The following is a 115,343-nucleotide window of genomic DNA, read 5'->3' on the forward strand; positions in this document are numbered from 1 at the left end:
TTAAAGAGCGGTTGGTTAAGATCTTTCGTCTCAACCGAGGCGCGCATTCTACAGCAGCCTCTGTTGCTGTCAAGCGGTTATTTTTCGAAGTTTTCAAAGTTTCCTTTGCAACTTCAACCACTTGCGCTTGCGATCTCTCGTTAGCGGGAGGCGAATTCTACAGCGTTACTCGCTGCTGTCAACACCTCTTTTACACCGCTGTCGACCGAGAAGATCGAACCGTTAAAAGAGCCAAACCACCCTGCTCTTTCAACTCCTTCTGGGCTTCGATGATCTGAAGCAACTCACTGTCGAAAACTGCGTAACTCATTGTTTAACAAGGAGTTTTCCGTTTCGACTGCGCCGGAAGTGGGGCGAATTATAGACTTCCAGAATCTGCCGTCAACACCTATTTTCACAATTCTGTCATATAGGTAAAAAAGCCCCTGAAACACAAAGGCCGGCCCCAAGGGGCCGGCCTTCTTCCCTTCTACTTACAAGCTAGGGAATGCGAACTGCGAAGCTTCATGGCTCGCCCGTTGTGGCCAACGCTGGGTAATGGCCTTGCGACGGGTGTAGAAACGCACGCCATCCGGACCATACGCATGCAAGTCGCCGAACAGCGAGCGCTTCCAGCCGCCAAAGCTGTGATAAGCCACCGGTACCGGCAGCGGTACGTTGACGCCGACCATACCGACTTCGATTTCGTCGCAGAACAACCGTGCCGCTTCCCCATCACGGGTAAAGATGCAGGTGCCGTTGCCATACTCGTGATCGTTGATCAGCTGCATCGCCTCTTCCAGGCTGTTAACCCGGACAACACACAGCACCGGCCCGAAGATCTCTTCTTTATAGATGCGCATTTCTGGCGTGACGTTATCAAACAGGCAGCCACCCAGGAAGAAACCTTCCTCATGACCCGCCACGCTCAGACCACGACCATCGACCACCAAAGAAGCACCCGCCGAAACACCGTCTTCTATATAGCCACTGACTTTGTCGCGAGCCTGACCGGAAACCAGCGGCCCCATGTCCAGACCGCATGAAGTCCCGGCACCGATTTTCAGCGCCTTGATCTGCGGTACGAGTTTGGCCACCAGCGCATCCGCCACCTGGTCACCGACGCACACAGCCACCGAGATCGCCATGCAACGCTCACCGCAGGAACCATAAGCCGCCCCCATCAGTGCGCTGACCGCGTTATCCAGATCCGCATCCGGCATCAGCACCGCATGGTTCTTCGCGCCACCCAGTGCCTGAACGCGTTTGCCGCGCTTGGTGCCTTCGGCGTAGATGTATTCGGCAATCGGCGTCGAACCAACGAAGCTCAACGCTTTGACTTCCGGCGCTTCGATCAGCGCATCCACCGCAGCCTTGTCGCCGTGCACCACACTCAGCACACCTTTAGGGAGGCCGGCTTCCAGCAACAATTGAGCGATCAACAGCGTTGAGCTTGGATCACGCTCGGAGGGCTTGAGGATGAAGCAGTTGCCGCAGACGATTGCCAGTGGATACATCCACAGCGGCACCATGGCCGGGAAGTTGAACGGCGTAATACCGGCCACCACGCCCAACGGCTGGAAGTCCGACCATGCATCAATGTTCGGGCCAACGTTACGGCTGTATTCGCCCTTGAGGATTTCCGGTGCGGCGCAAGCGAACTCGACGTTCTCGATTCCGCGCTTCAGTTCACCAGCAGCATCTTCCAGCGTCTTGCCGTGTTCTTCGCTGATCAGTTGAGCGATACGTGCTTCGTTCTGCTCCAGCAATTGCTTGAAGCGGAACATCACCTGCGCACGCTTGGCCGGCGGAGTGTTACGCCAGGCCGGGAACGCAGCCTTGGCCGAGTCGATGGCTTTTTGAATGGTTTCGCGGCTGGCCAATGGCAGCTTGTGGATCGCCTGGCCGGTAGACGGGTTGAACACGTCAGCGGTGCGACCGTCTTCGGTCACCAACTCACCATTGATCAAATGCGGGATAAGGCTCATGCGGGGCTCCTGAAAAGTTGTCCACAGGCGCCCGTCAAAGGGCGCCTCTATATAGAAGGGAAAAATCAGTCGATCTTGTTCAGCACTTCGCCGACCGCGTCGAACAGACGATCAAGGTCTTGCGGCTTGCTGTTGAAGGTTGGGCCGAACTGCAGGGTGTCGCCGCCGAAGCGCACGTAGAACCCGGCTTTCCACAGCGCCATGCCCGCTTCGAACGGACGCACGATGGCATCGCCGTCACGCGGTGCAATCTGGATCGCACCGGCCAGGCCGTAGTTACGAATGTCGATAATGTTTTTCGAACCCTTCAAACCGTGCAGCGCATTTTCGAAATGCGGTGCGACTTCGGCCACGCTCTGCACCAGGTTTTCCTTTTGCAGCAGGTCGAGTGCTGCCAGGCCAGCGGCGCAAGCCACCGGGTGCGCGGAATAGGTGTAGCCGTGCGGGAATTCCACCGCGTACTCAGGCGTCGCCTGGTTCATGAAGGTCTGGTAGATCTCGGAGCTGGCAATCACCGCGCCCATCGGAATCGCGCCGTTAGTGACTTGCTTGGCGATGCACATCAGGTCCGGGGTCACGCCGAAGCTGTCGGCGCCGAACATCGAGCCGGTACGGCCGAAACCGGTGATCACTTCGTCGAACACCAGCAAGATATTGTGCTGATCGCAGATCTCGCGCAGACGCTTCAGGTAACCCTGTGGCGGAACCAGCACGCCAGCGGAACCGGCCATTGGCTCGACGAATACCGCCGCGATGTTCGAAGCATCATGCAACTCGATCAGCTTGAGCAGTTCATCCGCCAGGGCAATGCCGCCCTCTGTCGGCATGCCACGGGAATAAGCATTGCTCGCCAGCAAGGTGTGCGGCAGGTGATCGACGTCCATCATCGCCTGGCCGAACATTTTGCGGTTGCCGTTCACGCCACCGAGGCTGGTGCCGGCGATGTTCACGCCGTGATAACCACGGGCACGGCCGATCATCTTGGTCTTGGTGGCCTGGCCTTTCAGACGCCAGTAAGCACGAACCATCTTCACCGCCGTGTCAGCGCACTCGGAGCCCGAGTCAGTGAAAAACACGTGATTGAGATTGCCCGGGGTCAGGTCGGTGATTTTCTCAGCCAGCTGGAACGACAGCGGATGGCCATACTGGAAACCTGGCGAGTAATCGAGGGTACCCAATTGCTTGGCGACCGCTTCCTGAATTTCCTTGCGGGTATGCCCAGCGCCGCAGGTCCACAAACCAGAGAGCGAGTCGTAAACCTTGCGCCCCTTGTCATCAATCAGCCAACTGCCTTCAGCCGCCACGATCAGTCGCGGATCGCGCTGGAAATTACGGTTGGCAGTGTAGGGCATCCAGTGAGCATCGAGCTTGAGCTGGCTGGCCAGGGAAGTCGGGTTGTTTTCAGGCAAGTTCATGGGCAAAACCTCGCAGGGCAATAAGCGGCATAGAGATCAAAAGCGTTCTTGCAGCTAAATTGCCATGGGGATAAAGTCGGTGAAATCCAACTCTTCTAACGTTCAGTCAGGTCACCACTAAACTATGAGCAGCCGTCGCCCCGATCCACTGGCGCAAGTCAGTGACTTTGATATCCGCCTGCTTCGGATTTTTCGCAGTGTGGTGGAGTGCGGCGGCTTCTCGGCAGCGGAATCGGTGCTGGGGATCGGGCGCTCGGCCATCAGCCAGCAAATGAGCGATCTGGAACAGCGCCTCGGTCTGCGTTTATGCCAACGGGGTCGCGCCGGGTTTTCCCTGACAGAAGAAGGCCGCGAGGTCTATCAATCTGCGTTGCAGCTATTAAGTGCGCTGGAAAGTTTTCGCACCGAGGTCAATGGCCTGCACCAACACTTGCGCGGCGAATTGACCATCGGCCTGACCGACAATCTGGTCACCCTGCCCCACATGCGCATCACCCACGCCTTGGCGCAATTGAAGGAACGCGGGCCGGACGTGCAGATTCAGATCCGCATGATCGCGCCCAATGAAGTCGAACAAGGCGTGCTCGACGGTCGATTGCATGTCGGAGTGGTGCCGCAAGCCAGCGCGCTGTCGGGGCTGGAATATCAGCCGCTCTATAGCGAACGCTCGCTGCTGTATTGCGCGGTCGGTCATCCGTTGTTTTATGTCGACGATAAACAACTGGATGACGAGCGCCTCAATAGCCAGGACGCGATCGCGCCGACCTTCCGTTTGCCCGCGGAAATCCAGGCCCATTACCAGGCGCTCAATTGCACCGCCAGTGCCTCGGACCGGGAAGGCATGGCGTTCCTGATCCTCACCGGACGGTACATCGGCTACCTGCCGGACCACTACGCCAGCCTCTGGGTGCAGCAAGGCCGATTGCGTGCGCTGAAACCAAAGGTGCGTTTTTATGACCTGAGCCTCGCATCAGTCACCCGCAAGGGCCGTCGCCCGCATTTGGTGCTGGAAAGTTTCCTGGAGAGTCTGGCTGCGACACGCTAGGTTTTATCGCGTCAGGACTTGTCTGATGCCTGTGGGTGCGCTATCAACGCACTGGTTGCACCCACCCACTTGTCCGGAAGTGCCTATGACCTTTGAAGTCCCCGCTCACGGCGGCAAACCTGCCAGCCGCATTCGTCAGAAGAACGAAGAGACCATCATCAAAGCCGCCGAAGACGAGTTCGCCCGTCACGGGTTCAAAGGCACCAGCATGAACACCATTGCCCTGAATGCCGGATTGCCCAAGGCGAATCTGCATTACTACTTCACCAACAAGCTCGGTTTGTACGTGGCGGTGTTGAGCAACATCCTCCAATTATGGGACAGCACCTTCAACACCCTGACCTTTGATGATGATCCGGCCGAAGCGCTGACGCGTTACATCCGCGCCAAGATGGAATTCTCCCGTCGTCAGCCGCAAGCCTCGCGGATCTTCGCAATGGAAGTCATCAGCGGCGGCGAATGCCTGACCGAGTATTTCAACCAGGACTATCGCGCCTGGTTCCAGGGTCGGGCGGGCGTGTTCCAAGCGTGGATCGACGCCGGAAAAATGGACCCGGTAGACCCGGTAAACCTGATCTTCCTGTTGTGGGGCAGTACCCAGCATTACGCCGATTTCGCCACGCAGATCTGCCGTGTCAGCGGTCGCACCAAGTTGACCAAGCAGGACATGGAAGACGCCGGCAACAACCTGATCCGCATCATTCTCAAGGGCTGCGGCCTGACGCCAACAATCTAAGACTCTTATGCCTTTTACCCTCAGCGGTTTTTGCGAGTACTGCGAAGAGATTCGCAAAAGCCGCTTCATCACCTTCGCCGCGCCGATCAGTAGCCCTGCTGAAGCCCAGGCGTTCATCGAACAGCACAGCGATTTGAATGCCTCGCACAATTGCTGGGCCTGGAAACTTGGCGACCAATACCGCAGCACTGACGATGGCGAGCCTGGTGGCACCGCTGGCCGACCGATTCTGGCGGCAATCGACGCGCAGGATTGCGATCAGGTCGCCGTGCTGGTGATTCGTTGGTATGGCGGCATTCAACTCGGCACCGGCGGCCTCGCCCGGGCGTATGGCGGCGGCGCCAACAAGTGCCTGCAAGCAGCGGCGAAGGTTGAGTTGATCAGTCGGATGCCAGTGAGTTGTGCCTGTGCTTTTGGTGAGTTGCCGCTGGTGAAGCTTCGGGTGGCGGAACTGGGTGGATTGGTTGTGGAAGAAACGTTCACCGCCAATGGCGTAGAGCTGCAATTGGCGATCGGCGAAGGCCAGATCGATACCTTGCAAACGCAGCTGGCGGATTTGAGCCGCGGGCGCATTTTGTTGCAGCACTAATCGCACCAACAACGTTCACAGCCCTTTCGTCGAACCAGTGCATTTGCCCACATCTACTGTGCACCCGGCTGTGGATAACCTGAGCACACCCGGCTGCAACCCTTCTGTCATGCGGCTTTGCGGTCTTTGCTCACTTTTCGTCCAATCCGCCATCAAAAAAGCTAAATCCACGTAAAAACAATCAGTTAGAGCGGTTTATCACCTTTAGAAGAAAGCTACGCAGTGCTTATGCCCGAGCTTCGGGCTTGCGCACAAATACTGTGGAGCAATCTGTGGATAACCCGTTCATGGCTGTCGCCGCCCCCTGTCCGGTATGGCTTGCCGTCAGTTGCTCGTTTTTTGACCAAACACCCCGAGCAAAACCGGAGCCTGATCAACGGCTTTGCCCTCAAGTGGTGCCGGGGTCGGTCAAGCCCTCTCGAGACGTCATGATGCGCATCGGTGAATTAGCCCAGGCCAGCGCCGTCAGCCGCGACACGCTGCGCTTCTACGAGCAGCGCGGGTTGATTGCGGCGCAACGCAGCGCCAACGGTTATCGCGACTATCCGGCGGACATGGTGCAACTGGTGCTGTACATCAAGACCGCTCAGCGGCTGGGCTTTACCCTCGGCGAGATCGGCAACAGCGTCGCCGCGTTATGGCAGTCGCCCGATCCGGACAGCGCCGTCACGCAATTGCTGCAAGACAAACTCAAACTGATCGAAACCCGAATGGACGAACTCGGCGCGCTGCGTCAGGAGTTGCAGCAACGGCTCGGTCAACGTTGTCCATTGAATCCGTGATCCTCATTTATCAAGGAAGCCACTCATGTCTACGGCAAAAACCGCACTCATCATCGGCGCCTCCCGGGGCCTGGGCCTCGGTCTGGTGAAAACCCTGCTGGCCGACGGCTGGCAGGTCACCGCCACCGTGCGCAACCCGCAGAACGCCGAAGCCTTGCAGGCCTTGGGCACGGTGCGGATCGAAAAACTCGACATGGACGACCAGCAGGCGGTCATCGCCCTGAGCCAACAACTCAAGGGCGAAGTGTTCGACCTATTGTTCGTGAATGCCGGGGTCAAGGGGCCGGAGGTTCAGACACCGGGCGGCGCGACGTTGGCCGAGGTCGGTCAATTGTTCTTCACCAACGCCGTGGCGCCGATCAATCTGGCCCAGCGTTTTGTCGGGCAGATTCGTCCGGATACCGGCGTGCTGGCGTTCATGAGTTCGGTGCTCGGTAGCGTGACCATGCCGGATGCGCCGGAACTGGCGTTGTACAAGGCCAGCAAAGCAGCGCTGAACTCGATGACCAACAGCTTCGTCACTCAGTTGGGCGAGCAGAAGCTCACCGTACTGTCGCTGCATCCGGGTTGGGTGAAAACCGACATGGGCGGTGAAGGCGCTGACATCGATGTGGGCACCAGTACGCGCGGCTTGGTCGATCAGGTGAATGCGTATACCGGCAAGGGCGGGCATCATTTTGTGAATTACAGGGGTGAAACCATTCCCTGGTAACACCACCGTCCCTGTGGGAGCGAGCTTGCTCGCGATGGCGGACTGTCAGTTGGCATTAGTGGTGCCTGACACACCGCTATCGCGAGCAAGCTCGCTCCCACAGGGATTTGAGTTGTTCTGTCGGGCCGGGCTTGCTCCCAGCTTACTTTTGTTTGAAACTCCGCACCTCGTCCCCGCGACGACCCTGGATCAGCAGACAGGGTAATCACTGAGCTGGCTAACCTGAACCCAACTTTCAGAGGAGCCGGCCAACATGCCTGCGACCCGTACCTGGTTAAAAAATCCCCTCGCAATCTTCACTGCCAATGGCCTCGATGCCCGTGGCGGCCTGGTGCTGCAAGACGGTTTGATCGTCGAAGTGCTCGCCGCTGGCCAGCAACCGTCTGCGCCCTGTGGACAAGTGTTCGATGCCCGCGAGCATGTGATCCTGCCGGGACTGATCAACACCCATCACCACTTCTATCAAACCCTGACCCGCGCCTGGGCGCCGGTGGTCAATCAGCCGTTGTTCCCGTGGCTGAAAACCCTCTACCCGGTCTGGGCCCGCCTCACCCCTGAAAAGCTCGCCCTCGCCAGCAAAGTCGCGTTGGCCGAATTGCTGCTGTCTGGCTGCACCACCGCGGCCGATCACCACTACCTGTTTCCGCAAGGCCTGGAAAATGCGATCGACGTACAAGTCGAAAGCGTTCGCGAACTGGGTATGCGCGCCATGCTGACGCGCGGATCCATGAGCCTCGGCGAAAAGGACGGCGGCCTGCCGCCGCAGCAGACCGTGCAGGAAGGCGAAGTGATTCTCGCCGACAGCCAACGCTTGATCGCCGAGTACCATGAGCGTGGCGACGGCGCGCAAATCCAGATCGCCCTCGCGCCGTGCTCGCCGTTCTCGGTGACCCCGGAAATCATGTCGGCCAGCGCCGAACTGGCCAACAAACTCGACGTGCGCCTGCACACCCATCTGGCCGAAACCCTCGACGAAGAAGACTTCTGCCTGCAACGCTTCGGGTTGCGCACTGTGGATTACCTCGACAGCGTCGGTTGGCTCGGCCCGCGCACCTGGCTCGCTCACGGCATTCACTTCAACCCGGATGAAATCGCTCGCCTCGGTGCCGCCGGCACCGGTATTTGCCATTGCCCGAGTTCGAACATGCGCCTGGCTTCCGGCATCTGCCCGACGCTGGACCTGACGGCTGCGGGTGCATTACTGGGCTTGGGCGTGGACGGTTCGGCGTCCAACGATGCGTCGAACATGATGCTGGAAACCCGTCAGGCGCTGTACATTCAACGGCTGCGTTATGGCGCCGAGAAGATCACGCCGGAGTTGGTGCTGGGGTGGGCGACCAAGGGTTCGGCGCAGTTGCTGGGCCGTACCGATATCGGCGAACTGGCGGTGGGCAAGCAGGCGGATCTGGCCCTGTTCAAGCTCGATGAGCTGCGGTTCTCCGGCAGTCATGATCCGGTGTCGGCGTTGCTGCTGTGCGGCGCTGATCGGGCGGATCGGGTGATGGTCGGGGGCAAGTGGCGAGTGATCGATGGGCAGGTTGAAGGGCTGGATTTGAAGGGGTTGATTGCCGATCACAGCCAGGCGGCTCGGCAGCTAATCGCCGGTACCTGACACAACACAAATCAAAACTGGGAGCGGGCTTGGTCAGGGCGGCGTTCCGACGATGGCGGATTGTCAGTTGGCATTAATGGTGCCTGACACACCGCTATCGCGAGCAAGCTCGCTCCCACAGGGGGTTGTCGTTGTCCTAGAGACCGAGCAGCGACAACATGATAAATGTCGCAAACAGCACAAAGTGGGTCATACCTTCGATGGCATTGGTTTCGCCATCGTTGAGGTTGATCGCGCTGACGATCAGGGTGAGGAAGACCATCACGGTCTGCACCGGGGTCATCGCCATCTGGAACGGCTGGCCGGTGTAGAGCGCCATTGCTTCCATCACCGGCACCGTCAGAATCACCGTCGACAACGACGCGCCCATGGCGATGTTGACCACCGACTGCATACGGTTGGCCAGTGCCGCCCGCAACGCCGTCAGAATCTCCGGGGCCGCCGAGATCGCCGCCACCAGGATCGCAGTGATCACCGGCGGTGCGCCCGTCCCTTCCAGGCCCAGGTCGAGGGTTTTGGACATCACTTCGGCCAATGCGCCGATCACCACCACGCCGAACACCAATGTCCCAATACTCAACCCCAGATTGATGGGTTCAGGTTCTTCCTCCGGGACTTTCTTGCGGCGTTTTTCCGGGTAGCTGTAGCTGAAGAAATAACTGTGCGGCCCGACCTGCATGCGCAGGAACAGGGTGTAGAGCACGACCATCGCACCAATGGTGAACGCCGAATAGAGTTTCCAGCTGGCCTCGGGAATGAACTCCGGCACCACCATGGAAACGCCCATGGCGGTGAGGATCATCGCGCTGTAACTGCGCGCCGAGTCATCGTTGTAGGACTGTTCGCCATGCTTGAGCCCGCCCATCAACGCGGCCAGGCCGAGGATGCCGTTGATGTCGAGCATCACCGCCGAATAAATCGTGTCGCGCACCAGGGTCGGCGAGGCTTCGTTGCTCATCATGATCGCCAGGATCACCACTTCCACCAGCACGGCGGCCAGGGTCAGGATCATCGTGCCGTAGGGGTCACCGACTTTTTCCGCGAGCAACTCGGCGTGATGGGCGACGCGCATGGAGGCGGCGACGATGAAGGCGATCAGTACGAGGCCGGCGGTCAGCGCAATGGGTTGGCCGCTGTGCAGCATCCAGTGTTCCAGTGGATAGGCGACGACGGCGGCGATCACGGCCAGCAGCAGAAACTTTTCTTGCTTGAGGAGTGTGAGCATTGCGGGCCTTTTTGCCGTGTGAAGCGAAACCAGGGTGATGAGCTAATGACTGCGGGGCGGCGCTAACGTTTCGTTACACCTTAGCGCACCAGTGGATGGCAGCCGTGTCAGGCCATGCACTTTTATCGGCCTCAAGGGCCTCATCGCGAGCAAGCTCGCTCCCACATGACCTGCACAAATCCTGTGGGAGCGAGCTTGCTCGCGATGGCCGTTACGCGATCTCGAGCCATTTGTTGTCTTGTTGGTCAGTAATTTGCATTGGCCTTGCCAACCTCACAACACCATGGAGTTCGAATTCATGCACAAACGTCCGTTGAAGAAGCTGCTTTGCGCCGTCGCCGCAGCCATCGGTCTGAGCACCACCCTGACCGCCAGTGCCGTCGACCCGCTGAAAGTCGGCTTCGTCTACATCGGTCCAATTGGCGACCACGGCTGGACGTATCAGCATGAACAAGGGCGCAAGGCGCTGGCCGAAAAATTCGGCAACCAGATCACCACCAACTATGTGGAAAACGTCGCTGAAGGCGCCGACGCGGAGCGGGTGATTCGCAACATGGCCAAGGACAAGTACGACCTGATCTTCACCACGTCCTTCGGCTACATGAACCCGACGCTGAAAGTCGCCAAACAATTTCCCAAGGTGACCTTCGAACACGCCACCGGCTACAAGCAGGACAAGAACCTCGGCACCTACCTGGCCCGCACGTATGAAGGTCGCTACGTCGGCGGTTTCCTCGCGGCGAAGATGACCAAGACCAAGAAGATCGGTTACGTCGCGTCCTTCCCGATCCCGGAAGTGATCCGCGACATCAACGCCATTCAACTGGCCCTGAACAAATACAACCCCGGCACCGAGATCAAGGTGGTGTGGGTCAACTCCTGGTTCGATCCGGGCAAAGAGGCCGATGCCGCCAATGCGTTGATCGATCAGGGTGTGGACGTGGTGTTCCAGCACACCGACAGCCCGGCGCCGATCCAGGCGGCTGAACGCCGTGGTGTGTATGCCGTGGGCTACGCTTCGGACATGGCGCACTTCGGGCCGAAAGCGGTGCTGACGTCCATCGTCAACGACTGGGGCCCGCACTACATTCAGGCGACCCAAAGCGTGCTCGACCACACGTGGAAGTCGCAGGATTACTGGGGTGGTTTGAAGGAAGGTACGGTTGAGTTGCCGATCAGCGATCTGGTGCCAGCGCCGGTGAAAGCCGAGGCAGAGCAGATCATTGCCGACATCAAGAGCGGTGCTTTCCACCCGTTCACCGGACCGATCAAGGATCAGGCAGGCGTTGAGAAAGTCGCGGCGGGTGCGACGGCCAGCAATGCGGAACTGGCATCGATGAACTACTACGTTGAAGGCATGAAGGCCGACATTCCGAAGTAGCTCCCAAACCAAACACAACCCCCCTGTGGGAGCGAGCTTGCTCGCGATAGCTGTAGAGCAGGCAACATCAATGTTGAATGTGAAGCCGTTATCGCGAGCAAGCTCGCTCCCACAAGGGACTGTCAGCGTTCTCAAGGACTGCGCATGAACCAGCTCCCGATCATCGATATCGCCCTGCTCTACAGCGATGACCCATCCGCCTGGCAATCAATCGCCACGCAAATCGACCACGCCTGCCGCAAATGGGGCTTTTTCTACATCAAGGGGCACCCGATCAGCGCCGCGCGCATTAACGCCGTGTTCGACAGCGCCCAACGCTTCTTCGCCCTGCCCGCCGCCGAAAAACTCAAGATCGACATCACTCAAACCCGCCACCACCGCGGGTACGGCGCAATCGCCACCGAACAACTCGACCCGAGCAAACCCAGCGACCTGAAAGAAACCTTCGACATGGGCCTGCACCTGCCGGCCGATCACCCTGAGGTGCTGACGGAAAAACCGCTGCGCGGCCCCAACCGTCATCCGTCGATGCCCGGCTGGGAGTCGCTGATGGAGCAGCACTACGTCGACATGCAGGCCTTGGCCTTAACCCTGTTACGGGCCATAACCGTGGCGCTGGGCATCGAGCGCGACTTTTTCGACACCCGCTTCGTTGAGCCGGTCAGCGTGCTGCGGATGATTCATTACCCACCGCGCCACACCGCCAGTTCCGAAGAGCAGCAAGGCGCCGGCGCCCACACCGATTACGGTTGCATCACCCTGCTGTATCAAGATGCCGCCGGCGGCCTGCAAGTGCGAAACGTTAAAGGCGAGTGGATCGATGCACCGCCGATCGACGGCACGTTCGTGGTCAACCTTGGCGACATGATGGCGCGCTGGAGCAACGACCGTTACCTGTCGACGCCTCACCGGGTGATCAGCCCGCTGGGCGTGGACCGTTACTCGATGCCATTCTTCGCCGAGCCGCACCCCGACACGGCCATCGAATGCCTGCCCGGCTGTCAGGATGAGCGGCACCTGGCAAAGTATCCGGCCACCACCTGCGCCGAATTCCTGCTCTCGCGCTTCGCCGAGACCTACGCCTATCGACGAGAACAGGAAGCGGTCTGATGAACCGGCTGGTCAGGTTTTGCTAATTGTTTCTACGGGCATCTGTAGAATGCTCGCCATCTGCACCTGATGAGAAAAGACTATGTACGACTGGCTGAACGCCCTGCCCAAGGCAGAACTGCACCTGCACCTTGAGGGTTCGCTGGAGCCTGAGCTGCTGTTCGCCCTGGCCGAACGCAACAAGATCGCCCTGCCGTGGAGCGACGTCGAGACCCTGCGCAAGGCCTACGCCTTCAACAACCTGCAAGAATTTCTCGACCTGTATTACCAGGGCGCCGACGTGTTGCGCACCTCTCAGGATTTCTACGACCTGACCTGGGCCTACCTGTTGCGCTGCAAGGCGCAGAACGTGATTCACACCGAACCGTTCTTCGACCCGCAGACCCACACCGACCGTGGCGTGCCGTTCGAAGTGGTGCTCAACGGCATCGCCGCCGCGTTGAAGGATGGCGAGCAGCAACTGGGCATCACCAGCGGTTTGATCCTGAGCTTCCTGCGCCACTTGAGCGAAGAAGAAGCTGAGAAAACCCTTACCCAGGCGCTGCCGTTCCGTGATGCGTTTGTCGCCGTCGGTCTGGACAGTTCGGAAATGGGTCATCCGCCGAGCAAGTTCCAGCGCGTGTTTGATCGTGCCCGTCACGAAGGCTTCCTGACCGTCGCCCACGCCGGTGAAGAAGGCCCGCCCGAGTACATCTGGGAAGCCCTCGACTTGCTAAAAGTCCAGCGCATCGACCATGGCGTGCGCGCCATCGAAGACGAGCGTTTGATGCAGCGGATTATCAACGAGCAAATCCCGCTGACCGTGTGCCCGTTGTCGAACACCAAACTCTGCGTGTTCGATCACATGTCTCAGCACAACATTCTCGACATGCTCGAGCGTGGCGTGAAAGTGACCGTGAACTCGGATGACCCGGCGTACTTCGGCGGTTATGTCACCGAGAACTTCGACGCGCTGTACACCCATTTGGGTATGACTCAGGATCAGGCCAAGCGTTTGGCGCAGAACAGCCTGGATGCCAGATTGGTCAAACCTTAAAGTCAAAAGATCGCAGCCTTCGGCAGCTCCTACAGGGTGTACACATAACCTTGTAGGAGCTGCCGAAGGCTGCGATCTTTTTTGCATCTACCCCGCGGTGGCTTCGCTTAATTCTTCCAATGTCTTGCCCCGGGTCTCCATCCCGAACACCCACACCACCCCCGCCGCAATTGCAAAACACATCGCCCCCAGCGCAAACACCCCGCCCTGCCCGGTCATCGGGAACACCAGCCCGGTCACCAATGGCCCGAGCAACGAACCCACGCGGCCAATCGCCGAAGCGAAACCCGAACCCGTGGCCCGCGCCGATGTCGGGTACAACTCCGGTGTGTAGGTGTAAAGCACCGCCCACATGCCGAACAGGAAAAACTGCATCAGCAGCCCCGATGCAATCAACAGGCTGACGTTGCCGCCAAACACCGCGCTCTGACCATAGAGAAACGCCATCACCCCACCGCCAAGCAACGTCACCACGCACACCGGTTTACGCCCCCAACGCTCCACCAGCCAGGCGGCCATCAGGAAACCGGGAATCCCGCCGAGGGAGATCAGCACCGTGTAATACACCGACTGGGTCACGGCAAAACCCGACTGCTGCAGCAAGGCGCTGAGCCAGGACGTCAGGCCATAGAAACCCAGCAAGGCGAAGAACCAGACACTCCAGATCATCATCGTGCGCTGGCGATACAGCGGCGACCAGATCTGCCGCAACGCGGAAAAGAAATGGCCCGGCGTACTCGCCACTCGCGGCAAGCGAATCGGCGCGGGCAACTCCGAACGCCCCAGAGATGCCCGGACTCGATCTTCGATGCGCAGCAAGACCTTGTCTGCCACGTCATGGTGCCCGGCCTGTTCCAGCCAACGCGGTGATTCGGGAATGAAAAAGCGAATCGCCAGGACAAACACCGCCGGCACCGCCAACACCAGGAAAATGTCTCGCCAGCCAATCACCGGCAGCAGGAAGTACGACAGTACGCCGGCGGCGACGAAACCCAGCGGCCAGAAACCATCCATCAGCGCAATGTAACGCCCGCGACCTTTTGCTGGAATCAGCTCCGAGAGCATCGACTGAGCGATGGGAAACTCCATGCCCATGCCGATCCCCAACAGGATTCGAAACAACGTCAGCGTTTCGACGTTCTGCGCCGTGGAGCACAGGTAGCTGGCGATCCCCCACAACACGATGCTCCACTGGAACACCGGTTTGCGGCCGAAACGGTCGGCCAGCATGCCGGACAGTGACGCCCCCACAACCATGCCGAAAAAGCTCGAACTGGCCAGCAACCCGGCCTGTGCCGTGCTCAGGCCGAACTCGGTTTTGATCGAGCCGAGCAGGAAGGTCATCATCGCCAGGTCCATGGAGTCGAAGAAAAACGCCAAGGCAATGATGATGAAAATGATCCGGTGATAACCACTGATGGGCAACCGTTCCAGTCGTTCTGCCGCGCTGAAGCCTCGTGTTTCCATGCCACATCCCCCCAATCCGAAAGTCCCCGGACGAGTGTGCGCGATAGCTGCTGGGGGTTACTGCTGGATGCGACCTGTTCGCAGCTCTGAGCGACGCCCGAAGCTTCGGACGTCGATCTCGATGCGTCTACAACGCCATTTCCAGCTCGGTTTCTTTGGCGAATCGATGGATTTCACGCTGCCCCGCGGCGGTGATCTGCAAGGCTCGCGAATCGTTGGGCAAGCTCAACCAACCTGACTGCATGAACAATTGCAGCAACGCCGCACCCAGCGATCCGCCCATGTGCGGGCGTCTTTCGCTCCAGTCCGGACAAGCGCAGGCGACTCGGCTGTTGCGATGAGCCAGCGCCTGGATGAACACACCCCGTGTCGCCAATTGCGTGGCGCCCTTGTGGGTGATCATGACCCGCTGATCGAACTGTTCGATCCAGCCTGCATCCAGCAGACGCTGGTAAAGATCGGCGGCAAGGGTGCCGCCCAAATGGTCGTCGCAAAGCCTGGCGCGCAAGAGTGACGAAGGCGCCGCCTGAGGTTTGGCGAGGGGGGGCGTGCGCTTGAAAACGTCCGGGATTTCCCGAGGCGTGCTGGCCAGGGTGGCGCTGGCCAGTGCCTCTATCGCGGCACCCACTTCAGGCGCGGCAAGACGGAAGAACCGCTTGCGGCCGCGAAATTCGACTTTCAACAGACCTCCGGCGGACAAACGCCCCAGATGCGCACTGGCCGAAGACGGTGACAGGCCGGCCAACAAGGCCAGCTCTTCGGTTTGCCGTGCCGAGCCGTCCATCAAGGCCCACATCATTGCGCTGCGCTTTGGGTCAGCCAGCAACGTGGCGATCTGGCTGATGCAAGGTGCATGTTCCATGTATTCACTCCCTGTTGAATCGTTTCGTCTACTGCTCAGAGACATCTTGACCAGTAATGTGTCGTCGGCCAAGGCGTGGAAACCGCCATAAACCGGGCAAAGCCAGCCAATCGCACAGGCCATTGCTTCGCAGGTTTCGCAAAGCCGCGGCGATTGACCATGGGGCCTGGCTGACTCGGACGTGGACTCGCCATGGCGAGATCGACGGTGCGTACATGAGGCGAGCGCTAGTATAGGCGGGTTAACCGCCGGTTCCTGCCCTTGGGAAACCATTGGTGGTGATAGTTCCTGAGTGAAATTTCGCTATTTGCCTGCGACTAATGATCGGGGCCCGATAACGTCGGAAATTGGCTACTCAAACGGGCGCAACGGCTGGCGAGCATTTCCCGCAAAAGGTTCACCGGCTTACTCAATTGTGCGCGATGGGCGCACAGCAAATTCAGCGGTGCGCGCTCACAGAGCAGTTCCGGCATGAGCACTTTCAATCGACCGGCCAGCACATCGGCCGCGACATCGAGCCAGGACTTGTAGGCGATCCCGGCACCTGCCACGGCCCACAGACGGACGACATCGGCATCATCGCTGAAACGATCACCGCTGACGGTCAGGCTGACCTCGCGTTTGCCATCGTGGAAACTCCAATGATCGTGGACCCGGCTGCCGAGCATGAACAGCAGGCAGTTGTGCTGAGCCAGTTGCTCCAGTTGCCGTGGCTCGCCATGCCGGGCCAGGTAACTCGGGGCGGCACAGAGGACGCGGCGGTTCTGCGGGGCGATGGGCAGCGCCACCAGGCTTGAGTCTTCCGGCTCGCCGTAACGCAGGGCGATGTCCACCGGTTGGCGGAACAGGTCGGCGATGCGGTCGCCCAGCAGCAAACGCACCGTGAGTTTCGGATGCTCACGCTGAAACTCGTCCAGCCAGGGCAGCAGCAGATTGCGGCCAAAGTCCGAAGGCGCCGAGAGCTGCAAAATCCCGCTGACCTGGTCCTGACCGCTGGCCAATAAACGACGGCCTTCATCGAGATTGCTCAAGGCGGCCCGAGCGTATTCGAGAAATCCCTCGCCTTCAGCGGTCAGCCGCAGGCTACGGGTAGAACGGGCGAGCAACCGGGCGCCGAGCTGCTGTTCGATGCGCTTCAACGCTGCACTGGCCACCGCGGCCGACATGTCCATCCCGCGTGCCGCCGCTGACAGACTGCCCAGGTCCGCCGCCCGGACAAACAACTGCAAGTCATCGAAACGCAGCATTGTTCAGCCTCGATTATCAAAAAAATATTGAAAGAGACTGCTCTTTTAGCGGGTTTTATCTTGCAGAGAAATAGCCAATCATCCGTCCCATCGAATTCATCCCGTTCCCGGAGCCGAACATGTCCCAGCCTTTCACCGCTATCGCCACCCTCATCGCCAAAGCCGGCCAACAGGACGCCCTCGAACAGCACCTGCGTGCGCTGCTGGAACCGACCCGCGCCGAGGCCGGTTGCGGTCAATACGACTTGCACCTGGACCTCGCCAATCCTCATGCCTTCTACATGATCGAAAAATGGAGCAGTGACGAAGCCCTGCAGGCCCATGACGCCAGCGCGCATATCCAGAACTTCCGCGCCAAGGCTGGCGACTTTCTCGAACACTTCGACCTCAAGCGCCTGCGCTCCATCGTCTGATCTGCCTTCTTTATTACTTCTCAGGAGCCCGTATGAAAGCCATTGCTTACTACGCCTCGTTGCCAATCAGCGACGAAAAATCTCTGCAAGACATCGAACTGCCAGAACCGGTTGCCGGCCCGCGCGACCTGTTGGTGGAAGTCAAAGCCATCTCGGTCAACCCGGTGGACACCAAGGTCCGCCAAAACGTCCAGCCTGAAGCGGGCGCGCCGAAAGTGCTGGGCTGGGACGTGGCCGGTGTGGTCAAGGCCGTTGGCAGTGAAGTCACGCTGTTCAAGGCCGGCGACAAAGTGTTCTACGCCGGCTCCATCGCCCGCGCGGGCGGCAACAGCGAGCGGCACGTGGTAGACGAGCGGATCGTCGGCCATATGCCGAAAACCCTCGGCTTCGCCGAAGCCGCCGCGCTGCCGCTGACCGCTATCACCGCCTGGGAATTGCTCTTCGAACGTCTGCAAGTGCGTGAAGGCAAGACCGATGAGGGCCAGAGCCTTTTGATCGTCGGTGCCGCTGGCGGTGTGGGGTCGATCCTCACGCAATTGGCCAGCCAGCTCACTGGACTGAAAGTCATCGGCACGGCTTCCCGCCCGCAAACCCAGAGCTGGGTTCGTGAGCTGGGTGCCGACCTGGTGATCGATCACAGCCAACCGTTGAGCGAAGAGCTCAAACGCGCGGGTGTCGATCAGGTGACCCACGTCGCCAGCCTGACCCAAACCGATCACCACCTGGATCAATTGGTCGAGGCACTGGCGCCGCAAGGCAAACTGGCCCTGATCGATGATCCGAAGGCGCTGGACGTGACCAAGCTCAAGCGCAAGAGCCTGTCGCTGCACTGGGAGTTCATGTACACCCGCTCGCTGTTCGAAACCGCGGACATGATCGAGCAGCACACATTGCTCAACCGCGTGGCTGAGCTGATCGACGCCGGGACGCTGAAGACCACGGTCGGCGAGCACTTCGGGACCATCAACGCGGCGAACCTGCGCCGTGCCCATGAGCTGCTCGAAAGTGGTAAGTCCAAGGGCAAGATTGTGCTTGAAGGGTTCTAAAGATCAAAAGATCGCAGGCTGCGCCAGCTCCTACAGGGATTTGAGTACGACCTAAACCTGCGGACTGTACGCAGATCCCTGTAGGAGCTGGCGCAGCCTGCGATCTTTTGCCGTCAGTCCGAGAGTTGACCCTTGTCACAATTGCGATCGTATTCGGGTCTACAATCGAGGCTCTGCGGCACAATCGTTTACGTGACATCTTTTACGAGAGGAGAGATCAGCAATGAAGATCCTGATAAAAGAATTGGCAAAATCCCAGTGGCAAGTCCGTCTGGACCAACACGCCGTGACGTTCCGCAGCGAAGCCGAGGCCCGCGCCTTCACCCGCACCCTCGAAGCGCGACTACAAGCACCTCATCAAATTATTGACCGCCAGCAGCGTGCCGCTGGCTGAGTCCGCCCTCAGACCTGGGCTTGCGCCAGCGCCCGGGCATTTTGCAAGCGCCGGGTGAGCATCGCCACGCTCACCACCAGAACTCCGCACAGGCTGATGACCATGGCCATCGGCATGGCGCTGCCATCGTGCAAAACACCCACCAATGCTGCTGCCCCGGCGGCGACGCTGAATTGCAGGCAACCGAGCATCGCCGATGCACTGCCGGCCCGCGCGCCCTGCCCGTTCATGGCGCAGGCCGAGGCGTTAGGCAGGATGCAACCGAGGCTGGCGATACAGACAAACAGCGGAATCAGCAACGGCCATAGCTGCGCGGTGTGCAACGAACTGACGGCCAGCAGCGCCAGACCGGCGCCGACGTAGATCCACACGGTGCGCACCAGCAGAAAAGCCGGACCACGCTTGGCCAGCAATCGCGCGTTGAGCTGCGCCACCAGAATGAAACCCGCCGCGTTGGTACCGAACAGCCAGCCGAAATGCTCGGGCGGCACGCCATACAGCTTGATGAAAACGAACGGTGAACCGGCGATGTAGGCAAACATCCCGGCGATGGCGATGCCACCGGTCAGGGCGTGGCCGAGGTAGACCGGGTCCGACAACAGTCGACCGTACTGACGTAACGCCCCCGACAACGGTTGACGCGGCACATGGGCCGGCAGACTTTCCGGCAGCCCGAGCGCCACGGCCAACCCTGCCAGCGCACTGAAACCGGTCAATACGAGAAAGATCGACTGCCAGCCCGTGGTGTTGACCAACAGCCCACCCAGCATGGGCGCAAGAATCGGCGCCAGGCCCATCACCAGCATCAGCTGCGAAAAGACCTTCGCCGAACCCACCGCATCGCATTTATCGCTGACAATCGCCCGCGCGATCACCATCCCCGCGCACCCGCCCAACGCCTGAACGAAACGTGCGCCGATCAGCCACTCGAGGTTCGGCGCATAGGCACAGGCCAGAGAGGCCGCAGTGAACAGCCCGACACCGGTCAGCAAGGGAATGCGGCGCCCAAAACGATCTGCCACCGGGCCGTAAGCCAGTTGACCGATGGACAAGCCAAGGAAATACGCCGCCAGGGTCAGCTGAACGTGTTTTTCATCGGTGCCGAAGGCGAGCGCCATCGCCGGGAAGGCCGGCAGATAGAAATCGATCGCCAGCGGACCGAAGGCGCTCAAGGCGCCAAGAATCAAAATGGAACGGAAATTCATCAGGCATCCAGTTGGACAGGGTCGGCAGCCCCACAGTCTAGCCGCGCATGGACGCCTTGAACATTCCGTTAGGTCGCTAACTATTAAAAACCACTGAATGAATGCAAAACCTGTGGGAGCGGCGGTGCGACGATTCGACTTGCTCGCGAAGACGGTGTGTCAGACAACGTTGATGGCGACTGACACACCGTCTTCGCGAGCAAGCCCGCTCCCACATGGAATTGTGTTTGGACTCAGGCGACTTTCGCCTCGTAGCCTTCTTCGGTGATCACCGCGATCACTTGATCCGCTGTCAACGCACTGTCGACGCCGACTTCTTTCGCGGCCAGATCGATACGCACGCTGGCCGCCGGATCCTTGGCTTGCAGCGCCTGGGTGATGGCTTTGACGCAGTGACCACAGGACATGCCTTGAACGTTGAACACTTGCATGGGATGACTCCTTTCGTGAAGTTGTGTGCAGTCTCGAGCTTGCCATCATGGCAAGGTCAAGTTCTGAAGTGAGCTGCCGGGCTGGCAATCGGCGTCGTGCTCGGCCAAGCTGCGTCCATCAATGACTCGACATCAGGAGATTCAGCCATGCGCTGGTCAGCTCTCAGCCTGTTTGGCTTTCTCAGCCTATTTGCCGCGACACCTTCAGTTCAAGCCGCCGGGGAGGACTATGGCGTACTGATCATTTCCCGCGAGCGCCTGGAAGTCGCGACCTCCTGCGAGATCGGCGTGTACATTCACGATCAGCTGTCGGCGCGGTTATTCCAGGAACAAAGCACCTCGTTCAACCTGCCGCCGGGCAATGTGTCCTTGCGCCTTAAGTTGCTGCCGGGCCAGGCGCCGGGCTGCAACCCGGGCATGCTCGCACCGGGTTCACAGAACATCACGCTCAAGGCCGGTGACGTGTTGAAGTTCCGGATTGCGATGACGCAGGAAGGGATGTACCTCAAGCCTGCGGCTCTCGAATATTGAGTCGCCGGTAAAAAAAGATCAAAAGATCGCAGCCTCGTTGCACTCGACAGCTCCTACAAGGTTTCGTATCCCCTGTAGGAGCTGTCGAGTGCAACGAGGCTGCGATCTTTTGATCTGAGACATGGCGCTTGACCTTGCCAGCATGGCAAGGTTGATCCTGTAGTCATCTTCTACAGGGAGCGTGACCGATGTCCGAATCCACCACTTTCGATCTGCCGATTGCCGGCATGACCTGCGCCAGTTGCGCCGGGCGTGTCGAGCGCGCCTTGAGCAAAGTCATCGGCGCCTCTGCCGTCAGCGTCAACCTGGCCACCGAACAGGCCCGGGTTCAAGCACCCAGCGACAGCCTGCCGGCCTTGATGGATGCGGTGCAGCAGGCGGGTTACAGCGTGCCGCAGCAGAGTCTGGAATTGAGCATCGACGGCATGACCTGCGCCTCCTGCGTCGGCCGGGTCGAGCGAGCGCTGGCCAAGGTGCCGGGAGTCAAAAGTGTCAGCGTCAACCTGGCCAACGAACGCGCCCATCTTGAGTTGCTCGGCCAGATCGATCCACAAACCCTGATCGGCGCAGTGACCAAGGCAGGCTATAACGCCAGTGTCTGGGAAGTCGAACACCCGCAAACCGATAATCAACAACAACGCCTGCACCGTGAGCGTTGGGCCTTGATCATGGCGATCGTCCTCGCCTCGCCGCTGGTGCTGCCAATGCTGCTGCAACCGTTCGGCGTGCACTGGATGCTCCCGGCCTGGGTGCAATTCGCGCTGGCCACGCCGGTGCAATTCATCTTCGGTGCGCGGTTTTATGTGGCCGCCTGGAAAGCCGTGCGCGCCGGTGCGGGCAACATGGATTTGCTGGTTGCGTTGGGCACCAGCGCCGGTTATGGCTTGAGTCTCTATGAATGGGCCACCGCCGCCGGGCGCATGCCGCACCTGTATTTCGAAGCCTCAGCGGTGGTGATCGCCCTGGTGCTGCTGGGCAAATACCTGGAAAGCCGCGCCAAGCGCCAGACCGCCAGCGCCATTCGCGCCCTCGAAGCCTTGCGACCCGAGCGGGCGATTCAGGTGATCGACGGCCGCGAGCAAGATGTCGCCATCAGCGCCTTGCGTCTGAATGATTTGGTCATGGTCAAGCCCGGCGAACGCTTCCCGGTGGACGGTGAAGTGGTCGAAGGCCAGAGCCACGCCGACGAAGCACTGATCAGCGGCGAAAGCCTGCCGGTGCCCAAACAACCCGGCGACAAAGTCACCGGCGGCGCGATCAATGGCGAAGGCCGGTTGCTCGTTCGCACCCTGGCCTTGGGCGCAGAAACCGTGCTCGCCCGCATCATCCGCCTCGTCGAAGACGCTCAAGCTGCAAAGGCGCCGATCCAGAAACTGGTGGATAAAGTCAGCCAGGTGTTCGTGCCCACGGTCCTGTTGATCGCGTTGGCAACCTTGATCGGTTGGTGGTTGTACGGCGCGCCGATGGAAACGGCGCTGATCAATGCTGTGGCGGTATTGGTGATCGCTTGCCCGTGCGCCTTGGGGTTGGCCACGCCGACAGCGATCATGGCCGGCACCGGCGTGGCGGCGCGCCACGGGATTCTGATCAAGGACGCCGAAGCGCTGGAGCGTGCCCATGAAGTCAGTGCTGTGGTATTCGATAAGACCGGCACGCTGACTTCGGGTACTCCGCGCATCGCTCATTTGAGCGCAATCAACCATGACGAAGCTGCGCTGCTGCAAATGGCCGGCGCCCTGCAACGCGGCAGCGAGCATCCGCTGGCCAAGGCGGTGCTGGACGCTTGCGCCGAGCGCGGTTTGACGGTGGCCGATGTTACCGACAGCCAGTCCCTGACCGGCCGTGGCATCGCGGGCACTCTCGACGGTCGTCGATTGGCGCTGGGCAATCGTCGTCTGTTGGAAGAGAGCCGCTTGAGCGCTGGTGAATGGGCGGACTCCGCCACCGCGTGGGAAACCGAAGGCCGGACCCTGTCCTGGCTGATCGAGCAAAGTCCCGAACTTCGGGTGCTGGGCCTGTTCGCTTTCGGTGACACCCTCAAACCCGGCGCGCTGCAAGCCGTGCAACAACTCAACGCACGCAACATCAGCAGCCACCTGCTGACCGGCGATAATCGCGGCAGTGCTAAAGTGGTTGCCGAGGCGCTGGGCATCAAGGATGTCCACGCCGAAGTACTGCCGGCGGACAAAGCCGCCACCGTCGCGGAACTGAAAAAAACCGGCGTGGTAGCGATGGTCGGTGACGGCATCAATGACGCACCCGCCTTGGCCGCCGCCGACATCGGTATCGCCATGGGCGGTGGCACCGACGTGGCGATGCACGCGGCCGGAATCACCCTGATGCGCGGCGACCCACGGCTGGTGCCAGCGGCGCTGGAGATCAGCCGCAAGACCTACGCGAAGATTCGTCAGAACCTGTTCTGGGCCTTCGTCTACAACCTGATCGGCATTCCGCTGGCAGCGTTCGGTTTCCTCAACCCGGTGCTGGCCGGTGCGGCCATGGCGTTGTCGAGCGTCAGCGTGGTGAGCAATGCGCTACTGTTGAAAACCTGGAAACCCAAGGATCTGGAGGACAACCGATGAACATCGGCCAAGCGGCCCGCCAAAGCGGCCTGAGCGCGAAGATGATCCGTTATTACGAATCCATCGGCTTGCTCAAGGCCGCCCATCGTACTGACAGCGGCTATCGGGTTTACGGCGACGACGACCTGCACACCCTGGCGTTCATCAAACGCTCCCGGGACTTGGGGTTCTCACTGGAAGAAGTCGGCAAACTGCTGACCCTCTGGCAGGACCGCCAAAGAGCCAGCGCCGATGTGAAGGCCCTGGCCCGTCAGCACATTGATGAACTGAACCAGAAAATCCGCGAACTCGGTCAGTTGCGCGACACGCTGCAGGACCTGGTCGAACACTGCCACGGTGATCACCGTCCCGACTGCCCGATCCTCAAGAACCTGGAGTCGGGCTGTTGCGCACAACCCGCTCGCCCCTGATTGCCAGCCCCTTCACCACCAACAAGGTGGTGAGCGGAATCCCGTGGAACAACAGCACCACGGCACCCGGCGTCCACCACGAATAGAACGGCGCGGCGATCAGCATGCCGATGCCGAACCCGGTCATTTGCAGCAGCGTCAGGAAGCTGAAAATCGGCAGGCGCAGGCTGTCCGGTTCACGCTGCAGGCGTGACATCAGGCCGACTTCCGAGAAGCCGTCGCCGAGACCCGCCGGCAGCGCGAACAGCAGTAGCCCGTAAAGGGTCTGTTGCTGAAACATCAGGATGAAGCCGCAGGACATCAGCAACACACCAAAGAAAAATCGCCGCTCCAGGTTCACGTTATCAGAGCCTTTCAGTCGGCTGGCGATGCGCGCGCCGATGAGTTTTCCGCTGGCCCAGACCGCCAACATCAGGCCCAGCGTGGTGCTGGCCGACTCGGGCGTCAGCAGTCTGGAAATGATCGGAAACCCCACGTTGTGCGCGGCACTGCCCAGGGTGTCAGCCATGGCCACCGCGAGCATCGCCGCCACCACCGGTGTGCTGCGCAGGCCCTGGAGCAGGGCCGCCCATTCACCACGTTCGTGGGTGGGTTCATCACTGGGTGCAGGTTGTGAAAAGCGCAGCGGCAAGATGAACAACGCGGCCAGCAGATAAGTGACCACGTTCAATGCAAACACTGTTTCAAAGCCGAATGCTGCCACTAAAAGCCCAGACACCAGACTTCCGCCGACCATGGCTGCCGATGACGCCGAGGTAATCCAGGCGTTGGTCTTGAGCAGGTATTCGCTTTCGATCAAGTGCGGCAACTGACTGTTGAGGCCGATGGCGAACATCGAGTTGCCGAATCCCAGACCGAAAGCGATCACCGGTAACAGCAGCATCTGCTGGGCGACAGGTAGCACCAGCAGAAGGCCCAGCAGCCCGGCGCGCAACAGGTCGAAGGCAATCAGCGGCAGGCGCCCAGCCCAACGGCGATAAAACGTCGTGCCGATGAGACTGGCGAAGATCCCACCCGCCACGCGGCTGGCGAGGAAGATGCCGACGCTCATGGCGCTGTTGCTGAGCAGGTAGACGTAGGTGGCCAGGGCGACCATGTTGAGGAAGGCACCGAAGTCCGAGACCAGACGGGCGGTGATGATGAGTTGGGCGTTGCGAGGGGATGCGGTGTTCACATTCAATCCTTGAGTGTGGGGAGCAGCAGGGAGAACACAAAATTCTGTTACACCAAAAATCTACTGTGGGAGCGGCGGTGCGACGATTCGACTTGCTCGCGAATGCGGTAGATCAGTCGACATTGATGTTGAATGACACACCGCATTCGCGAGCAAGCCCGCTCCCACACTGGTTCTTCGGTGTTTGGAGGATTCGGGGCAGGCATCTAAAAAAACCCGGCCGAAGCCGGGTTTTTCGTTAACCAATCACTGCATCCAAGGCGGAGGCGGCTCTTCGGTTTTGCCCGGTGGCGCGTCATCTGCCGCGCGCACCGCTTGCTTGCGCTCTTCATCAAGGCGTGCTGCCTCGATCTCGCGCATGATCCCGCCAACATCGGCCAACTCTTCCGGCTCATCGAACTCGCCGGTCAAGATACTGGCCGGGTGCAAGGTGCCGGCTTCGAACAGGGCCCACATTTCCTTGGCGTACTTGGTCTTTTTCAACTCCGGCGCAAACCGCCCGAAGTAGGACGCCATGTTGCCGACATCCCGCTCTAGCATGCTGAACGCGTGGTTGTTGCCCGCCGCGTCGACCGCTTGCGGCAGATCGATGATCACCGGGCCGGTCGGGGTCAACAGTACGTTGAACTCCGACAGGTCACCGTGCACCAGACCGGTACACAACATCAGCACGATCTGCGAAATCAGGAACGCGTGATACTCGCGCGCCTGATCCGGTTCCAGCACCACGTCGTTCAGACGCGGCGCGGCATCGCCGTACTCATCGGCCACCAGTTCCATCAGCAGCACGCCTTCAAGGAAGTCGTACGGCTGAGGGACCCGAACGCCAGCACCGGCCAGACGGAACAATGCCGCCACTTCGGCATTTTGCCAGGCGTCTTCGGTTTCTTTCTTGCCAAACTTGGAGCCCTTGGCCATCGCTCGAGCCTGACGGCTGTTGCGCACCTTGCGGCCTTCCTGATACTCGGCCGCCTGACGGAAACTGCGTTTATTCGCCTCCTTGTAGACCTTCGCGCAACGTAACTCGTTGCCGCAGCGCACCACATAAACAGCTGCTTCTTTACCACTCATGAGTGGGCGCAGCACCTCGTCGACCAGACCGTCCTCGATCAGGGGTTCAATGCGTTTTGGAGTCTTCATCAGCTTTTATTGGGGGTCCTTTATTACCAAACACGCGAAAGTCATTCGTTATACGGCAATCCACTCATTCGGGGGAGGGGTTGCCGACCTATGAACGTTCCAGTGACGGTCAAGAAGCACACAATGTGCCGGTTTAATCGGTCAACAACCGCAGGTCGTCATCGGCCGTCACAGATCATAGCTGACCCTGCGTCACTTGTTGCTGAAGGGCTAAGCGGGTATTTGCGACAGAAGCTGACATCTCGATTCATCCCCTTCGTAGGATTTTTCTTAATAGGCCTCAATTTCCGCCTCGGCCAGCCGAAGTCATCAGAGACAAAGTGATTTGTCCGACAATCGTTCTGCCAATAATCCGCGAGTCATCTGCACTGCGTGGGCCTACAAGAAAAATCTGGAGCGCGGATGAACATCAAACAGAAGTTGACCTGGGCGTTTGCAATCATCGCCTGCTTGCCGGTGGTGCTGGTCGCTACCCTGGTTGTGCTGAACTTGCGCAGTGATGCCAAGGACAGTTTCGTCGACGGCAGTGGACGCGAGATTCGTCAGGTCAGCAACGCCATGCAACTGTTCTTTGACGACATCAGCCAGAACGTGGATTACCTGGCGACCCAACCGCTGATCAAGAACTCCGACGACAGCCTCAAGACCTACATGAGCGTCAACGCTGAGAGCATTCCTCAAGGCGAGATGGACAAGAAGGTCTTCGGCCTCCTTCAGGACCTGGGTAACAGTCACCCGTCCTACGCCTATGCCATCCTCGGCACCGCGGCGGGCGGTTATGTGTCCTGGCCGGACGATGCGAAGCTGAGCAACTACGACCCGCGCCAGCGCCCGTGGTACAAGGCTGCCCAGGCCAAACCGGGCAAACCGTTGCGCACTGAGGCCTATTACTGGGCCCAGGACGACGCGACGTACGTCAGTACCGTGCGCACCATCGACAACAAATTGGGCACCAATGGCGGCGTAGTCAGCATCGACGTGACGCTTAAACAGCTCACCGAAATCGTCAAACAGATCAAGCTCGGTGAAACCGGCTACCTGATGCTGCTGGAAAACACCGGCACTGTGCTGGTCGATCCAAAGCAACCGGAACACAACTTTAAAGCGCTGAGCAGCCTCGGCGAGGGCTACGCGCAACTGGCCAAGGCCGGCAAAGGGCTGGTGGAAGTCGAGCTGAACGGCGAACGCTACATGGCCAACGTCTGGCCGTCGGAGCAACTGGGCTGGACCTTTATCGGCCTGATCAAGCAGACCGACGTGATGAGTTCGGCCACCCAGCTGACCTGGCTGATCGCGATCATCGCCGCCGTGCTGGCCGTGTTCTTCGCCATCGTCGGCGCCAGTTTCGCCAGCCTCATCGTGCGGCCGATCCGCAGCGTGGCCAGCGGTCTGGAAGGCATCGCCCAAGGCGAAGGCGACCTGACCAAGAACCTGCAAATCCGTGGCAGCGACGAAACCGCGCAACTGGCCAACTGGTTCAACCAGTTTTTGGCGGCAATTCGCAACCTGATCCAGAGCATTGGCGGCGCCGCGACCAAGATCCTCGCCACCTCCAAGAGTTCGACCCAGGTCTCCAGCGACATGGCCGAAGCCGCCGGGCGTCAGCGCGAAGCGGTGGACATGGTTTCCACCGCGTTCCACGAAATGGTCGCCACCGCCAACGAAGTCGCGCGCTCTTGCAGCCAGGCGGCGGAATCGGCCGACAGCGGCCAGCGCCAGGCGCGTGAAGGTCAGCAACAGATTGATGCGGCCGTGACCAGCGTTGATCGCTTGAGCCAGGAAATCGAACAGTCGGCCCAGTCGATGCAACAGCTTGAGCGCGATAGCAACGACATTCAGTCAATCCTCGGGACCATTCGCTCGATTGCCGAACAGACCAACCTGCTGGCGCTGAACGCGGCCATTGAAGCGGCGCGGGCCGGTGAACAGGGTCGTGGGTTTGCGGTGGTGGCCGATGAAGTTCGGGCGCTAGCCAAACGCACGGCGGATTCCACGGCGGAAATCGACGGTTTGCTGGGCAACCTCGCCAAACGCACCAGTCAGGTGACTCAGCAAATGCATGCGAGCCTGGAAGTATCCCAGCAATCGGTGACGCGGATCGGTGAAGCACGCAGCAGCTTCGGGCTGATTCGGGAATCGGTAGACGTGATCCGCGACATGAACACCCAGATCGCTACCGCGGCAGAAGAACAGCATCAGGTGGCTGAAGACATCAATCGGCACATCAGCCAGATTCATGGTGACGCGCAGTTGGTGGCGGAACTGGCGAACTCGGCGCGGCTGGATTCGCAGAGTCTGGCGGGGTTGTCGAACGAGTTGGATGGGTTGGTGCGCCGCTTCAGAACCTAAAGATCAAGAGAGAAGATCAAAAGATCGCAGCCTTCGGCAGCTCCTACAGGGGATCGGCGTACATCCTGTAGGAGCTGCCGCAGGCTGCGATCTTTTAGCGTCGTCACTGCTTGAATAGCTCGCCGGGGGTAAACCCGAACAGGCTTTTGAACGCCGCAATAAACGCCGAAGTCGAGTCATACCCGCAAGACAGCGCGGCATTCGTCACGCTGTCCCCCTCCTCCAGCAAACTCAACGACGACAGCAACCGCATCCGCTGGCGCCACCCTCGAAAGCTCAACCCGGTTTCCCGCTGAAAGAGCCGCATCAAGGTCTTCTCCGACATCCCCAATCGCTCGGCCCACTCCTGCAACGTCACATTGCGCTCAGGGCTTTCGATCAGCTCGTTGCACAACCCCAGCAACCGTTCATGGCGCGGCAACGGCAGCGAGAAGCCGACCTCGGGTAGATGCGCCAACTGATCCAGCAGCACACTCACCAGCCGTGACTCCTGGTTGTCGCCCTGCGGATATTCAACCGGCAGTAAACAAAAACTCTTGATCAGCTCCCGGGCCAACGGCGTCACTTCCAGCACCCGGCAACGCCCGTCCGCCCATTCACAATCCTCGCGGCGCACATAGAGGCTGCGCATTTCGGCGCGCATCGAAGTCACCACCTGGTGTTCGAGATCTGCCGGAATCCAGATGCCCCACTGCGGCGGCGCAAAGAAACTGCCTTCGGCGGTGTGCACGCCGAGAACGCCGCTGATCGCGTAGGAAAACTGCACCCAATCGTGCCGATGCGGCGGCGTCCATGAACCGGCGTTGAGACTTTCCGCGCGGGCATACAGCGGACGCGGCAGCGCTGTCAGCGTCGGAATCGTCCGTTCGAGGGAAAGTTGTCCGTTAGTCGGCATTGATTGGCCTTATGTCGCAAGACGGCTGATGGAGCCGACGTTAGGCTAAGTCACCAATTCTTACAAATGTATTCGGTGCCTGTTATGCATGCCTTCAAACACCTCAAACGCGTGGTCACCGACTGGTTCTTGTGCGGCATGTTGATCGCCACGCTGCTGGCGTATTTCTTCCCGACCTTCGGGGCCACCGGCGGTGGAATGCACGCTGAATACGTGATCAATATCGGCGTGTTCCTGGTGTTCTTCCTGCATGGGGTCAACCTGTCCAGCGAGCAGATCACTCACGGTCTGAAAAACTGGAAGCTGCACGTGATGGTTCAGGGTTTCACCTTCGCGGTGTTTCCGCTGATCTGGCTGCTGAGCGACAAGCTGTTGGGTTCGCACATTCCGTCTCTGCTGATGCTGGGTTTCCTGTACCTCTGTGCCCTGCCCTCGACCATTTCCTCGTCCGTGGCCCTGACCGGCAGCGCGGGCGGCAACGTACCGGCGGCGATTCTCAATGCGAGCCTGTCCAGCGTGCTGGGGATTTTCCTGACGCCGTTGCTGGTGAGTTTCGTGGTCGGCAGCGGTGCTGGCGGTATCGATCTGGGCTCAACCCTGCTCGACCTCTGCGCCATGTTGCTGTTGCCACTGGTACTCGGCCAATGGGTTCGGCCGTTCCTCGGCAAGTTCTTCGCCCGCCACAAGCGCTACACCAACATCGTCGACAAGCTGGTGATTCTGTTGCTGGTCTACGCGGCGTTCTGCAATTCGATGGTGTCGGGGATGTGGCAAAAACAGGGCAACAGCGTAATCCTCACAGCACTGATCGGCAGTGCGATCCTGCTGGCGATCATCCTGTGGATGACCACCCGCACCGCTCGCGCATTGAAATTCAGCCCGGCCGATGAAATCGCTGCGGTATTTTGCGCCAGCAAGAAATCCCTGGCCGCCGGTGCGCCGATGGCAGCGCTGATCTTCGGCGCCAACCCAGGGCTTGGGCTGATCCTTCTGCCGATCATGATCTACCACCCGTTGCAGCTGATCGTCTGCTCGGTCATGGCCGAGAGTTACGCCAACCGCAACCGGCATCTGGCCCAACAGCAAAGCGCCGCAGTCCTCAGCGCTCAATAATCACTGTCACCCCCTGGCCTCCGGCGGCGCAGATCGAGATCAACCCTCGGCCCTGCCCCGCCGCATCCAGCAACTTCGCCAGGCTCGCGACGATGCGTGCGCCAGTCGCGGCAAACGGATGCCCCGCCGCCAGTGAACTGCCTTTGACGTTGAGGCGGCTGCGGTCGATGGAGCCCAGTGGCGCATCGAGACCGAGGCGGGTTTTGCAATATTCCGCATCCTCCCAAGCCTTCAGCGTGCAGAGCACCTGCGCGGCGAAGGCTTCGTGGATTTCGTAGTAATCGAAGTCCTGCAAGGTCAGGCCGTTGCGCGCCAGCAAACGCGGCACTGCATACACCGGCGCCATCAACAATCCTTCCGCACCGTTGACGAAATCCACCGCCGCCACCTCGCCATCGCGCAAATAGGCAAGGACCGGCAAGCCGCGCTCCTTGGCCCATTCTTCACTGCCCAGCAGCACCAGCGACGCGCCATCGGTGAGCGGCGTCGAGTTGCCCGCCGTCAGGGTGCCCTTGGCGCTTTTCTCGAACACCGGTTTGAGTGACGCGAGTTTTTCCAGGGTCAGTTCCGGGCGCAGGTTGTCGTCGCGGGTCAGACCGAGGAACGGCGTCATCAAGTCGTTGTGCCAGCCTTCGGTGTAGGACGCGGCCATTTTCTGGTGACTTTCCAAGGCCAGTTGGTCCTGTTCGTCGCGCGGAATATTCCAGGCCTGGGCCATCAATTCGCAGTGCTCACCCATCGACAGGCCAGTGCGTGGTTCGTTGATGCGTGGCAGATCCGGGATCAGGTGACGGGGGCGCAGTTGCAGGAAGGATTTCAGTTTGTCGGCGGTGGTTTTGGCGCGGTTGGCTTGCAGGAGGATTTTGCGCAGGCCTTCGTTGACCCCAATCGGCGCGTCGGAGGTGGTGTCGACGCCGCCGGCGATTGCGCATTCGATCTGGCCCAGCGCGATTTTATTCGCCACCAGCAACGTCGCTTCCAGACCGGTGCCGCACGCCTGCTGAATGTCGTAGGCCGGGGTGGTTGGCGACAGCCGCGAGCCGAGCACACACTCGCGGATCAGGCTCATATCCCGGGAGTGCTTGAGCACCGCCCCCGCCGCCACTTCGCCCAGGCGCAAACCGTGCAGGTTGTAGCGTTCGATCAGGCCTTCGAGCGCGGCGGTGAGCATCGCCTGGTTACTGGCGGTGGTGTACGGCCCGTTGGAACGGGCGAAGGGGATACGGTTACCACCAATAATCGCAACGCGGCGCAGTTGAGTCATGAAAAGCTCCTGATGAAATATCCAAATTGAGAGCACCGCCCCCTGTAGGAGCTGCCGAAGGCTGCGATCTTTTGACTCTGTTTTTTGGGATCAAGATCAAAAGATCGCAGCCTTCGGCAGCTCCTACAATGATCAAGCGTAGGCCTTATCTCGTGGATCGAACGACTGATCGCCATTTTTGGTCCACACTTTGAACCCCAGCTGCTGGAGCGCGTTCCATGTCTGACCGTTATATCGACTTCGCCAATTCGTCCATCGGCCATCGTGTGGTCGGGGCCCTGGGTCTGCCGTCGCCGGTTCGGCTGGAGCGCTGGCAAGCAGGCCGGCTGCGGCCTGTCGAGGGGGCGCTGTTGTTGGGCGGTGGCCCGTTGACGGAAAAAATCGGCACCTTCGCCAACCGTCTGACCGACGCGATTTACAGCTACGGCACCGACCCTGCCCTGGCCACCGCGTGGATTCCCGGCCACGGCCCCAAACTCAAAGCCGTGGTATTCGACGCCAGCGACCTGGTGCAAACCGATCAACTCAAACAGCTGCGCGAGTTCTTCCAGCCGTTGATTAAAAACCTCGACCACAGCGCGCACCTGGTGATTCTGGGGCGCGCGCCGGAGACCTTGAGCGATCCGTTCGCCGCCAGCGCCCAGCGAGCGTTGGAAGGTTTCAGCCGTTCGTTGGCCAAGGAGCTGCGCAGCGGCGGCACCTTGCAGCTGATCTATGTCGGCGAAGGTGCGGAGGATCAACTGGAAGGCCCGCTGAGGTTTTTCCTCTCGCCCAAAAGTGCGTTCGTTTCCGGGCAAGTGATTCGCTTGAATGCCTGCGATACGCAGGTCACGGACTGGACTCGTCCATTGTCCGGCCGCAAGGCGCTGGTCACGGGTGCTGCACGCGGCATCGGCGCCTCCATCGCCGAAACCCTGGCCCGTGACGGGGCCGAAGTGATCCTGCTCGACGTAGCACCGGCCAAGACTGATCTCGAAGCCCTCGCCGCACGCCTCGGCGGGCGCAGCATCACCCTGGATATTTGCGCCGAAGATGCCGCCGCGCAGTTGATCGAGCAACTGCCCGACGGCATCGACATCGTGGTGCACAACGCCGGCATCACCCGGGATAAAACCCTGGCCAACATGACCCCGGAATTCTGGGACGCGGTGCTGGCGGTCAACCTCAATGCGCCGCAAGTGCTGACCAAGGCACTGCTCGACAGCGGCACCCTGCACGACAACGGCCGAGTGATCCTGCTGGCGTCCATCAGCGGCATCGCCGGCAATCGCGGGCAAACCAATTACGCAGCGAGCAAGGCCGGGCTGATCGGTCTGGCCGAGGCCTGGGCGCCGTTGTTGAATGAGCGCGGTATCAGCATCAATGCGGTAGCACCGGGCTTCATCGAAACCCAGATGACCGCGCACCTGCCGTTCGGCGTGCGTGAGGCCGGGCGGCGCATGAGTTCGCTGGGCCAGGGCGGCCTGCCGCAAGACGTCGCCGAAGCGGTGGCGTGGCTGGCACAACCGGGCACCGGCGCGTTCACCGGCCAAGCGTTGCGAGTGTGCGGACAAAGTGTTTTGGGGGCTTAGGCATGATCATCGATTGGCACATACTCAACCGCGAACCAAGCCTGTCGGGACTGTACGTGCGGGCTGCGACGCGGCGCAAAATCACCGGCACCACCCTGCCCGATTCGGGGTTGCGCTGTTGGATCAATGTCGATACGGAGCGCTTGGCGGCCTATCGCAAGGTCTGCGGTTTTGCCGACAACGGCCTGCTGCCGCCGACCTATCCACACATCCTCGCGTTCGCCTTGCAGATGCAATTGCTGACGGCCAAGGAGTTTCCATTTCCGCTGCTGGGATTGATTCACCTGAGCAACCGCATTCGCATCTTTCGCCCAATGGGCGGCGTGAATCGTGTGCGGGTCAGCGTTCAGGTGCAAAACCTTCAGCCCCATGAAAAGGGCGCGACGTTCGACCTGGTGACCACGCTCGACGATCAGTTGGGGACGTTGTGGGAAGCTGAAAGCCAGATGCTGTGCCGCGGGGTCAAACTCGCAGGCGAGCCCGTCGAGGACGTGTTGGCATCGACGCTGGAAATGTCGGAAGTGGCCCGCTGGAAAGCGCCGTCGGACATTGGGCGGCAGTACGCCAAAGTGTCCGGCGACTACAACCCGATTCACCTGAGTGCCGTCAGCGCCAAACTCTTCGGTTTCCCGACGGCCATCGCCCATGGGTTGTGGAACAAGGCGCGTACGCTGGCGGCGTTAAGTGAGCATTTGCCGGCGGCGAATGTCGAGATTGCGGTGCAATTCCGCAAACCGGTGCGGTTGCCCAGCGAGGTGACATTGCTGGCCAGTGCGGCGGGATCCAGTGGGGATTTAAGGTTGGTGGGTGCAGGGGATTTGGAGCATATGGTGGGCCATTGGCGACCGGTTGCCTGACCCTATCGTTCCCGAGCTCTGCGTTCGGCTCTCTGGGACGCAGAGCGTCCCTGGCTGCATTCCCACGCAGCGTGGGAACGATCAATCAGCTAGCGCCGTCTTCACGGACTCACTAAACCCATGCAAGGCTGCGGAAACAAATTATTCAACGTCTCCAACAACCGCACGTGATAAATCGGCTTGCGAAACAGGTCGAGCACCTGCAACCGCAACATGTCACTGACATCCTCCATGTCCGCATGCCCCGACGTCACAATCACCGGCAAATGCTGGCGGGACGTATGTTCACGCAACCGCTTGATCAACGACATGCCACTCTCCTCCGGCATCCGCAAATCAGTAATCACCAACGCAATATCAGGATGGCGCGTCAGATGATTCAGCGCGAGCTTGACCGAGGTGGCGGTAAAGCAATTGAAGCCCTCGCCCTCCAGCAACTCCGCCAACTCCAGCAACGCATCCTCCTCATCATCGACCAGAAGAAGCTGTTGGCGTGGAAGTGAGGGAGCGTTCATGGGCAACACCTGCAATGGACTAAGCGCTGACGTTAGAAGCCCTTTGGAACATTAGCAAGTTGCCTCTGCTCTCGTCATGAAAGTGCAGTCTTGATACTTCCAAAAAGAGTAGTAACCGCAGTTTCAATGCCCGAACTCAGTCCAGCAATCACCAGCGCAACCATCGCGGCAACGACCGCGTACTCAATACCTGAAGCACCCTCGGTATCTTTGGCCAGGCCTTTGTAAAAAGCGATTTCGGATTTGATCTTCTGAGCAATCTTGGTAAAGGACATGGCAGTTCTCCTGAAAGACGACGGGTGTTGCTCGGTCGCAACATGATTCCCCTTTGCCAGCATCAGCATTGTCCGCATTCCCCGTACCCACAACTGTAAGAACGAATTATCACTAAAGTATTAGTCGCTTCGTTGACGTCAAAAATGCCACGTTTTCGCCCTGGCGACTTACTTTCGTGAGTTATTTTCAGGCCCGTAATGGCTTTTTGCTCTAGCTGAGCTACCTTCAAATAGCGAAATAGTTCCATGTTCATAGCTGCCTGATTGCGAAGTTGTCTCGTTGGATGCGACGAGGTCTCAAGCAGCAGGAAAGGGAGAGCCGTCATGAACAGTCGTATCACTCTGGGCCTGGCCGGTTTGTTTCTGGTGGGCGCCATTATTGCCGGTTACTGGGGCCTCACGCTGAGCCGCCAACCCGTTCCCGAGCCTGTCGTGCAACCCGGGATCGTCTCGCCTGCGCCCATTGCCCAGACGCCTGTCCCCGTGGACGACCCCACCCGCCAACCGGTGGTGGTGTTGCTGCATGATGTGCCACCGTTCATGCCGATCAGCGCCACCGACGTGACCCTGGAAAAACTCCGTACCGTCCCGGCCGGCAGCCTGAGCCGCCTCGATCAAGCAATTGGCCGAACACCCTGGCGCGCCCTCAGTGCCGGCACCTGGCTCAATGATGAAAGCTTTGAAGCCGGCGGCAGACTGGCGCGGATGATTCGTCCCGATGAGCGCGCCCTCGCCGTCGCGGTGGACGAAGTGATCAATGCCGGTGGGCAACTGACACCGGGGGACTATGTCGATGTGCTGCTGTTTCTGCGCATGGACAACAACAACCTGCAGCCGTCGGCTCAATTGGTGGTACCGGCCTTGCGGGTGCTCGCGGTGGGCGAACAGATGGGGTTGACCAACGACGGTCAACCCGCAAGCCCGGCCCGCAGCTTCGAAGAAAAACTCAGGCAGGAACAATTGCGCGCCAGCGCCCGCAGCGTCTTGCTTGCCGTCCCCGAACAACTATTGAGTCGCCTGATGTTGGCGACCCAGGCCGGCGTGTTGCGCCTGGCCGTACGCAGCGCCGATGAAAAACGTCTGGCTCGTTACTGGGCCGGCGAAAGCGATTCATCGGCCAACCTTGCCAGTGCCAACCGCGAGTTGATCCAGTTCAGCCAACTGGCCATGACGCCCCCTCCCAAACCTGTCGTCACCCACGGCGGCACAGCACCGCGCAAGTTGAGCGTGGAAGTCATCCGCGGCAACGAAATTACCCAACAAACCCCCTGAATAGAGCAAGGACGCATCTGAATGCGCAGTCGTACCATGCCGCTGTTTCAAGGCCTGCTCTGGGTCTCTTTACTGAGCGGTGTGCCGCTTGGCGTAACGTTCGCAGCCGCCGGCAATTGCGCCGCGCTGGGTTCGTTGCCTGCGGTGCTGGAAGTCAGTGAAGGGCTGCAACAGGAGGTGCAATCACCGGTGGCGATCACTCGGGTGGCGGTGGGCGACCCGAAAATCGCCGACGTGCGAGTCAACGCTAATCAAGCATTTTTGCTAACCGGGATGGCCCCCGGCGCGACCAGCCTGATGGTCTGGACCGCCTGCGCCAGTGCTCCGCGCCAGAGCATGGTGTTCGTTCAGGGCAAGGCCACCGCAGCGATGACCACCGCTACACGGTTACCCTCTGATGACCCACTGCTACCGTCGCAAGTACAGACCGACATTCGTTTTGTCGAAGTCAGCCGGACCAAACTGAAAGAGGCCGGCACGTCGATTTTCGGCAAGGGCTCGAACAACTTCCTCTTCGGCGCACCCGGTACGGTGCCCAACACGGCCGTGACGCCGGGCGTGGTGCCGCTGCACAACATTGATCCCCGGATCGCGGTGCCCAGCATCCCGTTGCTCAATGACAGTTTCAACATTGTCTGGGGCGGTGGCAGCAGCAAAGTCCTCGGCATCGTCAACGCCCTGGAAGGCAGCGGCTTCGCCTACACCCTGGCACGGCCAAGCCTGGTAGCCCTCAGCGGGCAGAGCGCGAGCTTCCTGGCCGGGGGTGAAATTCCAATCCCGGTGCCCAGCGCCAACAGCAACAGCTACTCCATCGAATACAAGGAATTCGGCATCCGCCTGACGCTCACACCGACCGTGGTCAGCCACGACCGCATCACCCTCAAAGTGGCGCCGGAGGTCAGCGAGCTCGACTTCAACAATGGCGTGACCATCGGGGGCACCACCGTCCCGGCGTTCACCATTCGCCGCACCGACACCAGCATCTCGCTGGCCGATGGCGAGAGTTTCGTCATCAGCGGTTTGATCAGTACGCATAACATTTCGCAAGTCAGCAAGTTTCCAGGCCTGGGCGATATCCCGATTCTCGGTGCGTTTTTTCGCAACTCATCGGTCAACCGTGAAGAGCGTGAGCTGCTGATGATCGTCACGCCGCACCTGGTCCAACCGTTGGCTGCCAACGCACAACTGCCGTCGTTGCCGGGTGAAAAGCTGCGCAACTATGACCCCAACTGGTATCGCCTGTACTTCCTCGAAAACGGCAACTTCGATAAACGAAGCGGATTATCGCAATGAGCCAGAGCCAGAACCTGAGCCAGACCTTCCTCGCGATCACGCGCAACAGCACCGACCTTGAGTGGCTGCAAGGCGCCCTCGCCCCGTTGGGCCAAGTGGTCAGCGCCGGCGGTGGCAGCCTCGACGAATTGTTGGCGCTGGTGGACGTGACCTTCGCCAGCCTGGTGTTCGTCGGCCTGGACCGCGAACACGTGGTGGCCCAAAGCGCACTGATCGAAGGTGCCCTGGAAGCCAAACCGATGCTGGCGATCGTCGCGCTGGGCGATGGCATGGACAACCAACTCGTGCTCAATGCCATGCGCGCCGGAGCACGGGATTTCGTGGCCTATGGTTCGCGTTCCAGTGAAGTCTCGGGATTGGTGCGACGGCTGAGCAAACGCCTGCCGCCCGTGGCCCCGAACACTCAACTGGGTAGCCTGACGGTGCTCTACGGTGTGCAGATCAACGCCGACGGCGCGCTGCTCGCCACGCACATGGCGCAAGTGGTGCACAAGAGCGGACAGCAAACGCTGTTGCTGGATCTGGGCCTGCCGCGCGGTGACAGCCTGGCCTTGCTCGGGCTGGAGAGTTCGTTCCACTTCGGCGATGCACTCCGGCACTTGCGGCGCCTCGACGCGACGCTGATCGACAGCGCGTTCACCACCTGCGCCGCCGGGTTGCGGATCCTCGCCTACGCCAGCCACGATGAGCCGCTGGAACACACCAGCACCGCCGAGTTGTACATGCTGCTCAGCGCCCTGCGCCAACACTTCCAGCACATCGTGGTGAACCTGACAGGCCAGCCGGACAGCGAAGCGCTACGCACCTTCGTCACCCATTGCGACAAGTTGCTGTGGTACACCGATCAGAACGTTCTCGATTGCCGTCGCAACCTGGCGGTACTCAACCTGTGGCGTGAAAAAGGCATGAAGCTCGATCACGCCAGACTGCTGGTGGACCGCTACCTGCGCAACGTCGCACCGGACGCCGACACCCTGAGCAAAAGCTTCGGCATGGAGATCATCGCGACCCTCGTCTACAGCCCGGAAGTGCGGCTTAACGCCAAGAACCAAGGTATGACTCTGTTTGAACTGGCACCGCGCGAAGGCCTGACTCAAAGCCTGCGCGCCCTCGGCGATCGGTTGGCCAAGCGCTCCGAGGGCCTGGCCAAGCCCAAGTCTGGCTGGTTCAACCGGTTGAGGGGTGCGCAATGAGCGGTGAAAAACTCTTCGGCGCCCCTGTACGCACAACCAGCGGCAACACCGATAACGAAGGTCTGAAACTGGTGCTGCACCGCTACATCATCGACGCCATCGAGGAATCCGGCAAAAACCTGCTGGAGGGTTCGCGGCAGGTACTCTCGCAGTTCGTCATCGACAAGGTTGCCGAGTACGTCGCCCGGCTGCACCTGGCGATTTCCCGCTATGAAATGGAGCGTCTGGCCGAAGAAATCGTCGACGAACTCACCGGTTTCGGCCCCTTGGAAGTGCTGCTGCGGGACCCGGCGGTGACGGAGATTCTGGTCAACGGCCCGCATCGGGTGTTCATTGAACGCGACGGCGTACTGCATCAAAGTGACCTGCGTTTCATCGATGCACATCACGTCGAACGGGTTATGCAACGGATCCTCGCGCCCCTCGGTCGACGGCTCGATGAGTCGTCGCCGATGGTCGACGCACGACTGCCCGACGGTAGCCGGGTCAACGCGATCATTCCACCGATTGCGCTCGATGGCCCCTGCCTGTCGATACGTAAATTTCGCAAGGACATGCTCAAAAGCTCGGACCTGATGGCGATGCAAACCATCGATCAGGCGATCTTCGACTTCATTCAGGAGGCCGTGGGCAAGCGCTGCAACATCCTGATCAGCGGCGGCACCGGCACCGGCAAGACCACACTGCTGAACATTCTCAGCCAGCTGATCAACCCTCACGAGCGAATCGTCACCATCGAAGACGTCGCCGAACTGCAACTGGGCCACCCTCACGTGGTGCGCCTGGAAACCCGACCGCCGAATGCCGAAGGCCACGGCGAAGTGAAGGCCAGTGACCTGATTCGCAACGCCTTGCGGATGCGCCCGGACAGAATCATCCTCGGCGAGATTCGTGGCGTCGAAGTGGTGGACGTACTCACCGCAATGAACACCGGCCACGACGGTTCCATGAGTACCGTGCACGCCAACAACGCCCAGGATGCGCTGTTGCGCCTGGAGACATTGGTGGGCCTGACGGGCCGCACCATCGCCGAACGTACCTTACGGCAAATGATCTGCGCCGCACTGGATGTAGTGATCCAGCTGACGCGCATGCCCGACGGCCGCCGCTGCGTCAGTGAAGTGGTGGAGGTGATCGGCTTGCGTGATGACGTGTATGTCACCAACACGTTGTTCCGGCTCGACCGGCGCAGCGGTTTCGGATTCATGCGCGAGGCGGTCAACCCCGCCGGCGACAAACTGCGCCGTGAGTTGGCGCTCTCTCCCTCTGCGTACTGAAGGCCACGGCATGCTCAAACCCGTGCTGCTCATCCTCGTTTGCCTGGCCTTGCTCGGACTGTCGATCCGCCTGTTTTATCGCGGTTTGCGCCAGACCGGCACCGAGCGGGTATTGGGACGCCTGACCCAGGGGCAACCGCAGCCGGTACTGACGAAAACCTCCTGGGTGGGTCTGGATCGAGCCTTTCTGCGGGCTGGCCTTGGGCGTCCCTCCAAGCATCTGGGGGTGTGGCTGCTGCTCTGGGCCTTTGGCATCGTGCTCGGATTGGCTACCGGTGGCTGGGTCGGCTTGCTGGTTCTGTTACTGCTGCCGCCGCTGATTCTGCGTCTGTATGTCAATTGGCGTTATCAGCGCCGACTCCAGCGCATGATCGAACAACTGCCACAAATGCTCGATCACACCGTGCGCAGTCTGAAGTCCGGGCGCACCCTGGCCGATGCGGTGCTGGGCGCCATCGATGCCGCTGAAGACCCGCTGAAAAATGCCATGGGCCGGGTTCAGCGCAACGTGCAGCTGGGGGTCAGCCTGCCGGATGCCGCGGCTGACCTCGCCGAGCTGTACGAGAAAGACGAACTTCGCCTGTTCGCGCTCGGTTTGAAGGTCAATCACCGCTATGGCGGCAATGCCAGCGAATTACTGGAAAACCTGATCAAGATGATCCGCGAGCGCGAGCAGGCTGCGCGCCAGCTCAGGGCCATGACCGGCGAAACCCGGGTGACCGCGTGGGTCCTGGGCTGTCTGCCGATTAGCCTGGCCGGCTATTTCCTCGCGACCAACCCTCATTACTTGCTCGCCATGTGGCACGACCCTTCGGGGCAAATCATGCTCGCGTCCGCGTTCGGCTTGCAGGTGGTCGGCAGCCTGGCGCTCTGGCACATGTTGCGCAGCGTATGAAAGTGCCATTGCTGATCTGCGCATTGCTGTTTCTGGGGGCAACCTTGTTGCTGCTCAGCGGTTTGCTGGAACAGCATCGGCGGGTTCGCCAGGTGGCGCAACGACTCGACGGCAAACTGGCGAGCGACAACCGGGTAAATCAGTGGCTACAGCTGCTGGGCAGCAGCCGGATCGGTCAGCGCTCGGTCAACCTGGATAACGAAACCCAGACATTGCTTAACCGTCTCGGCTGGCGCAGCGCCCGGCGACGCTCACTGTTCGCGGCGTTCCAGGTAGGCGCCCCGGTGCTGGCGCTGGCCCTGACCTTGCTGATCCAGGGCGTGTTCTTCCCTCACACAGACAACCACTGGATGGCCCCGCTGTTCGCCACCGGCATCGGCTATCTGTTGCCCAAACGGTTGCTGGCCGCTGCCGCGCAGCGTCGGCAGAAACACCTGGCGACCGAGATTTCCACCTTCATTCCGCTGCTGCGCATCCTGTTCGAATCGGGCATGGCGGTGGAGCAGTCGCTGCGAGTGTTGAGCAATGAAGGCAAACAATTATTGCCGGCCCTGACCCATGAATTGCGTCTGGTATTGGCCCGGGTCGATTCTGGCCTGGAACTGGGCGAAGAACTGAACAAAGCCACCCGATTGCTGGCCGTCGACGAGTTCACCGATACCTGCGTCATCCTTGAGCAGTTGATCCATCAGGGGGGCGGTGCGATGAAATCCCTGCTGACCCTCAAGCAATTGCTCGATGACCGGCGCCTGACGCACTTGCAGGAATACATCTCCAAACTGTCCGCCAAAATGTCCGTCGTGATGATGCTGTTTCTCTTCCCGGCGTTATTGATCGTACTGGCCGGCCCGGGCTTCACCGCCCTGTCCCATGCCTTTGGTTCTTAGAGGGATCGTGATGAAAGCAATAATTGCCGGTTTGACGCTGCTGTTGTTAGGCGGTTGCGCGAGCAACGGCGCGACGCCCTGGAGCGCCCTGACCAACACGGCCAGTTGCGGCAAGCTGACCTCCGAGGAACAGCTGTCGCTGAACCTCGCCGATGACATGGCCAATGACGGCAAACTGCACGCCAGCCTCGCCAACCTGCAAAGCCTGCCCGACAACCTGGCCGACGTGCGCCTGCGCAAGGCCAAGGTCTATCGACTGCTGGGCCGCAGCGAAGCCGAGCCGTTGTACCGCAGCCTGCTCGGCAGTTGCCTGGCCGCCGAAGCCGAACACGGCCTGGGCCAACTCGCCGCCGCCAAGGGCGACAACGGCCTGGCACAAGCCCACTTGCAACGGGCCGCACGGCTAGCACCGACCGACGAGAAAATCCGCAACGACCTGGGCGTGGTGTACCTCAATCAATTACGCGTCGAGGATGCGCGCTTTGAATTCCTGACGGCCATGGAACTCAAGCAAAGCGATCAACTGGCAGCGTTGAATCTGGTAACGCTGCTGATCTTCCAGGACGACTGGAGCCGCGCGGCCGAACTCGTCAGCAGTCTTGGCCTGAGCCCCGCCCAAGTCACCGAAGCCCAGGCCCGCGCGCAAAGACTCAAGACACCGAGCAAGTCCGGCCCGACCACCGTAAACCAGGTCGCCGTCGCCACACCGACGCTTCAATAAGGAGAGGCTTTTGATGAAACCAACCATCCTCTGCTGCATCGGCCTGCTGGCCCTGCCCCTCACCACTCACGCCATCGACCCCGGCCCCGCTTCGGCCCAACAACAGGAAACCGAAGGCTGGCTGCAACTGCAACGCAGCAACAAAGCGGCTTCCCAGAAACCGCAAACCTCAACCGCGACCGAGCGCGAGCTGAGCATGCAGCGTTGGTTGAAAAGCTATCAGCATGAGATCCCGGAGTACTTTGATCAGTATGAAAGCGGGCAGGTGGACGGTGGGAAGGGGGGGTAGTCTCGATCCGGGAATTGGACGCTTGGGGCTAGCGTTTTTTGGCTGACTTTTTTCGGGCCGGCATTCCGGGTAATGCCAGTCAGTTAAGCAATTCCAGTCGCGACACTCTTTGTAGCAGCTGCCGAGCCCGCGAGGCTGCGTTCGGCTGCGTAGCAGTCGTGAGTCCGGCTGACGCGGTATGCCTGACGCACCAAATGACTGATTTTACGACTGCTACGCAGCCGAACGCAGCCTCGCGGGCTCGGCAGCTGCTACAGATCGTGTTACGGCTTAACTGAGTGGCATTAGGCATTCCGGGCGCTTGTAAAAAAAGTGAGTCGCCGGAAGGGCAAAATCCTAAGCGGCCGTTACCGCAGGAATGGATAGGCACACCAACAAAAACCTAATGCGCAGTCACCCCCTGACGCAATCCAGAATGACCGGGTAACAAAGCCAGCGCCAACTGCGTCCGATTATGCATATGCGTCAACCGCAAAACCTGCGACACATAAAGCTTCACCGTGTTCTCGGTAATCCCCAACTCACAGGCAATCTGATAATTCGTCTGCCCCTTCCCCACCAACCGCGCCACCTCCCACTGCCTTGGCGACAGCTGACTGAAAATCGCCGGAATCTCAACCCGATCCACAGCGATGACATCCTCATCAGAACGCGGCCCGCGCCGAACCTTATCGAGATCCTGATACAGATCATCGATCGACTCGGCAAGATACTGCAGCTTCTGATCCAGATGCCCCAGCTGCACACTCTTCTGCCGTTCCTGCAAAACCACTGCCTGACGCGCAATCCCTTCGAGCAACTCATCCAGATTAATCGGCTTCTGGTAGTAATCGGCAAACCCGGCCCGCAAGGCCTTGATCACATCCTGCTTGTCCGCACGCCCAGTGAGCATGATTGCTTCAAACACACGGTGCTTGCCGGATAACCGTTGCAGCTCCTGAACCAGTTGAATCCCGTCCAGACCGGGCATGTGCAAATCGCAAAGCACCAGGCCAATCGCTTCGTCTTCATTGAAACGCTCGACTGCCTGTTTGCCAGTCTCGCAAGGAACGCAACGGTAACCGCGGCCTTCAAGAAACTCACAAAGCTGCGCGGCAATAAACGGTTGGTCGTCGACCACAAGGATTTTTACAGCCGAAGAAAGCTTGTTCACGCGCGACTCCCTGCGAGGTCAAAGTTGACCGTTCCTCTAGGGGGCGTTCTCAATTAGTTTCCCCGCCGCGTTGTCGCCTTAAAGCGGGCCAGGCAAGGCGCAGGCCGCCGGGAATGGTTGTTCCCTTTCCAAGGCCTGCAACGCAGCTTGGCCCGCTTTAAGGCACAACAGCAGGCCCGGCGCGGTGGGGAAACTAATTGAGAACGCCCCCTAGTGACAGCCACAGGCTGTACAACTACTGAATTGAAAGTAGACGTACTTTCCGACTCTGTATAGAACGGGCGACTAGTGAAACCAGGCGAGTGTGAGCAACAGGCCCACCAATACGAAGGGTGCAAAGGGCTGTTTCTTTGACATTCCAGGCCCCAGATATCGAAGATGACTTCTAAGCCCTTGCCCCATATGAAGCCAGACTCTTGGCGCCAGTAGCAGCCACAGCACACTGGCCAATCCGGCACCGATGAACACGCCGAGCAGGTGCATGCCGTCCGTCGCCAGACCCAGGCCAGTCATCAGTTTCACATCGCCTGCGCCCAAGCGTCTCAGCGCATAACCGGGCAAGGTAAAGGCCAGCGCCAGCAAAAAAGCCCAGCCGCCCTGCACCGCCTCGGCCCCCAGCCAGGTAGTGCCCGTCCACAAGAGATACGTTAGCGCCAACAGCGCTGCGCCAAGGGTCAGGCCATTGGCGATGTGCCGTTCTCGAGCATCCTGTGCTGCGCATAGCGTCAGCCAGATCAGTAGTACAAAGCTCTGCATCCGGTAAAAAACGTCCGTTTTGGCTGAATGATTCTATGCTGATATCACGTGGTGAATATCAGGGTAGACGCAGTCATGAAAATAGGCCTCCCCCGTAAGCAAAAAGGCGCTGTAGCGATTGAATTCGCGTTGGTGTTTCTCATCTTTTTCGCCGTGTTTTATGGAATTGTCACTTACAGCTTGCCGCTGTTGCTGATGCAATCGTTCACCCAGTCGACTGCCGAAGCGGTGCGCCGCAGCGTGGCGCTGGATCCGAGCACCCCCGGATACGACACCGCGGTAAAAACCGTTGCCACGACAGAACTGAGCCGACAGCTGGCCTGGATTCCTGCCGCACTGAATTTCAATGTCGCCACCGACGCCAGCGCCACCTACGTGGGCGGGGTGTTGACGGTCACCATCAACTACCCCACCAGCAAACTGCAGCAAGTCATCCCGTTTCTGAACGTACCGGGAATTGGCCAAGTGCCCAATCTGCCGGCAAGCCTCACCGTCCGTTCGAGCCTGCAATTTTGAGTTCCGCAGACAAACTCTTCGGGCGCCTGCTCAACCGCCATCCGCCTGAGCCAGTGGATACGCCAGACACCCTGAGTGTGCAAAGTGTCGGTTTGCAGATGCATCTGGATGCCGAAGGTCGAGTGATTCATCTGACCGGTCCGTTGCGGCATGTGCTGGCCCAGCAGACACCCGCTGCGCAAGCACCGTACCTGCTCGATTTCCTCATGCCCCACAGCTGCCTCGCCGTTGAAGGCTCGCCCGTCGACTGGCAGGGACAGTCTCTGGACCTGGACTTTTACAGCCTCAACGGACAACCCCTGCACCTGCGTGGCTGGGTCCAGCCGTTGGCCGATGCCTGGCTGCTGCAGTTGCTGGACATCGGCGACTTGTTGCTCGATCGCCGGCAATCACGCAGCCGCGAGCAATGCCAATTACTCGCAGCGCAGATCGGCGAACAGTTGCGCCGATGCAACCTGACGCGCCTGCCCGAGGTGTTGATGGAACAGCTGCAAGGCCTGGCCCAGCGTTTCCACATGCCATGCATTGCGGTGGCGTTGCTCGATGAACAGGAAGAAGGCTGGCAGATACACCAGCATTACGCGGCCTTCGATGCGCCCCAGCTGTGGCAAAACGCTCAGCGCCTGGGCACGGGGCTCGACAGTCTGAGCGGCTCTGCGCCGCAATGCCTGACGCCCGCTGAACATCCCCGTTTGCAAGGCATCTTCGGTAATGCCGAAGGGTTCGCAGTGCCCTATCACGATGCTCAGGGTGTGGTCGCCTGGTTGCTGTGCGGCATTTATCCGGTGCAGCAACATGCACCCGACCTGAATGATCGCGACTGGTTACAACTGACCGCCGCGCTGGCAGGCCCGTTGCTTGAGCGCTTGCGCGAGCACCGGCACCATCTGCAACTGGAACGGCTGGAGTCGCTGCAAGCCTTGCTCGGCACCGGATGGTGGGAGGTGTTCAGCGACAGTCGCGAGGTGCAGTTGGCGCCGTCGTTGGCCAGTAACCTGAACCTTGCGATCGATCGTTTGCCGCTGCACGACTGGCTGGATCGGGTGCACCCCGCCGACCGTGAAGAGTTGAGCAGTCGTCTGCAAGCCTTGCAAGACGACGGCATCCCGCTGCTGCTGTGCGTGCGTTTGGCACAAACGCCGAACTGGTATCGCCTGCAGGGCCAGGTCCTGGGCATCGGTAAAAACCGGCGGTTGGTGGGCTTCATGCTCGACATCAGCGACATCAAAAACCAGGAGCAAAACGCCGCGGCGGCCCATGCCCGACTGGACAACCTGATCGCCAGCTCACCGGCGGTGATCTACGTGCAGCGCTATGACGAAGGTGCGCTGCAGCCGACGTTTTTCAGTGACAGCCTACTGCCGCTGCTTGGCTGGACACTGGCTGATTGCGCGGCGGGAGCCTTGGTTGAAAGGGTCCACCCAGAGGACCGCGATCGGTACTTCGAACGTACCCGACATTTGCTGCGTGAAGGTTCGGTGCGCGCCCGCTATCGGCTGCGCGACAGTCGCGGCGAATACCATTGGCTACTCGATGAAGCCAAGCTACTGCGCGACGACCTTGGCTTGCCGGTGGAGGCCGTCGGCCTGTGGCTGGACGTCACCGAAGCAACCCTGGCCGCCGAACAGGTGAAGCAAAGTGAAGAACGTTACCGGATCCTGGTGGAAGACTCTCCGGCGATGATCTGCCGCTACCGCCCGGACCTGACCCTGACCTTCGGCAACCGCCCGCTGGCGACTTACCTGGAGTGCCAGCCCGAGCAACTGCCCGGGGTGAATCTGGGCAGCTGGATGTCGCAGGAACAGCGCGAAGCGTTTCTCCAGCGGCTCAGCCGACTCAGCCCGGAATTCCCGATCAGCACCGCAGAAATCAACCTGCAACTGCCGGGACGGGAACATGCCTGGTGGGTGTGGTCGGATCGCGGGGTGTTCGATGAGCACGGCCATTTGTTGGAGATTCAGGCCGTGGGGCGCGACAACACCGAGGTCCGCCGCGCCCAGCAGCAGCTCACCCAAAGTGCAAAAATGGCCACCCTCGGTGAAATGGCCACAGGGCTGGCCCATGAAATCAATCAGCCGTTGAATGTGATGCGCATGGCCATCGTCAACGTGCTCAAGCGTCTGAGCAACGGCGATGCGCAGATCGACTACCTGACCGACAAGCTCAACCGCATCGATGCACAGGTCCAGCGCGCCGCGCGGGTGGTGGATCACATGCGGGTGTTTGGCCGTCGCTCGGAGATCGAGCAACATCCGTTTAATCCGGCGCAAGCCATCGAAGGCACGCTGTCGCTGCTGGCCGAAGGGATGCGCGGCAAAGGGGTCGATCTGCGGGTCAGCGAGACCGGGTTTGACGTGCAAGTGCGCGGTTACGTCGATCAGCTCGAACAGGTGTTGATCAATCTGATGGTCAACGCTCGGGATGCGTTGCTCGGCAAACGCGAGGCCGACCGCGAGTTCAAACCGTGGATCTCGGTGTACGCCGAACGTGATGTGGATTCGGTGCGGCTGTGGGTCGAGGACAACGGCGGCGGTATCGATCCGCGGTTGCTGGAGCGGATTTTCGAGCCGTTCTTCACCACCAAACCCGTGGGTGTCGGCACCGGGCTCGGGTTGTCGGTGAGTTACGGCATCGTCGAGAACATGGGCGGAAAACTGAGCGTTAGAAACTCGGTCGAGGGCGCACGGTTTTGTATCGAACTGCCGATTGCCGCCGACGATCAGATTGCCAGCGTCGCTCGTCCTGAGTGACAACTGAGGTTGGCGCCGACATCGACCTTGTTCAGATCGATCCCCAGGCTGAGCAGCAGTGTGTTGATCAAGGTGTCGAGTAACGGGCTGAGCACGCTGTTGATCGCGTTGACCAGCAATGTGGTGACAGTGCTGAGGATTGCCCCCAGACCACCGACCAGACTGCCCGTCGGGCCGTACATGTCGACTTTGATGTTAGTCGCCGTGTCGGTAAGGCTGCTGACGATATTACTGGTGGAATAGGAATAGTAGAACGGTGGCTGGTTGATCTCCGGCAGGCTGGTGGCCGGCGGTGCGGAATAGACGTGCAGCATGTTGGCGCTCTGTGCCACGGTGGTGTCGGCCATGATATCGATACCGCCGCCGACGCCTGGAATTCGCGGGTCGCAACTGACGGGTAAGATCAGGAACCGGCGGCAGGTTTTCACCCCGATATCGATCACCTTCAACGGCTGTACCACCACGGTGGGCGGCGCGGTGTTGCTGCCGAAAGCCGTGTTCGGATCGATCTTGCCGATTTTCAGCTTCACCAGTGAAGTGTTGGTATTGGTGGTCAGTGATTTGTTGGTGGCGCTGACGCAGCTGTAGGCGGTGACGTAACTGTCGGCGCTCGCAACGTCCAGTGCGACATCGAGCCTTACGGTAGTGGAAAGCGGCACGATCGAGGGTGTTTCACAGGCCGCCCCCAGCGCGCAGGTCAGTGAATCAATGACACCGACCAGATTGAGATGCAGCAAGGCGTTCAAGGTATTGGTCAACGGTCCGGCAAGATCAGCCGCCGCCTCGAGCAAGGGTTGAATCGCACTCAGAATGGGCAAGTCGATCGACAGCAATGTACGCACCTGAGCGGTTTTCACATAGATCCGGTTGGGCCCCAAAGGGGCGAGCGCGGCGTTTTTCGGATTGCCGATGGCTGACAGCTGCGGAGGCTCCAGCACCTGCACCCGGGCGGTGATTTGCGCCAGGCCCGCCAGATTGATCGGCAACGTCGCCACCAGGCCGTTTTTCTTGTTGGCCAGTTGCACGACCGCCTCGATCAGGTCGAACACTTTCAGGTTGGTCGCCAGCGCCGTCACGGTGCTGCCAGCCTCGACGTGCAGCACGTTGCCGAGTACGACGGTGGTTGCACCTGCCGCGACCTTCAGCGCTTGAAGACTCGCAATGGTTGCGGTCGCGCCGAGTGTGCCGCCGGGGTCCAGCACATTGACGGCGGTCTGGATCAGCTGGCTGACGGCAATCGTATTGCCCAATACCTGGTTATACCCGGCAGCGCTGAGGTTAAGGTCGACCTTCAATCGATCAAGGTAGCCGAGCAGGCTGATGTTGGTGTTCACCAGTCCGTTCCAGCCCGCCGCGTTGATGTTCAGGTTGCCCCCGAGCAAACCACCGAACAGTGCGTTGAGCGTGGCCGATTTGCTGGTGTCGACGCTCAGCGTCGTGCTGCGCAGGGTCAGCGAAGCCTGCGGTGGCGGTAATGCGGCGACAGCGCTGGCCGTCAGGTTGATGGTCGCTGCGCGTGGAGCGCCACCGAACAGGGCGCCGACACCGCCGGCGAGGCTCTGCTGGACCGAATGGCTGGCGATCACCCGAATGGCTTCGCTCTTGCTCGGGTCGGCGCCAAATACTCGAAGGTTATTGGCATCCAGGGTCAAGGCGCCGCAAGCGACCAGCAGATTGTGATTGGGGTCAGGAAGGGTGAAGCCATTACGGTTTGCGCTGGCGGTGGCATAGACGGTAGCGGTGTTGCCAGCGGCGCAATCCCCCCCTCGGGTGGAAGCTTCAAGTGCGGCCATGTCCGCTACGCGCTGCAGGTCACGTTTTTTCAGGTACAAACGACCGCTGTCGACCACGACCAGCAAGAACATCAGGGCCATGCCCAATGTCAGCGCCGCCATCAAACCGATCGCCCCCCGTTGCCGGGACGGGCTGCGAAACTGCAAACGGGGAGACATCGCACACTCCTTTGCCAGTGCACAGCCGAGGGCTACCTCCTTGGGTGAACAGCAGTGTAGTTGGGCTTTCCCGGGCTGCTCGCAGATCACAAGCAAAAGATCTTCCAGCTGTTTATTTCGGTGGGTAGTTGGCGAGAATTCGCCCGACCGTTTCACGTATCGCCGTGCTGCGATCCGACGGATTCGTTGTGCGGCTGAGTATCTGCTCGTCACTGCCGCGCCACACCAGTTTGCCGTCCTTGCCGTCGAGCAGGTCGATCTGGATGATCGCCACTTTGTAGCTGACGTTACGGGTTTCGTTGTACATCGGCCCACCCCAGTAGCCGTTCCATGGATTACCCCAACCGCCGCCGCCGTAGTTAGTGGTGACTTGTTGCTGGCGTTGTTCCACGATCAGATAGGTCTGCACGCTCAAATCGCCCTTTTTGCCATCGGCGGACGGACGCAGGCCACGCTGATCCAGCTGATCGGTCACCGATTGGCGGATGCGTTGTTCAGTCAGGTCGCTCTTGATCCGTGGGTCATCGGGGCGATATTGCAGGGCGGGTTCTTTCCAGCTCCAGCTGCGATAGGCGGCGAAGTCGCGGCTGGCATCGAAGTCATGATTGACCTGGCTGCCGGCGCAGGCACTGAGCAGCACGGCCACAGCCAGTAAAGCGAGACGGCGGAACATGATATTTCTCCGGTTGAAGACATGAACCTGCGTAATGCTTCTTAACTACAGAAGCTAACTAGGAGGATACGCCGACATCGCCTTTTCTACAGCCTCCCGTATCGCATCGGCACGCTCGCTCTGGCTGCCGCGATTGCTGGTTTCGGCGCTGGCACTCCACACCGGTTGACCGCTCTGGGCGTCAAACAAATCAACCCGCACCACCACGACCTGTTCCTGATAAGTCCGAACGATCGGCACGGTGTTGTACATGCCGTAACCGCTGCCGTAGCGGTTGTAACCGCCATAGCCGCCGCCGTAATAACCATAGTCATCCCGAACCTGACGCAGGCGGGTTTCCAGGTGCAGTTCGGCGCTGACAAACAGGTCGGCCGGGCGGTTATCGTGCAGCGGGCGCAAGCCACGTTGATCGAGGGCATTGCTGACGGCTTCGGCGACCTGCGCCGAATCCGCCCAGGCGCTGCCCGGCGGCAGGCGCCCGTTGAGCCAGGCCCAACTGCGGTAGTGCCCGTAGTCGCGCGGCGGTGCCGGGTAGGCGCTGCGGTCAACGGTGTTGGCCGCCTGAGGCGGCGCGGGTGGCAAGGGGTTGGATGACGCCACATAAGGGTTGCTGCCCTGACAAGCAGCCAACCCGAGACAGATCATCAATAACCCCGAACGACTGTTCATTTCACGCTCCGATCAGACCGGCCGACAGATCCAGTGCAAGTAACGCCCAAGCCCGGCAAAGCTTGGGTGACGACGGTGAGCCAGTTCCATTTCCAGCAAGTCCACCAGTTCGGCGCGGGCCTGGAATTCCACCGGCATGTAATCGTGAAAAACCCGCACCCCGCTCTGGGTTTCGACCTGCCACAGGCCTTCAAGTTGCGCCGCCAGTTCGCGCGGATCAAGGGGCTGCTGCGGAGTGAGGCTTTGCTTTTCGCCGGCCATGTCGTTCTTGCGCATCTTGCGGAAATGGCCTTTGAGCAGGTTGCGATAGATCAACGCATCGCGGTTGTAGAAGGCCAGGGACAACCAGCCATCCTGCTTGGTCAACTGATGCAGGACCGGCAGGATCGCGTGGGGTTCGGCCAGCCATTCCAGTACGGCGTGACACAGCACCAGGTCGTAGGGTTCGGTGAGTTGGCCGAGCAGATCCTGCCACGGCGCCTGAATGAACGTCGCTGTTTGCCCGGCGTCGGCAAAGCGCTGGCGGGCGCCTTCGAGCATCGGCTCGGCGGGCTCGGCCAGTGTGACCTCATGACCACGTTGGGCGAGCCACAACGACATGTGGCCCAGGCCGGCGCCGATATCCAGTACGCGCAACGGTCGGTCCGGCAAGGTTTCGGCCAGGTCGGCCTGAAGCACCGCCAGACGGATCGCGCCTTTGGCACCACCGTAGATTTTTTCGGCGAAGCGGGTCGCCAGTTGATCGAAATGACGGTCGCTCATCAGCTGAACCTCCGTTCGCTGTCCGCGAGTTTGCTGCGCACCACTTCATTCATGTCCAACCCCAACTCGCTGCACAACAGCAGTAGATAGAGCACGATGTCACCGATTTCCTGCCCGGCATGGGCCAGTGTGTCCGCCGGCAACTGGCGCGACTGGTCTTCGGTCAGCCACTGGAAAATCTCCACCAGCTCGGACATTTCCACGCTCGCGGCCATGGCCAGGTTTTTCGGGCTGTGAAATTGCCGCCAGTCATTGCGGTCACGGATGGCGTGCAGGCGTTCGGTCAGTTCAACAAGGTTCATCGGGCTCTCCTGAAGGCGTATAGCTTCGGGGGGATGACGGGGGAAGGCAAGCGTCTCGGTGCGGCGTGGATCTTTGCACCATAATCAAAAGATCGCAGCCTGCGGCAGCTCCTACGGGAACTCGGCACCCTGCTCGATAGCCCAAGGCTCAAGTCCGGCAACCACGCCACCACTTTCATCAAGGACGCTCACGACATGCAGGTAGAAAGTTTTTTCGAATGGCTCGGCCAGGCACTCGGTTCGGTTATCCGTTTCATCGTTGACGGCCTCAGTGGCTTGTTCAATCTGTTGAGCCACGCCGGCAGCAACTTTGTCGAAGGGCTGTCCCGTGCGCTGGGCATGGACACGTCGATCATCAGCATCATTGCGCTGATTTTGGGGTTGATGCTGTTGTGGTCGGCGATTCGGGCGTTCATGAATGCGTCGATCATCATGGGGATTATCTGGTTGCTGCTGGGGTTGTGGTTGTTGAGCTGGATAATCCACTAACAACCTGCCCCCCCTGTGGGAGCGGCGATGCTTTATAGATTGTGCTCACCTCCCGCTACAATGCCGCTCCCCCAAGGAGCCTGCATGTCCAACCTGATCGCCGACTGGCGCGACCGCCCTACCCATCGTCGAGTCTGGGCGCTCTCCGCGCCGATGATTCTCTCGAACATTTCCGTACCGCTGGTGGCGCTGGTCGACAGCACCGTCATCGGCCACTTGCCCCACGCCCATCAGTTGGGCGCCGTCGCGGTCGGGGCCAGCCTGTATACCTTTCTCGCCTGGGCCATGGGTTTTCTGCGCATGGGCACCACGGGGTTCGCAGCACAGGCCGCCGGGCGTGGGGACGGCGCGGCATTGCGGCAGATCTTGCTGCAGGGTCTGTTGCTGGCAATGGGCCTGGCCATTGTCCTGGGAGCACTGGGTGTACCGTTGAGCGGGATTGCGCTGCATTTCATGCAGCCGTCGGCGGAGCTGGATCAGCTGACCCGCGAGTTTTTCCACACACGCCTGTTCGGTCTGCCGGCAGCGCTGGCCAGTTATGCGCTGGTCGGCTGGTTCCTCGGCACTCAAAACGCCCGGGCGCCGCTGGCTATTCTGCTGAGCACTAACCTTGTGAACATCGCGCTTAACCTGTGGTTCGTTCTCGGGCTGGAATGGGGGGTGGTCGGCGCGGCTCGAGCATCGGTGATCGCCGAATGGACCGGCGCGCTGATCGGCCTGCTGATGACCCGCAACGCCCTGCGCGCCTATCCCGGTCACATCGCCTGGGCCGCGCTGGCGTTGTGGCAGAGCTGGCGGCCGCTATTGGCGGTCAACCGCGACATTTTCATCCGCAGCCTGGCGCTGCAATCGGTGTTTTTTCTGATCACCGTACAAGGCGCACGACTGGGTGATGCCACCGTCGCCGCCAACGCGCTGCTGCTCAATGGTTTGCTGCTGACCGCCCATGCGCTGGACGGCCTGGCGCACGCGGTGGAGGCCCTTTGTGGGCATGCCATTGGTGCTCGCGATCGAGAGGCCCTGCGCCGCTCATTGGTGGTGGCTTGCGGCTGGTCGTTGCTGGCGAGTCTGGGCTTTGCCGTGCTGTTCCTGTTCGCCGGGCATCTGTTTATCGAGATGCAGACCAACATTCAGAGCGTGCGCGACACGGCGTTCATTTACCTGCCCTACCTCGCCGCGCTGCCGCTGATCGCGGTGGGGAGTTACCTGCTCGACGGGTTGTTTATCGGCGCCACCCGTGCCCGGGAAATGCGCAACGGCATGCTGCTGACGGTGATTTTGTTGCTGCCGTTCGCTTGGGCGCTGCAAGGTTTGGGCAACCATGGACTGTGGATAACTTTTCTATTGTTCATGTTGCTGCGCAGCCTGACTCTCGGCACGTTCGCCTGGTATCTGCACAAAAACGACGGCTGGTTCGCAGGCAAAGCTCACTGAGTCGGCGTGGCTTTGACGAAGGCCGTGACCACATCCAGCACCGGAGCCAAACCGCGCATTGGCCGGGACAGCGTCGCCACCAGCGTGGCGTGGCTGGTGCGCGAGAAATACAGGTCCTGCACCGGCACGCTCGCCTCGCGCAGTTTGCGTGCCAGACCACCGGTGTTGCGGGCCGGGTTGACCAGCTCATCATCGCTCGCAGCGATCAACAAGGCCGGCGGCGCGCCACGACTGACATGGTTGATCGGCTGCGACCGGGGTGGTGAATCCGGCCAGAAAAACACCGGGCGCACCTGCGGATTCTTGATCGGCAGAAAATCATAAGGCCCGGCCAGGCCGATCCAGCCGCTGAGGTTGTGCGGCGACAGGCCCACCGCCCCCAGTAACCCGGGGTCCAGCGCCAGCATAGCGACGTTGTAAGCCCCGGAACTGTGGCCCATCAGGTACAACCGCTGCGGGTTCCCGGAATATTGACCAATGTGCTCATGGGTCCAGGCCACGGCCCGGGCGCCATCTTCAAGGAACAGCGGATAACGCACCTGCGGATACAACCGATAGTCCGCCAGCACCGCAATAATTCCCCGGGACGCCAAGGCCTCGCCGACAAAAGCGTAATCGCTGCGTGAACCGCTGTTCCAGCTGCCGCCGTAGAAAAACACCACCACCGGGGCGTTTTCCATGGGATGGCGCGGTGCATACACATCGAGTTTTTGCCGCGGGTCAGGACCGTAGGCAATGCCCTCGGTCTTGTCGTAGGTTGCGTCGGGAGTCAGCGCATTGAGCAACTTCAGCGGCGAGCACGCCGTCATCACGGCCAGCAATACGCCGCCGACTATCAGGCTGAACAACCGCTGTGTGGTGCTCGCCATAGATGTTGAACCTCGTGTTCAGGGTTGATCGTTCTGCCACAGGTTGCGCAGGCTATCGAGACGCTCCTGCTGGGTGAGTCCCGGCAATGCGTGCCCAGGCAAAGCGCCGGGGTACTGCAAGCGTAGCCATAACCAGTCATCGAGTACCGGGCGCTCGGTAAAATCCAGCGCCAGCCCTTCCTGCACGAGGGACCACAGCGTGTTGTAGTCAGTCCCTGTAGATCGACTCCAGTGCCAGGCATGTTGCTCCAGCAGGCAGGTTTGCAGTTTTTCCTGCTGACGAGGACTGAGGTTTTCTTCAACTGCCAAAGGGCTGACGGCAAGCCCCGGATTGACCAACTGCTGCCAGCCCTGACTGCCGATCGCGCGGTCGGCCCACGTCCCGCCGAACCAGCGCAATTGGCTGAAAGGACCCAGCCAGCGACTCAGCTCCTGCGCATCGCAGGCATCGAACAAGTAACTGGCCGTTTGCGGGTTGTAGTAACTCAACAAGGCTCGATGATGCAGACCGAACGTGACCGTGAGCATGCGGCGCAAATGCTCCAGCAACAGAGGCGACGACACCTCGCTGGCCATCAGCAAGCCGCGCCAGAGGGGCACTTCGCTGTCACATAACCCGACCAGCGCAGGGCATGTCCGAAGGTCGATCAGGGCCGGGCCGTGTTCACGCAACGCATGCCACTCAGTACCTTCGAACAACCAGAACCACTGGGCATGCGCAAACTTCTGTTGCAGCATCGCCCCCGCCTGTGGCGCACCCGGTACATCCAGCAATAGCCATTGCGGGGTCGCGGCGATCATGCCGCACCGCTCTGGCCAAACTGCATCGCTGCCCGGCAGGTGCAGAGGGCCTGCGTGCAATGGCTGAAACTGCCACCACCGGGCAGCAGACATAGCAACATCAATGGCTCGCTCGATTGCAGAAACTCCAGCAAGCCCTCGACGTCATCTGTCGCGGATGTGCGCGGTGCGCCGACCTCCTCAGCGCCTTCAACGGACGAAGGGGCGTGAAGAAACCCGGTAATCAGCGGCTGATCCGGATCCCCCTCGATAAAGCTCACCACTACCTCAGCCCCCTCACTCAACTGCGTGACTGCCGCGTCGCCCAGTACAGCGGCCAACGGCAACCAACAGTGGCTGGGTGCCGCGCCCTCACCCTGATAGAGCCAGTCAAATTGCACGGCAACCGGTCTGGACGGATCGGGGCGTGACTCATCAATGTCGACCACCCAGGCCCGTTGCAGGCTGTGCATTCTGGGTTTCACAGCAGAATGAGGTGACACAAATGGCACCTCCCCGTGAATCGCGCGGATCTGGTTGCTGTAGGACGCCGTTAAATCCTGGCTGCCCTGATGCTCCACATGGGTCAGCAGCCAGAGATGATTCCAGTCGGCAATCGGATGGCCGGACAGCGACATCAACTGACCGCTGCGCAGCGCCGTCAAGTCCGTCCGACCTTCGGCAATTGGCGCGGTTCGTTGCCCAGCGCACCCCAGAAGCTTGAACTGACGCACGGCCGATTGCTCACTATTTACATTGAAGACCGCGCGCTCACCGAATCGAAAGTGCCCCTGACCATCACCGAAAACCACGCAATGCCCGCGCTCGCCGTGTTCGAAATGGTAGTGAAGCCGTTCCTGGGCACACAGACGCTGGATAAATTGCAGGTCTGATTCTCGGTACTGCGTACAGAAATCACGGGGCGGGTAATCGCCACTCAGCTCAAAGCGCCGACTCTTGCCGGCAATACCGTGCTCCTTGAGCACCTGACTGAGGATTTGCGGCACCGAGCGCGCGCTGAAAATTCGCTGGCTAAAGCGCAGGGAAAGGCACGCCAGCTTCGGCCCCAGACGTACGCGGCAGAGCCTGACAGCCGGGTCATGATCACGCTGGACGAGTTCATGCAATTGTCCGTGAAAGCCGTTTCCCGCAGGCCCGACATGCAGAAAGGCCGGACGGTACAGCAGGCTTGCAAGGTCGAGTGTCGGGTCATCGATCAGCAGATCCATGTCGAACATAAAAGGCTCGCTGATGGCTTCACTACCGGTAAACGCCAAGACCTCAAAGGGGTCGGGCAGACCCTCTACATCCAGACGAAATGACGGCTCGTTGACTGGATCGAACATCGGCGATTCTCTACAGGAGGGGCGGCCGGGGATTCTCTCCGAGAGAGTTGGCCGAGTAGAGTGCCGAAGTACAACTTAGGAAATGACCTACGCGAAAAGAAGACCACATCACTTGGATGGCCAAGAATGTAAGTCATTTCGCTTGAAATCAGAGAGGCATCCCACCAAGTCATCTGAAATTTCCGCTACGTGCGGAACATTTTCAGACAACTTGATGGGAGCGGTGCCTTACCTCAAGAAGACAGGTAAGAGGAACGGGTCAGACCAAGACGCAGCGCGTCGAGGAACTGGGTACGCTCGGCGGCGGTGATGCGGGCACTGGCGCATTTGTCGCGGTAGTGGGTCATCAACTCTTCCGGCGACAAGTGCACGTAGCGCAGCATGTCTTCGATGGTGTCGTGGGTTTCGATACCTGCGTGGTACACGCTGCCGTCAGCGTTCTGGTAGATGTTCACCGAGTCGGTGTCACCGAACAGGTTGTGCATGTCGCCGAGAATTTCCTGGTAGGCGCCGACCAGGAAGATACCCAGCAGGTAGTCTTCACCGTCGTTCAAACCGTGAACCGGCAGGCTGGTTTCGATGCTCTGCTCGTCGACGTATTGCTTGATCTTGCCGTCGGAGTCGCAAGTCAGATCTTGCAGTACGGCACGGCGCAGCGGCTCTTCGTCGAGACGGTGCAGCGGCAGGATCGGCAGGACCTGGCCGATGGCCCAGGTGTCCGGCAGGCTCTGGAATACCGAGAAGTTGCAGATGTACTTGTCGGCCAGCTTGTCGTTGAGTTCGTCGAGCACCTGACGGTGCGAACGCTGACGAGCCTTCAACGAGTTGTGCAGGCGACGGCACACCGCGAAGTAGCATTGCTCGGCCAGGGCTTTCTCGGCCAGGGTCAGCTTGCCATCGGCGTACTGGGTCGCAATGTCGCTCATGTAGTGAGTGGCGCGCCAGTAGGTTTCGGTGACCATCTCGATGTCGGTCGGACCCAGCAGGTCAACCAGCCACTGCACGGTTTCCGGCAGTTCTTCCTTGTTGTCGATCTGCGGCACGTCGTCGTTGTGTTTCTCGACGTCGGTCACTTGCACCACCAGCATCGCGTGGTGAGCGGTCAGGGAACGGCCGCTTTCGGAGAAGATGTTCGGGTGCGGCAGGTTCTGCGCGTCGCAGAATTCCTTGAGCATCCCGACCACGACACCGGCGTAATCGTCCATGTCGTAGTTGATCGAGCTGGCGTTACGCGAGTGCGTACCGTCGTAGTCCACGCCCAAACCGCCGCCGACATCGATGTGATCCACCGGCAGGCCAAGGTTGCGCAGTTCGCCGTAGTAACGAATCGCTTCCTTGAAGCCGTGCTGGTAGTCCGCCAGGTTGGCGATCTGCGAGCCCATGTGGAAGTGCAACAAGCGAATGCCCTGATCCAGGCCAGCCGCGCGGAAACGCTCGACCACCGACAGCAGTTGCGCCGCCGACAGACCGAACTTGGATTTCTCGCCACCGGTGTCAGCCCATTTGCTCGACGCCAGGGATGACAGACGCACGCGCAGGCCAACCTGAGGTTTGACCTTGAGCGAGGCGGCTTCTTCGATCACCAACCCGACTTCGGATTCTTTCTCGATCACGATGAACACGTTGTGGCCGAGCTTCTGGCCCATCAGCGCCAGACGAATGAATTCGCGATCCTTGTAACCGTTGCAGACGATGGTGCCGCCCTTCGGCGCCAGGGCCAGCACGGCCAGCAGCTCAGGCTTGGAGCCGGCTTCAAGACCAATGGACACGTCTTGGGTCGCGATGATGTTCTCGATCACCGCTTCTTGCTGGTTCACCTTGATCGGGTACAGCGCGGTGTACTTGCTCTGGTATTCCAGGCGCTCGATGTTGGCGTCGAAGGCGCCGGTCAGCTGACGCACGCGGTCTTGCAGAATGTCAGGGAAACGCACCAGCAACGGCAAGGACAGGCCGCTTTTACGCAGCTGGTCGACTTGCTCGAACAGGTCGATAGGCGAACTGGCCGGACCGTTCGGACGAACTTCGACGCGACCGGCGTCATTGATCGCGAAGTACCCGGCCCCCCAATGGCGAATCCCGTAAACACTGCGGCTGTCCGCAACTGTCCATTGGCTGCCATCGTCTTTGCGTGTGCGTCGTACGGACATTGAAGTCCCCTATAAAGAAGTCATAGAGCGTCGCCTGGGTTCAGGCCGGCGCAGTCTAAAGAATGAAAATGACGGTTCGTCAACGAGGGGATAGACCTCGCTGACCGCAGTGAGTTTAGAAACCGGTCAGAACAGGCTCTGTGAAAACCATGTAGACGACGCCAGACCTGCTGTCAGGACTGGATCAAGCCGAGGGTGGTTTTCACAGAGGCTGCTAGCCGCCGGACTTCTTCGCTTTGAAACCGTGTTTGATCAGCTCGGCCAAGAGTAGCTCGACATGATCGCCCTGGATTTCAATGATTCCGTCTTTCAATGCACCACCGGTCCCGCAACGTTTCTTCAACGTGGTCGCCAGGTCCTTGAGTGCGTCTTCGGCCAACGGCACGCCGGTGATGGTGGTCACCGTCTTGCCGCCACGGCCCTTGCTTTCGCGACGCACGCGAGCGATGCCGTCGCCGGCCGGGATAACGGTCTGTTTGCAGATGCAGGCATCCACCGGTTGACTGCAATCCGGGCAATGACGACCTGCGTCGGTGGAAAATACCAGGCCACCAAGGGCGGCGAAGGATGCGGCTTTTTTGGCCACCGGCAATCCTCTTGGGAGGACAAAGACTGGTCGCGGCAACTTGGGCAAGTGCCATCGACCGCGAAGCCCCACTCAGGCAGGGGCAGCGCTACTGAAACGGTACAACTCTGTGTATGCGTGTAGGAGCTGTCGAGTGCAACGAGGCTGCGATCTTTTGATTTTGATTCAACGGTAAAATCAAAAGATCGCAGCCTCGTTGCACTCGACAGCTCCTACAAGGTCGCGCAGTGTAACGGCAAAAAGCCGACTTGCTAAGAGCCAATCGGCGCCAATTTATGCCTCTTTTGCGATGTCCGACCCACGGGCCCGAAGATACCGCTTCAACGCGGCCAGAGAGTCCGGGCAATAAGGCTTTTGCTGGATTTCCAGCAGGACCTGGTCGACGGGGATGAAGCGCGCTTCAAGGACTTCTTCGGGTTGCAGGATCAATGGACCGTCCCACACCGCCGAAAACGCCGAACACCAGAGCCGATTACCGGTGTCTTCGAAGAAAAAGTGATCATGGGCAGTCAGTTCCACACCGCTCACGCCCAGCTCTTCTTCCAGCTCGCGGGCAGCCGATTCGGCGTAGGTTTCGCTAGCGAGCACCACCCCCCCCGCCGCCACATCCCAGAAACCTGGATAAATGGCTTTGCTCAGCGTGCGTCGATGCACGCAGAGTTCACCGGCGCAATTGAACAGCATGATGTAAGTGCCGCGCCCGATCAGCCCGCGTTCACGCAGGTCGGAGCGGACCAGGGCGCCGAGCAGGTTGTCCTGCTCGTCGACCCAGGCGATCTGTTCGGCATCCGAGGCCGCGCGGTGCGCGACCTCTCTGGCGCTATCGACCATGACTTAGCCCTGATTGAGCAATTGACGCAAATCGATCACTGCGGCGTTGGCCCGGGAGATGTAGTTGGCCATGACCAGCGAATGGTTGGCCAGCACCCCGAAGCCGCTGCCATTAAGGATCATAGGACTCCAGACCGGTTCCTGCGAGGCTTCCAGTTCACGAATGATCTGACGCACGCTGACCGTGGCGTTCTTCTTGGCCAGAACATCGGCGAAGTCGACTTCGATGGCGCGCAGCAAGTGAGACAAGGCCCAGGCCTGACCGCGAGCTTCATAGAACACGTTATCGATTTGCATCCACGGGGTCTCGACGATCTCTTCGTCGACCTGCGGCACCTGACCCGGAGCCAGGACTTCGGTTTTCAGCGCGGTGTTGAGCTTGACCCGGCCTACGCTGGCCGACAGCCGTTGCGACAGCGAGCCCAAACGAGTACCGACATCGCCCAGCCAGTTGTTCAGGTTGTCGGCGCGAGCATAGAACAGCGCGCTTTTCTGACTCGGGTCGGACAGCCGCGCCTGATAACGGCTCAGGGAGTTGATGCCTTCCTGGTATTCGGACTCACTGGAGGGCAGCACCCAGCTCTTGTTGTCGAAGTTGAAGCGCGGCTCGGCCTTGGCCAGGTCAGCATCTTCGGTGGACTGCGACTGCGAACGGGCGAAGTCTTTACGCATGGCACGACTCAGGTCGCGGACCTGGACCAGCACGCCATATTCCCAGCTCGGCGTGTTGTCCATCCACAGGCCCGGCGGGAAACGGTCGTTGGAAATATAACCACCCGGTTTGCTCAGCAAAGTACCGGCGACGGTCTTGAGGGTTTCGACCGTGGTGTAGCCGATGACCATTTGCTTGCCTTCTTTCTCGGCGGCCATCTGGGCATTCTTCTGAACCGGGAACAGCGCAGGTTCCTGGCTCCAGTACCAGCCCAGCGCAATAGCCACCAACAAGTAAATGGCAATCAGAGTGGCCAGCGCCCGGCTGAACAACAGGCCACCCAAGTAACTGCGGGTGGCCGATTTCGGTTCAGCGGCACGTTCAGGCGCGCTGCCCGCGCGGTTCTTCCAGTCCAGCATGGCGATATCCTTTCAATCACTTGAGTTCATCGGTTCGACCACAACCCTATCTCATCGTGCCTCGTTTGCCGCGCATTAAATCCTGCGCAAACACCTACCCGCACAATGGCCACGATCGACGGCCACTATAAGTGAAGCACAGCGCTGAGCCTATGCGACCAGTCGGTCAGAAACTGAATAAGGTCGCTTTACAGTTAATTGATGTACGACACTCATGCGATGGAAAAGAGGTGCTAGCATAGAGCCACCAGTCGATCTCAGCATGCACCCTAACTAGTAGTCAGGATATGACCGAGCCAGAAGACCCCAGCCGTGAGCGCCTCAAGCACCACTTTGCCCAGCGGGTAATTCATCAGGCACGTCAAATTCTTGAGATATGGCAGCGCCTGCAACGCAGCGAGTGGTCCACCACCGACTTATCGGAACTGAGCGAGGCCAACCTGCGCCTGCTGCGTTTCGCCGAACGCTTCGATCAACCTGAACACACCCAACTGGCACGCCACATCGGTCAGTCGCTGGAGGCTGTCGACGCCAATCGCGGACGCCTGAGCAGCGGACTGATCACTGACCTCAATCGTTTGATGCAGCGCCTGTCGCGCACCGGTCTGCGCCACGGCGACCAACTCGAACAAACCTTCCTGCCGCCGCTGCGCAAGCCGGTCTACGTGATGCTGCAGGATTACGACCGCGCCGAGCGTCTGGCCAAGCAGCTGGAATTTTTTGGGCTCAGCGCGCAAGCCCTCGACAGCGTTGCGGCGTTCCGCTCTTCGATGGTCGAGCGCTTGCCTGCGGCGATCGTCATGGACGTGGACTTCAGTGGCGCCGGCATCGGCCTGAAACTGGCTGCCGAAGCCCAGGAAGGCCTTGATCATCAATTGCCGCTGTTGTTCTTCAGCCTGCACGAAACCGACACCCCGACCCGCCTCGCCGCCGTGCGTGCCGGTGGCCAGGAATTCCTGACCGGCACCCTCGAAGCCTCGAACCTGCTGGAGAAAATCGAAGTCCTGACCTGCGTCGCCCAGTACGAACCTTATAAAGTGCTGATCATCGACGATTCCCGCGCCCAGGCCCTGCACACCGAGCGCCTGCTCAACAGCGCCGGGATCGTCACGCGGACCTTGATCGAGCCGATCCAGGCCATGGCCGAGCTCGCGGACTTCCAGCCAGACCTGATCATCCTCGACATGTACATGCCGGCCTGCACCGGTACTGAACTGGCCAAAGTGATCCGCCACAACGACCGTTACGTCAGCGTGCCGATCATTTACCTGTCGGCCGAAGACGATCTGGACAAGCAGCTCGACGCCATGAGCGAAGGCGGCGACGACTTCCTGACCAAACCGATCAAGCCCCGACACCTGATCACCACCGTGCGCAACCGCGCGGCGCGGGCGCGCAATCTCAAGGCGCGGATGGTGCGCGACAGCCTGACCGGCTTGTACAACCACACCCACATTCTGCAATTGCTCGAAGACTGTTCGTTCCGCGCCCGTCGCGAGAACAAGCCGCTGAGCTTTGCGATGCTCGACATCGACCACTTCAAACGGGTCAACGACAGCCACGGCCACCCCATGGGCGATCGGGTGATCAAGAGCCTGGCGCTGTTTCTCAAGCAACGCTTGCGCAAAACTGATTTCATCGGCCGTTACGGCGGTGAAGAATTCGCCATCGTCATGCCGGACACCGATCTCGAATCGGCCCACAAAGTGCTCGACGAAATCCGTCGACGCTTTGCCGAGATTCACTACCCGGCTCAACCGCAGGACCTCTGGTGCACGTTCAGCGCCGGGGTGGTGGAACTGTGTGAAAACTCCGACAGCCTGATGATGGCCAGCCAGGCAGACGAAGCGCTGTACCGCGCGAAGGACGCCGGACGCAACCGCGTGCAGGCTGCGCGGACGTCAAAGCAAAGTGCCACCTTTTCATCGGAATCGACCCATCCGGTCATAACCCTGTAACACAAACGCAATAAATTCAGGCGCTTACCATTCTGCCGCTGGTAGACCCGCGATGCGCCTGAAGCTGCTGACCAATCTCAATACCCTCCTTTTAGTCGCCGTGTGTGTGGCCCTTGGAGCCACACTGTGGTGGTCACAAAAAGCCCTGGAGCGCCCGTATCTATTGATGGAGCGTTACCTGGGCTTGTCCCAGCAATTTCAAAATGAAGTCGCGCGCAACATCGAGGACTACCTCGCCAGCGGCGATGCCCTGCGCCTGAGCAGCGCCAGCCAATCCATCGACAGCCTGCAAAAGGACCTCGACGAGTTGCCGCCAGCGTTAGCCGACACCTTGCGCCCGAGCCTGTCGAACCTCGAAGAATTCAGCAAAACCGACTTGTTGGCCGCCGGCAAACTCGCGGGCGATCCACAAGCGCTGCTGCTTCAGGCCGAACGCGAACTCGGCGCCAGCCTCGATCAGCTCAGCCAATACGCCAGCGCTAACGCGGCGTATCTGACGCCGTTGCTCGCCGCCTCACAGCACTTGGGCAAGTTGTCTCTGGCCCGGGACAAACTGGTCAGCAGCGGGCGCAGCGAATTGGCCGCCGATGTCGAGCGTGAAGTCGCCAACATTCGCACTCAGGCTGAGTTGCTGGGCGCCTTGCCGCTGCTCGGTGTAGCCAGCAGCAGCGAATCCGGCACCGATGATTTCGCCGCGATGATGGGCCTGGAGAACACCGAAAAGGCCGTTGCCGAAGATGCGGGCGTCGGCCTCAAGCGTGAACTGAACAGCCTCCTCACTCGCTACCCGGCCGAACTGGCGCGCACACGTGACCAGATCCAGAAACGCACCGACCTCAGCGCCGCCACTCACCTGAAAATCGCAGCCGTGCAGCAGGCCATCGCCGGACTGGAGCCGGTGGTTCGCGCCCAGCACGGACAGATCCAAGGCGAAGTGCGGCTGATGCAAGGGGTGATGATTGGCCTGATTCTGCTGATTGCTTTGCTGATCGACACCTTGCAACGGAAACTGGCCCGGACGCTGACCAACCTCGCCCCGGCCCTTTCGACCTGGGCTGAAGGCGACTTCAGCCAGGACATTCAACTGGGTAAAACCAATCGTGAACTGCACGACATTGAAGCGTCGCTCAATCGCTTGCGCGCCTATCTGGTCGACCTGGTAGGGACCATTCGCCTCAACGCCGAGCAGGTCGCCGGTAGCAGCCGAACCCTGGCCGAGTTGAGCAATGACCTGCACAGCGGCGCCGAACATCAGGCCGGTGACACGGCGCTGATCCGCGATTCTCTCGGCGAACTGGAAGCGACCATTCAACAGGTTGCCGGCGATGCCAGCCAGGCGGCCGACGCCAGCCGCCATGCCGGGCTGGCGGTGGAGCACGGCCAGAAAGTCATCGGTTTGAGCCTCACCGGGCTGCACGCGCTGGTCGGCGAAGTGCAAGGCAACGCGCAAATGATCGAACACCTGGCCGAGGAGTCGGCAACCATTGGCGGCGTGCTGACGGTCATCCGTTCGATTGCCGACCAGACCAATCTGCTGGCCCTGAACGCCGCCATCGAAGCGGCCCGAGCCGGGGAAATGGGTCGAGGGTTTGCGGTGGTGGCCGAAGAAGTTCGTTCACTGGCACAACGCACCGCTGGCGCCACAGCAGAGATCCAGACCCTGATCGCAGGGTTGCAAACAGCCGCGCGACAATCGGTGGAAGGCATGCGCGCCCAGGTCGAACACGCCGAAGCCACTGCCAATCAGGCCCAGGCCGCCGACGGAGCGCTGGATAAAATCGTCGGCGCGATCCAGACCATTTCCGACACCGCCGTGCGCATCGCCGATGTCACCGCCCAGCAGAGCGGCGCCGTCAGCGAGATCCGTGATCACAGTGAGCGGATCCACCAATTGGGTGGGGATAACTTGCTGCGCATTGGTCAGGGGCGTGAGCAAGGGGAACATTTGTTGGTGCTGGGTGGACGACTGCATACAGCCGTCCAAGCCTTCCGCGTCTGAAAGATCGCCTTCGCGAGCAAGCTCGCTCCCACGTTTAACCGAGCTCGTCCATGGAGGCGCGGTCGAATGTGGGAGCGGGCTTGCTCGCGAAGGCGTCAGAACAATCACCACAGGACTCGCCCTGCACACCCCGCGACTGTCCGCTATCATGCCCTCACTTTCGATACGCGAGATTGTCATGCGCCGTTTGCTCTGCCTGTTGTTTTTAGTGCTCGCCCTGCCGGCCACCGCCGCCGGCTTGCTGGACAGTCGACCCAGTTCGACGCTGGGCTCGATCAACAACAGCGCCGACTTCCTGCCGGTGCGCGAAGCCTTTCAGCTGAGTCTGGTAGACAGCACACCGCAATCGATCAAGCTGCGTTTCGTCGCCACCGAGGGCTATTACCTCTATCGGCACCGCTTTCAGTTTCGCGCCGAACCCGCCGATGTTGGCCTCGGTGCAGCGCAACTGCCCAAGGGTGAACAGAAGCACGATGAGTACTTCGGCGATGTCGAGGTCTACCACGGCATTCTCGAAGTCGAACTGCCGCGCACCGATCAACGCGCCTTCACCCTGGTGGTTACGTATCAGGGTTGCGCCGACAAAGGCTTGTGCTATCCACCCGAGACCGAGCGCCTGAGTATTGATGGCAGCGCAGGCACGACTCCGGCCTGGAGCTGGCGCGAATTGGCGCTGTTCTTCCTCGCAGGCATAGGCCTGACGTTCACCCCGTGTGTGCTGCCGATGCTGCCGATCCTGTCCGGCGTGGTGTTGCGCGGTCAGGTGGGTGGTTTGCGCGGCTTCAATTTGTCGCTGGCCTACGTGCTGCCAATGGCCGCCTGCTTCGCCCTGCTCGGCGCGCTGATGGGGATGTTCGGCGCACAACTCAATCTTCAGGCGCGGCTGCAATCGGCGTGGGTGCTGGTGCCGTTCGCGATGTTTTTTGCACTGTTTGCCTTGGCGATGTTTGGCGTCTTCGAACTCAAGCTGCCTCACGCTATCAGCAGTCGGCTGGATCGGATCGCCGGTCGCACCGAGGGTGGTTCGTTGTGGGGCGCCGCCGTGCTGGGCGTGGTTTCCAGCCTGTTGGTGTCGCCCTGCGTCTCGGCGCCGCTGGCCGGCGCGCTGCTGTACATCAGCGCCAGCGGCGATGCATTGGGCGGTGGTCTGAAATTGTTCATGCTCGGCCTTGGCATGGGTGCACCGCTGTTGCTGGTTGCCACTGGTGGCGCCGCTTGGCTGCCGAGAAGCGGACCCTGGCTGATCTATGTGAAAAACGCGATTGGCGTTTTATTGCTGGGGCTGGCGATCGGTCTGCTCAGTCGAGTACTGCCGGGCCAGATCACGTTGCTGCTGATCGGCTTGTTGGCCGGTGGCGTCGGGTTGTTCATGGGTGCGCTGGAGTTCGTCTACAAACCGCCGAGAAAACGCCTGGGCCAGTTGCTGGGAATGTTCCTGCTGTTTTATGCGCTGGCGTGTTGGTATGGAGCGTTCAGCGGCCAGACCGATCCGCTCAATCCAATTGGCCAGCCGCGCACGGTTGCCGGCAATGAGCAACCGCAAAACACCAGCGCATGGCAAACCGTCAGCACCCCGGCAGACCTGGACCGCGTCCTCGCCGAAGCCAAATCATCGGGCACCCCGCTGCTGCTCGACTGGTACGCCGACTGGTGCATCAGTTGCAAAGTCATCGAACATAAGGTGCTCAACGACGCCACGGTCGTCGAACGCCTCAAAGGCTATCGACTGATCCGCTTCGACATCACTGCCAGCAACGCCGAGCAACGCGCCCTGCTCGACCGCTACAAACTGTTCGGCCCGCCAGCGCTGATGTTTTTCGGCAAGGACGGCGTCGAACACGCCGATGTGCGAGTGATCGGCGAGATCAACGCCACCGACTTCGCCGAACGTGTTGCGAAAGCAAATGACCGGATTTAATAACCCGGTCACATATTTCGCGCAAACATCGGCCATCGTGCTGGCTATTGCATAGAACTGGACAGTCACAAAGGCTTTGCGGCATAGTCGCCGGGTTCTGACAATTGCACACAGATAACAAGGAACAGCAGATGGCGACGCTACTGGTTCTGCACGGACCCAACCTGAACATGCTCGGCACCCGTGAACCGGGCACCTACGGCGCCACGACACTGGCGCAGATCAACCAGGACCTGGAACGCCGTGCCCGTGAAGCCGGCCACCATTTGCTGCACCTGCAAAGCAACGCCGAGTACGAATTGATCGACCGCATCCACGCTGCCCGCAGCGAAGGTGTGGACTTCATTCTGATCAACCCAGCAGCTTTTACGCACACAAGTGTCGCATTACGTGACGCGCTGCTGGCGGTGAGCATCCCATTCATCGAAGTGCATTTGTCTAACGTGCACAAACGCGAACCTTTCCGCCATCACTCTTACTTCTCCGACGTAGCGGTGGGAGTGATCTGCGGCCTTGGCGCCAGCGGTTATCGACTGGCCCTGGAGGCCGCACTAGAGCTGCTTGAAAGACAGGCAACGGCTTGAACAACAAGCGTAACGCCCCTGACCGACCCTTGGGAGTTGATGATTCATGGATATCCGTAAAGTTAAGAAACTGATCGAACTGCTGGAAGAGTCCGGCATCGACGAGCTCGAGATCAAGGAAGGCGAAGAGTCCGTACGCATCAGCCGTCACAGCAAGACCCCGGCTCAGCAGTACTACGCACCGGCTCCAATGCATGCTCCGGCGCCTGCGCCTGTTGCTGCTGCCCCGGTTGCTGCCGCCGCACCTGCTGCTCCGGCCGCGCCAGTTCTGAACGGTAACGTTGCCCGTTCGCCTATGGTCGGCACCTTCTATCGCAAATCTTCGCCATCCTCGCCGTCCTTCGTTGAAGTCGGCCAGACCGTGAAGAAAGGCGACACCCTGTGCATCGTCGAAGCCATGAAGATGATGAACCACATCGAAGCTGAAAGCAGCGGTGTGATCGAATCTATCCTCGTCGAAGACGGCCAGCCGGTTGAGTACGACCAACCGCTGTTCACCATCGTTTGAACCGCGGAGAGACTTTGATGACTGCGAAGTTGGAAAAAGTTCTGATCGCCAACCGCGGTGAGATCGCCCTGCGGATCCTGCGTGCCTGCAAAGAGATGGGCATCAAGACTGTCGCCGTTTACTCCAAGGCCGACAAAGAGCTGATGCACCTGGGTCTGGCAGACGAATCCGTCTGCATCGGCCCGGCCTCGGCCGCGCATTCTTACCTGCACATCCCGGCAATCATCGCCGCGGCTGAAGTGACCGGCGCTACCGCCATTCACCCAGGCTACGGTTTCCTTGCGGAAAACGCTGATTTCGCTGAACAGGTCGAGAACTCCGGCTTCGCGTTCATTGGCCCGAAAGCCGACACCATTCGCCTGATGGGCGACAAGGTATCGGCCAAGCACGCCATGATCGCTGCGGGCGTTCCAACCGTTCCGGGTTCCGACGGCCCACTGCCTGAGGACGAAGAAACCGCTCTGCGCATCGGTCGCGAAGTCGGTTACCCAGTGATCATCAAAGCCGCTGGCGGCGGCGGTGGTCGCGGCATGCGCGTTGTGCATAAAGAAGAAGACCTGATCTCCTTCGCCAAACTGACCCGCACCGAAGCAGGCGCGGCGTTCGGCAACCCGATGGTCTATCTGGAAAAATTCCTGACCAACCCACGCCACGTGGAAGTTCAGGTACTTTCCGACGGCCAGGGCCACGCCATCCATCTGGGCGACCGCGATTGCTCGCTGCAACGTCGTCACCAGAAGGTGCTCGAAGAAGCGCCGGCACCGGGCATCGACGAGAAAGCACGCGCAGAAGTCCTCGCACGCTGCGTCAAGGCTTGCATCGATATCAACTACCGTGGCGCGGGCACTTTCGAGTTCCTGTACGAGAACGGCGCGTTCTATTTCATCGAAATGAACACCCGCGTTCAGGTTGAGCACCCGGTATCGGAAATGGTCACCGGCATCGACATCGTCAAGGAGATGCTCAGCATCGCCGCTGGCAACAAGCTGTCGTACACCCAGGAAGACGTGGTTATCCGCGGTCATGCACTGGAATGCCGAATCAACGCCGAAGACCCGAAAACCTTCATGCCGAGCCCAGGTACGGTCAAGCATTTCCACGCACCAGGCGGCAACGGCGTTCGCGTCGATTCGCACCTGTACAGTGGCTATGCCGTTCCGCCGAACTACGATTCGTTGATCGGCAAGCTGATCACCTACGGCGCAACCCGTGACGAAGCGTTGGCGCGCATGCGCAATGCGCTGGACGAAATCGTTGTCGACGGGATCAAGACCAACATCCCGCTGCACCGCGACCTGGTCCGTGATGAAGGCTTCTGCAAAGGTGGAATCAACATCCACTACCTGGAACACAAGCTGGCTGGCGAAAAGCACTAAGCTTCGACCCAATCAACAAAGCCGCCTTCGGGCGGCTTTGTTGTTTCTGAAGGTTTCCCCCGTCCCTGCGGGGCTAATCTGACAGGCACCGGTCTGTCCGGGCTGGCTATAATCGTTCTCTTATCAGCGCAACGCCGATGAACCAGAGCCAGCCCATGCCTGAAAAATTGCCCATCAATCTCAACGATCTATTGCGCCAGCGGACAGTCGAGGGTGAGCGAATCGAATACAAATCAGGTTGGAATCCTGATCCGATCATTCGCACGCTCTGCGCTTTCGCCAACGACTTCGAAAACCTGGGCGGTGGTTACGTTGTGATTGGGCAGGATTGCGATGCCAATGGTCAGCCGATCTTTCCTCCACAGGGGCTTTCCGATCAGGTGCTCGATAAGATCCAGCTCGAACTGCTAGCGGCTTGCCAATCAATTCAGCCTGCTTACTTTCCAGTGTTGAGTATGGAAGAGGTCGAGGGTCGCAAGTTAATCGTGCTATGGGCGCCCGGCGGGCAAAATCGCCCCTATAAAGCTCCGGCCGCTGTGACAGCCAAACACAGAAGTTTGCATTACTACATCCGTCGCTACAGCAGCACGGTGGAAGCCAAGGGCGAAACCGAACAAGAACTCTTGAGCCTTGCTGCCAAGGTGCCTTTTGATGATCGCTTCAATCTGGGCGCTCGTGTCAGTGATCTGTCCAAACCTCTAATGCAAAGCTTTCTGCAAGAAGTGGGCAGTGCCTTGGCCGAGGATGCAGCAGTTCTGTCTACCGAAGCGCTAGGGCGACAAATGAACGTCGTGGGAGGCCCGACCGAGTCGCCATGGCCTAAAAATGCAGGCCTGATGTTCTTTAGCCCAGTCCCAGAGCGATTCTTCCCCGGCACACAGATTGATGTTCTGTGGTTTCCGGAGGGGTGCTGGCGGTGATCGCTTTGACGAAAAGATCTTCAAGGGGCCACTGGCAACCATAACCCGCGAATCACTGGCCTATATCCAGCGCAACTACCTGCATGAAACAGTGATCAAACACGCAGACCGCGCCGAAGCTACAAGGATCTGGAATTTCCCCTTCGCAGCAATTGAAGAGGCGCTGGTCAATGCCGTTTATCACCGGTCCTATGAAGAACGCGAACCGATTGAGGTCCGCATCAGCCAGGAAGAATTGGTGATTCTGAGCTTCCCGGGGCCAGACCGCTCGATTCGAATGGAGGACCTGCGAATAGGTCGCGCCGTGAGCCGCCGCTACCGTAACCGGCGAATTGGTGAGTTCCTGAAAGAACTGAGTCTGACCGAAGGCCGCTCGACAGGCATCCCGAAAATTCTCAAGGTCATGGCGGTCAATGGCTCACCTGCGCCACTATTTGAAACCGACGATGATCGGATTTCGTATGTCGTACGGCTTCCAGCGCACCCTCAGTCACAGAGAGCAGATGCAACAACCATGGAAGTCAACATGGAAGTCAGCATGGAAGTCGCTTCGGTGCTAAGAGCCATTGAAGGCAACATGAGCAGGCTGGAACTTCAAACCAGAATGGGCCTGAAAAACGCTGACTACTTCCGCAAGGCTTACATACTGCCAGCCATGGCCGCCGGGGTGCTTGAAATGACGCTGCCTGAACGCCCCAACAGCCGCCTGCAACGCTATCGTCTGACAAACAAAGGCCTGCAATGGCTCACAGCCAATAATGCAGGGCATCAGCATTAAGATGTGATCCAGACCAACAAAGCCGCTTTCGAGCGGCTTTGTTGTTTCTGAGGGTTTCATAATGTGCACGCGAGCAAGGCCGCTCCCACAAAAGCCCCGCGCTCGCGTAAACTTGCGCGCTTCTCGCAGCCCGCTAGGCTGCAATCAATATTTTTCAAAGGTGCCCGCCATGCCTTGGCTGCAAGTCCGTCTCGCCATCAGCCCAGAACAAGCCGAAACCTTCGAAGACGCTTTCCTTGAAGTGGGCGCCGTATCGGTGACGTTCATGGACGCCGAAGATCAGCCGATCTTCGAGCCGGAACTCAACACCACGCCGCTGTGGTCGCACACGCACCTGCTGGCCCTGTTCGAAGGTGGCACCGAAGCCGCCACCGTGCTGGCCCACCTTGAGTTGCTGACCGGCAGTCCGCTGCCCGAACATCACAGCGAAGTCATCGAAGACCAGGATTGGGAACGCAGTTGGATGGACGGCTTCCAGCCGATGCGTTTCGGCCAGCGCCTGTGGATCGTTCCGAGCTGGCACGCCGCACCCGAGCCTGACGCCGTCAACCTGCTGCTGGACCCGGGCCTGGCGTTTGGCACTGGCACACACCCGACTACCGCGCTGTGCCTGGAATGGCTCGACGGCCAGGACCTGAAAGACTGCAACGTATTGGACTTCGGCTGCGGCTCGGGGATTCTGGCGATTGCCGCCCTGTTGCTGGGTGCCAAGGAAGCCGTCGGTACCGATATCGACGTGCAAGCCCTGGAAGCTTCTCGCGACAATGCCGGGCGCAACAACATTGCCGAAGCACTCTTCCCACTGTATCTGCCGGAAGATCTGCCGCAGGTTCAGGCCGACGTGCTGGTGGCCAACATTCTTGCCGGCCCGCTGGTTTCCCTGGCGCCGCAATTGTCCAGCCTGGTCAAATCCGGTGGTCGTCTGGCGCTGTCGGGCATCCTCGCCGAGCAAGGTGAAGACGTCGCCAAAGCCTACGCCCAGGACTTCGATCTGGACCCGATCGCCAATCGCGATGGCTGGGTGCGCATCACTGGCCGTCGGCGCTAGAATGAGCGCCTGCATAAACCGGATCGCCGCATGACCGACAGCTTCGTCACCCAGTGCCCGCATTGCCAAACCAGCTTCCGTGTCAGCCATGCTCAATTGAGCGTGGCCCGCGGAGTGGTTCGTTGCGGCTCGTGTTTGCAGGTGTTCAACGCCGCCAAGCAGCTACTTGAGCAACGGGCCGGCAAGGACGCGATCACGCCGGCTGCCCCGGCCATCGTCGAACCGCCGGAGCCGCGAGCCATCAGTCAAAAGCAATGGACCGCCGCCGAGCTGGATCTGGACAGTCTGGACCTGGACGAAGAGCTCGCTCGCCTCGAACAACGGGAGATCCAGCCGACCACGGATTTCGGCCGACAGCGCGAAGACAACCTGAGTGCCAGCCGGGATACCGTCGAGCACGAAGAAGCGCCGTGGCCCGACAGCCTGTTCAGCGAATCGGCTGCCGATCGTGCGCAGACCACCGAAGCCGACTTGCCAGAGCTGGAACTCGATCCGAGCAAATACTCGCGCACCGAACCTTCACTGTCCCTGGAACCGGTGGAACTGGACGACGAGTCTCTGCCGCCACAGCTGCGCCTGCACGACCCACTCGACGCACCGATGCATCACGAACGCCTGTCGGCGACCGATGATATCGACGACGATCTGCCCTCGATCGAACCTGTGCGCAAAAAGCGTGAGCCGGCTGTCCGCGCTGAAGCTCTGCAAGACCTGACCGATGACCCACTGCAACTGGACTGGCAAAAACGCCGTTCACCCTGGGGCCGCCGATTTTTCTGGCTGCTGTTGATCCTGCTCGGCGCCGCCGCGCTCGCCGGCCAGTACATCGCCTACCATTTCGAGGAGCTGGCGCGTCAGGACCAGTACCGTCCGTGGTTCCAGCAACTGTGCCCGCAAATCGGCTGCACCGTGCCATCCAAAGTCGACATCGCCAAAATCAAAAGCAGCAACCTGGTGGTCCGCAGCCACCCGGACTTCAACGGTGCACTGGTGGTCGACGCGATCATCTACAACCGCGCGCCCTTCTCCCAGCCGTTCCCGCTGCTGGAGTTGCGGTTTGCCGACCTCAACGGCCACCTGATCGCCAGCCGTCGCTTCAAGCCCGGCGAGTACCTCAACGGCGATCTCGAAGGGATGGCGGAAATGCCTCCGCAAACGCCGATCCACATCGCACTGGATATCCTCGATCCAGGCTCCAAAGCGGTGAATTACAGCCTGAGCTTCCATTCGCCCGAGTGAAACGGTTCAGTGTTACGGGTTTGACGGCATATTTCTGACTTTGACCGCTCACACCAAACCGCTGGCGATAACAGAATAACTGTTCAGATTTTGTTCAATTCAGCCTTTATCCAGTCATCGAGAGCGGGTATCATGCCAACCCTTTTTCGAACTCTCATGATCCGACCCCACAACAGGGAAGTCCTATGTCGGCGGTACGCATCGGTCCTTACACATTGCACAACGGCTTGATTCTCGCCCCGATGGCGGGGGTCACAGACCAACCCTTTCGTCAGCTGTGCAAGCGACTGGGCGCAGGACTTGTAGTCTCGGAAATGGTCACCAGCGACATGAGCTTGTGGAACACCCGCAAATCGCGGATGCGCATGATCCACGAAGGTGATCCCGAGCCCCGCTCGGTACAGATCGCCGGTGGTGATGCACAGATGCTGGCGGATGCGGCCCGGGCCAACGTTGAACTGGGCGCACAGATTATTGATATCAACATGGGCTGTCCGGCGAAAAAGGTCTGCAACAAGGCCGCCGGGTCCGCGCTGTTGAAGGATGAAGCACTGGTGACCGAGATCCTGCAGGCCGTAGTGGCTGCGGTTGATGTGCCGGTCACCCTGAAGATCCGCACCGGCTGGGACCGGGACAACAAGAACGGCCTGACCGTGGCGAAGATCGCCGAGCAGGCAGGCATTACGGCGTTGGCGGTCCATGGCCGCACCCGTGCCGATCTGTACACCGGCGAAGCCGAGTACGACACCATTGCCGCAATCAAGCAGGCCGTGTCGATTCCGGTCTTTGCCAACGGCGATATCGATTCGCCAGAGAAGGCCCGGTACGTGCTCGATGCGACCGGTGCCGATGGCCTGCTGGTAGGCCGGGCCGCCCAGGGGCGGCCATGGATTTTTCGTGAGATCGATCACTTTCTGCGTACCGGCGAGAAACTCCCGGCACTGGAACTGATCGAGGTGGAACGCATTCTGCTAGAGCATCTGGCTGCGCTGCACGTCTTCTATGGAGACGTCATGGGCGTACGCATTGCTCGAAAGCATGTGGGCTGGTATCTCGCAACCTTGCCGGGCGCCAGGGAGTTTCGCGCCCACTTCAATCGTTTGGAAGATACGGAAGCACAATGCGCCAACGTTCAGGGCTTCTTCGCCGAACGTTACAAGAGCCTGACAGGGGACGGAGACGAGGTGGCCGCATGACGATGATGACCGAGACTTTAGTGAGTGGAACAACACCCGTGAGCGACAACGTGAATTTGAAACAGCACCTCAATACGCCGAGCGAAGAAGGTCAGACCCTTCGCGGGAGTGTCGAGAAGGCGCTGCACAATTATTTCGCCCACCTTGAGGGCGCTGCCGTCACGGATGTGTACAACCTGGTGCTCTCCGAAGTCGAGGCTCCCCTGCTCGAGTGCGTGATGAACTACGTCAAGGGCAACCAAACCAAGGCCAGCGAGCTGCTCGGGCTGAACCGAGGCACGCTGCGCAAGAAACTCAAGCAGTACGATTTGCTGTAAGCATTCAATCAAACCAGAAAGGCGCCCGCGTAAAAACGGTCGCCTTTTTTGCTGACTCCTTTGCTTTTGATGGAAATTGAAATGACCGACCAGACTACCCGCCTGCCGATCCGCCGCGCCTTGATCAGCGTTTCCGACAAGACCGGGATCCTCGAATTCGCCAAAGAGCTTGAAGCCCTGGGCGTCGAGATCCTCTCCACCGGCGGAACGTTCAAGCTGCTGCGCGACAACGGTGTTGCCGCAGTGGAAGTCGCGGATTACACCGGTTTCGCAGAAATGATGGACGGTCGGGTGAAAACCCTGCACCCGAAAATCCACGGCGGGATCCTCGGTCGTCGCGGTATCGACGACGCCATCATGAACGAGCACGGCATCAAGCCGATCGACCTGGTAGCGGTCAACCTGTACCCGTTCGAAGCGACTATCAACAAGCCAGGCTGCGACCTGCCGACCGCAATCGAGAACATCGATATCGGCGGCCCGACCATGGTCCGTTCGGCTGCAAAAAACCACAAAGACGTGGCCATCGTGGTGAATGCCAGCGACTACACCAGCGTCCTCGAAAGCCTCAAGGCCGGCGGCCTGACCTACGCTCAGCGTTTCGACCTGATGCTCAAGGCCTTCGAACACACCGCCGCCTATGACGGCATGATCGCCAACTACATGGGCACCGTGAACCAGGCGGCTGACACCCTCAGCACTGAAGGCCGCAGCGAGTTCCCGCGCACTTTCAACAGCCAGTTCGTCAAGGCTCAGGAAATGCGCTACGGCGAGAACCCGCACCAGAGCGCGGCGTTCTACGTTGAAGCCAAGCCTGCCGAAGTGGGTATCGCCACCGCGACCCAACTGCAAGGCAAAGAGCTGTCGTACAACAACGTGGCCGACACCGACGCCGCGCTGGAATGCGTGAAGAGCTTCGTCAAACCGGCCTGCGTGATCGTCAAGCACGCCAACCCGTGCGGCGTGGCCGTCAGCCCGGACGCCGAAGGCGGCATCCGTCAGGCTTACGAACTGGCCTACGCCACCGACACCGAGTCGGCGTTCGGCGGCATCATCGCCTTCAACCGCGAGCTGGATGCTGAAACGGCCAAGGCTATCGTCGAGCGTCAGTTCGTCGAAGTGATCATCGCCCCGTCCGTCAGCGAAGAAGCTCGCGCCATCGTGGCTGCCAAAGCCAACGTGCGCCTGCTGGCCTGCGGCGAGTGGTCGGCTGATCGCGCTGCTGCGTGGGACTACAAACGCGTCAACGGTGGCCTGCTGGTGCAGAGCCGCGACATCGGCATGATTGGCGCCGACGACCTGAAAGTCGTGACCAAACGCGCCCCGACCGAGCAGGAGATCCACGACCTGATCTTCGCCTGGAAAGTCGCCAAATACGTTAAGTCCAACGCCATCGTCTACGCCAAGAACCGTCAGACCATCGGTGTCGGCGCTGGCCAGATGAGCCGCGTGAACTCCGCTCGTATTGCTGCGATCAAGGCTGAACATGCTGGTTTGCAGGTGGCAGGCTCGGTGATGGCCTCCGACGCGTTCTTCCCGTTCCGCGACGGCTTGGACAACGCAGCCAAGGTTGGCATTACCGCAGTGATCCAGCCAGGCGGCTCGATGCGTGATAACGAAGTGATTTCTGCCGCAGACGAGGCCGGCATCGCCATGGTCTTCACCGGCATGCGCCACTTCCGTCACTGATACGACGATCCCCTGTGGGAGCGAGCTTGCTCGCGATAGCGCCCTTTCAGACACATTGATGCTGGATGTGCCGCCGCCATCGCGAGCAAGCTCGCTCCCACAGAAAAGCAGCTGCATGGCTGCATCAAGAATTAGCGTCATCCGAGGTTTTTGAAATGAATGTTTTGATCATTGGCAGCGGTGGCCGTGAACACGCCCTGGCATGGAAAGTGGCTCAGGATCCGCGCGTGCAGAAGGTTTTCGTGGCTCCGGGCAACGCCGGCACCGCCATTGAAGCCAAGTGCGAGAACGTCGCTATCGACGTGCTGGCCCTTGAACAGCTGGCAGACTTCGCCGAGAAGAATGTTTCCCTGACCATCGTCGGCCCGGAAGTGCCGCTGGTCGCTGGTGTCGTCGATCTGTTCCGCTCCCGTGGCCTGGATTGCTTCGGTCCGACCGCTGGCGCTGCTCAGCTGGAAGGTTCGAAAGCCTTCACCAAGGATTTCCTGGCGCGCCACAAGATCCCGACCGCCGATTACCAGAACTTCACCGAGATCGAGCCTGCCCTGGCTTATCTGCGTGAAAAAGGCGCACCGATCGTGATCAAGGCCGATGGCCTGGCCGCCGGTAAAGGTGTGATCGTTGCCATGACGTTGACCGAAGCCGAAGACGCCGTACGCGACATGCTCGCGGGTAACGCATTCGGCGACGCAGGCTCGCGCGTTGTGATCGAAGAGTTCCTGGACGGTGAAGAAGCCAGCTTCATCGTCATGGTCGACGGCAAGAACGTATTGCCGATGGCCACCAGCCAGGACCACAAACGCGTCGGCGACGGCGACACCGGTCCGAACACCGGCGGCATGGGTGCTTACTCCCCTGCACCGGTCGTGACCGCTGAAGTGCACAAGCGCGTCATGGACCTGGTGATCTGGCCAACCGTGCGCGGCATGGCCGATGAAGGCAACGTCTACACCGGTTTCCTGTACGCCGGTCTGATGATCGACAAAGCCGGTAACCCAAAAGTTATCGAGTTCAACTGCCGTTTCGGCGACCCTGAGACCCAACCGGTGATGCTGCGTTTGCAGTCGAGCCTGGTGTTGCTGGTCGAAGCGGCGCTGGCGCAAGCCCTGGACAAGGTCGAAGCACAATGGGATCCACGTCCGAGCGTCGGCATCGTGCTGGCCGCTGGCGGCTATCCTGGTGACTACGCTAAAGGCGTTGCGATCAACGGTCTCGATGCAGCTGCAGCACTGGAAGGCAAAGTCTTCCACGCCGGTACTGCACTCAAGGACGGTCAAGTGGTGACGGCCGGTGGTCGGGTACTCTGCGCCACAGCAATGGGTGCCAGCGTCGATGCCGCTCAGCAGCAGGCTTACAAGCTGGCGGCCAAAATTGACTGGGAAGGCTGTTTCTATCGCAAGGACATTGGCTACCGTGCCATTGCCCGCGAGCGTGGCGAAAATCAGGAATAAGAGCGCCATTGGGCCAGGCAAGGGCTTCGGGCCCTTGCCGGACTATTCCGGCGCCGCGCATAGTTATATTCTGGCATCAACCTACGAAGGGATTTCGCCGTGCGCTGGCTCAGGATTGCCATAGGTTTCACCGTCACTCTGCTGACCTTGCTCTGCATGCTCCCGGCCCAGGCCACGCAAGGCAGTGGCTGGGCGGTATTGCTCGACGAACAGGGTGACCTGCAGCTCAGCGACATCCGTTCCGCTCGCTACACCAATCAATTCAGCCCCATTGAACTCGACCACCTCACCGCCGCCGAGCCCGATGGCGCGTTATGGCTGCGTTTCAGACTCGCTCCCGGCAAGCATGAACAGTTGCTGCGGGTGTTTGCTCCCGACCTGTCGCACCTCAATCTGTATGTGCTGGACGGTGACACGCTGATCGAGCAACTGAACACCGGCACCGGCCAGCCCCAGGCTGAACGGCCACTGCCCAGCAGCGACTTCATGTTGCCGCTGCCGCAAAACGAAAAACCTCTCGACGTTTACCTGCGTCTGGTCTCCGACCATCAGTTGAGGCCTTACATCACCCTGCAGTCGGCGGTCATGACCGCGGCCAATCAGAATCAGACGCTGATCTACGGACTGTTGTTCGGCTGTATCGCGATGCTGATCCTGCACAGCCTCGTCCGCTACGCCTATACCCGCTCACGCAGCAGTTTCTGGCTGGCCGGATGCGAAGCATTGTTGATGCTCAGCCTGTTGCTGTTGCTGAATCTGGCAGGGCCTTGGCTGCCGAACTGGCACGCGGTGCAGACACCCGGCGCCTACCTCGCCTTGCTGCTGACGGCGCCATGCGGCCTGATGTTCGCCTATCGCTTCTTCGCCCCACTTGGCCCGCACCCGCTGAACAAGTTGCTGCTGGGGGACATTCTGTTCATCGTGGTCTGCGGCTTGCTGCTGTTGTTCGTCAACACGCTGCCGCTGAACATCATGACCTACGCCCTGGTCGCTCTGGCAGGCCTGAGCATGTTGTTCGTCAGCGCCTATCACTGGCAAAAAGGTTATCGCCCGGCGCGCCTGTTCGTCGCGGCGATGGTGGTGTTCAACATTGGCACTCTGATCATGTTGCCGGCACTCCTGGGATTGACCCTGGTCGCACCGCAGGGATTGATCATGACGCTGCTGGGGTTAATCTGCATCAGCGGCGTGCTGATGAGCATTGCACTGAGCGAACGTCAGCGCAGCATCACCGAAGACCGTTTCAGCGTCAGCCGCGACCTGGCCGCCAGCAACGCCGAAATCAACGCCAAGGCCGAATTCCTGGCAAAAATCAGCCACGAAATCCGCACCCCGATGAATGGCGTGCTGGGCATGACCGAGCTGCTGCTGGGCACACCGCTCTCGGTCAAGCAGCGCGACTATGTACAGACCATCCACAGTGCCGGCAACGAACTGCTGACACTGATCAACGAGATTCTCGACATCTCCAAGCTTGAATCCGGGCAGATCGAACTGGACGATGTGCAGTTCGACCTCAACGCACTGATCGAAGATTGTCTGAGCATCTTCCGCGCCAAGGCCGAACAGCAGAACGTCGAGCTGATCAGCTTTATCCAGCCGCAAGTGCCGCGCGTCATCAGCGGTGACCCTACACGCCTGCGCCAGACCCTGCTGAGCCTGCTGGAAAACGCCCTGAAGAAAACCGACGAAGGCGAAATCCTGATCGTCGTCGCGCTCGATGAGCGCAGTGCCAAACCGCGCTTGCGCATTGCCGTGCAGGACAGCGGTGAGCCGATGGACGCCGAAGAGCGCGACGCATTGATGCACGCCGAACTGCACAGCAAGCACTTCCTCTCGGCCACCCGCTTGGGAGGCAACCTGGGGCTGGTGATCGCCCGTCAACTGATTCGCTTGATGCAAGGGGAGTTCGGGGTCAAGAGCGGCGCCAATCAGGGCAGCACCTTGTGGCTGACCCTGCCGCTGGACCCTGACCGCCTCGAACACCCGACGTCGGACCTCGATGGCCCACTGCAGGGTGCACGGGTATTGGTGGTGGACGATAACGACACGTGTCGCAAAGTGCTGGTGCAACAGTGCAGCGCCTGGGGCCTGAATGTCAGTGCCGTAGCGTCCGGCAAAGAAGCGCTGGCGCTGCTGCGCACCAAGGCTCACTTGCGCGATTACTTCGACGTGGTCCTGCTGGACCAGAACATGCCCGGCATGACCGGCATGCAACTGGCCGCCAAGATCAAGGAAGACCCGAGCCTGAACCACGACATCCTGCTGATCATGCTCACCGGCATCAGCAATGCGCCCAGCAAGATCATCGCGCGCAACTCCGGGATCAAACGCATCCTCGCCAAACCGGTGGCCGGGTACACCCTCAAGACGACATTGGCCGACGAGCTGAACCAGCGAAACAAAGGCCTTTCCATCTCGCAACACCTGCCCACCGGCCCGACCTTACCGGTGAAGGTGCCAAGCGATTTCCGCATCCTGGTGGCCGAAGACAACAGCATCTCGACCAAAGTGATTCGCGGCATGCTAGGCAAGCTCAACCTGCAACCGGATACCGCCAGCAATGGTGAAGAAGCCTTGCAGGCGATGAAAGCCCAGCGTTATGACCTGGTCCTGATGGACTGCGAAATGCCGATCCTCGACGGCTTCTCCGCGACTCAGCAATTGCGTGCCTGGGAAGTCGGTAATCAGCGGATTCGCACGCCGGTGGTGGCGTTGACTGCGCACATCCTCGCCGAACACAAAGAACGTGCACGCCAGGCCGGCATGGACGGGCATATGGCCAAACCGGTCGAGCTGTCGCAGTTGCGCGATTTGATCGAGCATTGGGTTGGGCAGCGGGATCAGCAGAACCGCACAGCGTCGACCATCTGAGAGCCCTCGGGCTAACGCTCGGTCAGATGTCCAGAGCACTCAAGTATTTCAGGGACTGGGACACCACAGACTTCTTTACCTTCTCCCGAAACTCGGCGTAATGAAGCGTGTTGAACGTGATCGTGGTTATCTGTTCGGTGCTTTTTTGCTCAAGCGATTCATTTTTGCTGAACAGGAACCGAGAGATGTTTCGCAGTATCGAAAACTTGCGGTGATAGACCGCCATATCCACCTTGTGCGCGCCGTTCTTCACGCAAGGAATCATCTGAAAGTAGGCGATATCTCCCTTCAGGATCGTGGACTCAAACGTTTCGAGCGCCAGCGAATTGCGCTCCAACTTTGTCAGGGCGCGGCTGATGGGTATGGAAAATCTATCACCGATGGATTCCCGGATACGTTGTATCGCCTTGCTGCCCATCGGAGCGGCAGGCCCGGGCGATAACGTTTGAGGTGTGGGCACATCCCATCCCACAAAACGGAGTTGCCTGCAGTAGTAGTCGAACCAGTCGCCCGATAATCCATTCTTAATTGCATCGCGCGTGACTCTTTGTGCAAAAGCCGTGCTCATGTAGACGTCTTCGCGGTGCGACGCAGGCAGATCGCTGGCGAACGACACGATACTGCCGCCAACCACCGCTGCCGGTGGTGCAATCAGATCCGTCATGACCGAATCTCCTCTGGCTGCGTGGTGCTGCAGGCATCGTCGTGCAGGGTTAACGTTGCAACATTGGTCTCGATCCGGTCCTTGACCTTCAGAGCAATTTGAGCCCGTACAGGGGCATATACCGTTTCCGACAGATTCGCCCGGACGTAACGGCGGCTAATGATGCCTTGTACATCTTCGCCCCAATAGAGATGCGCCAACGGGTTGGAACTCAGCAATTGATGGGTTTTGAGCTCGATACAAACACTGCTGAACGAAGTCGGTGTTGGCGCCACGATCACCAGCAAACGAACATCCATCGCAGGTGCCGGCACCTCGATAGACTGCTTTTCGGACACTTTTTGCATATGGCTGCGCAACAAGTTGGTTGCCGGGTTGATGTCCGATTCGTTGACAATTTTTGACAACACTTCGGCAGTCACATGCCCTTCATCTGCCCCCACCTTGGACATCGCTGCGGCCGCCCACTGAACCGCCGACTCAACGCTCTCTGAAGGGAGATTCAAGTCTTCGCGCGCTTTACCGCGCCACATCCAGATACCATCCAGAACTTTTATGTAGGTGTCATACCAACTCACACCCGGCTCTAGTTCTGTTTTTTTATTGGCTGCCAACTGTGCATACAACACCGTATTGACCATATCATCATAAGTGGTCAGATCCTCTGATTCGGGCACCATCAAAACCGCAGCCCCGACAATCAATACTGAATAATCACATCTCATTTAAATACCTCCACACAGAGAAGGACAGTCGTTATTTCGACCGCCCTTCCAGGCATCCATCAAATGTCGTAGTCGAGTTTATCAGTCGAGTACTTCACAAGTTTCGATGCAATCAATTCTCGAGTCGCCGAAGCCAGCAGATCATTCTTTTCGAAAGCTGTCTCACCGCGATACAGACCTACGTTACGAACATCCGTATCGACGAACATTACTTTTGTCGATGAATTCCGGCGTGTAAAACGTACTGCGCCAATGGCAAAAACAGTCGTACCGTTAACATCGATACACGAGCCGGTCGTTACTCCACCCACACCTTGTTTCAGCAAGTTGCGCTCATAAAGCGTCATTGCGGTATCGCGTTTTTGCAGGGCGGCAATCGCATCACCCGCGGTTTTCAGCATCAGTGCAGTAGCCGGGCCCGGTACGGTAAGGCCAGCGACTACCGAAGCAAGGATCTCCAGCACCAGCTTGTCCATGCGGACACTGGTTCCCGACACGTTCAGATCGTTGTAGTACTTGCTGATGGTCATCCAACCCGTTTCACCCATGACTTTACAGAACAGCGCGTACCATTCTTTACCCTGGTGCTCCAATGGAAACTTTTTGTTTGCCACAAGCGACGCATAGTGAAAAGCATTCTGCGCGTCACTGCGGTTAATACCGGTGAGGTTACCGCTGAAACTAATGAGGCCTTCGCCTACGACCGATCCTTTCGACGGCACTTCAACTTCTTCACCCGACACAAACAAACCACGAGGCCTAATAAGCAGTGGCTCACCCAGATCATAACTCTGTAGTTTCTCTATACAGGCAGCAATATGACTTTCACTAAACATATTATTCACAATTTCTTCCTTATCGACATTAATGCAAGCCCCTCATGAACTTGTCGAAAAGAACAATAAACAAACAAACCAACTCAGACAAACCAAAACATGTAACTTCATATACAACACCAACCCAACACAACTAACCAATCAAACTCAACCCAACTAAATACAAGTCAATAAAATCAATTCCATACCTTTTCAAACTCAACACCCACAGACACTTGACCAACTGATAGACTCCGACTCACCCGTCTCTGGATGCGAGCCGAAACCATGCTCCATGTGTTATTCAGCGTTTACCTGAAAATGCTAGTGCTCTACAGCCCGTTCTTCGTGTTGTCCTGCTTCATCAGCCTGACCCGCGGTTATTCGCGCAAGGAACAACGCCGGCTGGCTTGGAAAGTGGCCACCGCCACGCTGGTGTCCAGCGTGTTGCTGTACCTGTTCGGGCGAGTGATTTTCAGTGTCTTCGGCATCACCGTGGACGCGTTCCGCATCGGCGCCGGCAGTGTGTTGTTCATCTCGGCGCTGGGCATGGCTCAGGGCAAGTCGGCAGTGCAAACCGACAACGTGCAGCAGGACGTGACCATCGTCCCGCTGACCATTCCCCTGACGGTCGGCCCCGGCACCATCGGCGCCTTGCTGGTGATGGGCGTGAGTCAGCCGCATTGGGACGACAAACTCACGGCCATTCTCAGTATTGCCCTGGCCAGTTTCACGGTCGGCGTGGTGCTTTATCTGTCCAACCGCATCGAGCGCATTCTCGGTGACCAGGGTTTGCAGATCGTCAGCCGGTTGATGGGGTTGTTCGTCTGCGCATTGGCGGCGCAGATCATCTTTACCGGAGTGAAGGGCTATCTGGTTCCGTGACGCCCACCTTCGTCATTAGCGCGGCGAGCTGCCTGTCCTCGCCATCGATGGCCAGTGCCTGCACCAACTCATCAAGGGTTACGGTCATTGTGGTGCCATGAACCTGCAGACTCAGACTCATCGAACGGCGCGCGGTCAAATCGTCGGGGTGATTGCGCAAGATCAGGCTGTGTCCGGTATTCGGGTCGGTGAGCAGCAACTGCCTTTCAACCAGGCTGACCCGCCACACATCCTGCGGCCCGGTATCCAGAATCAATGTGCCAGGCATCAGTGACTCAGCACTCAACGAACGACGACAATCAACCACAATGCATTCAAGCCGCTGCCAGACAGTACTCGATACGTTGCAGCTGATCGCTCTGGGCCCATAACTCAAGATCAACTGGGTAACGCCGTCAGGTATCAACGGCATAACGTCATTGAGCTCACCCTGAAATTCCAGCATCAACACCTCGGCTTCACGACGTGCAACGCTGTTCTCCAGCCACACATCCCTCGAAGCGCTGTATGTCCGTTGGCTGGGCGTTTCATGGAGCAAGGCAACAGTTTTGTTTCGAACACCCAGCAGTCGGGTTTCCAGGCTCGTATTGACCTCACCCACCACACGATCGATGCCCTCGACGTACCATTGGCAGCCCAAGTAACCGCCAACCGATACAAATGCTTCGTGGGGATGCTTGCTCAGCAGCGCCTTCAACGCTTGCCTCACGCCCGCATCGTAAGGGTCATTCGTACCCTGTTGCGCCAGAACCCAGTCTCCCGTGACGCCGACAATAAGTGCCGGTTCACCGAACATCATCTCGAGTTCAACCCCTTCAAGCGTCCGCCCTCGCAGACCGGGGCCATGTGTCCATACCTGCGCAAAAGACCATTCGGGCCAGACCTTTTGTGGAACAGGCAACAGGTCCTGCCGCAGAAGCTGCAGACCATTATCAAAGAGTGTCGATAGTTTTTCAGGCTCAAGGAACGCTTGGCGGTAAAGTTGCCCAACGGAAACATCCAGCAGCCAGCCCGCCTCCTCATCTGGCGTCGTTGCCACCAACTGCACTACCTTGCCAGGGCCCACATCAGCAATCAGCAATCGATGGTCGACGTACCAGGCACACAGTTTTTCATCCCGTACGCCGTTACCCAGACCAAGAATCGAAAAGCTCGACGCTTGATGCGCCTTCGCAAGCGCCTCAACGTCGGTCCAAAACTCAAAGCCAAGGCCCAACGGCCCTCTGGCATCCTACAGCCAGTCTTCGTTGACTCCGGCCAGCTGCGACTGCCCTTGCTCGTTGATATCGAAATACAGCCCGTCCCTGGTCAACGCAACGTAGCGTTTTTCATTGGCGATGATTTCAATCACATTCCAGGGCCCGATAGGCTCAGCCTGGGCATCCACACCGGTGACGGTCATCCCGATCTTCTGGCGATAGAGGGTCCGATTGCGCTTGTCAAAGAACAGGACGGTATCGCCCGTGCTGGTCGCGGGTGTCAGCAACATCGGGCTGACCGCGCCGCCCGACCCCTCAACCTGCGGCACATTGGGACGAATCACCAGGCCATCGGCAGCACGGACCCACGTGCTGACCGGATCCTTTCTGCCCTGTGTCAAAGGTGTTATCGAGACAAACGCCGCTGGCTGATAATCCACGACTTTCACTTGGGTCAAAGGCCAAAGTTTCGAGTCCTTGACCAGCAGTTCGTAATCCCACAAGAAGTTCGACCACCCTGGCATGGCGCTCTTGAGCAGCAGGTCTTGCTGACGGTCGGTCAGATGACCTGCAATCGCCAGCAGCAAGACTTCGTCCTCACCCAACAGGTAAACCACCTCGGCTTCACGCCCAGTGCGCTGGGTCACTTGCTGGACAATCCGAATGACCCCCTGCCCCAGGACCTGGAACACCGAAATGCTCGAACCGGGCACCGGTTCCATCAGCCTATAGAATCGATTGACCCGCCCGGTGACCACGTCAGAGCGCCAGATGAGTGCTTCCCGGGAGCAATAGAAATACGCCTGCCCACCCATAACCGCGCCCAGCCTGGCTTGGTTCGCCAGTGCTGATGGGAGGTCGCGAGCGTAGATAAAACGATCACGGGCCTGCTCATAAAAAGCCGTGGTGAGTTGTGGTTCTTGTGGGTCTGCGAACGGAACCGGGAAATTCTGTACCGCTGTGAACGGGCTGGCCAAACGATTGGCGCGGGCCAGTTTCCTGACTCGGGCCTGGATATTCGCCGTGTCGACAGTCGGGTCGCTCTCCAGCTCTTCGAGCAGCAATTGCTGTTTCGCCCAGTCAACTCGAAACGAGTGATGCGAAGTCTGGATAACCAATTCAGGCGTACCCATGACGTGAACGTCGACAGCCCCTACCTTCAAAAGGCCTTCGCCGACAACGATATCCTCTTCGCTCAACCAGAGCGCACGCAGCGTCCAGGCCATGGGGCGAGCCTTCTGTGCCAGTGACAGATTGACCGAACGCACGCCCGGAGTGAGTGTCAGCGCGCAATGACCACCCACCCCTTCAATCCTGTAAGACAGCTTGCCGTGCAACATCTTGGGCAGCTCGGGCACCAGCAACGAACGCGGCTCCTGATCCAGCAAGACACTGATCGTCGTCTCGCCTTCTATCGGATTCAAGTCTCGCATGATGTATTCGGAGGGGAACTTGTAAAAGGTAAACCAGAACTGGCGATTGCCTGCTGCGTCGTACTCCAGCTTCAGCGCAGTTTCAAAATGCTCGGAACGCGTGGTCGAAAACGGCAGGGCCGAGTAATCGAAACCGAACCAGGTGTTGGCCACACACGGCAGGACAATGGCCTGAAAGGTCGTCAAATCGCCAATAGCCGCATGCTCCGGCAACTCGAGGTGTTGTCGAATGTTGATGGCTTTCGAACGATCAAGATTGTGATTCGGCGGGTGCAGCGCAGAGGTGTTGGCCGATAAAATTTCCTGACTGCCGAACGTCAGTCGCTGGTTGCGTAAATCAATCTCGCGGATGAGCGCATAAGGGTTCGGATAAAACACGCCCTCCCTGATCGAGTGACCGCCCGAGCGATACGCCTTATCGACGCGGTTCAGGTACTGACCGATCCGCCGTCCTCGCTCCAATGTGCCGTTGAACCCTTCGACCAGCGCGCTCACGCCAATGGCCAACCCGCCCAGTATCACACCGGCCCCGCCAAGAAACGCAGCCGCCGTACTGGCACCGGCCAGGCCGGCGCCTATGCCGGCCACAGACAGTGCCAACCCCGCCGAATCGAACGCCAACTGTGTGCCGTATTGCGCCTGTTGCAGATCGTCCTTGGCATTGGCCAGCAGATAGATATCGAAACCCAGAGTCGCCAGTTGCATCACCGTGGCCAAACCATCCCGGGCAATATGTCCCAGCGCATTGACCACCACCGAGGAGGTGGTCCGGGCCACCAGCGGTGCATCGTTTAACGCCACCCTGAACAGTTTGACCAGATCCACGATGTCGAGCAGATTGCCATGGGCCAGTTGCGCGTAACTGAGGTACCCGTGCATTCGCACGGCAGTCGTCAGGCTCCGGTCTTCATTGATGTCGCTGATTTGCTCATGGGACTGGAGCGCCACCAGCAGCGCCTGAACCGTAAAAGCCGCATTCAAGGTATGCACGGCGCTGACATCGGTCGGGTCAACCTTGCCCGGTATGGACGGCTTGACCGACAGCGTCTGGAAGGTCTCCGTCAGGTAGGAGCGGATCCGCGACAGAACTCCGTCGGTGCTTGACACTCTGACGGTGAGCGTGGGGTCCTTGAGATTGACCAGGCTGATTTCATAGTGTCCACCCGATACCTCTCGCACACTGTCGAACACCGGAACAAAGTCTCGCCCAAGGTTACTTTCCGCGTGGAGGCGATCAGCGCTGTGCTGAATCTGCTGCGCCCAGTGACGGGCGTCCAGTTCGTTCAGTCCACGCCCCAGTCGGGCGTTTTCCGCCAATGAACGGGCCCGTAACGCAGCGTGATGTTCCCATGGTGCCACCGTTACACCGGTGCTGATCGGATCATGGCTCAGCAAACCCGACACATTGATCTGCGACGGCAGCGCCAGATCGGCGATACGTGGGCCATTGAGGTCGACGAGGTTGAACGTCGCTTCCGTCAGGTGACTGATCTCATAGAGTTTGGCCAGCTCAGGAATGCTCAGAAACTGCTCAAGAGCACGGTGCAGGTCCTGCGCCTGGTCAAATCCGAAGACACCGAAATTCGGATCGTAGAAGCGGTAGGCAATCGACTCGCCGTCGACGATTTTTGCCACCAGCATGGAATGGCTTTCGGTGTTGAGCATCAAGGTACTGGTGGAAGTCCTGGCTTCCAGTGTCTGCATGACCTGATCCAGTCCGGACGCCCCTGATAAAGTGCCCGACTGCGCCATTGGCACAGTTCGCAGCTCATCAAGGGCCCGCAGAAAAGCATGGGTTTCATTGGCGTCGGGTGCAAGGTTGGCATTGGCCAACCGGCCGCTCAAAGCGTCCACGGCCGAGGGTCCTTTTTCGATAGCTGCCGCCATAGCCAACACCAGTGGATAACAGCGTCTTCCGGGATCGCCTTCACCCCTGACCAGTAATCCTTGAGGCATCAACCTCCCCGTCGAAGCACCTTGCGCGATGAAGGTTTCCAGCACCGTGGCGCTGCGCTGAAAGATGTGGTGACGCAGCTCGTATTGGGCCTGAAACCTGATGCGGGCTATGTGCTCGCCCCATTGGCGCAACGTCAACGGCTTCTCGAACGCAAGGGCCTTGAGCACCTGAGCGCTGTTCTTCGATGGCTCAACCGTTGCCTGGGCAGCTGCAAACCCGGCTTCGAATGCAGGATGCCTGCGTGCGAGCAAGGCCTGCTCGATGGCCATATAACGCTGGGCGAAACCCAGGTCGGCGGTGCTCTGCGCGAGGGTTCGGGTGTGCTGCCAGGCATCGTCGAACCCGGCATTATCCAGCGTCTGCGCGCCGAACAGCCCACCGAGTAGTACTCGATGCACCGGGCTCAGTTGATCAAGCGGCAGAGAGCCGTGGCCAATACGGACAATCATTTCATTCAAGTTACCGATCGGCTCAAAACCGTGCGAGACCGGAAGTTCGACACGGGCTTGCGCCAGGATCCGCTGACGCTCATCGAAGCTCAGGGACCAAGGCCTATCGAAGCTCAGGTCGCCACTGAGTTTTTCGTTCATGGCCCTGATGAAGGGGCCTCCCAGGTCATCCACCCATTGCTGCAAGATGTCGGTCTGTAAAACCGGGCGGCCTTCAATCACAGGCCAACCCTTTTCAAACGTCATAAGCTGACCTTTAAGCAGCTCAGTGATGTTGCCTTTGAAATGGGCCTTATAGCCGCCCTGGCCCGCTTTTGTTGTTTCAAGCTCGAACCAGGCCGCCTCAGTCCTGGCATTGTCTTTCCAGCTGTGATGGGTTTCTTCTTCGGTGGCGAGGTTAAAGCCGTCGAACAGGTCAACCTTGTCGCTGATCAGTTGGCGGCTTTCAAGCACCGCATGGTCTTCGACAAAGTCACCCAAACCGCTGGATACCGCCGTCGGCCCGCTCATCGCAATGGCCGATTGGGCACCGAATTTGATGCCATCGGCATCATAGTCATTGATCGCCTGCAAAAAACTGTTGAGGCTTTGCAGATTCGCCTTCCAGCTTGAAATCGGACCGTGTTGTTTCTCCAGCTCCCGGATAATCAGATCGGGAAATGCCTGGCGATCCTGAAGCGATACATTGCTGCTCAACGCCTGCGCAACGACCCGGTCCAGGAACTGATAGTTGCTGCGAATTTTTTCCATAACGGCGGCGAGTTGCGCAGAACCCGCATGACCACTCAACAGGGCATTGGATAATCCGTTGAATGGCGTCTTGATTTGATTCGTCATCGAATCAGGCGTGTTTTTATTACCGACACGCAGACCGTTCGACGCAACCATGACGTCATTGAACGGGGCAAAAATATCGCTGAGGGACGGCATGCTTTTGGCAAATGCTGTTATCGCCTCTCTGTGTTGTTCAGGCACCTTGGGGCGAAAATCCGCATAGGCCTGCCCCCGATTCGGAAGTATTGTCGGGTTGTGATCGAACAATACCTGCATCACACCTATACGTTCTTCGGCACTGAAGGCGGCGAGATCCACACCACCGAGCACTTTATGCAGAGACGGCAGCAAATCAGCATCAAGATAGGTTCCACTCTCGACGTTCAGAACCTGTAAACGTGTGATATCGGATGCAGCCGCCAGGTTGGTGCGAAACGAAATTTCGCGTTCATAAATATCGAACAACGGTTGATCGATAAGCTCTACGTGAATGTCTCGATGGGCAACTTCCACGTGTTGCAGAGATTGAAGATTGCGGGCCTTGAGCGCCTTGAGCGCACCTTCATCCTGGCCATAGGCACTGACTAAAAGATCGATCCGCGCCTGATCGGCACTCCCGCCCGCCTGGGTGACAGTCTGGATATGCTCGAACATCTGCTGTCGCAACACTCGAGTTCGCTCGATGTAACGACGGGCCAGCGCAGCAGGCGTATCGACGGCGCCTTGTGGCGCAGAAATCGTCCCCAGCGCCTTGGCTGACTCGACGATAATGCGATTGGTCTCATGGGCCAGCAAAGCATCGCTGTCATACCACAGGTTGAGGCTGTAACCCTGCGGGGCAAGCATTTGCCGCCAGACATTGATGTAGTCTCCCTGAATAGCGCCCATGCCGCCGCCCACCCAGACGAAGTGCAACTTCTTGGGGACGGGTTTGGCAGTATTCAGCAGTTCGACCGTTGTACTCAAACGCAGTAAATAGTTCGTCAATTTATCCCGAACTTTTTGCAGTGTGGCAGACGAACCTTTCGGGTTTATTGATTCGAGCGTTTCCTTCAACAGACTTATCGGCGTCAGTTGGGCGTCCAGACTCGACGCTTCGGTAGCACCATCGAAGTAACGCAAGGCCGCTGCGTGCTCCGGCATTTCTTTGAAGCCGCTCAACGCAAACTCCAACTCGCGGCGATCAAACGGCGTGGAAAAAGTGTCAGTCTGATTCAGTGTTCCGGTAGGTGTACTTTTCATTTTCATATCCATATGAAAAAAGCCGACAGCCACTCACACATCGAACAGGTTCAATGTGTGAATGGCTGTCAGAACTCAATCTTCTATTTTTTCAACTATTGCGGTGGGCAAAATGTCTTTGAGTAACACACTGCTCGTGCTGCCCTTCCTGGCAACCAGGGTACTTACCAGTGTTGACACCGCGAAAGACTGATAGCCGCTCATCGCCAGAAATACGTTCCGGTGCAAAACGACATCGGTCGAGAACACGTCGCGAAAGATCAAGCTGTGTCCGATGTCCGCATCCACAATCACCAGGTGCTCATCGACCCGGCTCGCCCACAACTGATCCGCAACCACGATATCCCAGATCAGTTTTCCCGGAACCGATGGCGAGTGGTCGAGCGAATGGCGGCAATCGACAATGACCGATTCAAGTTTCAACCACACGGCTCTGGTAAGCCGACAGGTCGTTGAACCTTGACCCAGTTTGAGCACCAGGATGCTGACATCATCGGCAATCAACGGGAGCAGGTCCGTACGCGTTTTCGACTCCTCGATCACCAGTACTTCGGCGTTTCGCTGGACATAGTCGAGCGGCCCGACCCTGTTGCTTTGCGGATAGGTGTGCAAAAAACCATCCCCGCTGTCATGCAGCATCACATTGGTTTGATGCTGGGTGCCGACGAGCGTGAATTGCGCAGCAATAGCGGTCTTCGGAATGCGGATCAACCGTTCGGTCTGGACCACGTACCATTGTTGGTAGTCAGGATCTTTGACGGACAGAAAATCGGCGCATCGATGTTCGTTCGCCAGCGCCGCCAGGCCCTCACTCAATTTACCTTCCAGTGCAGCAACCCAATGGCTGTTAACGCCCGAAATCCGTACCGGTTCGTTGTACTGTAAATCCACCTCCACACCTTCAAGCGTCGTTGCCCTCAGGCCAGAGCCTTCCACTGTTACGTCGCTAAAGGTCCAGCTCGCCCATTCCTGCGTCGGGGCTGGCAATGCCTCAGCCAGTAACAGTTTCGTTCCCTGGGCAAATGCCGTGTTCAAGTGGTCTGGATCGATAAAAACCTGACGGACAATCTTGCCGGTAGAAAGATCGAACAGCCAGGTGGCCTGATTGTCTGGAGTAATACTCAGCAACCGTACTTCTTTGCCGTGCCCCATTTCAGCGAGCAGCAGCCGACCACCCAAGTACCAGGCGCACAAACCGGCCTTGAAACCGGTCAAACCCAGGATGGCAAAACTCGGCACCGGGTATTGCAACGCAACCGTTGCCAGCGCCGACCACCATTGAGTTTGATCCTTGAACCAGTGCTCGGTCAGCCCGCCGAGTCTCAGATTCCCGTCCGGCATAATGTTAAAGAACAGACCAGAGTCGGTCAGGACGAGATAGTCCTGCTCAACGGCGACAACATTTTTCAGCCCAGGGGGGGAGATGTTGCTGGACGACCATTGTGCGCGACCATCCACCATCGACCTTTGCTGACACATGAGGCGTTGGTGAAGTTTGTCGTAGGTAACGAACACTTCGCCCTCGACACGGGCGGGAGCAATGAGCACAAGATCATTCAAGGCCTTGATCGAGTCTGCCCATCCCCGCTCACGGTGACGCCTGGCAGGTGCACGAATAATCAACCCATCACTGCTGCGCACCCAAACCAGATCCCGCCACTTTTCATCGATCTGCCAACAAATCGAAACCAGCGCACCGGGACGCCAGTTCACTGTATTGGCGGACTCTACCGGCAAGTGATAGTAGCCCAGTACCTGCTTCCAGTCCGTCAGCGTGTCAGCCTCCAAAACAGCCTGCAGTGCAGGATCCTGACCGCGGGTGATCGAGCTGAGCAACACGGCCCGGTCATGGATCACAAAGGTCAGTTCATCGCGCTGGCCGTCCTTTCCAGTGAGCTGCTGCACGATCTGAATGCCGCCATTGGTCACGGCCTCACAGCGGACAATCGCCAGGTCAGCTCTAACAAGCAAACGATAGTGCTGAACCAGCGTCCCGGTGATCGCATCGACCTGCCAGACATCGAAACTCTCGGGGTGATAGAAGTAAGCCGAATCCTCCAACACCGCGCCCAATATCACCTCATCGGACAACAGGACATTCGGGTCGCGGATGTACAGAAAACGATCCTGTGCCGAGTCGTAATACGCGACTACCGTCCTGGGTTCGTCCGGCTTTTCGAACGGCACCACGAAGTTGCGAACGGGGGTGTAAGACGTGGCCAGGCGATGTTCATGGGTCAGTGTCTTGAAGTGATCCAGCAACGCTTGTTCCCCGAGGGCCGGATCGGCCTCTTCTTCGACAACCTCCAGCCGACAGGCAGCAAGATCTACACGCACGATTTTGTTGTTCGACAGCTTGAGCAACACATGGTGAACGCCACCGCCACTGAACGTCACATCCAGCGCCCACGAAACAAGGTGTCCCCCCGCTTCTATCCGGATGTCTGTCTCCGCCAGCCATGGAGTCAGCAGCACCCATTGCATAGCAATGTGACCGGGTGCGACGAGTTCAAGGCTCACCCCGGGATTGAGCAGCACGGAACATTGAGCTCCTGCGCCTTCTACCCGATAGGACACCAGCCCGTGCCACACGTTCGGCAGCGCAGGTACCGCCAGTGAACGCTCGACGTTATCGAGACGAACATTGAATACCGTTGGCTTGTAGACCGGGTTCAGCCGGTTGACCACGTACTCGCCGGGAAACGAATAGAACGAAAACAGAAACTGCCATTGCCCCTGTTTGTTCTTTTTCTCCAGTCGACGTGCCGTGTCGTACCCGCCGGCATGACGATACGTGACAAACGGCAGCAACTTGTATTCGTAGCCGTACCAGGTCTTGGGTCTGCAGGGCAGAACGATCGTCTGTCCTGCCTGTGGTGAGAAACTCGCCGAGTCCGGCAACTCAAGTCCCTGACGAATATCGATGGCTCGGTTGTAATCCACATCGAAATCCGGGACCCCGAAATGGTCCCGAAGGGGGAACAATTTCGGGCTGTCGAAATGGACGGTGGATGCGCGCAAATCCAAATCGGCAAACACAACCAAGGGATGCGCAATCCAGGCATTCAACGCATTGTCCAGGTAATAGCCGCCTTGTACATACGACTTTTCAAGCCCATCAAAAAACAGCGCGACCTCCTTGGCTTCCTCCGCAATCGTCGCAAAACCTTCGGCCAGCGCAGTAACGCCTACTGCCAACCCGCCAAGAATTACCCCGGCGCCCCCCAGCACCGAGGCCACCGTACCCGCGCCAGCCAGGGCTGCCCCCAGACCGGCTGCGCCTACCACCGCACTCGCGGAGTCAAAGGCCAACTGCGTCCCGAACTGCGCCTTTTCAATCTCATTGGTGGCGTGGCTTAGCTGATAAATATCAAACCCGACATTCACCAGCCCCAGCACAGTACCGACGCCTTCATTGGCGATATGCCCCAAGGCCTTTTGCACCAACGGTGCGCTGGTGCGGGCGATCAGCTTTTCATCGTCCAGTGCCTGACGGACCAGTTTCACAACGCCAATCAAATCCACCACGTTGCCATGGGCCAGTTGGGCATAGTTGACGTAGGCATGCAGGCGTATAGCGGTGGTCAGGGCCTTGTCACCACCGCTCGCTGCAGTCTCGTGATGACGCAGTACGTTCATCAAGGCTTGTACGGTGAACCCGGCATTGAGCGTATGAACGCTGCCGGCGTCCGTCGGATCAAGCGGATTGACCGGCGCACGCGGGCGAGCGGCCAATGAATGGAAGGTTTCGGAAAGGAAGTTTTTAATTCTCAGGAACCGGTGATCGCTGGTGGTGACACGCTCAATGGTCTGCCCGGCATCGGTGTTGACCAGACTGATTTTGTATTCCCCTGCTGGGGTTATCTCCAGTGTCTCGAACAACGCAACAGAATCCGACGCCAGCCCGTGTTGCTCCTGCAATTGCCGTGTCGCCTGCGCGATCTGCCCACCCCACCAGTGCGCGTCCAGTTCCAACAACGAACTGCCCAGCACCGCATTGTTGACCAGCGACTGCCCTCGGGCACTGGCCAGCCGTTGTCTTACCCGCGGCGCCGTTTGCTCCGGCAACGCGCCTGGCTCCGACAGGCTTGAGACCTGAACACCGGACGCAAGCACCGTGGCGTTCAGCCCGGCACCATTGAGTTCAATCAGATCAAAGGTCGGACGCGCCACATCCCCAAAAGCGGCGTAATGCCTGGCCATCTCCTTGCGGATGAAAAAATGCGTCAGCGCCTCACCGAACTCCGAGGCAGTCGCAAACTCGAAGATCCCGAAATTCGGATCGTAGAGCAGGTATGTGCTATGCGGCCCCTCTAGCGTTTTTGCAACCAGCATCGAGTGGTTGTCAGAGTTGAGCATCACGGTGGTGGTGGCCGTTTTTTCTTCCAGCATCGCTACGATCTCAGTCAGATCGGAGCGCATCAATGGCGTGCCTGTTTCATTGACAGGGGCGTCACGCAGCTCCTCGATCATGCTCAAAAACGCCCTTGAGTCGGCGGCTTCAGGTTCTGTAACTGCCAGGTAAAAGCGTTCCCGCAAGCTGTTGGCCGCGGTGCTGTTTTTGTGGAGCGCAGCAGCCATGGCCAGCGCCAGCGGGTAACAGCGTCCAGCAACCCGGTCGCCCGCTCCTTCGAGCAACAAATCCTGGGGCACCAATTTGAAACTGCCGTGATCAAAGCTCTCCAGCACTTCACCGATTCGTTCGCCAATCCGGTCGCGGTATTCGAGCTTCGACACTTGCTGAATTTTGGCAACCAACCGTCCCCACTCCTGCAGGGTCAACGGACGTTCGAGTGCCTGTTTCTTGAGTTCGACACTGGTTTCGGACAGGGCCACGGGCGGATTGGAAGCACGCGTCAAACCAGCAAGGAAAGCCGGGTGACGTTGCTTGAACAGCTCCCGTTCAATGATCCCGTAACGGTGGCTGACCCCCAACTCCGACATCGTATTGGCAAGGTTTTCAAGCATTGCACTAGCGGCGTCAAAATGCTGGTTATCCAGTGCATTGACCCCCAACAGGCCACCCAGCAAAAGACGTTGCAGCGGGTTTAGGTTCACCGTGAGAAGCGGGTCTTTGCCGACCTGGCTCAGCAGTTCATCCATCGACAGAGTTTGTGTCTCCGTGTCCAGGAGGGAAGCCGGGGGGCGGATGCTGTCATCCTGAGCGATGATCGCTTGCCGGTCATCGAAGCTCAGGGACAATGACTTTTCAAACGTCACGCTGCCGTTGTGGCGCTGACTCATCGCCTGGCGAAATGGCTCACCGAGATCATCAGCCAGTTGCTGCAACAGGTCGGTGATCAACACATGACGACCTTCGATGACCGGCCATCCTTCTTCGAAATCAATGCTCTGGTACTTGAGCAGCTGCGTGACATCACCGGCATAGCGGGTTTTGAACTTCACGGCCTCCCAACGCTGCTTTTCTCTATTCAGCCATTGAGCCGTGTCACTCTCGTTCTCCTTCCAGGAGTGATCCAGCTCCTCCTCGGTCGCCCGGTTGACGGTTGCGATGGCAGGTATGGCGACTTCAGCTCTCGAAGCTTCAGCGCCCCGTGGGGTGAAATGCATCTTCTCGTAATCCGCCAGCCCATCGCGCATCGCAGCAGGCCCGGTCAGATAAATGGTCACTTCACTCTGTGGACGGATACCGTCGCTATAGTAAGTAGCGGCAGCTTCCATCAAAAAACTGACCGCTATTTCTTCCTCACTCGACAGTTCATGCAAGGGCCCGAACTTTTTCTCGACCACCTCCTTGGCAACCTGAATGACTGCCTGAGCGTCGATAAGCGCAATCTTTCTTTCAACGGCTAACCGGGCGGTGGCATCCACCACCTCATAGTTAAGCCTGAAACGGTCAAGAACAGCCTTGAGCATCGCTGAACCGGGATGAGCCATCAAGAACGCGTTACTCAACGTGCTTTGCTCGGCGACGGCACGCAGTCCATCCGGTCGCACCTGGCGCTCTACCGGGCGCCGGAAAACACTGCTGATATCAGGGCTGCTCTTGGCAAAATTCTCCAGCGCCTCACGGTGTTCCAGGGGAATTTGCTCGAAATAGTTTGTGTACTTGCTGCGTATAACCTGCCGTCCCGGCATCCACTCAGGACTGTGGTCAAGTATCAACTGCAACACACCCAGGCGTGCATCCGAGCCAAACCGGCTGATATCCACCCCCCCCAGGTTTTCTAACAGCGGAGGCAGGTTATCCACGTCTGCATAACTGCCACCGTCGGCGAACAGTGCCTCGGCGCGAACAATATCGGAGGCGGCAGCAAAGTTGCCACGCAAGCTGATTTCTCGCTCGTAGATGTCCTGCAAGTACAACGGTGTCGCCTCGGTGGCGAGATCGCGAAGAACAATAGCGCCTTCTTTCAGCGACAACAGACTCTGGCGGTTTTTTTCCCTTAATACTTTCAACCGTCCTTCATCTTGGCTATAGGCTCGAACCAACAGATCGATCCTGGCGTTGTCGGCGCTCTCGCCGCGCTCTACCGATTTATTAATGTGCGCAAACATTTGCTGCTTGAGAGCGATGACCCGCTCTTCATACTTGTCGCCTAGCTCAACAGCGTTACTACTGGCCTGCCCGCCATTCAGCATGGCGTCGGACTTGGCTGCCTCGACAATAATCCGATTGGTTTCGTAGGCCAGCAATGCATCGCTGTCGTACCAGAGTTTGAGGGTGTAACCCTGCCCAGACAATGTCTGCTTCCAGATATTGATGTAGTCGCGCTGGATATCGCCCATACCACCGCCGAGCCAGACAAAATGCAGATTGTCAGGAACGTTTGTTTTGGGAATCAGCAACTGCTGCGTACCGTTTGACAAACGAGCCTCGAAACCTTCGAGCCGTTCGTAGATGTCTGTCACGTCGGGGGCCGCGCTCTCGGGAGGAAGCGACTCAGTCGTTCGTCGTGGTCGACCGGCAGGCCCGACAAAAGATGCCAATGCTTGCTTCAACAGGCCAAGCGGCTCCAGCATCCGGGGCGAATCGAGCAAGTCGATGCAGCCTGAGTAATACCTGAAGACGGCGTCGTACTCGTCGGTACCTTTGTGCGAAATTAACGCCTGCTCAAGATCTTTAAGATTAAAAAGTTCTGCGAACTTTACATATTCACCGATATACGAAACATCCAAATGACTATTAAACAAGACACTCTCCAGCTTCAATGTATGCAATTAGATTCTGTAAGACAGCCGCGCAAATACCGCTCGACGACAACGTCAGCCATTTCGTATTTCTGAACGAGACCAGATCAATACGTGAAGCAACCACTTCACAGGAGACAAAACTAAATCGTAAAAGCGGGCACTTCAAACCAGAAGAAATTCAATTAATTTCAATACAATCAAATTTGAAATAAATAAAACCTTATATTGCCGACTTAAATAAGCACACTTAGACAAACAAAATCGCCGAGACCATCAGCAAACAGGCGGCGTTGTGACTCACGCGCAACACCGAAGTTTTCGACTGCAAAAAAAACACTAGATAAAGGAAGAAAGCAGCGACAGAAAACAGTATTAATTCTTCGTGGCGAGAGTCATAAATCCCACAACGACTGGTGAAATAAATGACGCATCAACGCCAAAGTGAAAGTGCCGACCAGCAGACGGGAATGTATTAAGTGAAAAGCGGCCCACGCGGGGCCGCTGTGGCTCAGGAGGCAGGCTTGATGCCATACCAGCGCGGTGTATACACCCACTCACCACCCTCGGCACGAGGGAACACGCAGGTGGTGGAGGAACCGATCAACACCATGGTGCGCATGTCGACCTGATCAGGGGTCAGTTCGCCGAGCGTGGTGACCCGCAACGTCTGGCCAGGGCGGCCAATGTCGCGACCCAGCACCACCACTGTTTCCGGTGCACGATGCCGGCCGACGATTTCCAACGCTTGGCCCAGTTGCCACGGCCGCGCACGGGAGATCGGGTTGTAGAACGCCAACGCCAGATCGGCTTCGGCGGCCAGGTCCAGGCGCTTCTCGATGATCGCCCAAGGCTTGAGGTTGTCCGACAGCGACATCACGCAGAAGTCATGCCCCAACGGCGCACCGGCCTGCGCAGCGGTCGCCAGCGAAGCGGAAACACCCGGCAGGATTTCCAGATCGACGCTGTGCCAGCTCGGCTCGCTCGACTCATGCAACGCTTCAAGCACCGCCGCCGCCATGGCGAACACGCCGGGATCACCGGACGAAACCACAATCACCGAACGGCCTTGCGCCGCCAGCTCGAAGGCGTGACGGGCACGCTGCATTTCTTCGCGATTGTCGGTGCAATGCAGCACCTGATCTTCACGGAACGGCCCGGCCATGCGCACGTAGGTTTCGTAGCCGAGTACGTCGGTGGCCCTGGTCAGTTCGGCCTTGACCGCTGGCACCATCAGTTCGGCGGCGCCAGGGCCCAGACCGATTACCGCCAAACGACCGCGTGCACGGCCGATCTGCGCAGCGTCCAGCGGCTGAGTGGCCACCGCGATGGCAATGCCGGTATCCGCTGACACGATGGTAGTGTTCGGCACGGTGTGGCGGGACAACTCGCTAACGCCGCCGCTGACCGACGCAAACCGCAGAGGCACACCCAGTTCAAGTGCCGCTTCGCGCAATGCCGTGCTGGCCAAGTTCAGATCGCTCGCCAACAGGCACGCCACCGATTGCACGGCGATTTTCGCTTGATGCAGGGCCGTGCGAATCGCGCCTGGCAGACCCGTCACCTCACCGCTCACCGCCACCAACACATTGCGCGGGTAAATCATCAATTCATTGGCCGCCGGTGTCCGCTCGGCATGGCCGACATGGATCGACAGCTGCGCTTGAGGATCTTGCGGCAACTGCGCCTGCGCCAGCCACGGCGCAGCCCCTTCGACGCGTACGCTTTGGCCGGCGAGCAAATCCGAGACGAAGCGCTTGCCCAGTTCCAGATCGCCGAGGGCGTAACCGCTGGGTGGATTGAGCAGGCAGGTGCCGAAGCGCAATTCACCGCTGGTGGTGATCGCCGCAGCAACCTCGAGACCGGCGGCAATCTCTCGCGCCATGACGTTCACGCCACCTAGGCCACCGAGCAGCGGCACCACGGCGCTGCCGTCTTCGGCCACGGCCAGCACCGGCGGCTCGGCGCCTTTTTCCAACAGAAGCGGGGCCAGCGTTCGGATTACGATGCCCGCAGCGCATAAGGCGATGATCGGCGTGTCCTGCTGATAGAACTCACGCAAGGTGGCGCCGAATTCGTGATAGACGCGGTCCGCGCCTTCCACCCGTTCGGCCAGACCATGGATCAATGCGCCAGGGTATAGCTGCGCAATCTTGCGCGCAGTCGCGAGGCTGCCATTGCCCAGAATGACAATCGCCGGAACTGGACGGGCCATCAGCCTTGCCACCGTTCGCCGGGCACAATGATCAGCGAGAAGTACGGCGAGGACATCGGCTCGACCTGATCCAGCGGGACGATTTTCTGATTGGCCATGGTCGCGCGCTCAACGTACAACGCACGCTCCGCCAGCCCGAGTTCTTCGAGCACCTGACGGACCTTGGGAAAGTTGCGCCCCAGCTTCATGATCACCGCGGCATCGGCATCGGCCAGACGACGCTTGAGATCGTCGGCGGGCAACACACCCGACAGTACCGACAAACTCTGATTGCGATACACCAGCGGCGCACCCAGCACCGAAGCACCGCCGAGCATCGAGCAAACGCCCGGCACGACTTCGGCTTCATAGCGCTCGGCCAGTCGATCGTGCAGGTACATGTAGGAGCCGTAGAAGAACGGATCGCCTTCGCAGATCACCGCCACGTCACGGCCAGCGTCCAGGTGCGCGGCCAATTCTTCGCCGGCTGCATCGTAGAAATCGCTGATCACTTGTTCATACGACAGCGGCGCCGGCAACGCTTCGGTGGTCACCGGATACACCAGCGGCAGCAGCGTTTGCGCGTCCTGCAAATGCGCCTCGATGATACCGAACGCGTTGCCCTTTTTGCCCTTGGCGACGAAGTACGCCACCACCGGCGATTCGCGCAGCAGGCGCAGGGCTTTGACGGTAATCAGTTCCGGATCACCGGGGCCGACGCCCAGGCCGATCAAACGTCCAGGTTGCTGCATCATTCGATCTCCGTGGCGAGGGCATTGACGGCGGCGGCGGCCATGGCGCTACCGCCCAGGCGGCCTTGCATGATGACGAAGGGCACGCCGCGACTGTCCGCCGCGAGGGCTGCCTTGGATTCGGCGGCGCCGACGAAGCCTACCGGGAAGCCGAGAATCAGCGCCGGTTTCGGCGCGCCGGCGTCGAGCATTTCCAGCAGATAAAACAGTGCGGTCGGCGCGTTGCCGATCACCACCACGCTGCCTTCCAGGTGCGGGCGCCATAGCTCCAGCGCGGCGGCGGAGCGGGTGTTGCCCAGCTCGCGGGCAAGCTCTGGAACACTTTCATCGCGCAGGGTGCAGATGACTTCGTTGTTCGCGGGCAAACGCGTGCGGGTCACGCCTTCACTGACCATCCGCGCGTCGCACAGAATCGGTGCACCGGCGGCCAGCGCATCCCGCCCGGCCTTGCCCGCGCCTTCGGAAAATTGCAGGCCGTCGATGGCGTCGACCATGCCGCAGGCGTGGATCACACGGACCGCGAGTTTTTCCAGGTCGGCCGGAATACGCTCGAGGTTGGCCTCGGCACGAATGATCGCGAAGGAGTTGCGATAGATCTCCTGACCGTCGCGGATGTAATCAAGCATCAAGGGGGCTCCGTGAGCGGGCGTCGAGCAAGGCTGCGACCGCTTCAATAGTAAGGTTGCGTGCGTGCAGCGCGCCGAAACCCGGCTGCGCTGCATCGCGAAAATAGAGGTCGTAGTGACCGGGAGAAACCGCCAGCAACGTGATGGGTGCGATGTGTGCAGCCGCGCAGGAACGCTGGCAGCCGGACAGGTGCACGTTCAGTGTCTGGCCGTGACGTTGCAGCAGCGCCGCCAGTTGTCGGGCATCGCCCTTGGTGTCGGCCAGGCCTTTGCCGCACCCGGTCGAGCCGGTGCAGGCGATCAGATGCGCCAAGGCATCGTCGGCCGAGCAACGCAGACCGAGTTGTTCAAGGTTGTGGATAACTTGCGGCGCATCGACGACATGAACACCGGGTAACAACAGGCTTTGCCAAGGCGTGAAACGCAGGCTGCCGTCACCCTGATCACGTGCCAGTTGTACGACGCCTCTGAGCATCGTGGGATTGAGGCGACCCAGCGGCGGCACCGCGCCGATATACACACGCTCGGCCTCACCCTGTGGATGAGCGCCGATGTGCAAGACACTCGGACTTACTTTGCGCTGCCAACCCGTGATGGGCATCAACGGCACACGTTCGGCCAGACGAGCGAGAAACCCGTCGAGTGAGCATTCAGCGAGTAAATGCCGCATGCGTGTCTGATCGGGACGCGCCAGCTCAAGAAACAACTCCAGCACCGCGACCACCAGCGGGTGGCCCTGCGCCAGTGACACCGTACCCACAGGCGAGTCCACAGGACACCCTGCCAGGCCGAATGCAAAAACCAGCTCGCCGTCTCGCTCAGTGGCGGACAACCACAGGTCATGGGGATGTTCGAGCATCGCCAAGCCTTCGCCGCCATCCAGTTGCACGGCAAACTTGGCGCTGAGGTCGTGGAAACGTTCATGGCTTTGCAAGGTGACAAGGATCTGTTCAGCCAGCGGGCGCGTGTCGAACAGCATCTGCCGATCAATGCCCGCACTCGGGCTGAGCATCAGATTGCGCACATCGTCGCCAGCGGCAGTGCTTGGGCCCAACCCGGCAGCCATCAGGCCATCGATCATGGCACCGTGTTCACTGCCGATCCCGCGAATTTGCAGATTGGCACGGTTGGTCGCCTCGATCACGCCGCCGGCGAACCGCTCAGCAGCACTGGCCACCGCTTCGGCCTGAGCCGCACTGATCGAACCGCCATTCAACTTGATCCGGCAGATACCGCCATCCAGCGCCTGGACGATACGCAGTAACCCCGGACAGGCCGAGGGGCGTAAGGCTAAGGACATCGGGCGTTTGTTCAAGGGGGCGACCGGCAGTGTGGGAAAGGCGCTTCGCGGGCGAAGGCGCGGTATTATGCCTGCTTTGTTCGACGGCATGAAAAGCCTGCACGTCGGAACAGTCCGTTTGAGGACTATATTTGAGGACTGTAGATGTCACCGTGGCTGACAGTAGTGGGAATCGGCGAAGACGGCTTCAAGGGCCTGGGCAAAAACGCCCGGCACACTCTGCTGCGCGCTTCGCGGATCATTGGCGGTCAGCGGCAACTGGATTTGCTGCCGGTGTGCATCCGTGGCGAGCGACAGTTGTGGCCCAGCCCTTTCTCCCTTGAGCCGGTTTTAGCGCTGCGCGGCGAACCGGTCTGCGTACTGGCCAGCGGCGATCCGATGTTCTTTGGCGTGGGCGCAAGCCTTGCCCGGAAACTGCCCAACGATGAAATGCTGATACTGCCGGCACCCTCCTCTTGCTCGCTGGCGGCGGCGCGAATGGGCTGGCCGTTGCAGGATGTCGTCACGCTTTCGGTGGTTGCCCGTCCCATCGCCGCACTCAATGCGCAGTTGTTCAGCGGTGTTCGCTTGCTGGTGTTGAGCAACGACGGCAGGAGCCCGGCTGCAATCGCGACACTGTTGCGTGAACGCGGTTTCGGGCGGAGTCGCCTCACCGTGCTGGAACATCTGGGCGGAGCAGCCGAACGACGCATCGAGGGTGTCGCCAATGACTGGAACAATCCTGTGATCGCCGATCTGAACCTGATCGCCATCGAGTGCATCGCCGAGCCCAATACGCCGCGCCTCTCCCGATTGGCCGGCCTGCCGGACTCAGCCTTCAAACACGATGGCCAATTGACCAAGCGCGACGTGCGCGCAATCACCCTCGCCCGCCTCGCTCCGATACCCGGTGAACTATTGTGGGACGTCGGCGCAGGCAGCGGCTCGATCGGCATCGAATGGATGCGCGCCCACCCCAGTTGCCGGGCGCTGGCCATCGAGGCGGATGAAGGGCGGCAGCTGTTGATCGAACACAACCGAGATGCCCTCGGTGTTCCCGGCCTGCAGCTGATTCGCGGCAGTGCGCCGCTGGCCTTGGCCGGACTCGAGGATCCAGACGCCATTTTCATCGGTGGCGGTGTCACCCGCGAGGGCGTGCTCAACACGTGTTGGGCCGCACTCAAGCCCGGCGGTCGACTGATCGCCAACGCCGTCACGCTACAAAGTGAAATGACTTTGATGGCTTGGCGCGAGCAGCACGGCGGCGAGCTGACTCGGATCCATATCGCTCAAGCCCAACCGCTGGGAGACTTCGATACCTGGCGTCAGGCGTTGCCGATTACCTTGCTGGAAGTGACGAAGCCTTTCGATGCGTGACGAAACCGCCGAACAACCCGCACCGTTGCGCAGCGGCCTGACCACCGGCAGCTGCGCGACCGCAACCAGCCTGGCGGCTGCACGTTTGTTGCTGGAAGGCACTCATTCGGACGCGGTGGACATCGTCCTGCCCAAGGGCAAGCAGGTGCAGATGCGGCTGGAGTTCTGTCGTCTGATCGACAACGGGGCCGAAGCAGGGACGATCAAGGACGCGGGCGATGACCCCGACGTGACCCATGGCGCGCTGCTTTATTCCCAGGTACGACTGAACACGGCGCCGGGCATTCGCTTCAATGCCGGGCGCGGCGTCGGCACCGTCACCCGGCCGGGGTTGGTGCTGGGCGTCGGCGAACCCGCGATCAACCCGGTACCACGCAAGATGATCACCGATCACTTGACCCTGCTGGCCGAGGAACTCGATTACCGCGGCGGTTTCGAGGTCACGGTGAACGTCGAGGGCGGTGAAGCGCTGGCCTTGAAAACCATGAACCCGCGCCTGGGGATTCTCGGCGGTTTGTCGATTCTCGGCACCAGCGGCATAGTCCGGCCGTTTTCCTGCGCGGCGTACATTGCCTCGATTCATCAAGGCATCGACGTCGCAAAGACCAACGGCTATCTGCACATCGCCGCATGCACAGGAAACGCCAGTGAAGACACCATGCGCCGCGTCTACGACCTGCCGGAAATCGCCCTGATCGAAATGGGCGACTTCGTCGGCGCAGTGCTCAAACATCTGCGCAAAGTGCCTGTGGATAAACTCAGCCTCTGCGGCGGCTTCGGCAAGATCAGTAAACTGGCGGCCGGGCACATGGATTTGCACAGCCGACATTCGAGCATCGACCTGCCGCAACTGGCCGAGTGGGCGGCGGCGATTGGCGCCGATGAGGCGTTGCAGCAAGGGATTCGCGAGGCCAACACCAGCCAGCAAGCCTTGGCGATGGCCAGCGCTGCAGGTATCGCGCTCGGAGATGCGGTGTGTCAGCACGCGTTGGACTTTGCTCGCAGCGTGGTGCCGGCGCAGGTTCAGGTTGAAGTATTTGCCATCGATCGCCAGGGCGGGATTGTGGGCCATGCGGGAGCTTTTCAATGAAGCGCGTGTTGTTGCTGGGTGGCGTGACGGAAGCCTTGGCCATCGCCCGGACCCTCGGGCCAGAACACATCTATAGCCTGGCCGGCGTCGGGCGTGTGCCGACGGATCTGACCTGCCAGGTTCGCGTTGGCGGTTACGGCGGCGCCGAAGGGCTTGCGAAGTTCATTCGGGATGAAGGGATCGACCTGCTCCTGGACGCAACCCACCCCTACGCCGCACAAATCAGCCAAAACGCCGCCACCGCTGCACGGTTGAGCGGCATTGCATGCTGGGCGTTAAGGCGTCCAGCCTGGCAACCACAGGCCGGGGATGACTGGCGAGATGTCAGCGACTGGGCCGAGTTGATCGAAGCGCTGAAACCGTTCCGGCGACCACTGTTCACCCTCGGCCGCGAACCGTTGCAGCACCTGCACGAAATCCCGCCAGAGCAATTCTGGACCTTGCGTGCACTGGACGTTTACCCCGGTAACGAACGCTGCGAAGTGATTGGCGCGCGTGGGCCGTTTCTGATTGAAGATGAACGTGAGCTGTTTGAACGTCGGCAGATTGATGTGCTGATCAGCAAGAACAGCGGCAGCACGGCGACCGAACCGAAACTGGAAGTGGCACGGGAGCGTGGGGTGCCGGTGATTGTTTTGCAGCGCCCAGTGTTGCCGGGGGTTGATCGGGAGTTTGGGGCGGTGACAGACGTATTGGCAGCCCTGATAACAGAAACCACCACATAACCTGTAGCAGCTGGCGAAGCCTGCGTTCGGCTGCGAAGCAGTCGTAAATCCTGCATCCACGATTAACCTGAAAGACCGAGGCGTTTGATTTTACGACTGCTGCGCAGCCGAACGCAGCCTTCGGCAGCTGCTACAAAATTGTGTGAAGGCTGATCTGCACGGTACTGGCAATCCGTAATTCGCGACTATCATGCAGGCTATGGAGCTTGGCGCTGCGACACCACACCGCACGCCGCTTTTTTACTTATCGGCCCTGATCAGGCTAAATAGCCGCGCCTGATCGCCCACCCAACCGGATTTTTCCCATGTCCCGACAACGGCTCGCATTTGCCTGGATCGCCTGCTTCGCAGTGCTGTTCAACATGCTCGCCATACCGATGTCCGGAGCGATGGCACAGACGGCGAAATCACCCGCCGAGCAGTTGTTGTGGGGCAGTTTCTGTTCGTCCAGCGGCACCAGGATGGTGGCGATTTCCCTGGGCGATATCGAACAGAAAGCCCCGCAGAACGACGATCACTCCAACATGCAACATTGCTGGTGCTGTTCAGGTTCCGCGCCACTGGTGGCGCTGCCCGGGCACACGCCGCAACTGTATTTCGCGCGTTTCGAGGCCAATCGAAGCCTGCCTCACGCCTCTCTCGATACACCGACACCGCGCCAGCAATGGCCGAGCCTCAACCCCCGCGCTTCCCCTCTGGTGTGATTCCTTCTCGCAATTGACCTGCGTTTTGAATCGTTCTGGAGAACTGCCATGTTGAACAAACTCATCGTTCTGGCTGTGTTGCTGCTGCCTGCCTGTTTTGCCAATGCCCACGAATACAAGGCCGGGGAGCTGGAAATCGCTCATCCGTGGTCGCAAGAGTTGCCGCCCAACGCGCCAACTGTTGCGGCTTACTTCGTGGTTCACAACAACGGTAAAACGGCCGACCGACTGCTCAGTGTCGACTCGCCCATTGCAGGCGAAGCCCAGTTGCACGAGCACGTCATGCAAAACGATCTGATGAAAATGCAGCAGGTGCCGAGCGTCGACATTCCTGCCGGTGGCAACGTCACCTTTGCGCCGATGGCCTATCACGTGATGCTGGTAAACCTGAAAGACCGCAGCCTGTTGAGCGACGGCAAACACTTCCCGCTGACGATGCATTTCGAGAAGTCCGGCGAAGTGACGGTCGACGTCTCGGTGCAGAAGAAGCCGCCGGAAGGCATGCAGACACACGCCCACGCCCAGTAAGCGACTGAGCAAAAACGCCCATGCGCCCGCTTAGCGCCAGGTCATCCGCACACCGTCGTCAGCCGTTAAGCCTGACGCGCGGTAGCTGGATCAGCCTGTTCGCCATGTTGATGATCTTTATCGGCCCGCTGATTTCTCAGTCGATGCCGATGGATCAACGCGCCTCGATGTCCATGACGATGTCGATGGACATGAGCATGGACATGTCGACGATGGAGCACGCCGACCACAGCGCGCAAACCACCGCCGAACACTGCCCGCCAAAAGCCTCACATCACGCGCTCTGGGAAAAATGCGGCTATTGCAGCCTGCTGTTCAATTGCCCGGCGCTGACCGGCGGCCAATCCTTCGTCGCATTCGACACGCCAAAAGCCACTACCTTCACCACACCCTCCCCTCGCCTGGGCCACGCCCGGCAAACCTTCTTCCCCGGCGCCCGCACCCGCGCCCCACCCATCGACGCGTAAACCCTCACATCCGATCTCACACAGTCCGAAGACAGCCAAAGCTACCTGTGGGAGCGAGCTTGCTCGCGATCGCGATGGGTCATTCAACATCCATGTCGTCTGACACACCGCTTTCGCGAGCAAGCTCGCTCCCACAAGGATTGCGCAGGCTGCCGGCCGTGTCGTTTACGACTGTTCGATGGAAATTGTCATGTCCAGGTTTTCTGCTGACTCACGCTTGAGCGCTGCCCAAGCTTCTTTTGCCCCGAACGAATCCAGTATTCGTTTCAGGCACGCCACCGCCTTCCTTTGCGGTGCACTGCTGACACCGATGGTACTGGCCGATGAACACGCCGGTCACAGCGAAGAACTGAGCCCGACGGTGATCACCGCCATCGCGCCGAGTTCACCACTGACCATCGTCACCAATCCCAAGGACCCGCGCCAACCGGTGCCGGCCAGCGACGGTGGCGATTACCTGAAAACCATCCCTGGCTTCGCCCTGGTGCGCAATGGCGGCACCAACGGCGACCCGGTGCTGCGCGGCATGTTCGGTTCGCGGTTGAACATACTCACCAACGGCGGCCAGTTGCTCGGCGCCTGCCCCGGCCGAATGGACGCTCCGACCTCATACATCTCGCCGGAAACCTACGACAAACTCACCGTCATCAAAGGCCCGCAAACCGTGCTCTGGGGACCGGGGGCGTCGGCCGGGACCATCCTCTTCGACCGTGAGCCGGAAAGCTTCGGCGAACTCGGCACGCGGGTGAACGCCAGCGTGCTGGCTGGCTCCAACGGCCGTTTCGACAAAGTGGTGGATGCTGCTGCCGGCGGGCCATTGGGTTACGTGCGAGTGATCGGCAACACCGCGCATGCCGACGACTACCAGGACGGTAACAACGACACCGTGCCGTCGCGCTACGACAAATGGAACGGCGACGTTGCGGTGGGCTGGACCCCGGACGCCGACACCCTGCTGGAACTCACCGCCGGCAAGGGCGATGGCGAAGCGCGTTACGCGGGACGCGGCATGGACGGCTCGCAGTTCAAGCGCGAAAGCCTGGGCCTGCGTTTCGAGAGGTCGAACATCGGTGATGTGCTGGATAAGGTCGAGGCGCAGATCTACTACAACTACGCCGACCACGTGATGGACAACTACACCCTGCGCACGCCGTCCGGCACCGGAATGATGGCAGGTCCCATGGCCTCCAACGTCGACCGTCGAACCCTCGGCGCACGGATCAAAGCCACCTGGCGCTGGGCCGATGTGCAGTTGATCAGCGGCATCGATGCGCAGACCAGCGAACATCGCCAACGCAGCGCCATGGGCATCGACGTCTACAAGGACTTGCCGCGCAACAAGGACGCCGACTTTCACAACTACGGCGTGTTCAGCGAATTGACCTGGTACGCCGCCGACCGTGACCGGCTGATTACCGGCGCGCGCCTGGACCGCGCGTCGGCCAAGGATTTTCGGCAGACCACTGGCTCCGGGATGATGGCGCGTCCCAACCCAACCGCCGACGACACCCGTGCCGACACCCTGCCAAGCGGCTTCGTCCGTTACGAGCATGACCTGGCTGACAGTCCGACCACGCTGTATGCCGGCCTCGGTCACACCCAGCGCTTCCCGGATTACTGGGAGCTGTTTTCGCCCAAGTCCGGCCCCGCCGGCTCGGTGAATGCCTTCGATTCGATCAAGCCTGAAAAAACCACCCAGCTCGACTTCGGCCTGCAATACAAGACCGAAGACCTCGAAGCCTGGGCCTCGGGTTACGTCGGGCAGATGCGCGACTACATCCTGTTCAACTACACGCCCGGGATGATGGGCATGACCTCGCAAGCACAGAACATCGACGCGCGAATCATGGGCGGCGAATTGGGTGCGGCCTACAAGCTGACCAGCAACTGGAAAGCCGACGCGACCCTGGCCTACGCCTGGGGCAAGAACAGCAGCGACGGCAACGCACTGCCGCAAATGCCGCCGCTGGATGCACGTTTCGGCCTGACCTACAGCGAAGACAACTGGAGCGCCGGAGCGTTGTGGCGGGTGGTCGCGGCGCAAAACCGTATCGACCAGAACAAAGGCAACGTCGTCGGCAAGGACTTCGACAAGACCTCGGGCTTTGGCGTGTTCTCGCTCAACGGTGCGTACCGGATCGACAAGCACTGGAAGGTCAGCACCGGCGTCGACAACCTGTTCGGCAAGGCGTACGCCGAGCACTTGAACCTGGCCGGCAACGCCGGTTTTGGCTATCCGGCCAATGACCCGCAAGCCATAAAAGAACCGGGGCGAACGCTCTGGACCAAGGTGGACATGAGTTTCTAACAAGAAAAGTCAAAAGATCGCAGGCTACGCCAGCTCCTACATTGGAACACGTACCCCCTGTAGGAGCTGTGTAGGAGCTGTCGAGTGAAACGAGGCTGCGATCTTTCCAAGACAATTGAATCGCCAAAGCGGAGCACAACCGATGAAACAGCCCAAAGTGAATTTCTACAACCTGGCCTGGCGCTGGCATTTCTATGCCGGTCTGTTCGTCGCGCCTTTCATGGTGATGCTGGCTTTGACCGGCGTCATTTACCTGTTCAAACCGCAACTCGACCCGTTGATGTACGGCAGCCTGCTGAACGTCCCGGCCGGGCATCACAGCGTCCCGGCCGATGACCTGCTCAAGCGGGTGAAAGAGGCTTACCCACAAGCCACGATCAAGCAGTATTTGCCACCGGTCAACGCCGAGCGCAGCGCGCAATTTGTCGTGATCAATGGCGGTAGCGAGCTCAATGTATTCGTCGATCCCTACCACGGCGACATCCTCGGAGAGCAAGACGCCAAAAAGAATCTGCAAGCCGTTGCGCGAGCGATTCACGGCGAATTGATGATCGGCACCGTCGGTGATCGACTGATCGAACTGGCCGCCGGCTGGGGCGTGGTGTTGGTGGTCTCCGGCGTGTTCTTGTGGTGGCCGCGTGGCCAGGCGGCCGGCATCCTGTGGCCACGCTTGAGCAGTCGCGGTCGAGTGCTTTGGCGTGACCTGCACGCGGTGACAGGGTTTTGGGGCGCGTCGTTGCTGCTGGTGATGCTGCTCAGCGGCATGACCTGGACCGGGTTCTGGGGCAAGCAATACGCCGAAGTGTGGAATGTCTTTCCGGCAGCGATGTGGGATGACGTACCCAAATCCGATGTGGAGGCCCGCAGCCTCAACACCGCTACCCGCCAGACCGTGCCTTGGGCGATGGAAAACACACCGATGCCAATGTCCGGCGACCACGCCGAACACATGACCCTCGGCGGCACACAAGCGGGTCCTGCCGCACCGACCATCAGCTTGCAGGACGTGCAGAACATCGCTGCGCAACGCCAGGTCGAACCGGGTTACAGCATCACCTTTCCGGCCACGACGACTGGCGTGTTCACCATCGCGGTGTTCGCCGACGACCCGCGCAACGACGCCACGCTGCATGTGGATCAATACACCGGCGACGTCCTCGCCGACGTGCGCTTCGCGCAATACGGCACCGTCGCCCGCGCGACGGAAATCGGCGTGATGCTGCACGAAGGTAAAATGTTCGGTGCGTTCAATCAGATCATTGTGCTGCTGATCTGCCTGATGATTCTGCTCAGCGCCGTCAGCGGCGTGGTGATCTGGTGGAAGCGCCGTCCACAAGGAAAATTCGGTGTTCCGCCGCTGCGCCACGACCTGCCGAAATGGAAAACCGGGGTGGTGATCATGCTGACGCTGGCAGTGATCTTTCCGCTGGTGGGGGCTTCGTTGATCGTAGTGTGGCTATTGGATCGAGTGCTGTTATCGAGGCTCAACGAGCGAGTAGAACCTACCGCCTCACTGTGATCAGATTGCGCGGTTCGCGCGGAAAAACGCGGGCCGCACAACCTGAAAACAAAAATACCGAAGTTGCATTACTTGTCCGAATACAGGTTGCCATTAATATTTTGAAGCCCTTTCACTTGCTCGGCACTGCCCCTGTAACTCGTGCTGGTGGGAACGCCTGAACCACTTTGGCATTTGACGGTAATCCAGCAACGCTGGGTATCGTCAAGCCTAACCATGTCGGTCGGCACACTGTTGATTCTCTGTGGCTCCCCGCAAGTTGCAACGGCACTGCTGGCATTCCAGGCAGCAGCGCAAGAGCCCCAATCTTCGGCCTTCAAAGACTGGATACACAGCATAGAACCCAACGAAACAAGTAAAACACTCACCTTTAAACTGTCCATCGCAATGTCCTCGTAGCAGCGTTAATTCGCCTGCACGCTAAAACTACGAGGGCCGGGAGGGCAGGTCTACTGTCATAACTGACAGGTTTTATCTGTTTTTCTAGATTGTTTTAATCTAAAAAATACACGTAAAAAAACAATCGACGATATGCGATGTTCCAAGGTTTGCGCTCGATAAAACAGCGCAATTCACAACCTGAATCCGCCTCACCTTCATCATGAATCAGGCAAGATGCGCGTATTAGAGAGTTCTGTAGACTTCGCACGCTTATCTCCCGGCCATTTTTAGTGTTACTGCATAACGCAAAGAGCAAGCTCGCTCCCACATTGAAATGCGATCAACTGTGGGAGCGAGCTTGCTCGCGATGAGGCCGTCAGCAACACCGAATATTTCAGAGTAGATGCATGACCTCGCTGAACCTCACGAACCTCGCCTGGACGCCCTTGGGCCAGGGCCATTGCCATCACCAGTTCCAACTGCGTGATGCAACCTTGCACGTGCTCCCCGGTGAGTTCGTCGGTTTGATCGGCCCCAACGGCAGCGGCAAAACCAGCCTGCTGCGCTGTGCCTGGCGCTTCAGCAAACCCGAGAGCGGCGAGGTCAAGCTCGACCACCACAACGTCTGGAAGCAATCCTCGCGCTGGTGCGCGCAACGTATCGCCGTGGTCCTGCAGGAATTCCCCGACGCCTTCGGCCTCACCGTCGACGAAGTCGTCGCCATGGGCCGCACACCGCACAAAGGTCTGTTCGACGGCGACACCCTGGAGGACAGAGAACTCGCAACCCAGGCCCTCGATTCAGTCGGTCTGAAAGGCTTCGAGGATCATGCCTTCGCCACCCTCTCCGGCGGTGAAAAACAGCGCGTGATCCTCGCCCGCGCCCTGGCTCAGCAACCGCAAATGCTGATCCTCGACGAGCCGACCAATCACCTCGATCCGCGCTATCAGCTCGAACTGCTGCAACGGGTCAAACGCCTGAAGATCGGCACCCTGGCGAGCATTCACGACCTCAACCTCGCAGCCGCTTTCTGCGATCGGCTGTACGTGATCAATCACGGCCGCATTGTCGCCAGCGGCACGCCCAAAGAAGTCCTGACCGCCCCACTGCTGCGCGACGTGTTCGGCGTCGAAGCGCTGATAGATGAACATCCCTTGCACGGCTACCCACGAATCACCTGGATAACCCAACCATGACTTTGCGTTCCCTTCTTTGCGCCACTCTGTTGCTGGGCAATGCCCAGGCATTTGCCGAGGCCACTCACTACCCGTTGACCGTGCAGAGCTGCAACCGCGAAGTGACCTTCAAGCAAGCGCCGAAACACGCGGTCAGCCACGACATCAACATGACCCAGATGATGCTCGCCCTTGGCCTCAAACCCAGCATGGCCGGGTATAGCGGTGTGACCGGTTGGAAGTCGGTCACGCCCCAGATGCAGACCATCCTCGATGGCTTGCCGGAGTTGGCGGCCAAGTACCCGTCGGTGGAAACCCTGCTCAACGCCAACGTCGATTTTTTCTTCGCCGGCTGGGATTACGGCATGCGCGTGGGTGGTGACCTGACGCCGCAAACGTTGCAGCCGCTGGGCATCAACGTCTACGAGCTGACCGAGTCCTGCGCGTTCGTGATGAAGCGTCCGCCGGCCAGTCTGGAAGACACTTACAACGACCTGCGCAACCTCGGCAAAATCTTTGACGTGCAGGATCGCGCCAACGTCTTGATCACCCAGATGCAGGCGCAAGTCGCCGAAGTGCGCAAGGATCTGCCGGCGGACAAACCTCGCGTGTTCCTCTATGACAGCGGTGAAGACCGCGCCATGACCTCCGGCCGCCTCGGTATGCCGCAAGCGCTGATCGACGCCGCTGGCGGGCGCAATATTCTCGACGACGTCGACGCGAGTTGGACCCGGGTCAACTGGGAGAACGTGGTCGAGCGCAATCCGCAGGTGATCGTGATCGTCGACTACGGCGAAGTCACCG

General features: G+C 59.5%; 96 protein-coding genes and 1 pseudogene (1 of these 97 cut by a window edge). 58 read left to right on the forward strand and 39 right to left on the reverse strand.

Annotated features, from left to right (window positions below; translation table 11 throughout):
• Nucleotides 1-473: 473 nt before the first annotated feature.
• Nucleotides 474-1,967: a CoA-acylating methylmalonate-semialdehyde dehydrogenase gene (locus CUN63_RS08780; RefSeq protein WP_129438724.1), complete on the reverse strand. Its 1,494-nt coding sequence runs from the start codon at nucleotides 1,965-1,967 to the stop codon at nucleotides 474-476.
• Between the two features lie 65 nt (nucleotides 1,968-2,032).
• Nucleotides 2,033-3,382 (reverse strand): aspartate aminotransferase family protein, encoded by a 1,350-nt coding sequence (locus CUN63_RS08785; RefSeq protein WP_129438726.1) that lies wholly within the window; start codon nucleotides 3,380-3,382, stop codon nucleotides 2,033-2,035.
• 124 nt (nucleotides 3,383-3,506) lie between these two features.
• Between CUN63_RS08785 and CUN63_RS08790 the strand changes: the two genes are divergently transcribed.
• The 6 genes from CUN63_RS08790 to CUN63_RS08820 all read left to right on the forward strand — a co-directional run bounded on the left by CUN63_RS08790 (nucleotide 3,507) and on the right by CUN63_RS08820 (nucleotide 8,858).
• Complete coding sequence (locus tag CUN63_RS08790; RefSeq protein WP_046044702.1) at nucleotides 3,507-4,427, forward strand: LysR family transcriptional regulator; 921 nt, start codon at nucleotides 3,507-3,509, stop codon at nucleotides 4,425-4,427.
• An 85-nt stretch (nucleotides 4,428-4,512) separates the two neighbouring features.
• On the forward strand, nucleotides 4,513-5,163 hold the full coding sequence (locus CUN63_RS08795; protein ID WP_056746120.1) for a TetR/AcrR family transcriptional regulator: 651 nt from the start codon (nucleotides 4,513-4,515) through the stop codon (nucleotides 5,161-5,163).
• A gap of 7 nt (nucleotides 5,164-5,170) precedes the next feature.
• Nucleotides 5,171-5,752 carry a YigZ family protein gene (locus CUN63_RS08800; RefSeq protein ID WP_129438728.1) on the forward strand — a complete coding sequence of 194 codons (582 nt, stop codon included), beginning with the start codon at nucleotides 5,171-5,173 and terminating at the stop codon, nucleotides 5,750-5,752.
• A 431-nt stretch (nucleotides 5,753-6,183) separates the two neighbouring features.
• Nucleotides 6,184-6,534 carry a MerR family transcriptional regulator gene (locus CUN63_RS08805; protein ID WP_129445079.1) on the forward strand — a complete coding sequence of 117 codons (351 nt, stop codon included), beginning with the start codon at nucleotides 6,184-6,186 and terminating at the stop codon, nucleotides 6,532-6,534.
• 25 nt (nucleotides 6,535-6,559) lie between these two features.
• Complete coding sequence (locus CUN63_RS08810; RefSeq protein ID WP_129438730.1) at nucleotides 6,560-7,246, forward strand: SDR family oxidoreductase; 687 nt, start codon at nucleotides 6,560-6,562, stop codon at nucleotides 7,244-7,246.
• Between the two features lie 253 nt (nucleotides 7,247-7,499).
• Nucleotides 7,500-8,858, forward strand: coding sequence for an 8-oxoguanine deaminase (locus CUN63_RS08820; protein WP_008156510.1), 1,359 nt, complete (start codon nucleotides 7,500-7,502; stop codon nucleotides 8,856-8,858).
• A 136-nt stretch (nucleotides 8,859-8,994) separates the two neighbouring features.
• Here the strand turns inward: CUN63_RS08820 and CUN63_RS08825 are convergent, their stop codons facing one another.
• Complete coding sequence (locus tag CUN63_RS08825; RefSeq protein WP_129438732.1) at nucleotides 8,995-10,083, reverse strand: calcium:proton antiporter; 1,089 nt, start codon at nucleotides 10,081-10,083, stop codon at nucleotides 8,995-8,997.
• Nucleotides 10,084-10,381: 298 nt separating this feature from the next.
• Here CUN63_RS08825 and CUN63_RS08830 point away from each other — a divergent pair, with 298 nt between their 5' ends.
• The 3 genes from CUN63_RS08830 (at nucleotide 10,382) to CUN63_RS08840 (ending at nucleotide 13,610) form a co-directional block, all read left to right on the forward strand.
• The gene (locus tag CUN63_RS08830; protein ID WP_129438735.1) at nucleotides 10,382-11,464 is read left to right on the forward strand and encodes a BMP family ABC transporter substrate-binding protein; all 1,083 of its coding nucleotides are present in this window, start codon (nucleotides 10,382-10,384) and stop codon (nucleotides 11,462-11,464) included.
• Between the two features lie 144 nt (nucleotides 11,465-11,608).
• Nucleotides 11,609-12,574, forward strand: coding sequence for a 2-oxoglutarate and iron-dependent oxygenase domain-containing protein (locus CUN63_RS08835; protein ID WP_129438737.1), 966 nt, complete (start codon nucleotides 11,609-11,611; stop codon nucleotides 12,572-12,574).
• Nucleotides 12,575-12,656: 82 nt separating this feature from the next.
• Nucleotides 12,657-13,610, forward strand: coding sequence for an adenosine deaminase (locus CUN63_RS08840; protein ID WP_129438738.1), 954 nt, complete (start codon nucleotides 12,657-12,659; stop codon nucleotides 13,608-13,610).
• An 87-nt stretch (nucleotides 13,611-13,697) separates the two neighbouring features.
• On the opposite strand, the gene CUN63_RS08845 is transcribed toward CUN63_RS08840, so the two are convergent.
• From CUN63_RS08845 to CUN63_RS08855, 3 genes are all read right to left on the reverse strand, one after another.
• Complete coding sequence (locus tag CUN63_RS08845; protein WP_129438740.1) at nucleotides 13,698-15,077, reverse strand: MFS transporter; 1,380 nt, start codon at nucleotides 15,075-15,077, stop codon at nucleotides 13,698-13,700.
• Nucleotides 15,078-15,204: 127 nt separating this feature from the next.
• Complete coding sequence (locus CUN63_RS08850) at nucleotides 15,205-15,939, reverse strand: helix-turn-helix transcriptional regulator (protein ID WP_129438742.1); 735 nt, start codon at nucleotides 15,937-15,939, stop codon at nucleotides 15,205-15,207.
• 317 nt (nucleotides 15,940-16,256) lie between these two features.
• Entirely contained in the window at nucleotides 16,257-17,186 is a 930-nt protein-coding gene (locus tag CUN63_RS08855) for a LysR family transcriptional regulator (RefSeq protein WP_129438744.1), read from the reverse strand.
• A gap of 119 nt (nucleotides 17,187-17,305) precedes the next feature.
• Between CUN63_RS08855 and CUN63_RS08860 the strand changes: the two genes are divergently transcribed.
• The 3 genes from CUN63_RS08860 (at nucleotide 17,306) to CUN63_RS31675 (ending at nucleotide 19,039) form a co-directional block, all read left to right on the forward strand.
• Nucleotides 17,306-17,599, forward strand: a complete 294-nt coding sequence (locus CUN63_RS08860) for a putative quinol monooxygenase (RefSeq protein WP_129438746.1) — start codon at nucleotides 17,306-17,308, stop codon at nucleotides 17,597-17,599.
• Nucleotides 17,600-17,631: 32 nt separating this feature from the next.
• A complete protein-coding gene (locus CUN63_RS08865) occupies nucleotides 17,632-18,645 on the forward strand; it encodes a zinc-binding alcohol dehydrogenase family protein (protein ID WP_129438748.1) in 1,014 nt (337 codons plus the stop codon).
• 223 nt (nucleotides 18,646-18,868) lie between these two features.
• On the forward strand, nucleotides 18,869-19,039 hold the full coding sequence (locus tag CUN63_RS31675; protein ID WP_165353242.1) for a hypothetical protein: 171 nt from the start codon (nucleotides 18,869-18,871) through the stop codon (nucleotides 19,037-19,039).
• A gap of 8 nt (nucleotides 19,040-19,047) precedes the next feature.
• Here CUN63_RS31675 and CUN63_RS08870 read toward each other — a convergent pair whose 3' ends face one another.
• Both CUN63_RS08870 and CUN63_RS08880 read right to left on the reverse strand, forming a co-directional pair.
• Complete coding sequence (locus tag CUN63_RS08870; RefSeq protein ID WP_129438750.1) at nucleotides 19,048-20,244, reverse strand: multidrug effflux MFS transporter; 1,197 nt, start codon at nucleotides 20,242-20,244, stop codon at nucleotides 19,048-19,050.
• Nucleotides 20,245-20,477: 233 nt separating this feature from the next.
• The gene (locus CUN63_RS08880) at nucleotides 20,478-20,675 is read right to left on the reverse strand and encodes a heavy-metal-associated domain-containing protein (protein ID WP_129438752.1); all 198 of its coding nucleotides are present in this window, start codon (nucleotides 20,673-20,675) and stop codon (nucleotides 20,478-20,480) included.
• Between the two features lie 147 nt (nucleotides 20,676-20,822).
• Between CUN63_RS08880 and CUN63_RS08885 the strand changes: the two genes are divergently transcribed.
• The 3 genes from CUN63_RS08885 (at nucleotide 20,823) to cueR (ending at nucleotide 24,198) form a co-directional block, all read left to right on the forward strand.
• A complete protein-coding gene (locus CUN63_RS08885; RefSeq protein ID WP_046044720.1) occupies nucleotides 20,823-21,206 on the forward strand; it encodes a hypothetical protein in 384 nt (127 codons plus the stop codon).
• A gap of 188 nt (nucleotides 21,207-21,394) precedes the next feature.
• Nucleotides 21,395-23,788 carry a heavy metal translocating P-type ATPase gene (locus tag CUN63_RS08890; protein ID WP_129438754.1) on the forward strand — a complete coding sequence of 798 codons (2,394 nt, stop codon included), beginning with the start codon at nucleotides 21,395-21,397 and terminating at the stop codon, nucleotides 23,786-23,788.
• Entirely contained in the window at nucleotides 23,785-24,198 is a 414-nt protein-coding gene (gene cueR, locus CUN63_RS08895; RefSeq protein WP_008156539.1) for a Cu(I)-responsive transcriptional regulator, read from the forward strand. The genes CUN63_RS08890 and cueR overlap by 4 nt, the downstream gene beginning before the upstream one ends.
• Here the strand turns inward: cueR and CUN63_RS08900 are convergent.
• Both CUN63_RS08900 and CUN63_RS08910 read right to left on the reverse strand, forming a co-directional pair.
• Nucleotides 24,152-25,372, reverse strand: a complete 1,221-nt coding sequence (locus CUN63_RS08900) for an MFS transporter (protein ID WP_129438756.1) — start codon at nucleotides 25,370-25,372, stop codon at nucleotides 24,152-24,154. The two genes, cueR and CUN63_RS08900, sit on opposite strands and share 47 nt — an antisense overlap.
• 246 nt (nucleotides 25,373-25,618) lie before the next feature.
• The gene (locus CUN63_RS08910; RefSeq protein WP_129438758.1) at nucleotides 25,619-26,512 is read right to left on the reverse strand and encodes a PA4780 family RIO1-like protein kinase; all 894 of its coding nucleotides are present in this window, start codon (nucleotides 26,510-26,512) and stop codon (nucleotides 25,619-25,621) included.
• Between the two features lie 558 nt (nucleotides 26,513-27,070).
• Between CUN63_RS08910 and CUN63_RS32685 the strand changes: the two are divergent.
• Both CUN63_RS32685 and CUN63_RS32690 read left to right on the forward strand, forming a co-directional pair.
• Nucleotides 27,071-28,003 (forward strand): annotated as a pseudogene (locus CUN63_RS32685) (cache domain-containing protein); the annotation flags it as partial.
• A 129-nt stretch (nucleotides 28,004-28,132) separates the two neighbouring features.
• Entirely contained in the window at nucleotides 28,133-28,861 is a 729-nt protein-coding gene (locus tag CUN63_RS32690) for a methyl-accepting chemotaxis protein (RefSeq protein ID WP_371917828.1), read from the forward strand.
• Nucleotides 28,862-28,964: 103 nt separating this feature from the next.
• Here CUN63_RS32690 and CUN63_RS08920 read toward each other — a convergent pair whose 3' ends face one another.
• Complete coding sequence (locus CUN63_RS08920; RefSeq protein ID WP_129438762.1) at nucleotides 28,965-29,756, reverse strand: helix-turn-helix transcriptional regulator; 792 nt, start codon at nucleotides 29,754-29,756, stop codon at nucleotides 28,965-28,967.
• 84 nt (nucleotides 29,757-29,840) lie between these two features.
• On the opposite strand from CUN63_RS08920, the gene CUN63_RS08925 reads away from it, so the two are divergent.
• On the forward strand, nucleotides 29,841-30,869 hold the full coding sequence (locus tag CUN63_RS08925; RefSeq protein WP_129438764.1) for a bile acid:sodium symporter family protein: 1,029 nt from the start codon (nucleotides 29,841-29,843) through the stop codon (nucleotides 30,867-30,869).
• Here CUN63_RS08925 and CUN63_RS08930 read toward each other — a convergent pair.
• On the reverse strand, nucleotides 30,856-32,133 hold the full coding sequence (locus CUN63_RS08930; protein ID WP_129438766.1) for an acetyl-CoA C-acetyltransferase: 1,278 nt from the start codon (nucleotides 32,131-32,133) through the stop codon (nucleotides 30,856-30,858). The genes CUN63_RS08925 and CUN63_RS08930 overlap by 14 nt on opposite strands.
• 218 nt (nucleotides 32,134-32,351) lie before the next feature.
• On the opposite strand from CUN63_RS08930, the gene CUN63_RS08940 reads away from it, so the two are divergent.
• Together CUN63_RS08940 and CUN63_RS08945 are read left to right on the forward strand one after the other, a co-directional pair.
• Nucleotides 32,352-33,704 (forward strand): 3-oxoacyl-ACP reductase, encoded by a 1,353-nt coding sequence (locus CUN63_RS08940; protein WP_129438768.1) that lies wholly within the window; start codon nucleotides 32,352-32,354, stop codon nucleotides 33,702-33,704.
• Nucleotides 33,705-33,706: 2 nt separating this feature from the next.
• A complete protein-coding gene (locus tag CUN63_RS08945) occupies nucleotides 33,707-34,561 on the forward strand; it encodes a MaoC family dehydratase (protein ID WP_129438770.1) in 855 nt (284 codons plus the stop codon).
• A 101-nt stretch (nucleotides 34,562-34,662) separates the two neighbouring features.
• Here the strand turns inward: CUN63_RS08945 and CUN63_RS08950 are convergent, their stop codons facing one another.
• Together CUN63_RS08950 and CUN63_RS08955 are read right to left on the reverse strand one after the other, a co-directional pair.
• Nucleotides 34,663-35,076, reverse strand: coding sequence for a response regulator (locus CUN63_RS08950; RefSeq protein WP_129438772.1), 414 nt, complete (start codon nucleotides 35,074-35,076; stop codon nucleotides 34,663-34,665).
• Between the two features lie 74 nt (nucleotides 35,077-35,150).
• Entirely contained in the window at nucleotides 35,151-35,351 is a 201-nt protein-coding gene (locus tag CUN63_RS08955) for a Flp family type IVb pilin (RefSeq protein WP_129438774.1), read from the reverse strand.
• 324 nt (nucleotides 35,352-35,675) lie between these two features.
• On the opposite strand from CUN63_RS08955, the gene cpaB reads away from it, so the two are divergent.
• The 8 genes from cpaB to CUN63_RS09000 are packed head-to-tail and all read left to right on the forward strand — an operon-like array spanning nucleotide 35,676 to nucleotide 43,178.
• Nucleotides 35,676-36,623 carry a Flp pilus assembly protein CpaB gene (cpaB, locus tag CUN63_RS08965; RefSeq protein WP_129438778.1) on the forward strand — a complete coding sequence of 316 codons (948 nt, stop codon included), beginning with the start codon at nucleotides 35,676-35,678 and terminating at the stop codon, nucleotides 36,621-36,623.
• A 21-nt stretch (nucleotides 36,624-36,644) separates the two neighbouring features.
• A complete protein-coding gene (locus CUN63_RS08970) occupies nucleotides 36,645-37,916 on the forward strand; it encodes a type II and III secretion system protein family protein (protein ID WP_129438780.1) in 1,272 nt (423 codons plus the stop codon).
• On the forward strand, nucleotides 37,913-39,109 hold the full coding sequence (locus CUN63_RS08975; RefSeq protein WP_129438782.1) for a pilus assembly protein: 1,197 nt from the start codon (nucleotides 37,913-37,915) through the stop codon (nucleotides 39,107-39,109). The genes CUN63_RS08970 and CUN63_RS08975 overlap by 4 nt, the downstream gene beginning before the upstream one ends.
• Nucleotides 39,106-40,386, forward strand: a complete 1,281-nt coding sequence (locus tag CUN63_RS08980) for a CpaF family protein (protein WP_129438784.1) — start codon at nucleotides 39,106-39,108, stop codon at nucleotides 40,384-40,386. Before CUN63_RS08975 ends, CUN63_RS08980 begins: the two co-directional genes overlap by 4 nt.
• A 10-nt stretch (nucleotides 40,387-40,396) precedes the next feature.
• Nucleotides 40,397-41,281 carry a type II secretion system F family protein gene (locus tag CUN63_RS08985; RefSeq protein WP_129438785.1) on the forward strand — a complete coding sequence of 295 codons (885 nt, stop codon included), beginning with the start codon at nucleotides 40,397-40,399 and terminating at the stop codon, nucleotides 41,279-41,281.
• Nucleotides 41,278-42,168, forward strand: coding sequence for a type II secretion system F family protein (locus CUN63_RS08990; protein WP_129438787.1), 891 nt, complete (start codon nucleotides 41,278-41,280; stop codon nucleotides 42,166-42,168). The genes CUN63_RS08985 and CUN63_RS08990 overlap by 4 nt, the downstream gene beginning before the upstream one ends.
• Before the next feature lie 10 nt (nucleotides 42,169-42,178).
• Nucleotides 42,179-42,889, forward strand: coding sequence for a hypothetical protein (locus CUN63_RS08995; RefSeq protein WP_129438789.1), 711 nt, complete (start codon nucleotides 42,179-42,181; stop codon nucleotides 42,887-42,889).
• A gap of 13 nt (nucleotides 42,890-42,902) precedes the next feature.
• Entirely contained in the window at nucleotides 42,903-43,178 is a 276-nt protein-coding gene (locus tag CUN63_RS09000) for a DUF3613 domain-containing protein (RefSeq protein WP_129438791.1), read from the forward strand.
• Nucleotides 43,179-43,560: 382 nt separating this feature from the next.
• On the opposite strand, the gene CUN63_RS09010 is transcribed toward CUN63_RS09000, so the two are convergent.
• On the reverse strand, nucleotides 43,561-44,331 hold the full coding sequence (locus tag CUN63_RS09010; protein WP_129438793.1) for a response regulator transcription factor: 771 nt from the start codon (nucleotides 44,329-44,331) through the stop codon (nucleotides 43,561-43,563).
• 285 nt (nucleotides 44,332-44,616) lie between these two features.
• Nucleotides 44,617-45,087, reverse strand: coding sequence for a prepilin peptidase (locus CUN63_RS09015; protein WP_129438795.1), 471 nt, complete (start codon nucleotides 45,085-45,087; stop codon nucleotides 44,617-44,619).
• 75 nt (nucleotides 45,088-45,162) lie between these two features.
• Between CUN63_RS09015 and CUN63_RS09020 the strand changes: the two genes are divergently transcribed.
• Both CUN63_RS09020 and CUN63_RS09025 read left to right on the forward strand, forming a co-directional pair.
• On the forward strand, nucleotides 45,163-45,603 hold the full coding sequence (locus CUN63_RS09020; protein WP_129438797.1) for a TadE/TadG family type IV pilus assembly protein: 441 nt from the start codon (nucleotides 45,163-45,165) through the stop codon (nucleotides 45,601-45,603).
• Nucleotides 45,600-48,353, forward strand: a complete 2,754-nt coding sequence (locus CUN63_RS09025; protein WP_129438799.1) for a PAS domain-containing sensor histidine kinase — start codon at nucleotides 45,600-45,602, stop codon at nucleotides 48,351-48,353. The genes CUN63_RS09020 and CUN63_RS09025 overlap by 4 nt, the downstream gene beginning before the upstream one ends.
• On the opposite strand, the gene CUN63_RS09030 is transcribed toward CUN63_RS09025, so the two are convergent.
• The 5 genes from CUN63_RS09030 to CUN63_RS09050 all read right to left on the reverse strand — a co-directional run bounded on the left by CUN63_RS09030 (nucleotide 48,323) and on the right by CUN63_RS09050 (nucleotide 52,711).
• On the reverse strand, nucleotides 48,323-50,305 hold the full coding sequence (locus tag CUN63_RS09030) for a pilus assembly protein TadG-related protein (RefSeq protein WP_129438801.1): 1,983 nt from the start codon (nucleotides 50,303-50,305) through the stop codon (nucleotides 48,323-48,325). The two genes, CUN63_RS09025 and CUN63_RS09030, sit on opposite strands and share 31 nt — an antisense overlap.
• 112 nt (nucleotides 50,306-50,417) lie before the next feature.
• Nucleotides 50,418-50,978, reverse strand: coding sequence for a DUF4136 domain-containing protein (locus CUN63_RS09035; protein WP_129438803.1), 561 nt, complete (start codon nucleotides 50,976-50,978; stop codon nucleotides 50,418-50,420).
• A 54-nt stretch (nucleotides 50,979-51,032) separates the two neighbouring features.
• Complete coding sequence (locus CUN63_RS09040) at nucleotides 51,033-51,647, reverse strand: DUF4136 domain-containing protein (RefSeq protein ID WP_129438805.1); 615 nt, start codon at nucleotides 51,645-51,647, stop codon at nucleotides 51,033-51,035.
• Between the two features lie 12 nt (nucleotides 51,648-51,659).
• Nucleotides 51,660-52,409, reverse strand: a complete 750-nt coding sequence (locus tag CUN63_RS09045) for a methyltransferase (RefSeq protein WP_129438807.1) — start codon at nucleotides 52,407-52,409, stop codon at nucleotides 51,660-51,662.
• Nucleotides 52,409-52,711, reverse strand: a complete 303-nt coding sequence (locus CUN63_RS09050) for a MazG-like family protein (RefSeq protein WP_129438809.1) — start codon at nucleotides 52,709-52,711, stop codon at nucleotides 52,409-52,411. Before CUN63_RS09050 ends, CUN63_RS09045 begins: the two co-directional genes overlap by 1 nt.
• 195 nt (nucleotides 52,712-52,906) lie before the next feature.
• Here CUN63_RS09050 and CUN63_RS09055 point away from each other — a divergent pair, with 195 nt between their 5' ends.
• Together CUN63_RS09055 and CUN63_RS09060 are read left to right on the forward strand one after the other, a co-directional pair.
• Nucleotides 52,907-53,200 carry a hypothetical protein gene (locus CUN63_RS09055; protein WP_109627794.1) on the forward strand — a complete coding sequence of 98 codons (294 nt, stop codon included), beginning with the start codon at nucleotides 52,907-52,909 and terminating at the stop codon, nucleotides 53,198-53,200.
• A gap of 84 nt (nucleotides 53,201-53,284) precedes the next feature.
• The gene (locus CUN63_RS09060) at nucleotides 53,285-54,634 is read left to right on the forward strand and encodes an MATE family efflux transporter (protein WP_129438811.1); all 1,350 of its coding nucleotides are present in this window, start codon (nucleotides 53,285-53,287) and stop codon (nucleotides 54,632-54,634) included.
• On the opposite strand, the gene CUN63_RS09065 is transcribed toward CUN63_RS09060, so the two are convergent.
• The 7 genes from CUN63_RS09065 to CUN63_RS09095 all read right to left on the reverse strand — a co-directional run bounded on the left by CUN63_RS09065 (nucleotide 54,628) and on the right by CUN63_RS09095 (nucleotide 62,264).
• Entirely contained in the window at nucleotides 54,628-55,503 is an 876-nt protein-coding gene (locus tag CUN63_RS09065; protein WP_129438813.1) for an alpha/beta hydrolase, read from the reverse strand. The two genes, CUN63_RS09060 and CUN63_RS09065, sit on opposite strands and share 7 nt — an antisense overlap.
• 18 nt (nucleotides 55,504-55,521) lie before the next feature.
• Nucleotides 55,522-56,304 (reverse strand): DUF4123 domain-containing protein, encoded by a 783-nt coding sequence (locus tag CUN63_RS09070; RefSeq protein ID WP_129438815.1) that lies wholly within the window; start codon nucleotides 56,302-56,304, stop codon nucleotides 55,522-55,524.
• Nucleotides 56,301-57,629, reverse strand: coding sequence for a contractile injection system protein, VgrG/Pvc8 family (locus tag CUN63_RS09075; protein ID WP_129438817.1), 1,329 nt, complete (start codon nucleotides 57,627-57,629; stop codon nucleotides 56,301-56,303). The genes CUN63_RS09070 and CUN63_RS09075 overlap by 4 nt, the downstream gene beginning before the upstream one ends.
• 233 nt (nucleotides 57,630-57,862) lie before the next feature.
• Nucleotides 57,863-59,776 carry an arginine decarboxylase gene (gene speA / locus CUN63_RS09080; RefSeq protein ID WP_129438819.1) on the reverse strand — a complete coding sequence of 638 codons (1,914 nt, stop codon included), beginning with the start codon at nucleotides 59,774-59,776 and terminating at the stop codon, nucleotides 57,863-57,865.
• 214 nt (nucleotides 59,777-59,990) lie between these two features.
• Nucleotides 59,991-60,362: a translation initiation factor Sui1 gene (locus tag CUN63_RS09085; protein WP_007907444.1), complete on the reverse strand. Its 372-nt coding sequence runs from the start codon at nucleotides 60,360-60,362 to the stop codon at nucleotides 59,991-59,993.
• A 273-nt stretch (nucleotides 60,363-60,635) separates the two neighbouring features.
• A complete protein-coding gene (locus tag CUN63_RS09090) occupies nucleotides 60,636-61,193 on the reverse strand; it encodes an NUDIX hydrolase (RefSeq protein WP_129438820.1) in 558 nt (185 codons plus the stop codon).
• 3 nt (nucleotides 61,194-61,196) lie between these two features.
• On the reverse strand, nucleotides 61,197-62,264 hold the full coding sequence (locus CUN63_RS09095; protein WP_129438822.1) for a DUF2333 family protein: 1,068 nt from the start codon (nucleotides 62,262-62,264) through the stop codon (nucleotides 61,197-61,199).
• Between the two features lie 287 nt (nucleotides 62,265-62,551).
• Here CUN63_RS09095 and gcbA point away from each other — a divergent pair, with 287 nt between their 5' ends.
• The 15 genes from gcbA to CUN63_RS09165 all read left to right on the forward strand — a co-directional run bounded on the left by gcbA (nucleotide 62,552) and on the right by CUN63_RS09165 (nucleotide 82,119).
• On the forward strand, nucleotides 62,552-64,222 hold the full coding sequence (gene gcbA / locus CUN63_RS09100) for a diguanylate cyclase GcbA (RefSeq protein WP_129438825.1): 1,671 nt from the start codon (nucleotides 62,552-62,554) through the stop codon (nucleotides 64,220-64,222).
• 955 nt (nucleotides 64,223-65,177) lie between these two features.
• On the forward strand, nucleotides 65,178-66,221 hold the full coding sequence (locus CUN63_RS32695) for a methyl-accepting chemotaxis protein (protein WP_371928230.1): 1,044 nt from the start codon (nucleotides 65,178-65,180) through the stop codon (nucleotides 66,219-66,221).
• 178 nt (nucleotides 66,222-66,399) lie between these two features.
• Nucleotides 66,400-68,139 carry a protein-disulfide reductase DsbD gene (locus CUN63_RS09110; RefSeq protein ID WP_129438829.1) on the forward strand — a complete coding sequence of 580 codons (1,740 nt, stop codon included), beginning with the start codon at nucleotides 66,400-66,402 and terminating at the stop codon, nucleotides 68,137-68,139.
• A 131-nt stretch (nucleotides 68,140-68,270) separates the two neighbouring features.
• The gene (gene aroQ / locus CUN63_RS09115; RefSeq protein WP_129438831.1) at nucleotides 68,271-68,723 is read left to right on the forward strand and encodes a type II 3-dehydroquinate dehydratase; all 453 of its coding nucleotides are present in this window, start codon (nucleotides 68,271-68,273) and stop codon (nucleotides 68,721-68,723) included.
• Nucleotides 68,724-68,769: 46 nt separating this feature from the next.
• Nucleotides 68,770-69,231, forward strand: coding sequence for an acetyl-CoA carboxylase biotin carboxyl carrier protein (accB, locus tag CUN63_RS09120; RefSeq protein ID WP_008153753.1), 462 nt, complete (start codon nucleotides 68,770-68,772; stop codon nucleotides 69,229-69,231).
• A gap of 17 nt (nucleotides 69,232-69,248) precedes the next feature.
• Nucleotides 69,249-70,607 (forward strand): acetyl-CoA carboxylase biotin carboxylase subunit, encoded by a 1,359-nt coding sequence (accC, locus tag CUN63_RS09125; RefSeq protein WP_008153754.1) that lies wholly within the window; start codon nucleotides 69,249-69,251, stop codon nucleotides 70,605-70,607.
• A 155-nt stretch (nucleotides 70,608-70,762) separates the two neighbouring features.
• Nucleotides 70,763-71,527, forward strand: a complete 765-nt coding sequence (locus CUN63_RS32100; RefSeq protein ID WP_256657686.1) for a helix-turn-helix domain-containing protein — start codon at nucleotides 70,763-70,765, stop codon at nucleotides 71,525-71,527.
• Nucleotides 71,493-72,305, forward strand: coding sequence for a Fic family protein (locus tag CUN63_RS32105; RefSeq protein ID WP_256657748.1), 813 nt, complete (start codon nucleotides 71,493-71,495; stop codon nucleotides 72,303-72,305). Before CUN63_RS32100 ends, CUN63_RS32105 begins: the two co-directional genes overlap by 35 nt.
• 169 nt (nucleotides 72,306-72,474) lie before the next feature.
• A complete protein-coding gene (prmA, locus tag CUN63_RS09135; RefSeq protein ID WP_129438833.1) occupies nucleotides 72,475-73,353 on the forward strand; it encodes a 50S ribosomal protein L11 methyltransferase in 879 nt (292 codons plus the stop codon).
• Nucleotides 73,354-73,383: 30 nt separating this feature from the next.
• Nucleotides 73,384-74,592: a DUF3426 domain-containing protein gene (locus CUN63_RS09140; RefSeq protein ID WP_129438835.1), complete on the forward strand. Its 1,209-nt coding sequence runs from the start codon at nucleotides 73,384-73,386 to the stop codon at nucleotides 74,590-74,592.
• A 185-nt stretch (nucleotides 74,593-74,777) separates the two neighbouring features.
• Complete coding sequence (gene dusB, locus CUN63_RS09145; RefSeq protein WP_008153758.1) at nucleotides 74,778-75,788, forward strand: tRNA dihydrouridine synthase DusB; 1,011 nt, start codon at nucleotides 74,778-74,780, stop codon at nucleotides 75,786-75,788.
• Nucleotides 75,785-76,105, forward strand: a complete 321-nt coding sequence (gene fis, locus CUN63_RS09150; protein WP_007907419.1) for a DNA-binding transcriptional regulator Fis — start codon at nucleotides 75,785-75,787, stop codon at nucleotides 76,103-76,105. Before dusB ends, fis begins: the two co-directional genes overlap by 4 nt.
• A gap of 81 nt (nucleotides 76,106-76,186) precedes the next feature.
• A complete protein-coding gene (purH, locus tag CUN63_RS09155; RefSeq protein ID WP_129438837.1) occupies nucleotides 76,187-77,794 on the forward strand; it encodes a bifunctional phosphoribosylaminoimidazolecarboxamide formyltransferase/IMP cyclohydrolase in 1,608 nt (535 codons plus the stop codon).
• 155 nt (nucleotides 77,795-77,949) lie between these two features.
• Nucleotides 77,950-79,245: a phosphoribosylamine--glycine ligase gene (gene purD, locus CUN63_RS09160; protein WP_129438839.1), complete on the forward strand. Its 1,296-nt coding sequence runs from the start codon at nucleotides 77,950-77,952 to the stop codon at nucleotides 79,243-79,245.
• A gap of 99 nt (nucleotides 79,246-79,344) precedes the next feature.
• Nucleotides 79,345-82,119, forward strand: a complete 2,775-nt coding sequence (locus tag CUN63_RS09165; RefSeq protein ID WP_129438841.1) for a hybrid sensor histidine kinase/response regulator — start codon at nucleotides 79,345-79,347, stop codon at nucleotides 82,117-82,119.
• Nucleotides 82,120-82,141: 22 nt separating this feature from the next.
• Here CUN63_RS09165 and CUN63_RS09170 read toward each other — a convergent pair whose 3' ends face one another.
• Genes CUN63_RS09170 through CUN63_RS09180 form a run of 3 tightly spaced genes read right to left on the reverse strand, consistent with a single transcriptional unit; the run spans nucleotide 82,142 to nucleotide 84,344 of the window.
• Nucleotides 82,142-82,783: a hypothetical protein gene (locus CUN63_RS09170; protein WP_129438843.1), complete on the reverse strand. Its 642-nt coding sequence runs from the start codon at nucleotides 82,781-82,783 to the stop codon at nucleotides 82,142-82,144.
• The gene (locus CUN63_RS09175; RefSeq protein ID WP_129438844.1) at nucleotides 82,780-83,508 is read right to left on the reverse strand and encodes a hypothetical protein; all 729 of its coding nucleotides are present in this window, start codon (nucleotides 83,506-83,508) and stop codon (nucleotides 82,780-82,782) included. Before CUN63_RS09175 ends, CUN63_RS09170 begins: the two co-directional genes overlap by 4 nt.
• A gap of 59 nt (nucleotides 83,509-83,567) precedes the next feature.
• Nucleotides 83,568-84,344, reverse strand: coding sequence for a hypothetical protein (locus CUN63_RS09180; protein WP_165353311.1), 777 nt, complete (start codon nucleotides 84,342-84,344; stop codon nucleotides 83,568-83,570).
• A 267-nt stretch (nucleotides 84,345-84,611) separates the two neighbouring features.
• Here CUN63_RS09180 and CUN63_RS09185 point away from each other — a divergent pair, with 267 nt between their 5' ends.
• Nucleotides 84,612-85,208 carry a MarC family protein gene (locus CUN63_RS09185; RefSeq protein ID WP_007937197.1) on the forward strand — a complete coding sequence of 199 codons (597 nt, stop codon included), beginning with the start codon at nucleotides 84,612-84,614 and terminating at the stop codon, nucleotides 85,206-85,208.
• On the opposite strand, the gene CUN63_RS09190 is transcribed toward CUN63_RS09185, so the two are convergent.
• The 7 genes from CUN63_RS09190 to cobG all read right to left on the reverse strand — a co-directional run bounded on the left by CUN63_RS09190 (nucleotide 85,177) and on the right by cobG (nucleotide 104,286).
• Nucleotides 85,177-86,424: a hypothetical protein gene (locus CUN63_RS09190; RefSeq protein WP_129438848.1), complete on the reverse strand. Its 1,248-nt coding sequence runs from the start codon at nucleotides 86,422-86,424 to the stop codon at nucleotides 85,177-85,179. The two genes, CUN63_RS09185 and CUN63_RS09190, sit on opposite strands and share 32 nt — an antisense overlap.
• Before the next feature lie 15 nt (nucleotides 86,425-86,439).
• Nucleotides 86,440-92,262, reverse strand: coding sequence for a TcdA/TcdB pore-forming domain-containing protein (locus tag CUN63_RS09195; RefSeq protein WP_165353243.1), 5,823 nt, complete (start codon nucleotides 92,260-92,262; stop codon nucleotides 86,440-86,442).
• A 75-nt stretch (nucleotides 92,263-92,337) separates the two neighbouring features.
• Nucleotides 92,338-99,246 carry a TcdA/TcdB pore-forming domain-containing protein gene (locus CUN63_RS09200; protein ID WP_256657749.1) on the reverse strand — a complete coding sequence of 2,303 codons (6,909 nt, stop codon included), beginning with the start codon at nucleotides 99,244-99,246 and terminating at the stop codon, nucleotides 92,338-92,340.
• A gap of 679 nt (nucleotides 99,247-99,925) precedes the next feature.
• On the reverse strand, nucleotides 99,926-101,629 hold the full coding sequence (gene cobJ, locus CUN63_RS09205; protein WP_129438854.1) for a precorrin-3B C(17)-methyltransferase: 1,704 nt from the start codon (nucleotides 101,627-101,629) through the stop codon (nucleotides 99,926-99,928).
• Complete coding sequence (locus tag CUN63_RS09210; protein ID WP_033053597.1) at nucleotides 101,629-102,360, reverse strand: precorrin-2 C(20)-methyltransferase; 732 nt, start codon at nucleotides 102,358-102,360, stop codon at nucleotides 101,629-101,631. Before CUN63_RS09210 ends, cobJ begins: the two co-directional genes overlap by 1 nt.
• On the reverse strand, nucleotides 102,360-102,986 hold the full coding sequence (locus CUN63_RS09215) for a precorrin-8X methylmutase (RefSeq protein ID WP_008038718.1): 627 nt from the start codon (nucleotides 102,984-102,986) through the stop codon (nucleotides 102,360-102,362). The genes CUN63_RS09210 and CUN63_RS09215 overlap by 1 nt, the downstream gene beginning before the upstream one ends.
• Nucleotides 102,979-104,286: a precorrin-3B synthase gene (gene cobG / locus CUN63_RS09220; RefSeq protein WP_306108953.1), complete on the reverse strand. Its 1,308-nt coding sequence runs from the start codon at nucleotides 104,284-104,286 to the stop codon at nucleotides 102,979-102,981. The genes CUN63_RS09215 and cobG overlap by 8 nt, the downstream gene beginning before the upstream one ends.
• Nucleotides 104,287-104,430: 144 nt before the next feature.
• Here cobG and cbiE point away from each other — a divergent pair, with 144 nt between their 5' ends.
• The 8 genes from cbiE (at nucleotide 104,431) to CUN63_RS09265 (ending at nucleotide 112,983) form a co-directional block, all read left to right on the forward strand.
• Entirely contained in the window at nucleotides 104,431-105,642 is a 1,212-nt protein-coding gene (cbiE, locus tag CUN63_RS09225; protein WP_129438858.1) for a precorrin-6y C5,15-methyltransferase (decarboxylating) subunit CbiE, read from the forward strand.
• Complete coding sequence (locus tag CUN63_RS09230; RefSeq protein WP_129438860.1) at nucleotides 105,635-106,732, forward strand: cobalt-precorrin-5B (C(1))-methyltransferase; 1,098 nt, start codon at nucleotides 105,635-105,637, stop codon at nucleotides 106,730-106,732. The genes cbiE and CUN63_RS09230 overlap by 8 nt, the downstream gene beginning before the upstream one ends.
• On the forward strand, nucleotides 106,729-107,457 hold the full coding sequence (locus tag CUN63_RS09235) for a cobalt-precorrin-6A reductase (protein ID WP_129438862.1): 729 nt from the start codon (nucleotides 106,729-106,731) through the stop codon (nucleotides 107,455-107,457). Before CUN63_RS09230 ends, CUN63_RS09235 begins: the two co-directional genes overlap by 4 nt.
• Nucleotides 107,458-107,762: 305 nt before the next feature.
• The gene (locus tag CUN63_RS09240) at nucleotides 107,763-108,161 is read left to right on the forward strand and encodes a DUF2946 domain-containing protein (protein ID WP_129438864.1); all 399 of its coding nucleotides are present in this window, start codon (nucleotides 107,763-107,765) and stop codon (nucleotides 108,159-108,161) included.
• A 48-nt stretch (nucleotides 108,162-108,209) separates the two neighbouring features.
• The gene (locus CUN63_RS09245) at nucleotides 108,210-108,689 is read left to right on the forward strand and encodes a copper chaperone PCu(A)C (RefSeq protein WP_129438866.1); all 480 of its coding nucleotides are present in this window, start codon (nucleotides 108,210-108,212) and stop codon (nucleotides 108,687-108,689) included.
• A gap of 20 nt (nucleotides 108,690-108,709) precedes the next feature.
• Nucleotides 108,710-109,156: a DUF2946 domain-containing protein gene (locus tag CUN63_RS09250; protein WP_129438868.1), complete on the forward strand. Its 447-nt coding sequence runs from the start codon at nucleotides 108,710-108,712 to the stop codon at nucleotides 109,154-109,156.
• Nucleotides 109,157-109,346: 190 nt separating this feature from the next.
• Entirely contained in the window at nucleotides 109,347-111,464 is a 2,118-nt protein-coding gene (locus CUN63_RS09260; protein ID WP_129438870.1) for a TonB-dependent copper receptor, read from the forward strand.
• A gap of 142 nt (nucleotides 111,465-111,606) precedes the next feature.
• Complete coding sequence (locus CUN63_RS09265; protein ID WP_129438872.1) at nucleotides 111,607-112,983, forward strand: PepSY domain-containing protein; 1,377 nt, start codon at nucleotides 111,607-111,609, stop codon at nucleotides 112,981-112,983.
• A 68-nt stretch (nucleotides 112,984-113,051) separates the two neighbouring features.
• On the opposite strand, the gene CUN63_RS09270 is transcribed toward CUN63_RS09265, so the two are convergent.
• Entirely contained in the window at nucleotides 113,052-113,366 is a 315-nt protein-coding gene (locus CUN63_RS09270; protein ID WP_129438874.1) for a hypothetical protein, read from the reverse strand.
• Nucleotides 113,367-113,771: 405 nt separating this feature from the next.
• On the opposite strand from CUN63_RS09270, the gene CUN63_RS09275 reads away from it, so the two are divergent.
• Nucleotides 113,772-114,560 carry an ABC transporter ATP-binding protein gene (locus tag CUN63_RS09275; RefSeq protein ID WP_129438876.1) on the forward strand — a complete coding sequence of 263 codons (789 nt, stop codon included), beginning with the start codon at nucleotides 113,772-113,774 and terminating at the stop codon, nucleotides 114,558-114,560.
• A protein-coding gene (locus tag CUN63_RS09280; protein ID WP_129438878.1) for an ABC transporter substrate-binding protein crosses the window boundary here: on the forward strand, nucleotides 114,557-115,343 show its 5' portion. The gene runs 161 nt beyond the window's last position; the window shows 787 of its 948 coding nt (coding positions 1-787); its start codon is at nucleotides 114,557-114,559; the stop codon falls past the right edge of the window. Before CUN63_RS09275 ends, CUN63_RS09280 begins: the two co-directional genes overlap by 4 nt.

Source organism: Pseudomonas sp. ACM7 (assembly GCF_004136015.1).
GTDB lineage: Bacteria > Pseudomonadota > Gammaproteobacteria > Pseudomonadales > Pseudomonadaceae > Aquipseudomonas > Aquipseudomonas frigoris.

Bases quoted from the DNA above. Each gene is read 5' to 3' on its own strand.
- CUN63_RS08780 (WP_129438724.1), bottom strand. From the start codon at position 1,967: ATGAGCCTTATCCCGCATTTGATCAATGGTGAGTTGGTGACCGAAGAC.
- CUN63_RS08785 (WP_129438726.1), bottom strand. From the start codon at position 3,382: ATGAACTTGCCTGAAAACAACCCGACTTCCCTGGCCAGCCAGCTCAAG.
- CUN63_RS08790 (WP_046044702.1), top strand. From the start codon at position 3,507: ATGAGCAGCCGTCGCCCCGATCCACTGGCGCAAGTCAGTGACTTTGAT.
- CUN63_RS08795 (WP_056746120.1), top strand. From the start codon at position 4,513: ATGACCTTTGAAGTCCCCGCTCACGGCGGCAAACCTGCCAGCCGCATT.
- CUN63_RS08800 (WP_129438728.1), top strand. From the start codon at position 5,171: ATGCCTTTTACCCTCAGCGGTTTTTGCGAGTACTGCGAAGAGATTCGC.
- CUN63_RS08805 (WP_129445079.1), top strand. From the start codon at position 6,184: ATGCGCATCGGTGAATTAGCCCAGGCCAGCGCCGTCAGCCGCGACACG.
- CUN63_RS08810 (WP_129438730.1), top strand. From the start codon at position 6,560: ATGTCTACGGCAAAAACCGCACTCATCATCGGCGCCTCCCGGGGCCTG.
- CUN63_RS08820 (WP_008156510.1), top strand. From the start codon at position 7,500: ATGCCTGCGACCCGTACCTGGTTAAAAAATCCCCTCGCAATCTTCACT.
- CUN63_RS08825 (WP_129438732.1), bottom strand. From the start codon at position 10,083: ATGCTCACACTCCTCAAGCAAGAAAAGTTTCTGCTGCTGGCCGTGATC.
- CUN63_RS08830 (WP_129438735.1), top strand. From the start codon at position 10,382: ATGCACAAACGTCCGTTGAAGAAGCTGCTTTGCGCCGTCGCCGCAGCC.
- CUN63_RS08835 (WP_129438737.1), top strand. From the start codon at position 11,609: ATGAACCAGCTCCCGATCATCGATATCGCCCTGCTCTACAGCGATGAC.
- CUN63_RS08840 (WP_129438738.1), top strand. From the start codon at position 12,657: ATGTACGACTGGCTGAACGCCCTGCCCAAGGCAGAACTGCACCTGCAC.
- CUN63_RS08845 (WP_129438740.1), bottom strand. From the start codon at position 15,077: ATGGAAACACGAGGCTTCAGCGCGGCAGAACGACTGGAACGGTTGCCC.
- CUN63_RS08850 (WP_129438742.1), bottom strand. From the start codon at position 15,939: ATGGAACATGCACCTTGCATCAGCCAGATCGCCACGTTGCTGGCTGAC.
- CUN63_RS08855 (WP_129438744.1), bottom strand. From the start codon at position 17,186: ATGCTGCGTTTCGATGACTTGCAGTTGTTTGTCCGGGCGGCGGACCTG.
- CUN63_RS08860 (WP_129438746.1), top strand. From the start codon at position 17,306: ATGTCCCAGCCTTTCACCGCTATCGCCACCCTCATCGCCAAAGCCGGC.
- CUN63_RS08865 (WP_129438748.1), top strand. From the start codon at position 17,632: ATGAAAGCCATTGCTTACTACGCCTCGTTGCCAATCAGCGACGAAAAA.
- CUN63_RS31675 (WP_165353242.1), top strand. From the start codon at position 18,869: ATGAAGATCCTGATAAAAGAATTGGCAAAATCCCAGTGGCAAGTCCGT.
- CUN63_RS08870 (WP_129438750.1), bottom strand. From the start codon at position 20,244: ATGAATTTCCGTTCCATTTTGATTCTTGGCGCCTTGAGCGCCTTCGGT.
- CUN63_RS08880 (WP_129438752.1), bottom strand. From the start codon at position 20,675: ATGCAAGTGTTCAACGTTCAAGGCATGTCCTGTGGTCACTGCGTCAAA.
- CUN63_RS08885 (WP_046044720.1), top strand. From the start codon at position 20,823: ATGCGCTGGTCAGCTCTCAGCCTGTTTGGCTTTCTCAGCCTATTTGCC.
- CUN63_RS08890 (WP_129438754.1), top strand. From the start codon at position 21,395: ATGTCCGAATCCACCACTTTCGATCTGCCGATTGCCGGCATGACCTGC.
- cueR (WP_008156539.1), top strand. From the start codon at position 23,785: ATGAACATCGGCCAAGCGGCCCGCCAAAGCGGCCTGAGCGCGAAGATG.
- CUN63_RS08910 (WP_129438758.1), bottom strand. From the start codon at position 26,512: ATGAAGACTCCAAAACGCATTGAACCCCTGATCGAGGACGGTCTGGTC.
- CUN63_RS32690 (WP_371917828.1), top strand. From the start codon at position 28,133: ATGGTTTCCACCGCGTTCCACGAAATGGTCGCCACCGCCAACGAAGTC.
- CUN63_RS08920 (WP_129438762.1), bottom strand. From the start codon at position 29,756: ATGCCGACTAACGGACAACTTTCCCTCGAACGGACGATTCCGACGCTG.
- CUN63_RS08925 (WP_129438764.1), top strand. From the start codon at position 29,841: ATGCATGCCTTCAAACACCTCAAACGCGTGGTCACCGACTGGTTCTTG.
- CUN63_RS08930 (WP_129438766.1), bottom strand. From the start codon at position 32,133: ATGACTCAACTGCGCCGCGTTGCGATTATTGGTGGTAACCGTATCCCC.
- CUN63_RS08940 (WP_129438768.1), top strand. From the start codon at position 32,352: ATGTCTGACCGTTATATCGACTTCGCCAATTCGTCCATCGGCCATCGT.
- CUN63_RS08945 (WP_129438770.1), top strand. From the start codon at position 33,707: ATGATCATCGATTGGCACATACTCAACCGCGAACCAAGCCTGTCGGGA.
- CUN63_RS08950 (WP_129438772.1), bottom strand. From the start codon at position 35,076: ATGAACGCTCCCTCACTTCCACGCCAACAGCTTCTTCTGGTCGATGAT.
- CUN63_RS08955 (WP_129438774.1), bottom strand. From the start codon at position 35,351: ATGTCCTTTACCAAGATTGCTCAGAAGATCAAATCCGAAATCGCTTTT.
- cpaB (WP_129438778.1), top strand. From the start codon at position 35,676: ATGAACAGTCGTATCACTCTGGGCCTGGCCGGTTTGTTTCTGGTGGGC.
- CUN63_RS08970 (WP_129438780.1), top strand. From the start codon at position 36,645: ATGCGCAGTCGTACCATGCCGCTGTTTCAAGGCCTGCTCTGGGTCTCT.
- CUN63_RS08975 (WP_129438782.1), top strand. From the start codon at position 37,913: ATGAGCCAGAGCCAGAACCTGAGCCAGACCTTCCTCGCGATCACGCGC.
- CUN63_RS08980 (WP_129438784.1), top strand. From the start codon at position 39,106: ATGAGCGGTGAAAAACTCTTCGGCGCCCCTGTACGCACAACCAGCGGC.
- CUN63_RS08985 (WP_129438785.1), top strand. From the start codon at position 40,397: ATGCTCAAACCCGTGCTGCTCATCCTCGTTTGCCTGGCCTTGCTCGGA.
- CUN63_RS08990 (WP_129438787.1), top strand. From the start codon at position 41,278: ATGAAAGTGCCATTGCTGATCTGCGCATTGCTGTTTCTGGGGGCAACC.
- CUN63_RS08995 (WP_129438789.1), top strand. From the start codon at position 42,179: ATGAAAGCAATAATTGCCGGTTTGACGCTGCTGTTGTTAGGCGGTTGC.
- CUN63_RS09000 (WP_129438791.1), top strand. From the start codon at position 42,903: ATGAAACCAACCATCCTCTGCTGCATCGGCCTGCTGGCCCTGCCCCTC.
- CUN63_RS09015 (WP_129438795.1), bottom strand. From the start codon at position 45,087: ATGCAGAGCTTTGTACTACTGATCTGGCTGACGCTATGCGCAGCACAG.
- CUN63_RS09020 (WP_129438797.1), top strand. From the start codon at position 45,163: ATGAAAATAGGCCTCCCCCGTAAGCAAAAAGGCGCTGTAGCGATTGAA.
- CUN63_RS09030 (WP_129438801.1), bottom strand. From the start codon at position 50,305: ATGTCTCCCCGTTTGCAGTTTCGCAGCCCGTCCCGGCAACGGGGGGCG.
- CUN63_RS09035 (WP_129438803.1), bottom strand. From the start codon at position 50,978: ATGTTCCGCCGTCTCGCTTTACTGGCTGTGGCCGTGCTGCTCAGTGCC.
- CUN63_RS09040 (WP_129438805.1), bottom strand. From the start codon at position 51,647: ATGAACAGTCGTTCGGGGTTATTGATGATCTGTCTCGGGTTGGCTGCT.
- CUN63_RS09045 (WP_129438807.1), bottom strand. From the start codon at position 52,409: ATGAGCGACCGTCATTTCGATCAACTGGCGACCCGCTTCGCCGAAAAA.
- CUN63_RS09050 (WP_129438809.1), bottom strand. From the start codon at position 52,711: ATGAACCTTGTTGAACTGACCGAACGCCTGCACGCCATCCGTGACCGC.
- CUN63_RS09055 (WP_109627794.1), top strand. From the start codon at position 52,907: ATGCAGGTAGAAAGTTTTTTCGAATGGCTCGGCCAGGCACTCGGTTCG.
- CUN63_RS09060 (WP_129438811.1), top strand. From the start codon at position 53,285: ATGTCCAACCTGATCGCCGACTGGCGCGACCGCCCTACCCATCGTCGA.
- CUN63_RS09065 (WP_129438813.1), bottom strand. From the start codon at position 55,503: ATGGCGAGCACCACACAGCGGTTGTTCAGCCTGATAGTCGGCGGCGTA.
- CUN63_RS09070 (WP_129438815.1), bottom strand. From the start codon at position 56,304: ATGATCGCCGCGACCCCGCAATGGCTATTGCTGGATGTACCGGGTGCG.
- CUN63_RS09075 (WP_129438817.1), bottom strand. From the start codon at position 57,629: ATGTTCGATCCAGTCAACGAGCCGTCATTTCGTCTGGATGTAGAGGGT.
- speA (WP_129438819.1), bottom strand. From the start codon at position 59,776: ATGTCCGTACGACGCACACGCAAAGACGATGGCAGCCAATGGACAGTT.
- CUN63_RS09090 (WP_129438820.1), bottom strand. From the start codon at position 61,193: ATGGTCGATAGCGCCAGAGAGGTCGCGCACCGCGCGGCCTCGGATGCC.
- CUN63_RS09095 (WP_129438822.1), bottom strand. From the start codon at position 62,264: ATGCTGGACTGGAAGAACCGCGCGGGCAGCGCGCCTGAACGTGCCGCT.
- gcbA (WP_129438825.1), top strand. From the start codon at position 62,552: ATGACCGAGCCAGAAGACCCCAGCCGTGAGCGCCTCAAGCACCACTTT.
- CUN63_RS32695 (WP_371928230.1), top strand. From the start codon at position 65,178: ATGATTGGCCTGATTCTGCTGATTGCTTTGCTGATCGACACCTTGCAA.
- CUN63_RS09110 (WP_129438829.1), top strand. From the start codon at position 66,400: ATGCGCCGTTTGCTCTGCCTGTTGTTTTTAGTGCTCGCCCTGCCGGCC.
- aroQ (WP_129438831.1), top strand. From the start codon at position 68,271: ATGGCGACGCTACTGGTTCTGCACGGACCCAACCTGAACATGCTCGGC.
- accB (WP_008153753.1), top strand. From the start codon at position 68,770: ATGGATATCCGTAAAGTTAAGAAACTGATCGAACTGCTGGAAGAGTCC.
- accC (WP_008153754.1), top strand. From the start codon at position 69,249: ATGACTGCGAAGTTGGAAAAAGTTCTGATCGCCAACCGCGGTGAGATC.
- CUN63_RS32100 (WP_256657686.1), top strand. From the start codon at position 70,763: ATGCCTGAAAAATTGCCCATCAATCTCAACGATCTATTGCGCCAGCGG.
- CUN63_RS32105 (WP_256657748.1), top strand. From the start codon at position 71,493: ATGTTCTGTGGTTTCCGGAGGGGTGCTGGCGGTGATCGCTTTGACGAA.
- prmA (WP_129438833.1), top strand. From the start codon at position 72,475: ATGCCTTGGCTGCAAGTCCGTCTCGCCATCAGCCCAGAACAAGCCGAA.
- CUN63_RS09140 (WP_129438835.1), top strand. From the start codon at position 73,384: ATGACCGACAGCTTCGTCACCCAGTGCCCGCATTGCCAAACCAGCTTC.
- dusB (WP_008153758.1), top strand. From the start codon at position 74,778: ATGTCGGCGGTACGCATCGGTCCTTACACATTGCACAACGGCTTGATT.
- fis (WP_007907419.1), top strand. From the start codon at position 75,785: ATGACGATGATGACCGAGACTTTAGTGAGTGGAACAACACCCGTGAGC.
- purH (WP_129438837.1), top strand. From the start codon at position 76,187: ATGACCGACCAGACTACCCGCCTGCCGATCCGCCGCGCCTTGATCAGC.
- purD (WP_129438839.1), top strand. From the start codon at position 77,950: ATGAATGTTTTGATCATTGGCAGCGGTGGCCGTGAACACGCCCTGGCA.
- CUN63_RS09170 (WP_129438843.1), bottom strand. From the start codon at position 82,783: ATGACGGATCTGATTGCACCACCGGCAGCGGTGGTTGGCGGCAGTATC.
- CUN63_RS09175 (WP_129438844.1), bottom strand. From the start codon at position 83,508: ATGAGATGTGATTATTCAGTATTGATTGTCGGGGCTGCGGTTTTGATG.
- CUN63_RS09180 (WP_165353311.1), bottom strand. From the start codon at position 84,344: ATGTTTAGTGAAAGTCATATTGCTGCCTGTATAGAGAAACTACAGAGT.
- CUN63_RS09185 (WP_007937197.1), top strand. From the start codon at position 84,612: ATGCTCCATGTGTTATTCAGCGTTTACCTGAAAATGCTAGTGCTCTAC.
- CUN63_RS09195 (WP_165353243.1), bottom strand. From the start codon at position 92,262: ATGAAAAGTACACCTACCGGAACACTGAATCAGACTGACACTTTTTCC.
- CUN63_RS09200 (WP_256657749.1), bottom strand. From the start codon at position 99,246: ATGCTGGAGCCGCTTGGCCTGTTGAAGCAAGCATTGGCATCTTTTGTC.
- cobJ (WP_129438854.1), bottom strand. From the start codon at position 101,629: ATGGCCCGTCCAGTTCCGGCGATTGTCATTCTGGGCAATGGCAGCCTC.
- CUN63_RS09210 (WP_033053597.1), bottom strand. From the start codon at position 102,360: ATGCAGCAACCTGGACGTTTGATCGGCCTGGGCGTCGGCCCCGGTGAT.
- CUN63_RS09215 (WP_008038718.1), bottom strand. From the start codon at position 102,986: ATGCTTGATTACATCCGCGACGGTCAGGAGATCTATCGCAACTCCTTC.
- cobG (WP_306108953.1), bottom strand. From the start codon at position 104,286: ATGTCCTTAGCCTTACGCCCCTCGGCCTGTCCGGGGTTACTGCGTATC.
- cbiE (WP_129438858.1), top strand. From the start codon at position 104,431: ATGTCACCGTGGCTGACAGTAGTGGGAATCGGCGAAGACGGCTTCAAG.
- CUN63_RS09230 (WP_129438860.1), top strand. From the start codon at position 105,635: ATGCGTGACGAAACCGCCGAACAACCCGCACCGTTGCGCAGCGGCCTG.
- CUN63_RS09235 (WP_129438862.1), top strand. From the start codon at position 106,729: ATGAAGCGCGTGTTGTTGCTGGGTGGCGTGACGGAAGCCTTGGCCATC.
- CUN63_RS09240 (WP_129438864.1), top strand. From the start codon at position 107,763: ATGTCCCGACAACGGCTCGCATTTGCCTGGATCGCCTGCTTCGCAGTG.
- CUN63_RS09245 (WP_129438866.1), top strand. From the start codon at position 108,210: ATGTTGAACAAACTCATCGTTCTGGCTGTGTTGCTGCTGCCTGCCTGT.
- CUN63_RS09250 (WP_129438868.1), top strand. From the start codon at position 108,710: ATGCGCCCGCTTAGCGCCAGGTCATCCGCACACCGTCGTCAGCCGTTA.
- CUN63_RS09260 (WP_129438870.1), top strand. From the start codon at position 109,347: ATGTCCAGGTTTTCTGCTGACTCACGCTTGAGCGCTGCCCAAGCTTCT.
- CUN63_RS09265 (WP_129438872.1), top strand. From the start codon at position 111,607: ATGAAACAGCCCAAAGTGAATTTCTACAACCTGGCCTGGCGCTGGCAT.
- CUN63_RS09270 (WP_129438874.1), bottom strand. From the start codon at position 113,366: ATGGACAGTTTAAAGGTGAGTGTTTTACTTGTTTCGTTGGGTTCTATG.
- CUN63_RS09275 (WP_129438876.1), top strand. From the start codon at position 113,772: ATGACCTCGCTGAACCTCACGAACCTCGCCTGGACGCCCTTGGGCCAG.